The organism is Bacillus sp. DNRA2 (genome assembly GCF_012843265.1).
Lineage (GTDB): Bacteria > Bacillota > Bacilli > Bacillales > Cytobacillaceae > Bacillus_BU.
In genome coordinates this window covers 1-85,215 of record NZ_JABAIT010000019.1, presented here as the reverse complement: position 1 = coordinate 85,215, position 85,215 = coordinate 1, and the positions used below count along the sequence as shown (strand labels likewise).

Sequence of the window (85,215 nt, the reverse complement as noted above, 5' to 3'; positions counted from 1 at the left end):
TGAAATCTCATCGTTTACTACTTTTCTGCGATACTTAATGACGAAAACCAAGTGATAGTAGAGTAAGAACACTGAATGATTATTATTATCTAACTTTGTTATTATATCAATACACTTCCCATCTACGATTAATTATATCGCTAGCACAAATAACATGCGAACATTCGCTCTCGTAACAGTGGGATAATTATGCAAACCAAACATAAGATTTCAGCCTAGCGGCTGACGGCAATTCATCTCCACCTGAATTGTTGGGCTTCGCCTGTAACACAAATCAGATGGAGTCTTCTTGCCGAAAAAGATAAATATATCCTTGAACAATAAATACGATAGGGAATAACAAATATATTCCCAATATAATATATTTACTGTTAGGAACCCTTGAATCTACCCATATAAATGCAAAAATAATTAAACCCGGCAAAAATATAGACAGTAATTTCCTCATAACTTTCATTCCCCCAAAATAGCAACTGCCCGTACAGGTGCCCCGTCAGCGTTCTCGTATTTAAGCGGAAATGCACAGAAAGTAAATAGCTCCGTTCCAATCTCCCCTAATCTTGTTAGATTCTCAATGACTACGATATCTGTTTCTTCAAAAAGCTTGCAGTGAATGGTTAGACTTTCATCGTCTATGGAGTCTATTCCCATAACATCCAAACCGACACCTTTTTTATTACTGCGTATTAAATACTCAGCAACTTCCTCGGTTATGGTGGGATACTCCCCAAAATACGTATCTGACCCCCAGTGCTGATCCCAACCTGTATGGAACAAAATGAATTCAGCCTTATCTGCGATTTCTTTAACCGCATCAATATATCGCATCGTGATTTTTTCTCCCTCTACTAAATCACTACAATTAATCACCAATCCCTTGCCAATGAATTGTTCCACCGGAAAAGCGTCTAGACTGGATCTATCTGCAAAAATATGTGAAGGAGCATCCATATGTGTACCTGTATGGGAAAATAAAGTTAATAGCGTTCCCTTAAAACCATCTTCGTCATATGTACAAGTTGCTTCCAATTTTGGAGTGTCATCGCCCGGATAAACAGGCATTTTTTCTGATATCATATGCGTTAAATCGATTACTCTCATCAATAAAACCTCGCTTCAAACTAGGATTCTAGTACCAAAATTCCAATTATAAAACTTCTACCTAATTCTACCACTTATAGGTACCTGTCACCGCCCGAATTTTCTTGTTTCACTATGATGTTTCACAAACTTCTAATATCAGCTATTCAATTCCGTATCTATGATGTGTAGAATATTTTATTTATATGACGATTGATGGGGGAACTCTTAAACGTTGAGTTCCCCCTTAGTGTGTCCACCATATTTTACGGACATGGATGACCTTATTTTGATAAATTTGCTATTTTGCTTGACTCTATTGGACATAGAATACCTTATTTAATTAAAAACCACCGAATCCTGACAACTTTTCAGCAAATAGAGCATCTATTGTCCGATAGAAGCTTAAAACAACAATAATTGCGAAAATAGCGGAACAGATGTCCGCGACGTTCTGTGCTGTGCAACTCGATGCGATGCGCCCCGTTCCAATGCAACACCTCGCACCTCGCACCCCTATTTCCTCCACTCAACCCTCTCCCGCTCCAACAACTCTCGAAATATAAAGCTCTCACAATCTGAAAAGATCGCTTCAATACAATCGGTGCTATTTGCCAATATTCTCATCGTGAACCCGTTAATACTAAGCAAGCTTATTCCAATTCTAGCCTCATCCGACCATTGCAATAACTCATCTCTCAACGCATCAACGAATGCTGCATTAACCCTTTCGTTCACGAAAAACATCGTTCCAATATGGGTATATCCCTCTAAATACATCAAACCTTCCAACTCCAGAGATGGTTGCAACAGCAAATGATCAAATACAGCCAACCGACCTTCGACAAAGACCTTCAGCCTGGACGAAATTTTTTCGTATTGAAACAGCTTGCCATCTTCTGACCAGCCAGGCGTGATGATATCCATGTAGGAAAACGTCGCCGAAGAACTCATATAAACATTCGTATTTTGAAAAAATCGAGCATTTTTATATAAAATTAAGCTATCTTGACGGACATGCAGGGAACTCCCTTCTTTCAAGACAAAATTCATCGTTTGCGTTGCGCCGAAACGGGGAGATTTGTATACTTTCGTGGATGCTTGAGTTGTTAAAGCCAGTGAGGCGGATTCAAGAAGCCTTACTTCGGTCAAATAAGAGTCACCATCAACAAACCCTCCCCCCACATGGATGAGCGTCAGTAAAGGGAGATTTTCAGAAACATAGACGGGCCGTGTGATTTTCAAAACACCATCAAAGAAGCTGTTTGTTATGACGGATTTGTTTAACTTCCTTTCAACTTCTAATGACAAATATCCGGTGTAGCTCATGACTCAAGTCCCAATAAAAAGGCTTCCCTTCTAATCCACTCGACTACATCCGCAACACCTGAACCGCTTTTTAAATTGGTAAAATAGAAAGGTTTTTCACCGCGTGTAACGAGTGTATCTCGCTTCATTACCTCAAGGTCAGCTCCCACATAGGGTGCTAGATCAGTTTTGTTGATAATAAATAAATCTGACTTTATCATGCCTTGACCGCCCTTACGCGGGATTTTCTCGCCTTGCGCCACATCGATAATATAGATGGAAAAATCAACAAGCTCTGGTGAAAAGGTAGCAGCTAAGTTATCACCGCCGCTTTCGATAAAAATTAAGTCGAGCCCAGGGTGCAGCTCATTTAATTCATCAATAGCAGCGAAGTTCATCGATGCATCTTCACGGATTGCGGTATGAGGGCAACCACCCGTTTCAACCCCAATGATGCGGTCCGCAGGCAACGCTCCATTTTTGATTAAGAATAATGCATCCTCTTTCGTATAAATATCGTTCGTAATGACCGCTAACTCAAAGTCAGCCATCAGTTCTCGGGTTAATTTATCCAATAACAGGGTTTTTCCTGCCCCAACAGGCCCGCCAACCCCAATTTTGATCGGTTCAGCCAATTTCCCACACACCCCTTCTTTCTTTTATGATGAAAAAAGCCGAACTGACAGCTGTTCATGCCGCATTTGCGCAATTTCTAATCCAAGTACGCTGCCACCGAAGTCATCCTCAGATGCTCGCAAAGTATTCTCAACCTGCTGCAGAATAAAGCTTTGTAGCTCACGGAGAATCCTTTGTCCATCCGTTTGCCCGAGCGGAATGCCTCTTACTCCATTTTGGATCAGCGTTGAGACAGTCGAGTAAAGATAGCAAGAAAGGATTGTGCACACATCAATCCCTAGTGGTTCCATTCCAATCGCAAACACAAGTGAAGAATGTCCAGATAATTCTTTAGCTTTAATTTTTGCCTCATAGTTCCTTAGCAAATCGTTCGGATAAAGTTCATTCATCACTTTGATAAATTGCCGTCCAATCCGTTGATTCCCTTCGCGCGTTTCCCTGCTGCCACAAAGAGCAAATAATGATTGGTCAATCTCCCATAATCGTTGTTCATTTCCACTTTTAATAGCTTCATAACTTAAGCGACAGGCCAATCCATCGGTAAAAATAAACTGACTAGCCATATATTGCTGTAATGCATATTTGAAGCTTTGTTTATTCTTGATTTTTCCTTCTTGGATATAGGTTTCAAGTCCAAAAGAATGGGAAAAGGCACCTGTCGGAAAATTCGAATCGCAAATCTGCATGATTTGAAAAACAACATTATCCATGAGAATGTCCGATATGCTTAAAGGCTTGAGCTAGTTTTCGCTTCTCACAAACATAGGGAACGTCAAGCTCTTGCAGTAATTTTTCGACTAAATAATCGTATTGAACAACCATCTCCTCATCAGTAAACTGCGCAGGCAAGTGGCGATTACCTAACATGTGGCCGATTTCCCCCATTTGCTTTAGTGTTGTCGGTTTAATCGCAATCACTTCATCTTCTAATACACTAATCACAATCGCGTTTTTCTCATCCTGATATAAAATATCGCCGTCTCGGAGCTCCACACCATTTTTCAAACGGATTCCAAGCTCATTTCCATGATCGGTTCTGACTCGTTGAATTCTCTTCAAGAGCAGTTCACTTCTTAAATAAACACGTTCAATATGACGAGGCAAATTAACTGTTTCGCGTACGTTTCCTATCACTCTTTCAATCATCATCTTCTTCACCTCAAAATAAAAAGTATCGTTGCGCTAAAGCTACTTTTTTATCAGGTTCACACGTAATCAATTCTCCATTCACTTTCACTTCATAAGTTTCAGGGTCCACCTCAATATTTGGTGTCTCCCCATTCAGAACCATATCTTGCTTAGAAAGACTGCGAACATTACCAACCGTACAGATTTTCTTTTGCAAGCCAAGCTTTTCATGAACGCCAATCTCGAAAGCAGCCTTGGAGATAAACGTAATAGAAGTTGTGTATTTTGCTTTTCCGAAGCTTGCGAACATCGGGCGGTAAATACTCGGTTGTGGGGTTGGAATCGAAGCGTTCGGGTCGCCCATTACGCTCCAAGCAATCATGCCTCCTTTCATAACCATCTCAGGCTTTGCGCCAAAAAAGGCGGGATTCCATAAAACAAGGTCGGCAAACTTTCCCACTTCTATCGAACCAACGTATTCAGAAACCCCATGAGTAATCGCCGGGTTCATCGTATATTTCGCGATATACCTTTTCACCCGAGCATTATCATTTTCCTCACCCTTCACCAGTTCACCACGTTGGCGTTTCATTTTATCAGCGGTTTGCCAAGTTCGGATGATGACCTCGCCAACTCTTCCCATCGCTTGTGAATCAGAGCTAATCATGCTAAACACGCCTAAATCATGAAGAATATCCTCAGCAGCAATCGTTTCCTTACGAATCCTTGAATCAGCAAAAGCTAAGTCCTCTGGCACTGATGGGTCTAAATGGTGGCAAACCATCAGCATATCTAAATGCTCGGCGATGGTATTGACGGTATAAGGTCTAGTTGGATTAGTGGAGGATGGCAGAATATTCGGGTGCGAAGCGGCTTTAATAATATCGGGTGCATGTCCGCCGCCTGCCCCTTCCGTGTGATAGGTGTGAATGACACGTCCATTAATCGCCCGGAGCGTGTCCTCGACAAACCCGCCTTCATTCAGCGTATCTGTATGGATCGCCACTTGAACATCGTATTGATCTGCAACCCGCAACGCCTGATCAATATTGGATGATGTTGTTCCCCAATCTTCATGGAGCTTTAGGCCAATCGCTCCAGCTTCAATTTGCTCGATTAGCGCAGCTTCACTGGAAGCATTTCCTTTTCCTAAAAAACCAAGATTCATTGGAAATTCTTCGGCACTTTTTAGCATTTGCGCAAGATTCCATTCACCCGGCGTACAAGTGGTCGCATTTGTACCTGTGGCAGGCCCTGTACCACCACCGATCATCGTTGTAATTCCTGATTCAATCGCAGTTTGAATCTGTTGCGGGCTAATAAAATGAATATGAGCATCGATTCCTCCTGCCGTCACAATCATTCCTTCGCCGGCCACTACTTCTGTTGACGCTCCAATGATGATGTCAACATGGTCCATGATCAATGGATTGCCTGCTTTTCCGATCGCCGCAATCAATCCATCCTTAATCCCAATATCGGCTTTATAAATTCCGGTATAGTCCACAATTAACGCATTGGTAATAACCAGATCGACAACGTCCTTTCTAGTCGCTAAAGGATGCTGCCCCATCCCGTCACGAATGACTTTCCCTCCGCCAAATTTCACTTCATCACCATAAGTGGTGTGGTCCTTTTCAACTTCTACAAAGAGCTCTGTATCGCCGAGCCTCACTTGATCTCCAACTGTCGGACCAAACATGTCGGCATATTGTCGACGCGACATTTTAAAGCTCAATTCGATTTCCTCCTAATCTATCCAGTCCAGAATTAGTCAGATTATTTAAACCATAGACCTTCCGTTCGCCACTTAAAGGAATCAACTCCACAAGCTTTTCGTCTCCTGGTTCAAACCTCACAGCCGTCCCGGCAGGAATATTTAACCGTCGCCCAAACGCCTTTTCCCTGTCAAAAATCAACAGACGATTAGTCTCATAAAAATGAAAATGTGATCCTACTTGAACAGGCCGGTCTCCTTTATTCAAAACGGCTATTTTAATCGGTTTCTTTCCAGCATTACAGATAATCGGTTCTTGTTTTAGCCTGTACTCCCCCGGTATCATCGTTACCCTCCTCCTATTCCCCAAAAACTCTCGTAATTTTAATGAATCGGATTGTGGACCGTTACCAGTTTCGTCCCATCGGGGAAGGTAGCTTCGACTTGAATGTCATGGATCATTTCAGGAATGCCTTCCATGACATCCTCACGAGATAGAATTTGCTGACCATATTGCATTAACTCGGGAACGGTTTTTCCATCCCGGGCTCCTTCCATCACTTCGTATGTAATAATCGCGATCGCCTCAGGATAATTCAACTTCAATCCGCGCCGTTGCCGCCTCCTTGCCAAATCAGATGCGATGACAATCATCAGTTTTTCCTGTTCACGTGCTGTAAGCTTCATTTTTTTCCTCCTTCAAGATGCCTTAAACAAGGAGCTGAGTTCCTAAGCCACGAGACTTAGGAACTGCATCAGCTATAAATTTTAAGAAGATACTTTATCTGTTTTAATAGCTATGTTGTTTACGGTTGAATATGCAGGTTCTTCATGGAAACTTAAATCCAAGCCCATTAACTCTTCTTCTTTACTCACTCTTAGCTGCGTGAATAAACCGATCACCTTTAAGATGATGAAAGTTCCGACTGTTGCTAAAATTACAGCGGTACCTACCCCGATTAATTGGTGCAGAACTTGTTCAGGATTTCCGTAAAACAAACCATTATTCCCGGCAGGGTTCACCGATTTCGTCGCAAATAATCCAGTCGCAATCGCTCCCCAAATCCCTGCAATACCATGTACCCCAAACGCATCTAATGTGTCATCATATCTAAAGCGCGATTTGATAAAATGGATTCCGAAATAGCTGACTGGCGCCGATACCAAACCAATAATTAATGCGGAAGGAACCGTTACAAATCCTGCAGCAGGAGTAATCCCCACTAAACCAGCAATCGCACCTGTTGCAGCTCCTACTAACGTTGGTCTTTTACGAATGGACCACTCAATGATTAACCAACCCAATCCACCTGCTGCAGCAGCTACTTGTGTATTTGCAAAAACAAGCGCTGTTAACCCGCCTGAGGTAAGGGCACTGCCCGCATTAAAGCCAAACCAACCAAACCAGAGCGTTGCGGCACCGATTAAAAATAGAACAATATTGTGAGGAACATGTTCTTTTCTCAAATGCTCAAATCTTGGTCCAATCACAATCGCAGCCGTAAGTGCACTAACACCTGAGAGAATGTGAACCACGGTGCCTCCGGCGAAATCTAATTCTCCCAGCTTGAATAACCAACCGCCGCCCCAAACCCAATGGGCCATTGGTGCATAAATGAAAGTCACCCATAATACCGAGAATAAAATCCAGGCTGGAAAGGCTATTCTTCCGGCAATACCACCTGAAATAATTGCAACTGTGATCGCTGCAAATGCTCCTTGGAAAATCGCAAAAACATAATGAGGAATCGTCCCAAACGCTTCAGCACCAACATTATTGAAGCCTAAGTAATTAAGCCCACCAATTAAACTACCAATATCAGTTCCAAAGCTTAAACTATAGCCCCACAATACCCAGACAACAGTTACCACTAACAAACTGACAAAGCTATGCATCATCGTCGAAACTACGTTACGTTCACTAACTAATCCCCCGTAAAACAATGCGAGCCCTGGGACATGCATGAAAATAACTATGGCGGTAGCCACTAACATCCAAGATGTATCTCCAGTATCGATAACAGCTTCTTTTCCCGCCGCTAAGGCGTTTGAAGGAATAATCAAGAATAATAATACAATTGCACTGAATAGCAGTGTTCGCAGATTAAATAAACGGTTCATGAAATCATCTCTCCCTTTATACTTTCTCTACCTTAGAAAAACGCTGTAATCGCAAGAATGAGATATCATACTGCGTTTTACCTTCACTGGATAACTCGGTTAAAATCTTGCCAATTACACTGGCAAATTTATACCCGTGTCCGGAAAAACCGCCGGCAATACAAACATTTTTATAGTCTGGATGGATATCAACGATAAAATCCTCATCAGGTGTCATCGCAAACATACTAGCTGCCCCTTTGACAAGTTCACCCGCTGCTCCCGGTAGGAATTGTTCCAAAAAGTTGCGAATATCCCCTTCATCATCCGCATAGGCGCCAAATTCGCGGTTAACGGTATCAGGATCACAATCATATCCCAAATCCATACGACCTAACTTTACGCCACCACCATCAAAATCTGGAAAGCCATAGTAATGGCCAATCGTATCGGTATCAAAGATAAAGCACGGAAAATCTTCACCATACAATTTTTCAACAGTTGGCTTAAACCAACCAATCGTTTTACGGAGTGGTTTTATTGGAAGCTCAAGTGATTGAAGCAGTTTAGGAATCCAAGCCCCAGCTGTGACCACAAGTTTCGCAGCACTATAATCAGCACTCGCTGTAAATACCGTGACCCCCTCATCTTTCAAATTGATCTCTACGACTGCTTGATTTTCAATCACGTCTGCCCCAAGCTTCATTGCTTCTTCTTTATAGGTTTGGATACATTCCTCGCTAAAAAGAAATCCTGCTTCTGGGTCGAAGCAGCCGAAATAGTCATCGGGAATCTGAATCCCCGGCCAACGCTCCCTGATCATATTCGCATTCATTGCCTCGTAAGCGAGACCATTGTTCCTCGAGCTCTTTATCGCTTCTGTCACAAACTCGGAGTTTTCATGTCCAACCGTTAAAGCTCCGACTTGTTGAAACAGAACTTTCCCGCTTATTTCCTCAAGCTCTTTCCATAAACGAAGTGATTCTTTTCCAAGCGGTACATATTGTGCCCCATTGCCATTGCCGAGGCGAAACATCCGTGTATGTCCATGGTGACTACCGTAAGTATTTGGAATCGAATATTGATCAATCACGAGAACCTGTTTGCCTTCTTTTGCTAAGTAATAGGCAGCAGCACTCCCCATTGTACCGCCACCTAACACGATGACATCGTACTTTTTCCCCATTACATCCACCCTCTTTAGTTTGTCTCTTTTAGATATTTTTCGATTTCCCAAGCACTGATAAAATCATGATACTCAGCCCATTCCTCTTTTTTTCTTTTAATATAGGTTTCGATAAAATCAGAACCTAACGAATCAATCAGCACAGTATCTTGCTCTAATTCACTAATAGCTTCTTGTAGCGTTGTAGGAAGTGAGTTCACTTGAATCCCTAACATTTGTTTTATTTCCGAATATTCAGATATTATTATGTCTGGATCTACCTTGTTTTCGATTCCATCAAATCCGGCTGCTAGAATCGCCGCTGCCGCTAAATAAGGATTTGCATTATTATCCATCGCTCGGAATTCGATTCTTCCTGCCCCGGGTATTCGCACGAGCTGTGTTCGATTATTACCACCATAAGAAATCCGGTTCGGTGCCCATGTTTGACCTGAACTGGTCGACATTGCCGTCAATCTTTTATAGGAGTTGACGGTTGGACAAACGATTGCCGACAAAGCGCGGGCATGTTTTAATAATCCGCCGATAAAATAATAACCAGTTTCCGATAGCTCATTTCCCCTTAAATCCTTTTCATCTTTAAACAAGTTTTTACCGTCATTCCACAGGCTTAAATGCATGTGACAGCCATTACCTGTTAAATGGGAAAATGGTTTTGGCATAAAAGTTGCGACTAAATTTCGCTCCTCGGCCATACTGCGAACCATATATTTGAAAAAGGTTAACCGATCTGCGGAAGTAAGTACGTCGGCAAACTCAAAATTAATCTCAAACTGTCCATTTGCATCCTCGTGATCTGCTTGGGCCACATTCCAGTTTAATTCATCCATATGGTTGATTAAGGTAGATAAGAAATCGTAGTTTCTCATCAGAGCCTGCTGATTATAGCAAGGCTTCTTGGCGACATCAAAAGCGTCAGATGGTGAAATTCCACCCTGTCCGTCTTCACTTAATAAGAAGAATTCAGGCTCGACACCCGTTTTCATCTCATACCCTAACTTTTTTGCTTTCTCCATTACATTTAATAAAATCGTTCTTGTACAGTAGGACCACGGTGTCCCATCCTCTGTTAACGTGCCAGCAAACCAGGCCAAATCCTTTTGCCAAGGTAAAATCGTCATTGAACGTAAATCGGGAATACATAGAATGTCAGGATCACATGGTCCATGGCCAAGGTCCCCGACAGCAAAGCCGGCAAAACCGGCTCCACTTTCACAAACAGAGGATAAGCGCTTGGCGGGAACGAGCTTTGCTCTTGATGTTCCGTTCATATCCGAAAAAGATGCTAATAAAAATTGGACATTTTCCGCTTCCATCTTTTTTTGAATGTCTTCTAACAGCAGTGTGTTACTAGTGATTACTCCGTTCATTTATTAACACCTCATCTTTGTATTTATTTTTTCAAAAGCTCTTTGACCTCTGTTGAAGTATGATAATTGGCCCAATATGGTTTGCGCGTTCCCATTCCAACAATCGGAATCCCTGTAATCATCGATGTATTCATCGTGAGTGAACGCAAATCGGTTGGGTCTAAGTCACCTACTTTACTTTTTCCGCAAGAACGGGCAAAGATTTGCAGCTCCATCGTAATCGAGTTGATGTAGTTTTCGACTCGGTCGGCCGCTTCGAATGGATCAAGCCGACTCATGAGGTCTGGGTCCTGTGTGGCGATCCCCACTGGACATTTACCGGTATGACAATGGTGACAAGCGGAAGGAACTGTACCAAGTGCTTTATAGTCCTCTACATATAAGGACTTATTGCAATTTAAGGCAATCAGCATCGCTGTTCCAATGTAAACAACGTCAGCACCAAGCGCGATCGCTTTAGCTGCATCCGCACCATTGCTAATTCCTCCACCAATGATCAGCTTAATTTGATCCTTCATACCAATTTCTTGCAATGCTTCAGCGGCTTCGACGACAGCGGCGACAGTTGGAATGCCGGTATGATCTAACTGAATTTCCGGTGAGGCAGCCGTCCCACCTTCCATCCCATCAATGACAATGGCGTCAGCACCAGCTTTTGCTGCTAGTTTCGTATCATCATAGACTCGGCCTGCGCCAATCTTGATAAAAATCGGTACTTCATAATTCGTTGCCATTCGGATTTGGTCAATTTTCACCCCTAAATCATCTGGACCCATCCAATCTGGATGACGACATGGGCTTCGTTGGTCAACACCTACTGGTAAATCACGCATCTTCGCCACTTCTTCTGATACTTTTTGCCCAAGTAAAGTTCCCCCTGTACCAGGTTTTGCTCCTTGACTGACGACGATTTCAACTGCATCGGCACGTTTTAAATCATATGGATTCAACCCGTAGCGACTTGGTAGTAACTGATAAACCAATTTCTCTGAAGCTTCGCGTTCAACCGGATGCATACCGCCGTCACCCGTACAAGTACTGATTCCACAGCGCGTCGCCGCCATACCAAGTGCTTTTTTTGCATTGGAATTAATCGCCCCAAAGCTCATCCCCGCAACCATTATCGGCGTTTCAAGAACAAGCGGTCGTTTCACTCTTCCTTCGCCAATCACAACTTTTGTATCACATTTTTCACGATAACCTTCAAGCGCAACACGCGATAAGCCGGCAGGTGTAAACACTAAATCATCAAAAGATGGTAAATCTAATCGTTTCGTTGCTTGTCCCCTAATCCGATAGCGGCCAAGCTCAGCTTTTTCCTGAATTTCTTCAATTTTCTCAGGACTCCACACTTTGCTTTTTCTTATAATATTGTTTTCCATACGCCAAACTCCTTTTTATTAAAATTATGAAGCATTCCGTTACAAACAATTTTTTTGAAGGCTTTCGGAGCATCGATTCCATAACTTTCAAGTAAACTTTTAATCTCCTCATACTCCTCTTTTGGTAAGTCAACCATTTTGGTTCCGTTTCCTAGTTCTGCAATATCACCGGCGACATAAATGGTCCCATCATACATGGAATCACCTAGGGCTTTACCGGCATTACCACAAATAATCATTCTTCCTTTTTGCATCATAAAGCCTGTCATATATCCGACATTTCCGCCGACTATGAGCGTTCCACCCTTAAGGCCAATTCCGGTTCGGGCACCAGAGCTCCCTTTTATAACCACTGACCCGCCACGCATCGAAGCTGCTGTTGAGGATGCTGCGTTTCCTTCGACGATAATTTCCCCATTCATTAGATTCTCACCAATCGCCCATCCGGCATTTCCGTGAACTTCGGCTGAGATATGATCGCAAAGGCTGGCGGCGTAATAGCCGACATCTCCTTCGTAAATGAGATGAATCGGGTCCGTAATCCCAACTCCTAGATTATGACGGGCATACGGATTCTTCATCACGACTTCCTTTATTCCCCTTTTAGCAGCATCCCTAATTTGCGCATTAAGCGTTTCTGGGGATGTTTCATTGCAATCGATGACCAATTGTTCTTTTACAAATTCCATATTATAACCTCCTCTGAACCGGGTTCGTATACACTTAAATTTTTCCCAAATCCACTCGTAATCGCCTGGCTTTCCGAGGCGAAGGCGACAAAGTCTTCTGTCTCAGCGATGACCATCGGTTTCATGCCGAACGGCTCTTTGGCTAATCCAACTTGCTCGGGTGTGATGGCGATATAACTAAATGACCCATCTAACTCTTGTAACGATTTCTCCATTGCTGCTTTTAAATCTAAACCAGCCTTTATTTGATCGACTAAGTAAACCGCGATTACTTCTGAGTCATTACCTGTAATAAAGGTATAACCCAATTTTTCATACTTGCTTCGCAGTTTAATATAATTGGTGATATGCCCATTGTGGATGATGGTTAAATCCTTCCCGTTAACGGAGCACAAGGGCTGTGAATGAGAAATATCAACCTTACTTTCTGTTGCCATTCTTGTATGACCAATGGCCACCTGACCGTCATATTGCGAAATCTTGTATTGAGTTTCCAAGTTTTGAGCTCCCCCTAGAAACTTTAAGACCTCCAATTGTTCACCGATACTTGCAACGGAAATGTCCTTATCTAAATTGTTAATCGCGTTGATTAACAATTCTTCATCGTTAACATCCTTAATCAAGGCTCTAACATAATTACCGTGATCGGTTGAACTGACTACCGTGGAAAATTCTGATAAAAGGTGAATTACCTTTTTCCCATTTCCGCCCTTGTCATAATTGACGTCAATGTATAAGCGGTTTTGTGTCTTTGGATGCAAAAGTGCAACGCCAGTTGAATCTGGCCCCCTCCTACAAAGCCCCTCAAGCATTTTGATCACAATCTCACCTGTCTTTTTCTCATGAACGGAATTTTTATAAATAAGTCCTCCAATTCCACACATTGGTCCTTCACCTCTTTTTGATTTTTTAAAAATGGCTGTGTTAAACACGAATGTTGATTTCCGCTCCAGGCACTTCGCTTTCCGCAGGGCTAGTTGGGAGCCTCCTCGGCGCATTCGCGCCTGTGGGGTCTCCCATACCAGCTACTCCTGCAGGAGTCTTCGTGCCTTCCACTCCAATCAACTTGCGAAAAATCAACACTAAGCTTTAACACAACTTTTAATATAAATAAGAATATTCAGTAATTTAATGAGAGCAAAAAATCTTTACACATCTAGTCGCTTATCCAGTGCTAGCAGTGTGTTTAATAATACATTGGCAACAATTTCTATGTCCTCCTTCCGACTGTCTTCCTCAGGGCAATGGCTTTTTCCAGCTAGACTTGGAACAAACAACATCCCACTTTTAGTAATCGAGGCCATATGTGTTGCATCATGTCCTGCCATACTTCCCAACAACATGGATTCATAGTTTAATTGCTTTGTTTGCTCCAACATCACCTCAATGATTTCCTCATCCATGGGAGCTGGAGCCTGATTCAGCAATATTTTTCGATTCACAGTTACTGCTCTTCTGGCTTTTATCCTTTTAACGCGTTCACGCCACATGGATAGAACTTCATTAATTTGAATGTTCGTCTTACCGCGAATTTCTAGCGTAAAATCAACCTGAGCAGGAATGATATTCGGAGAATTCGGTTGAAGGTTGAGCTTACCAATTGTTCCGACGACTTCGTGCTCTGGATAATATCTGCATACTTCCTCTAAGGCGAGAATCATTTCTGATGAAGCCGTGAGGGCATCTGTTCGATCCTCCATTAAGGTGGTTCCGGCATGGTTGGCTTCACCCGTAACCGTAATCTCTTCACGATATATCCCCGTAATCGACGTCACAACTCCAACGGGAATCGAGCGATTTAATAATCTTTTCCCTTGTTCTATATGTACCTCAACATAGGCACTTATTTCATCAGCTTGTCGAACAGCCTCCGCGAATTTTTCTGGATTTCCACCTGCACTTTTTAAAGCATCTGTTAATAGATTTCCTTGTGGGTCTTTCACACCTACGAGGTTTTGTGCTTTTAGTTTTCCGGTAGTCGCTCTGCTGCCAAATGTCGATAGTCCAAATGGATTGGGCTCTTCGGCACTAAATGATACTAATTCAAACGGATGCCTCGTTGGAATTTGATTTTCCTCAAGTACCCTCATGACTTCGAGTGCCATCAATACTCCAAGCGCTCCATCATATTTCCCCCCGTTTGGAACGGTATCAATATGGGAACCGAATACAATGACTGGAAAGTCTGGTTCTGTTCCTTGTCTTGTTGCCCAAATGTTTGCTGCTTCATCCACTCTAAGCATTAGATTGATTTTTGTAAGCTCACCCTTTAACCAATCACGTGCTTCTAATTCTGATTTTGTAAAGGTCGTTCGATCTAATCCATTATGTTGATTGAGTCCAAATCGAGAAAGCCGCTCTATCGAGGAAGCTAACCGTTGAATATTGATTTTGTATTTCGTAATGGGTGACATTATTTGATTCCTCCTTTCAACTCCTTTTGTAGGATGTTGTAACAAAAATTGGGATATTAATCCTTTTCTATCCCAAGCTTAATTCATTTCGTTTCGAAATACTGAGAACATGTCAGAAAATATGACATGGTTTTTTTGTATTCCCACATTGGTAACCGGACACAACAAAAAAAACACCCAGGTGTTTGGGTGGCGGCGAATAAAGTGTACTCACTTTATGTAATTTATTGCAGGGATTCAATATTATTTGTGGAATATAATGATTGTTAACAAACAATCATCCCTCTTACTCCATTTTAGTTGCAATACCGTGCGGACAAATGATTCCTTATTTTCTCCAAAATCCACTATTTTCAATTTTTATGGACATATAAGACTCTATTTACTATAAAATCAGGAAAAACAACCATATTATTGCTAAATAAAGGATTCAATGTCCATTTACCACGATCAAGCTTTGTTTAAGTGTTGAATAGAGGAACATATGTCCGATAAAAAACACATTACTCCCTCCCAGATACAATCACAATTATTTTCCAGGTTATCAAATTTTTACAATTCATTATCAGAAAGGATTGAAGTAGTATGATAGGAAGATTTGAGCAAAAATACGATGAATGGCTACAATTGCAAATTTCAAAGGAAACTAATCATAGAAGACGTGAAATACTAGAAGGAGGTTTAGGACACGGAACGGTTGAATTTCTTAGGAGGATTTGGTTCCCGGTTGTCGGAAATTTTGAAGGTTTATATCCTGAATGGGAAGTCCGCGACTTCAACAATGGTCATCGTTACCTAGATCTTGCCTACAGGCCCGATGATTCAAAGGGGTGTATTGAAATTCAAGGATATGGACCACATGCGAGAGATCTTGATGTAAGACGTTTTAAGGATTTATGTTGGCGCCAGTCATTATTGGCTCTGGATGGCTGGACCATAATAACTGTTGCATATTTATCTATCAAAGACGAACCTAAACAATGTCAACAACTGATACTTGCTTTTATTGGAAAATTAACCTCAATCGATACTCCTTCGCAATTATCATGGGTCGAAGCAGAAGTATTACGATTTGGACGTAGGCTGCTTCGACCATTTACTCCTCGTGAAATTGCTACTCATCTAAAAATTAGTGACCGTCACGCTAGACGCATTTTACAAAATCTGGTTAATGAAGAAATCCTTAGCGTCGCAAGCGGTAATATTCGCTCCCGAACATACAAACTAAGAAATGACCCAACTTTTATAGGACATTGATTCCGTTATTTTCATTTTTTAGTGTATATATAATTTTTTGCGGACAACAGATTCGCTATTCGCGCGAAAAGATGCAAATTGGCATTCTTTTTAGCCAAATAAGAGCACTCATGTCCACAAAGTTATTAAAATAAGGTTTTTTAATAAAATAAGAGCTTATATGTCCGCAAAAATTATATCGCCCTCCTCAACAGCTCACTTTAATATTCATAGAATCGAATCCAAATAATCACCGTAGCCTTTGAGGATTATTAAACCTTCTTTTTCTAATTCTTTCCAAATTTTTACGTCTAGCGAAAATGGTGATTTTCTTTGTAGAGAATCGACCTCTTCCTCATCAAGTTGCATATGGTAATAACGTTCGCCATTTTTGACATTCAATTTATAGTTTTTAAGTTTTAGTATGTAGACTTGGTAATTTTCGTCCCATTCTTGTAATTGTTGTTCGATATCACTAGCCACTCTAATTAAAAAATCATCAGTACTATAGAACCTTGATACATAGGATCTTTTCCACCCACTGACATTCATGCTCCTGTCTCCCCTTTTTTCTTAGAAATCATTTAGCGCTTCCCTTTTTTCTAATGTCTAAGACTTGCTGTGTTAAGTGGAAATACGATTTTTATTTTTAAAATACCCCAGTAAATATTGATTAACTTATCTATTTAAATTTATTATATCAAAATTTTAAAAATTTTGAATAAAATTTGTCTAGTAGAATTAGCTAATCTAGTAAATAAGGTGTAAATTTTGTTTGAAAGTTTGTAATTTTCTGATAAAATACAAAAAGAAACTATTTTCATACATAGGTTCTAAGATTTGTAATTTTTTAAGTTTAAACCGTGGTTGGACCACATATAGGGTCTCGATTGGTAAGCAATGAGTATCACTTAACTAACGAATGATTGGATTTTTTTAATGATTTTATTAGACACTTATTGAGGAGGCAACATCATGGAAAACAATTTTGTACAACTTACGGTTGAAAATCATGTCGGAATCATTACACTAAACCGCCCAGAAGCTGGTAACTCACTCGATTATCAAATGGCCAAGCAATTAATGAAAGCTGCCGTTTTTTGTTCTGAAAATGAGAATGTTCGAGCGGTCGTTTTAACTGGATCTGGAAATAAGTTTTCAGTTGGCGGCGATCTGAAAAGTTTTGCAAGTCATGGTGATGAAGTTGGTGCTCATTTGAAAATTGTAACAAACTATTTCCACCAAGCTGTTTCCCTTTTTGCTAGAATGAATAAACCGATTATTGCAGCCGTTAATGGCGTTGCAGCCGGTGGCGGAATGAGCTTGGCTTGTGCTTGTGACCTTGTTTATGCGGCAGAAGAGGCTAAATTTGTTACCGCTTACAACAAAATCGCGTTAACCCCTGATGGCTCCGGAAGTTATTTCTTACCACGCCTTGTCGGAATGCGACGTGCACTTGAATTGTTGTATACAAATCGCCCATTAGCCGCGAAGGAAGCTAAAGAATGGGGACTCGTGAATGATGTATTGCCAAGTGAGAAACTTAAACCATTTGCGCTTGATTTAGCTACTAAACTCGCAAATGGTCCAAAGAATTCTTATGGTGCAACGAAAAAGCTTCTCCTCCACTCTCTTCAGGAAACGCTTGAATCGCAAATGGGAATGGAGTCATTAATGATAGCAGAAAGAGCGAGCAGTTCTGAGGGTAAAGAAGGCATAACTGCGTTCTTAGAAAAACGCGAAGCTGACTATGTAAAAAATAATACAGAAGTCCTGAAGTAATTTTTTCTCGAATTGAAACCTTTATCAAAAATATCACCTATCTCAAAAAAACAATTAATATTTTATTGATATACTAAAAAATAATCATGTGATACACCTTTCATGATATTATATTATGAAAGGTGTTTTGTATTTTGATAGATTATCAATCTGAATTACTTTTTACCACAACAAAGATTTGTTTTGTTGAGAGAGGGTGTCAAATTGCGTTTAGTTTCGATCGGGAATTGTTCCCCAGGGATGGTTGTTGGAAAACCCATTTATACAGATCGTGGAATTGTCCTTATTGCTGCAGGAGTATCGCTGACAGATGGGATGATCAATCGTTTAAAACGGAGAAATATATCGGTTTTATATGTACGTGATAAATTTACCGATGATTTAGAAATTGAAGATGGTATCCCAATAGAGCTTCGGGCAGAAGCAAATATACGAATAAAAGAAACCTTTGATGCGTTATTAAAAGGTAATACACGTGATGGGAAGAAAATCCGGCATTTCAACATTGAAAGATTACAAAATGTTCTCGATAGCTTAATAAAAGAAGTACAACGTTCAAAGAATGTTTCCAAATTATTGACTGATGTATACGTTCATGATGATTACACTTACACTCATTGTACGAATGTTACCATTTATTCTTTAGCGATGGCAATGGAACTAAAATTGTCTAGAGGAGAAATAAATATCATCGGTATGGGTGCCATGTTGCATGATATTGGAAAGATCCTCATTCCAAAAGATATTCTCAATAAACCAGGAAGGTTGACACCTGAAGAATTTGATGTGATCAAGACCCATACGGAATTTGGTTGGGAAATTCTCCGTAATGAGCCGTCCGTTTATACCTTATCTGCTAATTGTGCTTATCAACATCATGAGAAGTTAGATGGTACTGGATATCCAAGAGGATTAAAAGGAAATGAAATCTCAACTTACGCTCGTCATTTATCCATAGCTGATGTTTTCGATGCGTTAACTTCTAACAGAGTTTACCGAAAAGCAATGCTCCCACATGAAGCGATGGAAATACTTTATGCAGGAACTTATACTCAATTTGATCCTTTTTATCTCAAAGCCTTCCAAAAAGCTGTTGCTACATACCCTGTCGGTGTCACTGTCACCTTAAGTACGGGAGAAACGGCTGTTGTAACTGAATATCTCTATAGCGTCCCTGACCGTCCAACGGTGCGTGTGATTAAAGATTCAACCGGAAACGAATTGGAAAACCCATATGAATTGGCCCTTTCAAAAGAATTGTCCATTACCATCACCGACTGTGACGCTATCCTATAATCATATTTTAAGAGGTTTCCTTTTAAGGAACCTCTTTTTTACTGCCTCTAAGGTGCCTGTCACGCCCCGAATTTTCTTGTTTCACGGGTATGTTTCACACGCTCTGTGACTACGTATCTATTTTATCGATAGGTTATTGGATTTGTTATCGATTTAATCGTTTGGAATTATTCTAAAATAATATGTATGATGAAGTTCTACAATATTTTTAAGGGGAGTTCATCTTGAAGAAACTACTTACTATTATGTTTAGCATAATGATGATTTTTTTCATTACAGCGTGCTCTGATTCTAAACAAAATGATCAAACAACAAACAACAAAGACAAAGCCGAAGCGGAAATTACAAAGATAAAAATTGGTATGATTCCCGATCAAAATACAGCTGATTTAAACCGTAGTATGGATGATTTTGCGAAAGACCTTGGTGAAAAAACTGGTCTTGAGGTGGAATTCGTTCCATCTGTTGATTATGCAGCCCTTGTCACTGCTTTTGAACGTGGAGAAATTCAACTAGCTTGGTTTGGCGGACTTACCGGTGTTCAAGCAAGAAATCTTGTACCTGAAGCTGAAGCTATCGCCCAAAGACCAATCGACCAGCAATTTAAATCAGTTTTCATCGCAAATAGTGATGTACAAATAAAATCATTAAAAGAATTAAAAGGGAAAACATTCACCTTTGGCAGTGAAAGCTCTACTTCTGGGCATTTGATGCCACGTTATTTCATGACGGAAGCAGGAATTAATCCTGAGAAAGACCTTGATGGAGTTCCTAATTATTCTGGTTCCCACGATAAAACATACAAATTGGTTGAATCTGGTGCCTTCCAAACAGGCGCTCTCAATATTTCTGTTTGGGATGCAGCTGTTAAAGAAGGAAAAGTAGATACTAACAAGGTTAACGTTTTCTATACTACACCTGAGTACTTTGACTATAACTGGACTGTAAACAAAATGGATAAAGAAACCAAAACTAAGATTAAAGATGCGATTCTTTCCATGAAGGCTGGGGATAATGAAGTTATGACCCTTCTTCAAACAGACAAATTTATTGAAGCAAGTAACGATAACTATAAAGCAATTGAAAAGGTTGCAAAACAACTTAAGATAATCAAGTAGGTGACACCAAGTGTCTAGAGAGAAAATAATTGAACTCAATCAAATAATGAAACAATATGAGCGGAAGATAGCCTTATCTTCCCTTTCTTTTGTTGTCGAAAAAGGAGAATTGATTGCCTTAATTGGCCCAAGTGGCGCTGGGAAAACTACCCTGCTTAATATCCTTGGAGCAATTCTACAACCTGATGGTGGTAAAGTGTTGATTGATGGTAAACCGCTACAGCAATATTCCAATCAAAAAGTAAGAGCCAAAAAAATTGGGATTATTCGTCAGCAATTTGATCTCGTTGGTCAACTCGCTGTGATCCACAACGTGCTTGCTGGGCGGCTTGCCCATTGGAGTTTCTTAAAATCTCTATTTTCTCTGTTCGTTCCACAAGAAAAACAAGAAGCATTTAGAGCTCTTGAACGTGTTGGACTATGTGGCAAATTGTATGAGCGCACTTCTACCCTTTCAGGGGGCGAACAACAGCGTGTTGCTCTAGCAAGGCTCTTGATGCAAAAACCCGAAATCATATTAGCTGACGAACCTGTGGCTTCTCTTGATCCAGCCAGGGCTGAAGATATTCTAGATATGCTAACTAGACTTGCATCAGAAGAAAATCAAACAGTCATAGCAAGCCTTCATTCCGTGGAATACGCAAAAAAATATTTTACAAGGTTAATTGCACTAAAAAACGGCCAGATTCTCTTCGATCTTCCAGCAGACCAGGTGACGGACAAACAGCTTCAAGAGCTTTATCAGCTAAAGGAGCTGAATTAAGATGCTCTTTGTTGATTTGCATAAAAGAAAGATTTTAACAGTATTCCTTCTATTGATTTTTACTTGGAGCCTGTTTGCAGTGGAATGGGGGCCGAATTTGTTTCATGCAAAAGGCTTAAGTACAGCCTTAGAAATATTTGCAGCGATTTTCCAACCCGATTTTTCTAAAGAAATCCTTACATTAGCTCTAGAATCAGCTTGGTTAACGCTTGCCTATGCGGTTGCCGGGATGAGCTTAGCAATCGTGCTTGCTCTTGTATTCGGTATTTTAGCATCTGGGGTATTAGCGTCTGGGGAACGTTCTCGAGCGGTGATGAAAGGAACGTTTCGTAGGTTACTAGGTTTTATGCGTGCCGTCCATGAACTTGTCTGGGCCTGGCTTTTTGTAGCTTCATTTGGGTTATCACCTTATGCAGCTGTATTTGCCCTCGCCATTCCATATGGAGGAATCCTGGGTAGGATTTTTGCTGACATGATCAATGATGTTCCAAAAGAGCCAATTCTCGCCCTCGTTGCATCGGGTGCTTCAAGATGGGAATGCCTTGTTTATGGTTATTTTCCAAGTGTGAAGATGAGCATAATCAGCTATACCATGTACCGATTTGAGTGCGCAGTAAGGTCATCTGCAATTATGAGTTTCGTTGGTTTAGGTGGACTGGGTTATCAAATTCAGCTCTCTCTTAATGATTTAAATTACCATGAGGTTTGGACCTTTGTGTTCTTCTTGATTATTATGGTCATCATAATTGACGCTTGGAGCAGTACGCTTAGAAAGAGGATGGCGCAATGAGAAAAAGAAAATTGAGTTTTGTTAGCTTTTCATTCTACCTAACTATCCTTTTAATTGCTTCGTCATGGTATTTTATCATTGGTGTGGAAAAAGCAAACCTCTTGGACGTATTCTCTAAGGATAATTTTCACTATGCAAGTAAGTTTTTTAAGGGAATGCTCGGAATCGGTGAAGATGAAGTAGCATTTATGAATCGGGCTAGTTGGTCGGATGCTTTTAAACTCACCGTTGAGACGCTGCAAATGAGTATTATGGCGATTGGCTTTTCAACAATCGTGATGTTTCTGACAGTTATTCCCGCTGCTCGAAATGTTGCAGATGGGACGCTAACTTTATCCCGGAAATGGTATCGCTGGTTCGTTTTCGGTCTAATTAGAGGACTCTATATTTTCAGCAGAGCTGTGCCTGAACTCGTGTGGGCGATGATTGTCATTTTTATTTTTAAACCAGGGATTCTCCCCGGGGCGATTGCCCTTGCCTTACACAACTTTGGGATTCTTGGTAAATTGTGTGCGGAAGTCATCGAGGATACAGATTCACGTCCTATCCGTAATCTTGCATCAGCTGGTGCTGGACGGGCGCAAATTCTGATATATGGTGTCCTCCCCTCGATTCTGCCGCAATTTCTCACTTACATTCTATATCGATGGGAAGTCATCATGCGGACGACGATTGTCGTTGGATTTGTTGGTGCAGGTGGGCTAGGACAACAATTCAAGCTCAGTATGAGTTTCTTCCACTACACTGAAATAACCTTAATTCTAATTTGCTATATCATCCTAGTCATCATTGCTGACTTTATCTCCGAAAAATCAAGATACTTTGCAAAATAAAAGGGTACCTGGCACGCCCCGAATTTTCTTGTTTCATAAGGTTGTTTCACAGCAACGCGCGCGAAAATCTGATAGTTACTCAAAAAAACCAGATGTGGCCAACGAGCCACACCTGGTTTTTTTCATCTATTAAACGAAAGTATTTATTCCATATATTTAAAACGCTCACTTTAGGAAGCGCCAACTTCCTGAACTTTGGCCTCATCTTCTGCTTCTGCTTCAAGTTCTCCTAATCGATGGTACTCTGCTAAAACAGCATCTTGGATTTTGGCTCGCGCTTCAATATTGATTGGATGAGCAATATCGCGGAAATGTCCATCAGGTGTTCGCTTACTTGGCATTGCTACAAATAAACCATTATTACCGTCAATGACCCGGATATCATGAACAACAAATTCATGTTCAAGTGTAATTGAAGCAATTGCTTTCATTCATCCATCTTGGTTTACCCGATGTAATCTTACATCTGTCACTTCCATCATGTTCTCCACCTTTATGATTAATATGATAACTACCTAAATTGGGAAACAGCCAACTTTTTCAAAAACTACCCTTCTTTTACGCGAGAACCAATCTAGATGCTCTACTAGCGAGACTTTATACCTTTTACAGCAATTAAAGGATTGAATCGAGATAATTACCATGTCCTTTAATGATTTCAAGACCTTGTCGTTCTAATTCTTTCCATATTTTAACATCCAATGAAAATGGTGCTTGCTTTTGTAATTCATCCAGTTCAGCTTCTGTTAGTACAACCTCTAAATACGTTTCACCCTTTTTTACGTTGAACTCATAGTCTGTGAGCTTCATTATGTAGACCTCGTAGTTTTCATCCCATTCCTTAAGCTGCTTTTCAATAACATTGGCTACTTTGATTAAAAATTCTTCATTGTTCATACTTTTTGACATATAAGCTCTGATCCAGCCACTTACATTCATTTCTCCCGTCTCCCCTTTAAAAATGTTTCAATCTCCAATACCCCTTAGTTCTCTCAAACTTTCTCTGACAGCAGAAATGTGTTCTTACATCGGCATGCTATTTAGAAATAGCAAAATTCCCCATATGTTGGTCAAAAATTGTAGAATTTCCTTTTTAACACAACACACTCGATTGCCTGTCTGGTCAGCTTAACCCATTGATTTCCGGGTTTCTTTGACATCATTGAGCCAAGACTGTTTGGCTATTTCTAAATATTTGAATATTTATTCTCTTTTCGAATATATTATATCAAAATTTCAAAAATTATGAATAATAATTTGCTTATAATTTTTTCACAGTTTAGACACATGTATCCAAAATTGTTAATTATTAAAACAAAAAAACAACTCCAAACCAGAGTTGTTAAATGTTGAATATTATTCAAATTGATTTTCAAATTAAATGAATTGGATGGATCCAAATTCACCATGTGGATGATATTGAAGTTTAAATTTATTATACTCGGATTCTAGCTTTAAAAGTGATAGTTCGTAAAGCTGCTTGTCATCTTCTTTATATACATTAAAAAATACTAGTTTATTAATAAGTTTCTGGCGCTTTTTTTCTTTTTTGGCGTTCATATTAAACACTCCTTCTTTCCTCGAATGTGTTTTTCTATTGATTTTATTATAAAACACATAATTCCAATCAGTCAAGTGTGAATTAAAAAATTATCTGATAATTACACAAAAAAATGGACACGAAAAAATTCTCGTGACCAAACTTTTAGATCATTATTCATAATGACAGATACAATTACGCCCACTATGTTTTGCTTGATATACCGCCTTGTCAGCATTAGCAATTAAATCCTCATATGAGGTATACAAAGTCGGAATCATCGTCGCTGTTCCGATGCTGATTGTCACCCAAGGTTGATTTTTTGAACCAGCATGCGGGATTTTTAATCCCTCAATCGCAGTACGAATTTTCTCCCCGACTGTCTTAGCTCCATCCTTACTTGTATCAGGAAGGATAGCACAGAACTCCTCACCGCCATAACGACAAATAAAATCAGAAATACGTCCCAACGTTTCTTGAATGGTACTTGCAATCTGCTTTAAACAGCCATCACCACCTTGGTGACCATAAGTATCGTTATATGCCTTAAAATAATCTATATCAAACATGATGAGCGAAAGCGGAGTCGAGTTACGTAGTGAACGCTTCCATTCAATTTCCAAACGCTCATCAAAAGCTCGTCGATTAGACACTCCGGTCAATCCATCAACAGTAGATAGCTTTTGCAAAATTTCATTTGCCTTTTGGAGCTTTTGTTCAGTCAGTTTACGATTTGTAACATTTCGTGAGACAACAATTAGTTTTTCTTCGCCAGATTTGGGATCGCTTATCAACTTTGTCGCAGATTCCATCCAAACGTACTCGCCATCTTTCCGGCGCAATCTATACGTAGAAGTTGTATATCCTTGCATTCTTACATACGCGTTATCCATTGATATCATTTCACGGTCATTAGGATGTATGAAGAGAAAGGCATCACGCCCGATTAATTCTTCGGCTTCATATTGCAATATTTCCTTACAGGCAGGTGAAGTGTAAAGATACACCCCATTGACATCATGCAGGGAAATCATATCACTTGAATATTCAGCCAACATGCGAAAGCGCTCTTCACTGGCGATCAATTCCGCTTCCGATTCCTTCCGTTTTGTAATGTCATTCAGTGTCCCAATCGTATCGGTTACATCTCCGTGTTCATTCAATGAAACTTTAACAAACACATCGACACAACAATTGCCTCCATCCTTTGTTAGACAGTGAACTTCTTTACCCACGTATTCATTTTTTCCTTTTATCATGGCATTGAATTGATCTTGAAATTGGTTTCGGTCTGTCCCATTAATATATTCATAAAAATGATGACCGAGACTCTCCTCAACCTTATATCCGGTAATATTTTCCCAAGCTGGATTTAGGAATGTAAACCTCCCATTGATATCAGTTTGGAAGATTACCTCTTTTATTTTTTCAATAACAGTCTGATATTGTTCCTTGGATTTGTCGAGCTTACTCTGCATTTCTTTCTTTTTTGAAATATCATGAACGATTACTTGGAACGCAGGTTTATCCATATATTCTATTGGTGTCGCAACCACTTCCACATCAACAACTGTTCCATCAAAGCATAGGTATTTTTCCTCAATCGCCCCAACAGGAATATTACGGTCGAGCTCCTCAATCCGATGTTTCACTATGTCATGATAGTCTGGATGAACATAGTTTATGATTGGTTGTCCCACTAACTGATCCTCAGAGACCGCCTTTAGTAAACTCAGAATTTTTGGGTTTACATAAACGATTTTCCCATCTTGATGAAGCACAATTCCATTTGCCGACGATTCAACCAATGCGCGGTATCGTTGTTCACTTTCCTGCAATTCCTTTTCGATTCGTTTGCGCTGTGTAATATCTGTAAAAATAACTTGTATTTCAGTTCTTTCAAAATAATCAATCGGCATCGAGGAAATTCTGACATCGATTTCTTTACCGCTTACATCAATCAGTTTGATATCAATCGCTTCCAATTGTTCATACGATGAGAGCATTTTCTGAACGCGATCACTAACGATATTAATAAAATCATGATGAATAAACTCATTGATATTTCTTCCAATTAACTCCTTATAACTGGTTGCACCGATTAACTTAACACCTTCTTCATTGACATAGGTTAGCTTTCCTTCGAAATACAAGGCCATTGGCTCAGGTGAGTAACGTGTAATATTTCGATAACGAATTTCACTTTTCTCAAGCTTTTCAATTAGTACTTTTTTTTCGGTGATGTCTTGAATTTGACATATAAAGTATGAAGGATGCTGCTCTTGATTTTTCACAAGTGAAACACTTAATAAGCCCCAGATCATTTGACCGGTTTTATGTAAAAAACGTTTGCTTAACTCGAAGGAATCCATTTCACCATTGATTATTTTTTCAAGGTAAGTAAGGTCCATTTCCAAATCATCAGGATAGGTTACATCCTGAAAGTTCATTTTGATCAAATCTGCTTCAACATATCCCAAAATATCGCACAAAGCAGGGTTAACCTTTAACCAATTGCCTTCTAGTGAAACCAAAGCCATTCCGATTTTAGAAAAATTAAACGCGTCCATAAACAAGCTATCCACAGCTAAATGTTCCATTGTAATTCTTCTCCCGCACATTAAATTCATGTATTATATTATTTTACTATACTTCAATTAGAAGATATCTCTCAAATTTGTCATAAAATTTAAAATGCCTCTGGATTTCTCCAGAAGCATCGTGTTACTAAGGAAATCGGTATTTTGGAGTAAATATTATAAAATAATCGCATAGTGTGGTTTACTATAATGACTTACTCCACCGCTGCCGACGATTACCTCTCCACCCTTTTTAAAGACAAGTAATTTTCGCGTTCCATCGTCAAGCAAAACGACTAACTCTGCTTTATCGCATAATGCAACATAAATAACATAACCAGTCGATGAAAAGGTCGTTTTCCAGTTTTCATCAAACTCGGCTCTTGCAACACGGTTCGAAAATACTTGGTTCTCCACTCTACCGGAATCTGATTCTTTCACTCTCATTCTCCTCCTACTATCATGAAAATTGTTTTCTTGATAATAAGGTATTCGCTTTGTTTCAATTGGAATGGACAAACTAATCAAATATTATTAATTCACTTAGCACAACTGACATGGTTTTAATAGAACAAAAAAAACGGCTCAGGAGTAGCCTGAACCATTAAATCACAGAAAAACATTATTTTTTTGTTGCCTTAATATCGACAGGGTCATATTTTGCAGGTTTTGGTATTTGTGATGAAGATAGTGTGTCACCTGAAGTGATTTCATCCTCATGAAAACCTTGATAATTTAGTTCATAAAATTTAGGATTGTTTTCCCACACGGCTTTTGAAATCGTTAATGTAAATGAACCATCTCGCTTTGGTACGGTAATCGAATAATCCTCATCAGTTTGAACCCCAATTAAGACACCACGATGTAGCGAGCCGGGTTCTGTTGTTGCAATAAGATTCTCTAGGGTATCGTCAATGACGTTTCCTGTTTCAGGTAGGGTAATTTTGATATTTACTCCTACATCATCTGGGAATAAAAAGGCCCTGTTTTCCGGTAATGTATACGTTTTGTTTTTACTCGGAACATAGACGGAAAAATAATGATTTTCATCATCCTCTGGAATGTAATACATCGCAAATACTCCGTTGGCATCACTAGGGTCACTCATAGAAAATCCTTCAACCCCATCGCGGCGAAGATTTACGGTTGCCCCCTCGACTGGATGACCGCTATGGTCTTTAATTGTCCCTGTAACACGATATTTATAGGTTCCAAACTTCGGAAACTTTTCACCTTTATGGAGCTGGGCCTTCCCGTAGACATCAACTAATTCGGAATTTTCCTGATTTGCTTCTACTTTATCTACCTCTATCGGATAGTGGATTACAATCTCATCTTCAAGTGCCAACAGTGATTTTTTCGTTTGCTTATTCAGTTTTTTAGCCTCTACTGTCGCATCCCTCACATCAATCACTTTAATTACGTTTTTCTCAACGATGTTACTATCAACCGTTAACGAAAATTCGCCATTCTCATTCGTTTTCATGATACGTCGTTCAGAGTTTTGAATTTTAGCACCAACAACTGGTTCTCCCTCAACTGTTAATGTTCCTTTAATTTCAACATGGTGGGAACCGTCAGACTTCCATTCAGATACAGCGATATCATGATAATCGAGGGTCATTTTCACATTCCTTGACTGCGAAACTACTTCTTGCTTTGTACCACATGCTGCAAGGAGACCAAAAGTGAGCACTGTTAAGATTAATAATGCGAAGTTTTTCACGATATCCTCCTTAACTCTTTGAATTAGAAAAATAAGGGAGAATCATTAATTCCCCCTTACCTTCTTGTACGATTACTTATGGACACTGCCTGAATCGCCTTCTTTTGCTTTACCTTGCGTTTTGTCCCCGCCTAAAGCAAATACATGAATTTGCGGATTGCGGCCAGCTGATGTAATCATGATATATTGCTTTCCATCTACTTCAAAAACGCTTGGAGCAGCACTAATGCTTTCGCCTGTTGTCTGATGTGTCCATAAAATCTTCCCAGTAGCTGTATCTAAAGCATTGATTTTTCCACTTAATTCACCATAGAAAGTGAGTCCTGTTTTTGTGCTCGTTAAACCACCACGCTGCATTTCAGGTGTGTCAATTTGCCATTTGATTTTACCAGTATTTAAATCTAAAGCAGTGATTGTCCCTATTGCCGGCTCATCAGTTGGTGGTGCATAGGATGTTCCAAATGCATCAGCTCCCATTAAACCGGTTCTTGTTCCGCCTTCTTCTTCATTTTTTGCAGTCTTAATAATCGCACCTTGTTCGATACCAGGTATTAAATCAAGATTTAGTTTAGGGTCAAATGTATTTGGCGCATAGTTTTGTCCACCTAAAATACCTGGGTAAACCTTAACTCCTTCAGGTGTAGGCGTAGGATGGTCTATCTTTTTCGCAAAGGCTACATTCTCGTAAATTGGTGTGCCATCTTTGGCATCGTAGACGAACCACTCTCCACCTTTTGTACCTACTGCAACGACACGGCGCTCTTTACCATCGATTTTTGCAGTATAAACGGATGGTGAGTCTGCAGTATCATAATCCCAGAGGTCATGAGAGGTTTGTTGCTTGGACCATACAAGTTTACCAGTGTCAGCGTTTACAGCAAGGACCGAGTTCGTGTGTGGGTTTTCACCTGGACGTTTTTCACCATAGAAATCAGGAGCCGGATTTCCTGCTGAGAAATAAAGTAGACCTAATTCATCATCGACACTAGGTGGCATCCAGACTGCACCGCCTCCGCCGAACAAGCCTTCAGCAAGCCAAGATTCCCCTTTTGGTGGTACTGTCCAGAAAGGCTCATCCCATGCAGGTGTTAAATCATCTGCATTAAAGGCCATTTCAAAGCCACGTACACCGTTATCTCCACCTGATGAACCAACATAGACTTTTCCATCGTAATAAGTTGGAGCAGTCGTTTCATAATAACCATTTTCTGGTGTTACAGTTGGATAGAAATCTTTTAAATGAATCATTTTAATGGTTTTTCCTGTTTTTTGATCAATCGATACTAAACCAACATCACTTGTAATCATGAATACCTTGCCGTCTGCTACAGCTACGCCACGGTTTGAGCTTGGCATATTCATGCGCGTTGTTGTTTCTTTAATTTCTGCCGGCGGTACCCACTCCCAAATCATATCACCCGTCAATGCATCAAAAGCATAAACATAGTTTCCACTTGTTGAAACGTATGCCACTCCGTCGATGACAACTGGAAAGTTCTGATTTCCGGCAGGTATATCCGGATTAAGATCTTTAAATTTTTTGTTCCACACGAGGCCTAAATCTTTCACGTTGTCTTTGGTAATTTCATCACTAGAAACATGCCGAGTTAGTCCCAAATCAAAGCCAAAAGAAGACCAGTTGCTGTATGAAGGTTCTTTTGTTGTTTCTTTTTGTTCATTCGATGTTTCATCGCTCGAACAGGCACTGATTACTAGTGACGCAGCAAGAAATGCAGATCCAAAAGCCCATTTTCTCTTCATTATTTAGACCCCCCAAATATTTTTTGGAAACGTTTGCAGTTATCTTACCATAGAAGTCTATAAAAATATATGTCCATTTTAGAAAATTTAGAATTTTTAAAAAATATATTGAATGACTGTTCATTTAAAATTATAATAATAGGAAAATAAAGCTAACTTGAGGAGGCATTTACATGCAGAAAAAACTATTAGCGATTATCATGGCAGGTTTTGTTACTTTCGGACTAGCCGGGTGCGGTTCAGGAGATGAGAAAGACTCTACTAAAGAACCGGAGTCGCAAGAAACCACTGCACCATCATCAAATGAAGAATCCTCTTCCGAGAAAGTTGAGGCCACTGGTAATGTGGTAGAAACAACTGTTAATATGACAAATTTCCAATTTGATTTAAAAGAAATCAAGGTTAAAGCTGGCGACACGGTTAAGCTAACAGTTGTAAATGACGTTGGCTCACATGGGATTGCCATCGATGAATTCGATGTGGATGTTAAAGGCGGAGAAACAGTTGAATTTGTCGCAGATCAAAAAGGTGAATACGAGTATTATTGCTCATTAATGTGCGGTACAGGCCACGATACGATGGCTGGTAAATTAATCGTAGAGTAGGATTTAGATTGCTAGTATGAAAATCGCACTTTAAAATATCTAGATTAACGCAGGAGTTACATTTTTTCTGCGTTTGTTTAGTTGTGGTAGTGTTATTATCAAATACCATAATTTGTAAGTGTTGTACACGAATGATTATCTTAGTATAAAAAATACGAATTTTCGGGCACGATTCCATCGCTTTCGTTCCCAAGTTTCTACTTGTAAGCTATTGACGATACCACTCTGCTTTTATATAATTCTAATAAATCTAATAATAAACTGTAGCACAAAATGGGGAACACCACCGAAAGGGTGTTTACTTCGTTTTGTGCTTTTTTATTGGAAAAATTTAGAAAGGGGCTAAAAATAGAATGAAATTAAATGGCGAGATAATCGCATTAGAAAATCAACAAACTTTGTATGATTTTTTAATTAAGCAAAATTACAATCCAAAAACAATTGCTGTAGAACGTAATGGTGAAATCGTTCCAAAATCTACTTATAGCGCTGTTCTGCTAACAGATGAAGATACATTAGAAGTCGTGCAATTTGTTGGAGGTGGTTGATACATGAAAATAACAGTAAATGGAAAGGAACTACAACTTGATTGCCAAACTGCCTTTGAAGTGCGAAAACAAATCGGCATTCCAACTGACATTATCATTTTAAACGGCTTTCAAATCGATCAGGATTGCCGAATAGCAGAAAATGATGTGCTATCAATCATCCAAAAAGGCGTCATGCCAAAACAAGATGAATTAGAAAGTATGATGATGGCAAGACATACGCCTAATGTACATAAGAAAGTTAAACAAGGAAAAGTTGCCATTGCCGGACTTGGCGGGCTCGGTTCAAATATTGCAATCATGCTGGCTAGAATTGGTGTGGGACATCTGTTGCTTGTCGATTTTGACATTGTTGAACCTAGTAATCTCAACAGGCAAAGCTATTATATTAGTCATCTTGGATTGCCGAAAACGATTGCTTTGAAACAGCAAATCGAGCAAATTAATCCATTTATTAAGGTAGACACAAAAACAATCAAAATTACCGAAGAAAATGTGAAAGAGCTTTTCAGCGATTTTGATATTATTTGCGAAGCATTCGATAAGCCAGATCAGAAATCGATGTTGGTGAATACTGCCTTAGAACAGCTACCTCATGTGAAAATCGTCTCTGCATCGGGCATGGCCGGCTTTGACAGCTCGAATTTAATTAAAACAACACGACCAATGAAAAATTTTTACCTATGTGGGGATTTGGAAAATGGAGCAAGAGTTGGCAAAGGTTTGATGGCTCCGCGTGTTTCTATTTGTGCCGGTCATCAGGCCAATATGATTTTACGATTATTGTTAGAAATTGAAGATATTTAGAGAGGATTTTGCAAAATGAATGATCAGTTAGTAATTGGTGGACATGCGTTTCAATCAAGATTTATTTTAGGATCAGGAAAATTTTCATTAGAGATGATGCGGGCCGTTATTGAGCACGGAGAAGCGGAGATGGTGACCCTCGCCCTCCGCCGTGCCAATGCTGGTGGCGAGGAAAATATATTAGAGTACATTCCCGAGAATATTACCCTACTTCCGAATACTTCTGGAGCGAGAAATGCTGAAGAAGCAGTTCGAATCGCCCGCTTATCGCGGGAGCTTGGCTGTGGTGATTTTATCAAATTAGAAGTGATTAGTGAATCCAAATATTTGTTGCCTGATAACTACGAAACGGTCAAAGCGACGGAAATTCTGGCCAACGAAGGTTTTGTAGTCATGCCTTATATGTATCCGGATTTGTACGCTGCAAGAGCATTAGTGAATGCCGGTGCTGCTGCTGTGATGCCACTCGGTGCTCCAATCGGTAGCAATAAAGGACTAAGCACGAAGGATTTCATCCAAATCCTTGTCGATGAAATCAAGCTACCGATTATCGTTGATGCCGGGATTGGCCGACCTTCGCAAGCATGCGAAGCGATGGAAATGGGCGCAGCTGCAGTGATGTGTAACACTGCCATTGCGACAGCAAATGATGTAGCCATGATGGCAAAAGCGTTTAAGCATGCAATTGAAGCCGGTCGTTCCGCTTACCTCGCTGGTTTAGGCCGAGTGTTGGATTTTCAAGCAGAGGCATCTAGTCCTTTGACAGGATTTTTGGAGGATTAATGATGGGATTAAGAAGACGAACCAATCATATGGAATATTTGGATGGAATGGAGATCATCGATTCTGATTTTATGGAAAGAGTCATCACTGCTGCTAAAGAATATGATTATGAAAATTATAATAGTCGAGATGTTGAAACTGCCTTAAGCAAAGATCAGCTTACGCTGGATGATTTTGCAGCGATTCTCTCCCCTGCTGCTATGCCTTATTTGGAAGACATGGCCCGAAAAGCAAAGCTTGAAACGCGGAAGCATTTTGGTAATTCGATATCCCTATTTACACCTTTATATATCGCCAATTATTGTGAAAACGAATGTACTTATTGTGGTTTTGCTGCGACAAATAAAATCATTCGCGGCAATCTTTCCATGGATGAGGCTGAGGCTGAGCTTAAAGCGATTGCTGCTACAGGATTAAAAGAAATTCTGTTGCTTACTGGGGAATCGCGCCATAAGTCACCGGTTCACTATATTGGTGAAACAATCAAACTGGCTACGAAATATTTTTCGACGGTTGGGATTGAAATCTATCCACTAAATGTTGATGAATATGCCTTTTTACACAGTTGTGGTGCTGATTTTGTATCCGTCTATCAGGAAACCTATAATCCCGATAAATATGAACAGGTCCATTTATGGGGTTCAAAACGGATTTTCCCATATCGCTTTCATGCACAGGAGCGTGCAATCTTAGGAGGGATGCGTGGTGTTGCCTTTGGTGCCTTGCTTGGTTTAGATGATTTTCGTAAGGATGCTTTTGCAACGGGATTGCATGCGACGTTAATCCAACAGAAATATCCGCATGCCGAGATTTCATTTTCTACCCCACGCCTACGGCCATATATTAATAATGCAGCAAATAATCCAAAAGACGTGCACGAAAAGCAGCTATTACAAGTCATGCTAGCATATCGATTGTTAATGCCGTTTGCCGGGATTACGATTTCGACCCGGGAACGCGCAAACTTCCGTGACAATGTAATCGGCTTAGTCGCGACGAAAATGTCGGCCGGAGTGAATGTTGGCGTTGGTGGTCACGATGAGGAACAGAAAGGCGATCAACAATTTGAGATTTCTGATGAGCGCAGTGTTAAAGAGGTTCACGATGTGATTGTAGCAAGAGGCTTGCAGCCGGTTTATACAGATTATCTCAGAGTTTAGGAGACTATTATGAAGCTCATTGCGATAACGAATCGAAAGCTTTGTCAGGGAGATTTTTTGTCCAGGATTGAGTGGCTAGCTAAAGCTCGTCCGACTGCTATCATGCTCAGGGAAAAAGATTTGAGTTTGGAAGATTACGAGGCTTTGGCTTTGAAGGTAAGCGACATTTGCAGGGAGAACTCAGTCCCGCTCATTATCAATCAAAACCTGGCTGTTGCAAAAAAACTAAAGCTTGCTAACATTCATTTGTCGATGGTGGATTTTCGCAAAAATAAGGACGAGTTAGTGGCCTTCACAAACATTGGTGCCTCTGTTCATTCAGTGAGTGAAGCTATTGAGGCTGAAGCGCTTGGGGCTACTTACTTAGTCGCTGGACATATCTTTTCAACGGATAGTAAAAAGGGCGTTCCACCTAGAGGTCTTGGCTTTCTTAAAGAAGTTTGTGGTGCTGTATCCATCCCCGTGTTTGCGATTGGTGGAATCAAGGAAACGAACATCAACGAAGTCCTTGCTGTTGGCGCTAGTGGTGCGTGCATCATGTCAAGTGCAATGACATCGGATTCACTTCCAGCATTCTAAGTTTGGCACCGTTAGGGTTGAATGTTGTTTTCACCTTGTTTGTAAAATAGACGGACAAATTCCGCTTAAATAGGGAAATAGCCATATTTCCTTGAATTTAAGCGGAGTTTTTCCGGTTAAATCGTTCAAATCTAAGAATTTTGTCCATTTTAGAGCAGATAGACGGAAAAACTCCGCTTATTTGGGCGTTTTAAGATTCCCTAACATACAATAGACGGAAATTCTCCGCCTATGAAGTCTCACCCTCCCTACACGAAAATCAATAAAGGAATTAGGGTCCGCTCATTTTAGCTAACCCTAATTCCTCTTTATTTTTCAATGACTGCAAATACCTCATTTGCCAGCACCTGAGCACCTGTTGTTGAGGGGTGCACACCATCTGGTGCAAAGTAACTCGGTTGGTTGGCACTGAGTGTGTACCAGTCGACCAGATTCGTTTGCGGCGTACTAAACACAAATTTTGCGAGTGTTTGATTGACCTCAGACTCCCATGGTCTTGGCACTCGTGTGTTGATAAAGATTACCTGTTTTGGAGTACCAAGTGCTTGATAAAGGGACTGCAACTGCTCCATCGTAAACGGACCATTGGTACCCAATTGAATGATAATTACATTTCCAAGGTTCCCATTTGACTTCATCACAGAAACTTCCGGAATCGCTTGTATCAGTTGCCTGCCGACTTTTCCGTCAACGATAATGCCAGGGATTAGCTGTTTTAAATAAGGTTCCAAATTGATCATCACGGAATCTCCGATTGCGGTTACTTTAATTTCGGCTGGAGTTTGTTCAGGTGCTGGATTTGATGTTGGATCTGTATTGGGGGTAGTTTGTTCGGTTTGAGGTTCGGGTGTTGGTTCGGCTGTTGGTTCAGTATTTGCTGTAGCATTGGGAGCGGGTGTTGTCGGAATTGGTTTTATGATTTCCTCCTTAGTCGGACTAAAGGCAGCAATTGAATCATGTTCTGTTTTTTGAATTGGTAACATCAAGAAGATAATACCTATTAAAATGGCAACTGAGCTTTTTACCATCACCGGCCGAGACAATTTACCATGGCGAATCGGGTTTTCAATCCAGCGATACGAAATTGCTGCTAATCCAATCGTCACTAATACTTGTAAAATCAAGCGCGTCCAGTGAATTCCATCTACATAATTTACCGGATTGCTTAGGACAATAACGGGAAAATGCCACAGATAAATGCCGTATGAACGTTCTCCTAACCACTTCAAAGGCTTCCATGCGAAGATTTTCCCGAGTACGCTCGTTGGTTGAACCATCACCCCGATTAATATCGCCGTGATGAGCGAAATGAGGACGAGTCCACCTCGAAACAAAAACGAGTTATACTCATTCATTCCAAAAATAAAACCTAACAAACTAATTAAACAGACTGTTCCTAGACAATCCAACAGTATTTGGTTTCTTTTAGACATTGACTCTTTAAGCTTATGACTTGGATATAAAAATGCCAAGCCACAACCGATTAATAAAGCAAACGCTCTCGTATCAGTCCCAAAATAAACGCGACTGGGGTCTACGCCTGGTTTATAAAGCCAAGCCATCAGACAGGCTGACACAATGGCTAAGATTAATGAAAATCCTAACAGCCATTTGGAATTCGATTTCCAGCGCAATCCGAGCCACAGCAGCAATGGAAATAATAAATAAAATTGCTCTTCTACGGCTAAGGACCATAAATGCTCAAACGGTGAGGGCGGGCCAAAGCTTTGAAAATATGAAACATCGTGAAAAATATACCACCAATTGCTAACATATAAGACTGCAGCCAGACTGTCCGCACGGATGACGGGAAGTTGCTGTTGATTTTTTAAATAAGACCAAACAATCACCGCAATCAGCATCGTAAATAAAGCCGGCAAGAGTCGCTTTGCTCGGCGAATCCAAAAATCCTTAAAATCCAAGCGTTGATGCTGTTCCCATTGTCGCAGCAAAATCCCGGTTATTAAATATCCAGATAGTACAAAGAAGATTCCCACACCCAATAATCCACCGGGTGCCCAAGCGTAATTAAGATGATAAAGTATCACCACTGCTACAGCAAGAGTTCGAAGGCCATCTAGCCCGTCTATGTATTGATTACGCTGCAACTCATCTCCCCCTTTGGTTCATTTTATGATGGGGCATGATGGACAAAGTACAAAAAAATTAGTTAAACTTTTGCTTTTCAGTCGTGTTTGATTTTTAAAAAAATATCAAAACACTAAAAAGTCCCATCCTTTTTGAGATGAGACAGTTGTTGACTGTAATTTAAAACACACTAATGTTTTGGACCTTTACGCTTTCGTGAAGACTGCACTTCGATGAAAATATCTTGGTTTCCAGTTCTAAAATCAGTCCAAACAGCTACTAGTCCCTCTGAAGGGTTAATTGCGGCAAAAATGTAGTCACCCATAAATTGTGTGTTTCCTGGATTAGAGGATTGGGTTGTAATTCGTTTGTTGTTACGGAATGATTTGCCACCGTTTGATGACTCTGATACGAAAACATCCAATAGATTGGTTCCAGCGACCCTATTTGAATAGTAAATGACTTTCACTGTTCCTTTCGAAAGGGTAACAACTGGAAACGGCCAAAAGTTTTGTGTGTTTTCTGGATTTCTACTATCTACTCTTACAGGGGTTGTCCAATTTACCCCGTTATCGGAATGGGAGGCGAGAATATGAGAGTTACCTGTTGAATAATCCTGCCACACAGCATATACCCGACCTTTGAAACGACCTTTAGAGGTATCTACAGCAAGGTAAGCATTGCTAGAGGCTCTGAATTGCCAAGTGGGGACATTAGCGTTTAAGGTAAAAGGAGTTGCAGCAAATTGACTGACGGTAACAATTGGACCAAATGTCACTCCACCGTCATTAGAACGTCGAATTCTAAAGAATGCTACATTGCCGTTATTGAATTGTTGACGTTCAAGCCAAGCGACATAGACTTCACCTCTTGGACCCACTTGGAGATTAGAGCCCTGAACGAAGGTATTACCAGCTGTTACAGCACTGATTGGGATTGGTGCCGACCAAGTTACTCCACCATTTGTCGAGTTTTGAAACAAAATTTGCGAACCATTTGCCGTAAATTGAGTGTAACTAATATAGGCTCGACCTCTAAAGCGACTCTTTCTGGAAATATCAATAGCTGACCAGTTTTTATCGTTAATTTCAGCAGCGCCTGCTCCTCGATTTACGATAATTGGTGCAGAGAAGGTTTGTCCATTATTTGTAGATCGGTAGACCACAGTCGTTGTGTCAATGCCATTACCAGCAGCGTCTCTATTAAAAACAACACCTGATACTAGAAAGAAATTGTCACCTCCATAGTTCACAACACCATCTGCACCTTCAGTGAATCCTGCTGGTAGTGGTAGAATAGTGTTTGTCCATGTTTTCCCCTTGTCTGTAGAACGGTACAATCCTGTCCGGCTAGGACCTAGTCGAAAGTCATTTGCAGTTGCGATAATGGTATTTGGATTTTGCAAATTAACGGCCACACTAGGTTCATCTTGCGCGGCATTATTAGGAGTTACTCTAATATTCAATAACTATCATACTTCCTTTCCTATTATTTTTGTTCACTAATATAAGTATGATAGTTAAGAGATTCCGGCTGTGCTTTAGTATAAAAAGCATAAAAAAGGCGACCTTCATTTTTGAAGTATCACCTTTAGATTTTCTTGCATCTTTTTCCTCATGTTAAGCTGTATGAAAAAACTCAGTAAATTCCTGCTTCAAATCGATTCCTTCATCTTTCAATATTTCTTTTGCAAGATAATAGCCACTGGCCATCACTCCAGCAACACCAAAACCAGGAAATACCCATTGCCCCACCAAAAATAAGTTTTTTATATCTGTTCTTTGTTTTAAGTACTTTCCGTACTCCTTTTCTTCGACGGACCATCCCATGAAGGAACCATGATAATTATTCGTATATCTCTCGTATGTCAGTGGAGTAGATAATTCATTAAAGACAACTGCTTTCGCAAATTCATTTCCTAAATGATTGATGATTCTATTTAGCACTGTCATCTCCACTCTTTTCTTCAATGCCAAATAATCATCACTACGCTTCGGACCTACGTCTGTTTTCCAGTCATCGCCATAGTTGTATGTAAGTGGGATTAATGCCACAAGTGGTCGATACCGATCTCCGTCCCGCTTTGGATAAATGTTGATGACAATCGGAGCTGTTTCTTCCGAATATTCTTCCGGCTGCTTCTGATAATCCTTACTTCCAGCAATGCTAATACATTCGACATTGCCAAAATCATAACGAGCGTCATCCACTGCGATAAATAGCGCACATACAGAAGGAAAAATCTTTTTTGCCTCGAGGGCGTGCTGCATTTTTTTTACACTTTCTTCTTCTGACTCGATCCAGTTATAGGTATACTGTGGCGATGCATTACTAATGACTTTTCCATAATATTCTTTGCCTGCTTTTGTTCTGACTCCATAGGCGCTGCCATCCTTAACAAGAATTTCGGCAACTTCCGCATTCAGATGAAGTTCGCCACCCATTTGTTTCAGGCTTGTAACTGCAGCAGTAGGGATTGCCTGCATCCCTGCTTTTGGATATTCATTGTTACTGAATACCCCCCACTGATAGGCAAACGCCATAAACACCATCGGGTACGGACAATAGGAATATATCACTGATTTTAATTCGTCGGAGTCGGTAAGTTTGTCGAGGATTTTTTTGGCATCTTTATTTCCATATTTCATGAATGTCGGCATTCGCCTTCTTGATTTTAGACCAAAACGAATCAGCTCGAGCAAATTCATATCATACGGTGGCTCGGGTGCTTCCGTTCCCGAAAACATTTCTGCATTAATTTTTTCGATAATCTGAAAAAGCCTCTCTATATCAGCTTCATTTTCTGGAAATTCTCGGATAAAATCTTCCTTGATTCTGCCATGTCTGAATACATGCTTTTGTCCATCAATAAAGCAAGTCATATCGCCTCGGCATGAAATTGTCTCAATCGGTGGCGCACCCCAAAACTCCATAAACTGGGGAATCGTTTGTTTTTCTTTTAATTCATAAAGACCATGGATCCCCAAATCAAAATGAACCCCTTTTCTCGCAAACGATGTCACTAGTCCCCCTGGAATATTATGCTTTTCTAAAACTAATACTTTCTTATGATATTTAGCTAGAAAGTTTGCAACACTTAGACCACCCATTCCTGCGCCAATGATAATAAAATCATACTTTTCCATCGGATCCTCCACCTTTTTATACCGATTAGAATGTATATTTATGACGATAGCTCATTAATCTTGATACAGATAATAGTCCTGCGAATGGTAGGATTTAAAGCCACAAGATTCATAAAGTTTAAGGGCATGGATATTTTTTGCTTCCACCTCAAGGAAAATTGGCAACCCCTTTTGACTTTCTGTGATTACCACATTGGTTAACGCTTTGCGGCCAATCCCCTTGCCCTGTAGTTCTGGGAAAACAGCAAAACCAAAAATCCACGTTTCTCCATTCATTTCAGACACACGCATTTTCCCGACAATTTTCCCGTCTTCTTCAATGATGTATCTTTGGTCACTACTTTCTTTACTAATCATTTCCTGAAACACCCTGGCATCCGCCTCACTCTCGCCAAAAGCAGTGATACCAAGCTGAACTTCTGCCTCCCAATCGTCCTGTGAAACTGAAGGTCTGATCAAAACGGTGGTATCGGGTGTCAATTCGGTTGGCTGCCATTGCATTTGATACTCTGCAACCGAAAATGTACAAGGAATCGATTGTAAAAATGCTTTTGCCGTTTGTGAATCGGTTGGTGCGTTGAGCAAAATGGTAGAAACATGGTGCTTCTTCGCTTCATTTATTGCCGAATTAAGCAAATTAGTAAAGATTCCTTGGCGACGGTACTCAGGATGCACCATCCCACAAAGTTCAATCTTACTGCCAAATCCATAGCTACCTAAAAAGCCGACTAGTTTGCCAGAATCTAGATCATAATGAAAAAAATCCTCCTTGCGATCACCCACTCGGTTTTCCAGCATATCAAAATTCAACTTAAGCTGAAATCCCCCAGCATTCTCGCAAATCTCTTGGAGTTCCTTAATATCATTTAATTCGTGAATTGTTAGCAAATCGTTATTCCCCCAATCAATCATCATTTCAACATTATTCAAAAATAACTCTTATAAATTACTATTGCAGAATTATCATGAAATGTAAAATCTGACATTGATTTCGCGGAATTATTAAAATTTATGATATTCCTAGCGAGTCTTTTAGGAAGTTTGTTAAATACTCAACATTGGTGATTTTTTTGTTACATTCACTACTGTCAGCACAAATAAGATTACCGATGGCTCTGAAATAATCGGGATTCTTCAGCTTTTTCGCTTTTGTTACAGTGGAAAAATAGACAACATCACCAAAACTATTACAGATAGAACAAAGGTTCTTTTTGCTGGTTGATGAAAATTCACATTCAATACAAACCATTTTTCCCTCTAGTTCGTATGCGATATATTTTTTATTAGATCTCAGATCATTCCAACTTAAGTACGTCAACTGGTGATGGTCAATTTTTGTTAAATCAGGCAGCTTTAATTTTTTATTTTTCGGAACCATTTTCTTCAGTTGCTGCTCTGTTATCGTTGGAAAAGGTAGCAGGTAATCCGAAAGTTGTTGGATATATTGCTCATAGTCTTTATCTGTTTTCAGTCCGGAAACGTCCAATAATTGTTGTTGTGTTGCTGTAAGTGTTGGAAATAAGTCGAAAACTTTGGTGGTAGCTAAGTCGATTACAGCAGTCAAAACGTTTGTGGGTACATTCTTTTTTTTGCTGTCCTTAATTAAATCTATCTGCTTTTTTATAAAATTAAACTGTTCATTTTTAATAAAGCTCTCGTTCATCATGTAAATCTCCATTCATTTTGTTCTTCGATTCCTATTTATATATCTTAACTACTGCAGCTAACTTCTAAAATGGAGAAAATAACTTAGAAATGTTTTTTACATAGGCTGTGTTAAACATGAATGTTGATTTCCGCTGCAGGCACTTCGCTTTCCGCGGGGCTAGTTGGGAGCCTCCTCGGCGCATTCGCGCCTGCGGGGTCTCCCATACAAGCTACTCCCGCAGGAGTCTTCGTGCCTTCCGCTCCAATCAACTTGAGAAAAATCAACACTAAGCTTTAACACAGCCTTTACATAAAATCAGCACTGATGAAGAGCTTTCACCAGTGCTGTCTGCTTACTTTTTATTTGAATAAACGATTTTCTTTATCGTTTCAGTTGAAAGATAATATTCCTCAGCCAACTGTTGGATACTGCTGCCACTAATAAAGGATTGTCTGATGGCGGCATTACGTTGGTCAAGCAAGTGTCTTCCTCCACTTGATGTTCCCCATTTCCGATACTTCTTTTCCTGTTTAGGGATATAGAGAGTCTCCCCTTGAATATACTTTTGGATTTCGATAATGAGCTTTTCAGGTAAAACTTTACTTGCGTTCATATATTTCAAATTTGCCCGCCCCTTATTTTGATTTTGAAAAAAATAAGGTGCAAAGCCTAATTATTAGAAAAGCCTGTTCAGCGATATCGTTAAATGTTTCGCCCCATGCAAAGTATCGCCTTTCCAATAATAGGCTTTGCATGAGTGGAAGAAGTACCAGACAATCTAAAATGATTCTCCATCTGTTAAGCACCCCCTTTGATTCAACATTATAACGAAATTTCCGCTTCAATTAAATCGTCTATCGCGGTTTTTTTGTGGCAATTTTCGCTAACTCGATTGAATATCTTACTGAGCAGGAATTGCTGAATCTCCCTGTCCATATTGGCCGAATACATTTTTCACTTTTTCGACTGGAATTTTCGAGCCGCCTCGTTCTTGAACATTTTCAATCATCATCGCAATCAATAGTTGCGGTGCATCGGTTCTGTATGCTACATACCAGCCGAGTTCAGCACCTTTTTCATCTTGTTTTAATTTTAACTCAGCAGTTCCCGTCTTTCCGGCAATCGTCATCCCGTTAATTTTTCCTGAATGGGCTGTGCCTTGCGGATTTTCAACGACATTTAGCAGATTAGCTGATAAGGTATTTGCATTTGAACTACTTACAACCTCTTTTTTCCAAACCTCGCGTTTGTTTTCTTCTGACGTTAAAATCGGCTTGATGATATTTCCGTTATTCAGAAACGGAGTATAGCTTGTTGCCATATGCAGAACATTGACCTCAATCTTACCCTGTCCATAGCCCGAATCAGCCAGTTCTATATCGCTATCCATTTTTCCCATTTTAGAGGATTCAAGCGGATATAAGTATGGTAGCTCCTCTTCAAATCCGAATTGTTTTAATCCTTGCGAAAATTTGTCTTTACCCAATGAAAGTGCAGCTTGGGCGAAATAAATGTTGTCTGAATATAATAGAGCCTTTTCCAAATTTACAGGAGCGTTGGGGTCTTTTACTCGTGTAACAACATAATTGCCCCATGATTGGTCTTTTTTCCAAGTTAGCCCACTGACATTGATTGTCGTGTCCGGAGTGAGCGTTCCTGCCGACAAGCCAATCGCAGCTGTAATCGGTTTGAGCACTGAGCCTGGTGCATAAGTGCTTTTGAATCGGTTAAGTAGCGGCTTTTGTGGATTGTTCTGGAGCGAATCCAGCTCCGCCTCGGACATTCCGATTGCCATTTGATTCGGGTCAAAGCTCGGGCTGCTTACTAACGCTAAGGTTTCACCTGTTGTCGGGTCAAGCGCAGCCGATGCTCCCGCTTCGCCTGCCAACTGTGTGAAAATTTGTTGCTGCAGGGTTGCGTCGATCGTCAACGTAATATTTTCACCATTTTGAACAGGCTTATTTGCTAGCAATACTTCTTTGCCATCTGCTTTTTTGATAAAAATCTTTTCGCCATTTTTTCCTTTTAATTTTTTATCAAGAACTTGCTCCAGTCCTCTTTTACCGATCACATCAGATGATGAGTAGCCTTCTGAAGCTAACTTATCAAGCTCTTCTTGAGTGATTGGACCAGTATACCCGATCAAATGGGCGCTAGCTTCTTTAAAAGGATAGATTCTTGCTTCGGTATTTTGTTTATCCACACCCGATAATTGATACAGTTTTTCGAGGAGGTCCGTTTCTTCAGCAGAAATCGTTGCGACCGGAACGAAGAAACTCGGTTTTACCCACTTTGCATCAAGCGCTTTTTGGATACGTTCAGGTTTAATTTGGAGCAGTTCAGCCAATTGGCTGACGACTTGTTCTGGTTGTGCTCCCATTTTTTCAGGAACAACCCCAATTTGAAATGCCGTGCCGTTTATCGCCATGGGATCCCCGTTCCGATCCAGGATCTCGCCGCGTACTGCAGGTGTTGTCTTGAAGCTGATTTTATCGTCAGCTTTTAGTTCAGGAAATATGTAGCCTGTGTTCCAATCGATATACCAATTTTCTTTATCATTTCGTTTCTCTTTAATCAGCTTGGCAGTCTGATTAAACTTTATTGGGCCGGCAACGGTCTCCATTTTTACCGTGAACGGTTGCTTGAAGGTTGCTTCTTTTGTCTTTTTGTCTTGGTCCGTTTTAGCTGACTTCACATCGAGCTTAGTAATTTCCAAATCGCTGAATATTTTTTCATAACGGTTGACGAATTCTTCTTTGGTAATCGATTTTTTTGCATCAGTAGACAAGTAATCATACATCTGAGAAAACTTTTGCCCATTCCATAGCTTTATGTATTTTGAAAATTGGTCTTCAGGGCTTGGTTCTTTGTTACAGCTTGTGAGTAATAGTAGAAAAATTAAGCCTACGATTCCGATGATACTTATTTTTTTCACAAAAGCATCTCCTTTCCAACTACTCATTATTTTAACATAAGTTGGAATTTCATGGGTTCTTATAAACGTTTTGTCACAAGCGCTCCCAACCCAATCACGATGTATAAAACCATTAAGCATACGATTAACATACCAGTTTCAATTACGTAGACTCCCATTGAATGTCAACTCCCCCCACTGAGGTGAATCTTTTCAGTGGGGGCTTGAGTTCGAACTCTAGGTCTTCTCGTCTATTGCTAGACAGTTTGACGCTCTAGAATTCATGCCACGTTACAGCGACACCCCAAGTTATTTTTTGGTCGGTACTGGCGACGAGCTATCGTTTTCCCACTTGCACCCTCCCTACCATGAGTTAAGGTTCTCCGAATGGATACAGAGAAGTCATAGCCTTACGAGCTATGTACTACAAGCTCCGGCACAAATGTGACGAATACACATGGATGGTTGACGCACCCACTAAGCCATGCGCTAAGCAACAGCCTTACGTTTCTGGACGTATAGTAGGTTTGGAGTTTTTATTTGAAAGTTTTCCTCCAACTTTACTATTCCTGATTTAAGTAGCGTATTCAATGCTCCGTTGATGTCAGCGTGAATACATTTTCCTGATTTACTTTGGTACAGACCACGAGTGATTCGCTTGCCACTGAAGTGGTAGCTGGTTTTATCGTCTTTTGACCAAACAGGCATACTGTCTCTATCTAGAAAACTAGCTTTTGAGGTATAGCTTTCTTCTTGTCTGAGAAAACGGATGCCTTCTTTTATACATTTATTTTCTATGGCAGATATGAGTTTCTGAAATGGAATTTGGACAAACTGTTGATTGTTCTTTTTTCCTATATCGCATTCTTGCTTCCAGCCCACGTTGTAACCAACTATTAGGGTATCAATATTATATTCCTTAACTTTTTTAAACAACAAGCCGACGACTTGTGAGAAATATCCATTGATTTGGTGCTCTCGTTTGTTCCAGAGTTCAGCTAGTTTATTGGTCACAACCCGTTTGGAAATGCCGTTTTCGATATTTTTCTGCTGTAAATTGCTTATCGCTTTATTGAAGTGTTGGTTGATGGATTTTAACTTTTTTCCATTAATTAAGAAGGCGTCTCCTTTGTTTGTTGCACAACTCAATAATCGGTCTACACCTAAATCACCACTCAAAGCGTATATCGTGGTCGTTGATTGTTTCTTCATTTGAGCCACATGCACCTCATAGGTGTAGTGCACCTCAAAGAACCGACCTTTTTGCTTTGGTTTGATTTCAATGTAGGAGATTTTCTGGTTTAACAAATTTTTAGGCATACGGATTTTGATAGAGCTGAAGCGTTTTCTGAATTCCACGTTCATGGGAATCGTCCAAAATCCATCTTTGTCTACTTTCGGAACTTGATAGATTTCAATAATCCGTTTTTCAGTGGAGCCAGAATACTTCGGAAACTTAGGACGACCAGTGAATTTTTCAGGAGTTTTCTTCCATTGTTCCAATGCTTTAAAAAAGCTCTTTGTTTCCGAAAACAGTGTTCTACGAATAGCTTGAACGGAGTTTGATTGAATGCCCCAATAATTCACATCCGCTTGCATTGCAGCGTCCACTTCGTTTACCGTAGCCATTCTTCCGTTGTTCAAGTAGCATTGCTTTATCGCGTATAACCCGACGTTTCGCAACGCTTTTGAACTATGAGTCATGCGTTGAAGCAACCGGAATTCTTTTGCGGCAAGGCTAGTTCGTCCGAGATTCTGTTTTTGAGTGAACCTTTGAATGTTTTCAAGTTTCTTTTGTTTCCGCAATACTTTAACTGCCTTTTTCCTGGTCATTTTGTTCACCACCTTTCTCAGAGCGTTAATTGGGATTATTTTCCTCGAGACTCAATGTATTTTCGAATTTTCTCGATAGGCGCACCGCCCGTTGTCAAAAGGCAATAACTTCGAGACCAAAACATCTCTTTCCAAAGGTAATGTTTAATTTGAGGGAAATCACGTTTTACGAAACGAGAACTAACACTTTTGTAGCTGTTAATAGCTTTTGACAAATCGATATTTGGAACTGAACGAAACTATATATGAACGTGGTCACAATCATGGTTCCATTCTTCTACTTTAATTCCTTTTGGCTCAAGTAATCGTATGAAATGTTCTTTCAGATAATCTGAAATCTCATCTTTTACTACTTTTCTGCGATGCTTAATGACGAAAACCAAGTGATAGTAGAGTAAGAACACTGAATGATTATTATTATCTAACTTTGTCAATACACTTCCCATCTACGATTAATTATATCGCTAGCACAAATAATATGCGAACGTTCGTTCTTGAAACAATGGGGTAATTATGCAAACCAAACATAAGATTTCAGTCTATCGGCTGACGGCAATTCATCTCCACCTGAATTGTTGGGCTTCTCCCGTAACACAAATCAGATGGAGTCTTCTTGCCGAAAGAGATAAAATGTTTAAAGCAGCCCCACTACCAAAAAGCACAACATAAAGTACAATCAAAAAATATCGTTTCATCAAAAGTGCACTTCGTTCATCAAATTCCGGGAGGTTTCCATTTCTTTTTTTATTCCATTTCGAAAAAAATAATGTGACAGCGGTGCCGAAAATTGTTCCCGCTGCCATTGGAATCGTTAATGCATAGTTGTATTCACCAGTTTCTTTCCCAATAACATAAATTCCTAATAATCCACCGATCCATATACACACCATAATAAATGAAAAAACTAGTATAAATTGTTTTTTATTTTTCACCTTTATCACCCTTTGTTTTCTCTAGATAAAACAATTCTTCAATTGGCACATCAAAATATTCGATTAATTTTAGGGCCAATTCGAGACTGGGATTATATTTATTTTTCTCAATTGCATTTACGGTTTGCCGTGTTATTTGTAAATCCTCAGCCAGCTTTACTTGTGTAATCCCCCTTTTTTGACGTATTTCTTTAATATGATTGATCACTCTCATGGTTAACCCTCCGTATTGGGAGTAAAGATATCTTTACATTGATTGTAAAAAATATACAACTGAATGTAAAGATATATTTACACACAGTTGTAATCTGATGATGGTTTTCGCCGTTAAGGAATAGTTCGGTCCGAAATATTATAGTGTATTCATGAGTGTTCCACCGATGGCCCCTGTTACTACAATCACCCACGGTGGTAGCTTCAAAAACCCAAGCAGACTATACAATACCGCTGCAAATGCAAAATCAATGGGCTTAAGGATGGTACTGGTCCAGATCGGCTGGTAAAATGCAGCAATTAAAATCCCAACAACAGCGGCATTTACTCCCATTAAAGCACCCTTTACTTTTGGATTGCGACGCAGTGAATTCCAAAAAGGCAGTGAGCCAAATATTAACAGGAATGCCGGCATGAAAATGGCGATTGTGGCTAATAATCCACCTTGCCAACCATCCATCACGGCGCCAAGGTATGCAGCAAATGTGAATAATGGACCTGGTACAGCTTGAGCAGCCCCATATCCAGCCAAAAAAGTTTCTTCATTTATCCATCCAGTGGGTACAAATTCCCTTTCTAGCAAAGGTAAAACTACATGGCCACCACCAAACACCAACGAACCTGAACGATAAAAACTATCAAAAATGGCAACCCACTTTAGTGCCGTCACTTCGCGGATTATCGGTAAAAGAATTAGTAATCCAAAAAATATTGCCAAACATATAACTGCAAAACGTTTTGATATTGGAAAGTGAATCTCAGCATCATCGTTTTCTTTCGGTTGCTTGTATATGAGAAAGCCGATGATTACCGATATACCAATTACAGTAACCTGTGCATAAGCAGTTTGCCATAAAAGCGTGGTTACCAGTGCAAACAAGGCTAGCATCTTCCGCTTTATATCCGGAGTTAAATTTTTCGCCATCCCCAATATTGCCTGAGCAACAACTGCCACAGCAACTATTTTTAAACCGTGAATCCAACCAGCATTGCCAACATCTAATCCTCTGAGGACTAATGCAAAAATAATCAATGAGATCACCGAAGGAAGAGTAAAACCAATAAAGGATACGATTCCTCCTAAAACACCTGCCCGCAGCACACCAATTCCAATTCCGACTTGGCTGCTCGCTGGTCCAGGCAAAAACTGACACAACGCAACTAGGTCGGCATAACTTTTTTCATCGATCCATTTTTTTCTTCGAATATACTCATTATGAAAATATCCCAGGTGGGCAATCGGTCCGCCAAACGACGTTAAACCAAGTCTTGTCGAAACAGCCAAAATCTCCATTAGAACCCTAAAACCGCTAACATCCCTATTCTCCTGCATAAGGACCTCCTCTTTACCCCAATCGGTGCCGCAAACGGTGACAGGCACCACCCGAATTTTCTTGTTTCACATAATTGTTTCACGTTCTTGTTTCACAGTTGTCCTCGCTTCGTCTACCGTTCACTTTTCTTCACAATGATTGATTGATAGCTATTAAACAATTTCAACGATAAATCTTTGGTGAATTCTTGACCTACCGCAATGAAAGCCGAACTAACTGGGCTTATATCCTTACTTGAACGGAGCTCAAGACCAAGATTGTGATATACCTGCGGGCTTAAATAAGAGGCATTCACCTTCGATAATGTCGCCGGAATGGACATTTCCGGAAGAATGGTATTACCTACTCCCTCTTGGACCATCGCGATGATCGTAGCTACGTCACTCACCTCAAATTGAACAGAAGGTGTAACTCCTTGTTGTTTAAATATATTTTGCAGCAAATGACTGCATTCTTTTGGCATGATAAATGGTTCATTGGCTATATCTTGGAGTCTGATTGTTGATTGTTGATTTAGCGGATGCCGCTCAGGCACAAAGACGACCATTTTATCCTGAAGTAATGGAATGAAGTCAAATTCATGCTTGGTCTCTGTGACCACCCCAACGTCAATAATTCCGATTTTTATCCAATTTACTACCTCAGCGTAACTGCCTTCATATAGAATTACTTCCACCCCTGGAAATCTCTTTTGAAATGTGCTAATCATGCCTGGTAAAAGTTTCGCTGTCATACTTGAAATGCTGCCGATTTTAAGGGTGCCTAATTCTATTTCAGAAATACCAGCTGCTTCATTGACAATCTTAGTCTTGATGGTGATTAAATCGCGAATGAGGATGCTGATCCGTTCACCGATTTTGGTTAGACTTACTCCGTTTTTATGTCGGTTTAGTAATTTTACATTGAGTGAGGATTCTAATGCTGCAATGGCTTGACTAACCGCAGATTGCGAGAGTCCGATTTGTTCACCGGCTTTGGTAAAGCTTCCTGCTTCGACTACTTTCAAAAAGACTTCTAATTGAAATAATGTCATCCTGCACCTCTTTAATTTAACACATTAGGTTTTTCTTATTTTTAACATTAATAGTATTAATTTTACTTATACCACACCCCGTCATATACTACAAATATCCCCTCGTAGAAGAAAGGTGTGCGATGAAAATGAGTATAATACATGCTGATGGTTCCGATATCGAAAAAGAAATCCAATCTGTTCAAACAATAATGATCGATTGCTGGGCGCCATGGTGTCCACCATGCCGAATGCTGTCTCCCATTTTAGAAGATATCCATCAAGAGTTCGGGCTGAAAATTATCAAAGTTAATGCGGATGAAAATGAAGATTTTAACGGGAAATTTCAGGTAATGGGGCTGCCAACGTTACTGCTGTTTCGTGATTGCCAATTGGTTGAGAGGATCACCGGGTTCCAACCGAAGAATACCCTAGTTCAGACATTAACTGAACAACAATTTATTAAATAATAGGACGTGTTAAAGCTTAGTGTTGATTTTTTGCAAGTTGCTCTGAGACGAAGGCCCTTTGGTTACCAGTCTTGCGATTTGGAGCGGCACCCAGGCACCAATCACTCCCTTTAGTTACCAGTCTTGCGATTTAGAGCGGCACTCGGGCATCAAACACTCCCTTTGGTTACCGGTCTTATGCTTTGATTAGCATTTGGGCACGAGGTGTACCCAATAGTCGCTAAGCTAAGGTGCGCAGAGTTCCTGTAGCTAAAATCAATATTCATATTTAACACGACCAAACAATAAAAAGAGCTAACACGTCCGTAAAATGATAAGTTAGCTCTTCTCTTGAGTGCACCACCACAGGTGCCTGTCACCACCCGAATTTTCTTGTTTCACAGGATGATGTTTCACTGCGTTTTTTTGGTTAGTGTTTGTATGATTTCAGTGGGTGTGTTTACAATATAGTCTGGTTTTTCTTTTTCGATTAGCTCGTAGCTGTCGACGCCCCAACTGACCCACATGACTGGCACTCGGACTTTCTTGCAGGCTAAAATGTCACGAACTTCATCCCCAACGTATAAACATTGTTCAGGCACTACATTCTCTTGTTTCATAAACTTTTTCAGAATGGCGTCTTTGCCGAAGATTTTACTTGATGTTAATACTTGAGAAACAGCATTAACTTGTTCTTGTTTTAACAGTAATTTAATATTTTCACTGTCATTAGATGAAAGAATGATAATGTGATAACCCATTTGTCCGAGCGAATTCAGTACCTCTTTTATCCCATCAAATAGCTTAATCTCATCAATATGCTCTTTCATATAGCGATAAATCTTTGGCAACACTACCGGCAATTTATACATCGGAAAGCGAAATTTCCTCGCCCGCTCCTGGATCGATAAATTTTTTAAAGCAGGAATGTCTTCTTTATGAAGCTTTTCAAACTGATGTTGTTCCGCCACGAGATTCCAGGCGTGCATCAACACCTCTGTTGAATCAGCCAACGTGCCGTCAAAGTCAAAAATAATATATTTCAACGGTATTCCCCCTTTTTATTTTTGCATATAAAATATATATTGATTTTTACATAAACAATCATAAATGAAAACATAATCTAAACTTCACAAACCGTCAAATATGAACATAGAGGTGATTGAGATATTCCATTCTTACTTGGGCGAAACTTTAAGCTTTGAATTACAATATAAAAATAGAAAAACTGTCGGAATCTATATCGATTTTTATGGAAATGTTGAAGTACAAGCTCCGAAAGGCACAGCAGAAGAAACCGTACTGCAAATTATTGAGGAAAAATGGGAACAAATCCAACACCGGATAACAGAAATGAAAGATCGCCTTGCAGGGCCAAAGGAAATGGTCTATGAGCAAGGCGAACGCTTTCTGTATTTAGGAAAGGAATTTCCCATACTAATTTCCGAGGATCACGAAATTAAGAAGGACAAAGTCGTATTTGAGGGTGATACGTTATACATTTATGTTAAGAAATTTAATCAGGATCATATTCAAAAAGCATTAAAACGGTTCTATCATCAACAGTGCAAAAGAATCGTCGAAAAACGAATTCTGCATTATCAATCCCATTTCAAGGTTAAGCCTCGCTCTTTTCGGATTTCCGACAGCAAAACCACATGGGGGACATGCGATGGTTTGCGCCAGTTAACCTTTAATTGGAAACTATCGATGGCGCCACTTGAAGTCATCGATTATGTCGTGGTCCATGAAATGTGTCACATGGTCCACCTCAATCATGATCGTTCCTTTTGGCGACTTGTTGGAAAAATCATGCCTGAATACGAGCGATGTGAACATTGGTTAGCATTATCACATTGGCGGATGGACGTATGATAGATTTCCGATATATTTATTATCAATAAAGCTTTGTTTGGTTAGAATTGATATATTTTAATGAAGGAAACAATAAAAACACAACTAATTCGATTGACTCAAACTAGTTGTGTTTTCGTTTTAATAACTAATGATTGTAAAATTAAAAATCATGGTCAAAATTAATTCTATTCTAGTACCTGAAAAGCCTCTCGAACATCCGCTGCAAAGCGCTCTACCGTCAGAAGCTAATGATTCAAATGCAAACATTTGCGGAAGGAGAAGAAACGATCTTGCCCGTTCACCAAGGAGGCGTGGTCGAATATTATTTCTAGCTCTCATTACGATACAAGCACCATTTTCAAATGTATGACTTCCTCCAAGGATTTGCTCGAATTGATCGCAAAGCTTTTCTGGCTTTTTTGAAATACCATTTGTTTCTGTCCAGTGCCAATAAGGTGCCTGTCACCGCCCCAATTTTCTTGTTTCACACGCTATGTTTCACATGCTTCCGTTTGTTTTTCGTTTTCTTATTAGCAGAAAAATAGCAACAACAACAATCAACGATAATATCAAACTAGTATATAAAATATATGTTGGGTTTTGATTGACATCTTCAGGCAAGAATCTGTTTGCGATTGGTCCTATTGAAGTAAGAATCGGGATGATGATAGTAATCCACGTTTTTGTATAAATCGCTGAAGTAATAAAAATGATCACACATATCAACAGGATGATATTATTTTGAAATGGTGTTGCAACAAAAGTTGGCTCAAATCCCTGTTTATTGAACCAATATAACAGGACTACTCCAATACCTGAAACAAGGAGCATGGCTCCAAATATTAAAAAATAGGCCCATCTTGATTGGAAAACTTTCGGTACGAATTTAAAAAGTAAAATCCCATAAACAAAGACTCCTGCAATGCCAGTTACAGCTGCCAGCATCAGTATTTCTTTTGATAATGAAAAGTGACCTTCGATCGCCGGTCCTATGCTTATGTAAGAAGCTAATAGCAAAATCATCATAGGTGCCAAGACAATCAGTTGCCGAAAATCTGTTTTCATTGATTGGCCAATACTTTCCATATATTGCTTTGGACTTTCCCCAATAATATGTTTAATATCCTTACCTGATGCTTCTGCCTCAAGAAGATGGACCTCGAGTTCTTCAGTTATCTCGTTTATTTCTTGGTCGTTTTTACCTTTTGAGATTAAAAATAAGCGCAGTTCAACTAAAAATTGCTCTGATTCCTTAGATAGCATTCTTATCACCTCTCCTTTTTGGATAAAACGTTTTCCACAGCTCCACTCAACTGTTCCCAACGTTCGATGAAATCATTTAACTCAAGTTCTCCTTTCTCTGTTAGTGAGTAGTATTTTCGCTTTGGGCCTGCTGTTGATTTCCTTAAAGTTGTGCTGACTAATCCTTCTTTTTGCATCCGAAGTAGCAATGGGTAGATTGTGCCTTCACTAAACGATAGAAATCCATACGACTCTAACTTTGTGGCTAATTCATAGCCGTAGATTTCTCCTTCTTTAATAATCGCTAACAGACAGCCATCTAATATCCCTTTTAGCATTTGCGTCGTATCGGCCATAAACCCTACTCCCTTCACTACCTTGCAATACAAGACATACACACATTATAAACTGCGCTATCTTGCATTGCAAGGTAAATATAGTGCCTTTCACCGCCTGAATTTTCTTGTTTCACGGGGTTTGTTTCACAGTTTTTTAAATAGTTTATTATAGTACCATGATAAAATTTTCAGTCAGCTTTAAGGGAACTCTGAAATTATAGAGTTCCCTTACTTTTTATATCTTTATTTTTTTAACCTCGTTGTTGGTTATTTCTCTTCACTTTGCCGAACGGCTTTAAATAGGTTATGAATGTCATAAATCCTAAACAAAATAGATTAAAGCTTGACGTCATCAAAATCGAAGTCCAGGTCGATTTAAATTGTTCGTCTTTTAAAGCGAGAAATCCCATGTCGCTAATGATTTCCCCTAATCCTGCAGTCCACTTACTTAGGAATAAAATCCCTATCATAATCGTTAATACGGTTAACACAAGTTTAATTATCACCCAGTAATGCTTTACTAACCCCCACTGAGTCCAAACTGACAACATGATGCCTGTAAATAAGCTCAGCAGCGCAGGATATTTCAACAAATTTTCATCAATAATTTTCATACTTTCCATTGTATAGAGAAGTTGCTCGCCGTTTGCCCCTTTTGATAGAAAAGCAGTAAGCAACAGCATTGCCAAGGTTCCACCAATCCATGAAGCCACAGACAGTACGTGAATTGCAACTAAGACGCTTTTTTTCTTTTGACTAAGTCGAATTGCCACAGATAATTCCTCCCATTTGTTGTGTATCGTTTAGTCTCTCCCTCTTGAGAACGTTTTAAGATTAACAAACAAATGTTGTGAACTTGTTGCGATACGTTATGGTTTCAATGAAATTTGATGTTGGAAATAATAGTTAGTGTATAATGTGAAAAAATAAGACAAATAAGGAGAAATAATGATGGCTGAGACAATTCTATTAGTCGACAACGAAATAAAAGTTCTTGAGTTTATGAGTTCTTTTTTGATAAAAGAAGGGTTCGATATTGTTACAGCCCTATCAGGCCAGGAAGCTCTTACTAAAATAAAAGAAACGAATCCGGCTTTGGTTGTCCTAGATTGGATGATGCCAAATATGAGCGGGCTTGACGTTTGCCGAGAAATTCGGAAAATGAGTAAAATCGGGATTATTATGGTGACCGCCAAAGCAGATGAAATGGACAAGATTGTCGGACTTGAGGTTGGCGCTGATGACTATATTACAAAGCCCTTTTCATTACGTGAGTTATTGGCACGGATTCGTTCGTTCCTGCGCAGGGTCGGTGACAATCCCACGTGCGAGGAAGAGACATTAGATCGTGGTGAAATCATCATATCTATTTCCCAATACCGTGTTTGGAAAAATGGGACGGAAATTTCGATGACTCCTACAGAATTTAAACTTTTATTAACCTTGGCCGAAAAACCTGGGATTGTTTACAGCCGCTTGCAACTATTGAAGGCGGCCTTAGAGGATGAATTATTGAATGTGGAACGAACTGTCGATGCACATATTAGCCGCTTAAGAAAAAAGTTGGAGCATGATCCAGCCAATCCCAAATACATTCAAACTGTTTATGGATTTGGCTATCGTTTTGGTGATCAAACATGAGCTTTCATCGCAAAGTTTTCTTAGCAATGGCCTTAGCCATTTTTGGTGTTAGCCTTGTTTTTATTTTTCTAACACATATGACAGTAAAAGGGACGATTGATGCGGGCATTGAAGAAACAAGAGGTCGTGAAATCAAGTTTTTAAAGAAGGAATTGATTAATTTTTATAAAAATAGTCATTCTTGGGAGCATGCAGAGCGCTTACCGTTGCTAAATAATATTCATCAGGAGCATCCCGAGATTCTCGTCTTTGACCCCCAGGGCCGAAAAGTTTATCACGAAGGTACTTCACCAAAAAAAATCGTCCGTCGTTTGGGTATTCATCATCAATTAAAGCTGAATAACAAGGTGATTGGCGATTTTTACTATTATGACCCTGAGGTAGCTAATTTTTCAAAAATCATGATTGGAACGCCGATTTCTGTGGTTTTCATGCTCCTAGTTAGTGGTTCTGTGCTGGTTGTAATTGCCCTCATCCTCGCATATCGCATAGCAAAATGGCTCGCAGCCCCATTGCAAAAGCTATTACCCGTTCTCGAGCGGTTAGGAAAAGGCGAACTTGGAATTCAAGTTCAAGTGGACACGAAGGACGAGTATGGAAAAATTGCTAAAGCTTTTAATCATATGTCAAAAGAATTGGAGCGTGCTGAAACTGTACGTAGGAATTTAACAGCGGATGTGGCTCACGAACTGAGGACGCCACTGACGATTATTAGCGGCAAGTTGGACCATTTGCAGCAACAGGGTGAAATGATTAAACCAGAATCCCTATTGCCATTGCAGGATGAAATGATCCGCTTGAATCGTTTAATTGAAGATTTAAGGATTCTATCATTGGCAGAGGCTGGAAAACTAACTTTGAACAAAACCCAAACAGATATTTATGAGTTAGCTACGCAGTTGAAATTAGCTCTGGAGCCTTTGGTTGAGGAAAAATCGATTCAATTAGAAATCGATAAACAGACAGATGAAACGGACATTCTGATTGATGTGAACAGAATGAAACAGGTTTTTCTCAATTTATTGATGAATGCCTTGCGATATACCCCGGAACTTGGTAGAGTTTATTTTCGGATTAAAAAAATGAAAGACGATGATAGGTTAACAATCGTCGTCGAAGATACTGGTATCGGGATTGCACCTGAGCATCTCCCACATTTGTTCGATCGCTTCTATCGTACTGACGATGCTCGGGCACGTGAGACTGGTGGGACGGGGCTCGGCCTTGCCATTGCCAAACAATACGTCCTCTCCCATGGAGGCACAATCAGCGTCGAAAGCAAAGTAAATGTCGGAACCAAATTCATCATAAAGATATAATGTGACGATATGAAGTGACAGGCACCGCCCGGTTTTTCTTGTTTCACACGTTTTTCGTGAAACAAGATTTTTCGGGCGGTGCCTGGCACCTTTAGGTTATTGCGACATATTCCGCGTTTTCAGCGAGTAAGCTTAAATTATATTCTGGAGCAAGTACAATATTGGTGTACGTACCGATTCCGGATACATATTTATATGTATGGTTGAGACCTGCTGGAATAAAAATCGAACAAGGGCTTTCAACTAATTGGCGTTCACCTTCTATTTCTACTTCACATATCAATCCAGTACCGTCCACTTCATTTCCCCAAAAAATAAAGGCGCTATCACAATGATGTGCATGAACATCGACATGTCCGTCCGTTTTTTGTTCCTCTGGTGTGCCGTTAAATACTCGTTGAATCACATAAAAGGAAGCGCGGTTGTCTGTACGATAATCCATTTGGACCCAACGATAACCTGGGCCATCACGATGAAATAATAACTCAGATGCTCCCTTGATAAATGGGGAACCCAATCGTAATTGGGGTTTGAGCTTGCTACTTTCCATACGATCTGTTCGTTTTTGTTCAACGTTGCGTGAACGCCCTATCGAATCCGGATTAATCCCCTCATAAGCAGCAAAGTTTTTTTGGACAGCCTTTACATGGTAAAGTGCCTTATGCGTGAACACATTCTTTCCAATCACCGGACGCCAGTGATCAATTTTACAACCAGAAGACAATTGTAACGCCTGCACAAGACTAGGTATTTTTTTCAAATCAAACATAGAAAGATTACGCTTCTCGGTCAACAGTACCGCTAAATTTAGCAAATCTACTATGCCTGCTCTTTCGCCAATGCCACATAAAGTTGCATCAATCACAGAAGCACCCGCATCAATGGCAGCAAGCGCATTTGCCATGGCTAGACCCAAATCATTGTGGAGATGAACTTCGATTTCACAAGGAAAAGAGGCAACTGCTGCTCTGACCATCTCCGCGCATTGACTAGGCTCCCACACTCCCACTGTATCAGCTAAACTAATTCGGTCTGCTCCAGCTAAAATGGCGATATTGCCAATAAATTCAATGTCCTTCCAGCTAGTTCTCGATGCATCCTCAATTGTAAAACGAACCTTCAAACCCTGCTTTTTTGCTTCTAAAATGGCCTGCTCAACCAAGTTCATAACAAATTCTTCGGAACGATTAGTGAATTTTGTCTGAAGGGAAACGGAATTAACCGATGCCCATATTCCCACCCAATCAGCACCAGCCCGAGAGGCAGCTTGGACTTCTTCTATACTTGCCCGAGCATGCATCAGGATTTGGGCATGCCTTGCTGTTTGGGCAACCTTTTGACAAACCACCTCCTCTTCAGGAGAAATTCCAGGGTGTCCCACCTCAATCACGTTCACTCCAAAATCCTCCAGCATATGGAGCAAAGCGATTTTATCTTCTACCGCAAAACAAACACCACTATGCTGTTCACCCTCTCGAAGCGTTGCATCTAATATCATTACTTCCTTACCTTTCATACTTCGCCCTACTTTCAATCTTTTATTATATAAATCAGTAATCTATTATCCTTACACGATTCATTGCTTAGCGAACAGATGGAATTATTTTGATAAAAATAAAGCCATCACTCCAGCAGCAATGATTAATCCTGCCGGCAATCCTTTCATAAATAACACCGCAACCAAGGTTCCCAATAAAACTCCTAATAAGATAGTTGGATTAGCAGGGAGAACACCAACGCCTTTTCCACCGATGTATGAAATAACGAAACCAGCAATAATGGAACCAATACCAATTGGAGATGTTATTAACTTCATTAAGCTTTCAGTTGTGAATCTTCCTGAAGTAATGGGCATGAAAAGAAAAAGCATCAGAAAAAAGATTCCCACAGAAAAAGAATATTTTTGAATGATAGGCAAACTAGCTTTAGGTCCAAGTGTCATTAATATGGTCAGGGTACAAGCTGCTAAAGCAACCACATAATCTTTAATCACAAGGGCCAACAAAATAATTGTGATAAACACAAAATATGAAACAAACATTGCTTTTCTCCCCTATTAAAGCGTGGCGTAGTCCCATCTCCCAGTTTCCGGTGACACTACCGTTACCATACTTTGATCAGCCATATTAATTTTGATTAAATCTGGACTTGTGACTGGTTGTAAATCTTCTCGCTTTATTAAAAATTTAAAAGCTTCAAAACTAGCAATAACTCCAACTATATTAGCAACTGGAGCCAATACGGCCCATGGTCTTTGCTTTTGCACATAGCTTTTTGCCCACTTCTGGTCTGCACCGTGCTGAACAGAATAAAGCGCACGCCCATCTTTCATAGCATGTATTTTCGCTTGCATTTCCTCGGTTAATTCCTGTTGGAAGGATGGATAGCCTAATGCGAGTTCATAAGGCAATGATTCTGGAGTTAAGCTCATGACTCCTCCGCGAAATGGTGGAGTGACAGCAATCCAAACCGAAGGAATTCCTAAGGCATACGCCGTACGATGAATAATTGCACGTGCAACTAGGTTATCCGTAGCATCAATGATGACATCGGTGTTTTCTAATAATTCAAAGGCATTTTCCTCTGTTACAAATTGTTCTGTCACACGAATATTGATCGAAGGATTGATATCCAACAAAACTTCTCGTGCAACGGCGGCTTTTTCCATACCGATACAACTAACTGAACTGAGCATTTGGCGATTTATGTTACTAGCTTCAAAAATATCCTTGTCGATAACATGAATCGATCCTACGCCCATTCGTGCTAGTTGGATTAGTGTTATTCCCCCCACACCACCAGCACCTACAACGGTCACATGACTGTTTTTTAGCATGTTTTGTTCCACTTCAGAAATGACACCGATATTACGCGTAAAACTCGCATTATATAAATCTTCTATATTATTAATATTTTGGATTGTCATTTGTCTCAAACTCCTTCTTTATAAAGTTGTGTAATCCCATCCGCCCTCTGGAGCAGTTTCTACTTTGACTGGTGTTGGTGAATCTACGTCAATTAAAATTCCTTTTGGTGCTCTTGCCAGCGGTTCACGTCCAGTTAAGATTTGAACTGCCTCGTTAAAACTAAATAATGATAAGAGGTGAGCCCTCATCGGTGTGATAATCCACCCGACCTTGCCGGCACAGAAATCCTCTGCCCACTCTTTTGGTGCTCCTTTTTCAACTGAGTACCATGCACGACCCTTTTTAATTTCAGCAACCTGTTCTCGCATTTCTGGGTCCGTTAATTTTTGGCCAACTTTACATACATTCAGTACTTCTTCATAAGGAACTTCATTCGGAAAGAAGGATGATACAAATCCACGTGTTGGGGGACTTCCGGACATTCCAACACTCGGGATACATAAATTTCTGGCAGTACGGTGAATAATCACTCGCGACGGCATATCATCAACGGCTTCAATAACAATGTCGTGACCTTTTATTAATTCTTCCACGTTGTCTTCATCCACTTTTGCTTGAATAAAATTGGTAGATATGAATGGGTTGATGTCCTTTACAACATTTTCGGCAACCATTGCTTTTGGCTGGTCAACCACGCTTGATAGCGCCAACATTTGTCTGTTTATATTGGAAATTTCGAACTCATCTGGATCAACACCTGAAATATGTCCAATCCCCATTCGTGCACAGAGAATGGCCTCGTATCCACCGACTCCACCTAATCCAAAAATAATTACTTTTGCATTTCGAAGACTTTCTTGTTCCTTCTCAGAGTACACGCCGATGTTTTTCTTCACCATTTCCCAATAATACAAATCACTACTCATGTTAAATCCTCCTTTTTAAAGTAAAACCACTGTGTTAACGTTTGAAATTACACAAATAACAATAATAGTCAATTGTGAGAAATAAATGTAAAAAAGGAGAAATTAGTAAGAAATTTTAATGAAGTATTTATGAAAAAATGTCATCAAACGATTTGGCAATTTCGTGTGTTGTTGTTCCAAAATTAGGTTTAAAATACCAGTCCTGTCATATTTTAGACATAATTCCACAACCAAATAGCCCCTTCGAGTGATTTTAATCACATTTTTAAAAAGGTAAATTTAGATAGAAATTATTTAGTTTACTAGAGGAGATGATTCGAAGGTGTACGGAAAGAAAATTATTGTGATTGTAGTAAGTATCATATTATGTATTACCCTAGCAGCTTGCAGCAGTCAGAAAACGACAAACGAGAAAACACAAAACAAAGAGCAAGTGAAGGTAGCTGAGCATAAGCATGGAGAATCAGAGAATAAAATCGCTTTGAAAGAAGTAAAAATTCCAGGGCCTGTGGATGGTACGGAGTTATATCTTCGCAACAAATATGAGGAAAGCGAGAAGAAATTTTCGAGCAATGAGATTGTTTTATTTTTAGAGCCATATAGCGTACCTACCGCAGAAGCTTTTGATGTACCTGGTGTTTCTTGGATGGAAGAATATGCGAAAGATGGATATGATACTTGGGCGATGGATTTCCGTGGTTTTGGCAAATCAACATGGCCAGCGGAAATGTCTAAACCAGCTACTGAAAATCCACCAGTCATTAAAGCTGAAGATGCTGTCAAGGATTTGGAAACCGCTGTAAATTATATTAAAAAGACACGTAAAGTTGATAAAATATCGATTGTCGGCTGGTCCTGGGGCGCAGTTGTAGCGATGCAATATGCCAACGAGAATTCCGACAACATCGAAAAACTCGTCCTATATGGAGCAATGCACGGTTTCTCTTTGCCAAGCATGGCAAAGCTTTATGAAGCACCTGATAAACCGGGAGTAATCAATGCAAACATGCCTGCTTACCAAATGATTAATTTCGATAAAGGTATGCATCATTGGCACATGATGTTGGATGGCCGCGATTTAGTTAGTGATAAAACAATGGAATCTGTTCGTAAGGTATTTGTCGCTTCCGATGAAGCTGCAGAAAAAAATCCAGAAATGGCAATACGCCGTGTGAATGGTCCGCTTGTTGATTTGTATAACATCTGGAGTAATAAACCATTTTTTGATGTATCAAAAATCACTGCCCCAGTGTTAGTAATCAGTGGCGAAGATGATTTCTTTGCCGACCGTGACTTAATTAAAAAATTAACGGGTACAAAAACGAAAAAAGAAGTCATCGTCCCAGAAGCAACCCACTGGATGCTATACGAAAAAACTCATAATACCCTACTCGAAGAAACTGATAAATTCCTAAAAAACTAGGTGACAGGCACCACCCGATTTTTCTTGTTTCACAAGGATCTTTGTGAAACAAGATTTTTCGGGCGGTGCCTGGCACTAGTTGGTTTGGTAGATTCTTTTGGTTGGTGGGACGAGAATTGTTTGTGATTTGACGTCGTATAGTCCGCTTGGTGTTAATCGGATAAATGGTAAGTGTGTTGCCGAGAAGAATAACAATGTGAAGGCCGGGTCATCGTATTTATAGCCTCTTTCCTTCAATAATTCTATCATTCGCTTCTCTTGTTTTATTAATCTACCCACTTCCAAATCGGACATGATTCCCTTTAACGGTAATGGAATTTCATGTAAGATTCGGTTGTTCTCTACTAGAACGATTCCCCCACCTATTGCTTGCATCCGTTCAAATGCTGCGAGCATATCCGTTTTTCTTTTACCAATGACTAAAAAATCTCCCGTACCGGAATAGGAACTTGCAAATCCACCTATCCCCTTAGCAAAATCCTTCACAATGGTATTAACTCTCCACGTTCCATCTCGGGCTACCAACATTAAAAACGATTCATCACTGTCCAACGGTAACTCATCACCATTCAAGTCAACGCTAGTTTCATAAGGTTTTGTAATCACGTTATTTAACAAGTGAATTCCTGTTGTCGTTGAAAACTGTAAATCGACCGCATGCAAAGTCCAATTGAATTTAAGCGGAGAAAGCTGATACTTGTCCCAATTTACCGAAGATGACCAATTTTGGTCTTTTCCGTCACGCATTATCCAGTGCCCCTTCGCAATGACGCTGACTGGCGTTGGGTTATCCTTACTCTCCAAAATATTGATGTTCGCAATTCGTCCAGTTGCGATCGAGCCATGCAAATGCTCCATATTGTAATAGCGCGCAATATTGTAGCTCGCCATCAGATATGCATCAACGACAGGTATTCCAATCTCGATTGCCATGTTAATCAATTCATCAGTAAAGCCATTTTCATGGAAAAATGGATGTGAACCATCGGTAGTAAAGAAGAACCGATCAAATTTTTCAATTCCGAGTTCAATTAATTCTTTTAAAAGAATATCTAAATCAGGGCGAATCGATGAATGCCGTAATGAAACAGTAAAGCCCTGTAATAATCGCGTCAGCGCTTCTTGACCGGTCATGGCTTCATGATCACAATCGGCACCGATTAATTTTAATTTTGCCAACGTGCCTTCAGAAGCTCCAGGGAAATGTCCTTCGATTTTTTTGTACAAGCTCTTTGCCGTTTGAACCCAAGTGAGCATTTCGTCATCGCCATTCAAAAGTTTAGGCCATGCGGTTAATTCCCCTCCTTGCAGTACAGCTTCATGTTGGAGCCAATCAATCACAGCTTCTGTGTTAAAAATCTCATCATTATTCGGGAGCTCGGTTTGTGCGTCAAAACGACACCACCAATATATACTTGCCGGAATACTCTTAAACTCATTTATCAAGCCAAAAGCATCTTCTTTCGGAAGCGCAACAAAGAAATTTAAATTATCAGCAATAAGTGTAGTCGTTCCATGCTGACTGGCGAATTTCGCCAACGTAAGCGGGTTGTATAATTGGTAGGGATGCGCATGGGGCTCAATATAACCTGGAACTAAGTACTTCCCTTCACAATCGATGATTTCCAAGTCAGTTTCTATTTCAGGAAGCTTTTCGCCAACATAAACAATTCGATCATCGTAAATCCATATGTTTGCTACCAACCATTTTTGCAAGTATGTATTTAAATACGTTGCATTTTTCAGAACAAAATGGGGCCTAATCTTTTCATCTATGACTGCAACATGTTCTCGTATTTGTTTGTTACTCCATCGAAAATTTCTACTAGCCAACTTGTAACCCTCCTGTTGATGTGTTTATTGATAAAATTTATAGTAAAGTTCATAATTTTAGCTAATAATCTGAATATTACATTATTTTGAACAATTATTCAAATATTCCGTCTTTTATCTTTGTGTAAAAGTAATAAAAACCCATTTTTGCAGTTGGATCATTAGTAAGTTACAGCCTGACACTTTAATTCATACTATACTTATATGTTTTCTTTTATATTAAAAATAAGGCGGCGATTGGAATGGGGCTTGAGTTTGTTAGATTATTCGATGAATGGGCAGATTCGTACGATCATAGTGTGACAGGTCATGATCTGGAATATAGGGCTGTATTCGCAGGCTATCATAAAATTTTGCAAGCTGTAGCGGATCGCGTTTCAGGTAACATCGTTGAGTTTGGGGTTGGCACGGGGAATTTAACGGAGAAATTGTTGAAACAGCAAAACCAGGTAATAGGGTTTGAACCATCTTCTGCGATGCGCGAAAAGGCTTTTGAAAAAATACCAAATGCCCGCATTAGGAATGGGGATTTTCTAAATTTCAAACTGGATGGTTCATGCGACGCCATTGTTAGCACATATGCCTTTCACCATTTGACCGACCAGGAAAAGGCTGAGGCATTTTCTAAGTATTCACTGCTATTAAATAAAGGTGGAAAAATTGTTTTTGCAGATACTGTTTTCTTGAATGAGCAGCATAAGTTGGCAGTGATTGACAAGGCTATCAAGCATGATTTTTTCAATTTGGCAGAGGATCTTCGGACTGAGTACTATTCAACCATCCCTGCTTTAACGGCAATGTTGCATGCAAATGATTTTTCGGTTGAGTTTATTCAGCTGAATTCTTTTGTTTGGTTGATGGATGCGACGAAACTTTCCTGATAAGGAATGTTGAATTGGCAATTTAGTTCACAAGTGTAATTATGAATTTCTCATAAGGACTAAAAAGGTACCTGGCACCACCCGAATTTTCTTGTTTCACGGAAGATGTTTCACAAAAAGAAGCAGAAACCAATTTTTGTAGAAATAAAATCGGTTTCTGCTTCTTGCAGTCTAATCCCTATAGCTTAATATACGTACTTTTCACGACCAGCGAAGACGCTGAAGATAACCAGCAACAATGATATCACGACCATGGTGATAAGCGGAACAGTCCAGTGATGCGTTAAATCATATAAGTAACCAATAAATAACGGACCGATCGCCGCCAAAATGTAACCGACTGATTGTGCCATACCTGAAAGCTCAGATGCCTGGCGCCCGTCCCGCGCACGTAATCCGATAAAGGTTAACCCCAATGGGAAACAGCCGCCCAAGCCAATACCTAAACTCATACTACTTAACAGCATCATCGTATAAGATCCATTCCAAAGTAAACCAGCAAAACCGATGACGGAGCAAATGCTAAGTCCCACCCCGAGCCATTGCTGGGAGCGGAATCGGCCTGCAATCATCGGCACGATAAAGCTAAATGGTAACCCGATTAATTGGGTTACAGACAACAGCCATCCTGACATTTCTAAGCTAACCCCTCGATTGATCATGATTTCTGGTAACCATGCAATCGTGACATAAAACATAAATGACTGGAAGCCAAAGAAAAAGGCAATTTGCCAAGCTAAAGCGGAACGCCAAATTTCGTTGCCTTTTGAACGAGTTGGTTTTATTCTTTCCTCATGTCCCAGATTTCTTTTATCTAGAAAAATCCAAATTAAGATCGCTATCACAACTGGAACTCCCCAGATCATTAACGAATTTTTCCACCCAAGGGAAAGCCCGCTTGCCAAAGGTACACTCACGCCAGAAGCGACAGATGCCATTAAAGTTAACGAGGTAGAATAGACACTAGTCAACAAACCAAATTTTCTCGGAAACTTTTCTTTAACAATGACCGGTAACAACACATTACATATCGCAATTCCAATTCCGACAAATAACGTTCCGGTAAAAAGAAAAACCGTATGGGGGACAAACCTTATGATAATTCCAATCAACAATGTTAAAAGTCCGATAATCAGTGAACGTTCATTTGATAGTAATTTTGCCAACTTCGGGACCATTGGCGAAACGAAGGCAAACGCAATAAGCGGTAAACTTGTTAAAAATCCAACACTCCAATGAACCAGTCCTAAATCCTTCTGAATCATCCCTACTAGAGGTCCAATCGAAGTAATCGCTGGTCGTAAATTCATCGCGACTAGGACGATGCCTGCGACAAGAATATATTTATATATTGATTTTGATTGAATCGTAGATTTTACCATTTCCATTAGAAGTATCTCCTTTTCTGAAGCACTCCTATTACAATAGCACAATAATAATAAATTTCGCATGAGAAAAGTTTTGGCAAAATAATATAACCAACTACACCGTCTCGCGTTCAATTAGTTTGACACTAATTTCTTCATGTGAAATATCGGTATCACCGATAGCTTGCAGAAACAACTTACCGCCGATTTCTTTTAAAGGAATTTCTAAAGTTGTAATATGCATGATTTGAGCAATCGGCAGGTTGTCAAATCCCATAATTGCAAGGTCATCAGGAATCAATATTTCTTTTTCACGACAAAAAGTAATCAATCCAGCCGCTACAATATCACTCGTTACCAATAATGCCGTTGGAGGATTATCCATTTCCTTCAAACGCTGCACGACCCGGACACCATCTTCAAAATTTAAACATTGCTCAAAGACATAGTCTGATTCTATCGGAACATTCATTTTCTTAAAAAAATCGTGATAGGCATTTCCACGCTGTTTGCTGCTCGTACCGGATTTTCTGGCGATGCAATATCCAATTTTACGATGGCCTTTACGATATAAGTAGTCCAATGCCTGATAAAATGTTTGATAGTGATTAATATAAGTGGATAAAAACTTCTTACCACGCGTATCCTCACAGAATACTATCGGCCCATATTCCGCATATTTATCGAATACATCCCAGCTGCAAATCCGCGAGCAAATGATTAAAGCATCAATTTGCTTATGCTGCAGCATTTCTAAAGCTTCAATTTCTCTTTGTTCCTCGTAATTTGTTTGGAAAAGAACGAGTTTATAATTATTTTTAACGGCTTCATTCGCAATTCCTTCGATTAATAATCCAAAATAAGGGTGGTTCGAAAAAGGTACAACAACCCCAATCAATAGCGTCTTTCCGATACTGAGGTGTACAGCATTCAAATTACGTTGATAATTACTTTGCTCCATCGCGCGTAACACAGCTTCTCGCTTATCTTCGCTTACATAGGGGTGATGATTAATAACGCGGGATACAGTGGTGACCGATACTCCGGCCATTTTTGCAATATCTTTTATGTTTGTCATCGTCTCACCTTTTTTTAAAACTTTTTCTTGCTCTGAAATGCGTTTCACACTTTAAGCTTAACTCATCAAATTAAAGGGGGGCATCCAAAATGGACATTCTCATCGGAATCATATACTTAATTATGTTACCATCTGGAATCCTACTATTAGCATCATTGGCAATATCACCATATGAAAAGAAACATATCATTCAAAAAACGAAAGGCAATGACTACTACAGTACATTGTTTAACGTCTATTCCAAATAGTACGCTAAAAGAGTAGGAAACCAATAGGTGTCCTACTCTTTTGCATCGATTTAAGATTTACAAAAAATCACAATTCTTCTGTTTCCAATTTGAATCCTTCTAATACAATATCTTCGTCAACTTCAAGCAGTAAGCAGCGTTTTCCTTGATACATAATGTATTTTACTTTGTTGAGTTCCTTCGGATTAATCGCTACATCAGCTACATGCGTACTGATTTTTATTTTTTTAGGAATTAACGTACTTGCTTTGAATTCATGTCTTTCATCATCAACAACCGCTTTGAAAGCATGCTCCACCTTTGCGGTATCAACGTTTTCGACGCCGCTCACGGTTAAGATTCGTTCAACATCCTTATAATCTACCATCGGAGGTTCGCTTTCTTCCTCTTGCTCTTCATCGACCTGCATCATTTTATCGATTTCCTCATAGACGTTGGAAATCACCCGCGTATCTACTTCGTCACCGATTACGTTTATTAAAATTTGTTCAAATATATCCTTGTTCTCAACAGCCGTAATGATTCCTTCACAGTCAAGCACGTCAAAAACAAAGGTTTCATCTGGTTGGTTCACCTTTCCGGCACAGTAAAGAACATGATTGACGTCAGCTGCGTTGTCAGTAAATGCTGGGAACAAAAAGCCCGATAACGGCGATGCTAAGTTTATGATCGGGTCAAAGGCGTTATTTGGTTTAAATTCTTTCTCGATATAATCAAATAATAATGCTTTTTTCGGTTGATCGGTCTTGTTCTGACTGCAAAGGATAAACTCATTAGCGTAGACGGCATCATCACCGCCTTCTTCAGACTCCGCGTTTCGTTTGCTCGTATTTTTGCGATATTCACCGCGGATAAACGTTACCATCGTATCGAACTCATATACCATGTGAGCATACATTTTCTCTACCATTTGTAACATGTTGCCGACCCAATCCTCGGTTGATTCTAGTCGTAATCCTTCGTAAAGGATGGTTTGTGCACCTAAGTCCACATCCCGTCTGAATTTGAGTTCGAACAATTTAGTATCAAGGTCTCCTGTTAAGACCTTTTTAAAGTTTGTTAAAAATAATTCTTGCGCTTCTTGCTCCAACATTTGAAATGGTTGGCAAATATGATGATAGATTTCACCAGATTCTTTTTTAACATAAACATTCAAGATTTCACGAATTTTCATTCGATGATTATCCAACTTAAATTCCTTACGAATATTTGCGATGTCCTTTTTATTCATACGTCTCAACTCCCATCCCTGATTATACTGTTCAAAAAGAAAAATAGTAATACTTGATATTTTGTTTGTTATATATCAACTTCACCTAACCAAAAAAATGGCTCCGGTAGCGTGAATCAACCATGAGCCATTTTTATAAACTTTCTTAATACAAAGCCCAAATCCTTCTTATTTTATTAAAATTAAGATATAATTTCTGTGAATAAAAATAATAATTATTCATATGTTCACAAAAGAGGTGTTTATCCAACATGCCAAAGGGTTTTAACGAAAACGAAAAACAGAAAATTAATGAAATGATATTGACCGAAGGACGCAAACTTTTCAGTAGTTATGGACTTAAAAAAACCAGTATCAAGGATATTACAAGTGCTGTTGGTATTGCACAAGGTTCATTTTATATTTTTTACAGTTCAAAAGAAGCATTATATTTTGCGATTTTAGAGCAAGAAGAACAGAAAATTAAAGAGCATTTTATTGATTCGAATCTTACAAAAGCCCAATCTCCAAAGAAAGCTTTAAAAGATCTTCTCCATCAAGCCATTCAGCTCGTTGAAGAGAATGTCTTTATTCGCCAAATCTATTTGGATAATAATATGGAGGCAATTTTACGAAAGCTTCCGAAAGAAGCATTGGAGGAGCACTTTCAAAAGGATTCTGATTCGCTTTTACCACTTATTCATAAATGGCAAAACGAAGGAATTATTTTACAAAAAAACCCAGATGTTATTGCAGGGATATTCCGCTCCCTGTTCCTCTTAACCTTGCACAAGGAACAAATCGGTGTTGCGGTCTATCATCAAACTTTAGAGTTTCTAATTAATCTTATCGTAGATGGTATGGTGATTAAGGAGGACTTAACATGACGGATGTAATTGTCACAACTAGGCTTACGAAACGATTCAAGAGTTTTCTCGCAGTGAATGATGTGACGGTAAATGTAAAAAAGGGAGAAATATATGGTTTCCTAGGATTGAACGGTGCTGGAAAAACGACAACCATTCGGATGCTTCTTGGAATGATTCGTCCGACATCAGGAGCATGTTATTTGAATGGTAAAAAGGTGAGCTATAAAGAAAATAAACTTTGGGAAAGCGTTGGCTATATGGTGGAAACCCCGGCCTCTTATCCCGAGCTTACCGTAAAGGAAAACCTAGAATTGGTATGCCGTCTCCGGCAACTCAAGGATAATCAAGCTGTGCTTCGGGTCATGGACCAACTTAAATTGACTCCTTACCAATATAAGAAAGCAAAACACCTATCACTAGGTAATGGGCAGCGCCTTGGAATTGCAAAAGCTCTCATCCATCAACCAGACATTCTTATTCTTGATGAGCCAGCAAACGGATTAGACCCAGCTGGGATTGTTGAAATTCGTGAGCTGCTCCAGAATCTTGCTTATAATCACGGGACAACCATCTTTATTTCCAGTCATATTTTAAGCGAAATTGCCAAATTGGCGTCAAAAATTGGGATCATCCACAACGGAAGTCTAATTCAAGAGGTTACAACCCATGAATTAGAGCAGCTATTAACGAAGCGTCTATTGATTAATGCTAGCGATAATCATTTAGCAAGAAGCATTTTAGCCAATGCTAATTATCGTGCAAGTTTTACTGTTTCGGGAGCCTTACAAGTTACTGATGATAGAGCTATTGTTCACCCGGAAAAAATTGCTAAAATCATGGTCGAAGCAGGACTGCCTCCGTCTATGCTTTTAATGGAAGAAGAAGATTTAGAATCTTATTTTCTAAGAATCATTGGCCTGAAAGGAGCAAATGTGTAATGAAACCGCTATTTGCTTCTTTATATGGTGAAATACTAAAAATCCGAAAGTCTAAAATTCTCTCCATTACTTTTGCAGCATTAATGCTTATTCCATTAATGGGTGGATTTTTTATGTTTGTGTTAAAGAATCCGGAATTTGCCAAATCAACAGGTCTATTAGGTGCAAAAGCTCAATTAGTTGGGGAAGCCAGTTGGCCATCCTACTTTGGTTTGTTATCTCAGGCAATCGCAGTCGGTGGAATATTGGTATTTGGATTTATCTTTAGCTGGGTCTTTGGCCGAGAATATTCTGACCGAACCTATAAGGACCTCCTCGCCATGTCCATTTCCAGGCCCTCGATTGTTTTAAGCAAATTTATCGCTGCATCCCTTTGGTGTGTGCTACTCTCGCTTTTTGTTTTTGGACTCGGGTTTGTTATTGGTTCCATTATAGAATTACCAAATGGTTCTGCTGAAATCACCCGAACTGGATTTTCTAAGTTCGTGGTCTCTGCTTTGTTAACAATTGTCCTAAGCTATCCTGTTGCTTTCTTTGCAAGCTATGGTCGTGGCTATCTGGCACCACTTGGTTTTGTTGTTATTACTCTAGTATTTGCTCAAGTCATTGCGGCAGCGGGTCATGGTTATTATTTTCCATGGTCGATTCCTGCGCTTTACAGTCAAATTGCTGACCCCGAGAGTGAACCAATTGGCTCCGTCAGTTATCTGATTGTCTTTTTCACAGGCTTGCTCGGATTTACAGGAACAATATTATGGTGGAAATTCGCCGACCAATAAAGATGACACATTAAAGGTGACAAATAAAGGTGACAGGCACCACCCGAATTTTCTTGTTTCACAGGGGGTGTTTCACGATATAGGATATGGCCTATTATCATGTAATGAGGTAAAAACATGAAATAGGCCATTTCCCACTTTTGCAGAGTCACTTTTCACATTCCAATATGATTGGGAGTGTTTCGAGAGCTCTAAAGCCGACCAATTTTCGCCATTGAACTCCCTCCGAATCAACCTCGAAACATTCAACGCTTTCTAGGAATGTTTGAAGTGCTACTTGGGCTTCTAACCGAGCTAATGAGGCACCTAAGCAAAAATGTGAACCAGACCCAAACGCAAGATGAGGGTTGGGACTGCGCGTAATATCAAATTGAGCAGGATTTTTAAATTGTTTAGGGTCTCTGTTTGCTGCTCCTAGCATAATGTACACTTGCTCACCTTGTTCAATCGTAACTCCGGCCACTTCCACCCGCTCTGCTGCAACCCTTGCTGTTAATTGGGTTGGACTCTCATACCGCAAAACCTCATCGATTGCCGGTTCAATCAAATCAGGATTTTCCCTTAGCAGGACAAGCTGTTCAGGATTATTTTTCAAAGTCAGAATCGTATTACTGATAAGATTAACAGTGGTCTCGTGTCCTGCAATGACAAGCAAAATACAGGCTGCTAGCAATTCATCTTCCGATAGCCTATCCCCTTCTTGCTCATCCTTTATAAGCTGACTGATAAAATCTTGCTGAGGTTGTTGCCTGCGATTGTTGATTAAGCCCTTAAAATACATCATAAAATCCTTAATTACATCGTTTCCATTCGCTAGAACCATTCTTGACCTAGTGAAATCAATCGTTGGAATAAGCTCGATCGTCCATTCCCGAAAAAGATTCCGATCTTCTTTTGGCACGCCCAAAAGTTTTGCAATAACATGACTTGCTAAAGAGAAGGCAAAATCCGAAACAACATCCATTTGTTTCGCAACTTTTGCTTGAGTGAGCAGTTCAAGAGCAATTTTTTCCATATACGGACGAATCCCATCGATTACATTCGGGGTAAATCCTTTACTCATTAACATTCTCAATCTTTTATGATCCTGTTGGTTTTTAAACACCAGCATATTGTCTTGAATGGTTTTTAACTCTTCATATTTTCTTGTAGTCGGTGGCAGTGGTGTTCTATTTTGAAATTTATTATTTTTTAAAATAGTAACCGCCTCATCATACCCCGTTACATACCAACCTGAGTATTTATAAGCACTCATTTTCAAGATTGGGTTGGCTGAGCGCATTTCTTCGTAAAATGGATATGGATTCTTTAAGAATTCAGGAGCTGACAGTAATAGGTCCTGGTTTTTTTTCGAAATTTGTTTAGTTTTCATTTGTTTAACCTCTAATTTGTTATTATAAATTCCACTTTCGTCTTGCGGTTTTTCGGACGTCTAACCTTCACCAAACCATTTATATTCCTAAAAAACTATATTATCTTCAGTTCCTTTCCAATTTTATAAAAAGTCGCCAAAAGATACTCAATATCTGATGCATGATGCTCACTAGTCACGGTCAAGCGAATCCTGCTTTCTGCCCATTCGACTGTTGGTGGGCGAATTGCTGGCGCAAAAACCCCTTCATTCTGTAGCTTATTTGCAAAACTCGCAGCAGAGTATGGATCGCCAATGATTACTGGAATAATTGGTGTACCCTCACCTTTTATAGTAAAACCCATTTCCTGCAAACCCGATCTAATATTTTCTGCCTTCGCTAGTAATTGCTGACGTCGGTCTTGATCATGCTCCATAATCTCAAACGCCACATACGAAGCAGCACAAATAGCAGCTGGAATCGCAGTCTGGAAAATAAATGTTCTGGCGTGATTCTTAAGAAAATCAATCAACACTTGGGATCCGCAAACAAAACCGCCTTCCGTCCCAACTGCTTTACTTAAAGTTCCAATGACTATATCAGGTTGAACGTTGAAATGTTCACTTGTTCCTCGTCCATGCTCCCCAAGAACACCCGTTGCATGAGCATCATCAACAATCACAAAAGCATTATATCTTTTGGCAAGCTTCATGATTTGGTCAAGCGGTGCAATATTTCCGTCCATACTAAACACACCATCTGTGACAATGAAACGATGTTGATACGTTTGAGCCGCGTGTAGTTTTTCTTCCAGGTCGCTCATGTCAACATGCTCATAAACAACAGTTTCCGCCCCAGATAAACGACATCCATCGATAAGACTGGCATGATTTAAGCGGTCGCTTAAGATTACATCGCCTTTTTCGGGAATCGCAGATAAAACTCCGACGTTTGCTAAATATCCAGATGAAAACAGTAGTGCAGCCTCTGTTTGCTTAAATTGGGCAATTTGTTGCTCGAGCTTTTGATGCCATCTAGTATGACCTGTCGTTAATCGAGAGCCACTACTACCTACACCAAATTCATAAAGGATTTCCTCCGCTGCATAGATCAATCTTTGGTCATTAGCTAATCCTAAATAATTATTTGACGAAAATACTAATTGCCTCAGGTCCTCTACAACCATTTGCGGTCCAGGAGCACTAGTCATCGTTCGTAAGGTTCGGTACAGGCCTGAATCAATTGTTTGATGTAATCTTTCCTTTAACCAACTATCTAATTCAATTTCCATGCAAACTCTATCCCCTCGTTAAAAAAATCAAAACTAGCGACGAAAGATTACTCATTCTTCCAATGAACAAAAACAGGCTGCTTTTCCAAGTAATGAAAATATGAATCTTCTTCTCTTTGACGATCGACAAAAAAGATACGGCAGCCTTGTTCGTCCCCCAATTCCTTTAATTTTGTAATACGTTGGTAGCCAAAATTTTTGCTTGCCACATAGCCAGTAACATACTCTGGATCATCGGACCAGCATAACTCGGCAACCGTCGCAGGATGTGCGGTGACTTTCGATGCAAGTGCAAGTGCCTCTTTTAATCTGGCGTTCATTGAGATATGATTTACCGCAGCCCAAATCGCGAAATTATCCTCTACCCAATCCATTCTGGAAACCCTTATCCCTCGGTCACGTCTTTCATCCAATCTTTCTCCAGTTTGATAATCGATGACAAGCGCACCTCTAATCCCTGAATATTCGGTCATTTCACGATAGGCACTCTCAATGGAATGATGAGAAACACCCGCTGACAATAACAATTCCTGGGCAAGCTTCTGACCCTGTTCAACAGTTCTGACTTCATTAGTGGTGATTGTAAGTGGATTTATGTATGTTATTGACTCATGAATGGCTTCAAGTTGTATTTGCATGAAATCCGGTTTTCCTCTGGTGTGGATTAACGCTTTTTCAGACAATATTTTGATAGCTTGCTGAAGATCGCAATATGCAGAAATCATTTCACCACCAGAGATGTGCTTCCCTCCTTGTTCGTGTGAACCATTCTTTGAAGCTCTCATTCTCACACTAAACAGATGCTTATCTAGCATGCTTCCTCCCTCCAAATCTTTTTTTTATGAAAATAATAATGTTATGTAAACAAATATCGAAATACCATCGCCATTTTAATATAAATTTGTTAACCGTTTATGTCAATTGGTTAACAAAAATAAAATAATGTACAAGACAGCCTTTGTTTGCAGGAAAAAGGGCGATTTCCTAGAATTGAACCTTATTAAGTTTTTAAAAAATAACATTACGGGAGAAGGTTCATGAATGAAATATAGAGAAATTAGACGTACTTCAAATACTTTAAATGATGAACAAAAAATAAATGATTTGCTCATGAGGGCAAAGATTGGTTATTTAGGATTGAGTGATGAAGAAGGGACCTATGTTGTGCCATTAAATTATGTCTGGAAGGACCAAATGATTTTTTTTCATTCAAGTGATGAAGGACGAAAAACAGATGCACTGAAAACTAGCAGCCGAGTTTGCTTTACAGTGTCTGAAGATTTAGGGACGGTCGCCCATCCGCTCCCTTCCGATATTGGAACAAGTTATACGAGTGTAATGGTATTTGGACAAATCAAGATGATTGAGGATATTGGTGAAGCAACGAGAGCTTTGCAAGGTATGCTAGATAAATTTGTTCCTGGCTATTTTGAGAAAAGCCTTGCACCAAGATTTGTTGAACAATATCGTTCATCTTTGAATAGCAAAACGGTTGTTTACTGCCTTGTTCCCGACCAAATTACAGGAAAACAAGCTCTCGCTGAACCAAATGAAATCTTCTTCGTAGGGCGAAAACAAGCCGATGATTTAAAGAAAAACCGCTAAAGATTAAGAAATCCCCCTATTATTTCAAAAGGGGGATTTCTTTCGACAAAATTCGGGTGGTGCCAGGCACCTTTTTAGGCACTTATTTAGATTTCGACTTTTTCTGGGTTCATGATTGCTTTTAGGACTGCGACGGAGTGGTCGAATTGAGCCTTTTCTGCTTCATTTAGGTTGATTTCTATAACCTCTCGAACGCCGTCGCGATTCACTACTGCCGGAACACCGATGAATACATCGTGATGACCATATTCCCCTTCTAACAGGGTTGAAACTGGAAGAATACAATTTTCATTGTGTAAGATTGCTTTTGTAATTCGAACAAGCGCCATACCGATTGCGTAATAAGTTGCACCTTTTCGTTGAATGATGTGATAAGCTGCATCACGGACATTAGCATGAATTTGCTCAAACACTTCTGTCTTCAATTCGCTATTTTCCTCAAAGTAGTCATCAATCCGTTTAACACCAATCGTTGCATGACTCCAAACAGGAAACTCAGTATCACCATGCTCTCCCAGAATATACGCGTTAACATTTCTTGGATCTACATTAAAGTAACTTCCAATTTCATACTGAAGTCTAGCTGTATCCAGCACCGTTCCGGAACCGATCACCCGCTCTTTTGGGAGACCTGATACCTTCCAGGTAACGTGAGTAATAATATCAACAGGGTTTGTGGCAACAAGAAAGATTCCATCAAATCCACTCGCCATAATACTTCCAACAATTTGCTTAAAAATATTTTTGTTTTTTTCTACCAATTGTAATCTAGTTTCACCTGGCTTTTGCGCTAACCCTGCAGTAAGAACGACAAGATCGGCACTGCCACAATCCTCATAGGACCCTTTCCAAACTTTAATGGGTGATGGTGCCAACGGAATCCCATGGTTAAGATCCATTGCCTCACCTTCTGCTTTTAATTCATTCACATCAATCAGGACTAATTCTTCGGCAACTCCTTGATTTATCAATGAATAGGCGTAACTGCAGCCTACTGCACCTGTTCCAACTAAAACAACTCGATTTACTTTTCTCATGATTGTAATCTCCTTTAATTAAATAGTTGTGATATCTATATTGATAAATTCATGATGCGCGGATTACTGATTACTTCCCAAAATGTAATTTAATTGCAAGCGAGCTCTTTCTGAAGCCAGTTTTTAAAGCCTCTTCTTTCGCTCTTGTTTCCGGGAAGGTTGCAACTAGGAAAATATATACACTTGCCATTGAAATAAAGAAAATCATCGCCGGTACATATCCTGATTTTCCTAAAATAAAGCTCCAGATAATTGTTGCAATCGTTTGGCCTGCATAAGCAATCGCCCAGAACAATCCAAACATAATCGTTAATTTTTGCGGTGTCATTCCCTTGAGTTCATGTGGCAAATTCAAGAAAATCGGATATTGAATAAACATCGCAAAGCCTGATAGTGAAATAAATGTATACGCTAAGAGCGGATTCTTATTTGCGAAAAATAAAGCCAGTGCGAACGCTCCAACCATCATTACCCCAGACATCACCAAAACTGGCTTGCTTTCCATACCACCATTTCCGATGCGAATTCCAACAAAAGTACCTAAAATACCAAAACCTGAAATAAGCAAATTCGTAACGGAACCATTCAGCAATGTATATTGATCAAAAATTGCTTTAAAGCTGACAAGTGATAACACATATAGAGTCAAAAAGGATGCAAAAGCCAAACCGTAACGCCATAAAAAGGGATCCTTTAACGCGTCTTTATAGCCATATTCTGGCTCTGTCGCATCTGAATGTGATTGCGTTTCAAAGTTTTCAGCCTTTAACAACCAAGCAATGAATACCAATATGGTTAAGGATGCAAAAATCGTTAACGTTAGCTGCCAATTTGCCACCATTTGTTTCGCAAACACCGTGAACAAAATCGCTACAATAAACGCTCCAACGTTGTAAGAAACAGTATTTGCCGCATTGATTCGCAGCTTTACTTTTGAATTTGTGACATAATGCGCAACTACTGGATTCATATAAACGATGACCATCGACCCACCAACTGCCATCACCATTCGTGCAACGGTATAAGCCCAATAATTTGGAAGATATATCGCAACAAGTCCCATCAATAATAAGGCAATCGCAGTACCAGCAGCTTTCTTCGGTCCTAGTTTCATCAGGATGATCGCCGCCAGTATATTAGCAAAAACGCGAGCGGTGGTGATTGAATAGTTAACTAATTGGGCGATAACAGGATCAACTGGCCCCCCAAAAAAAGTTTGTGTTATTTGGGGAGTTAAGGATGAACCTGCTACCCAATTCATCGCAAATGTCACATATGCGAGCCAAAGTACCGCCATCATAAAATAGCCATTGTGTTTGTTTGTTGCTTCCATAACTGATGCCACCTCATTTGTTTGAAATTTATGTTTACTAAATCGCTAGGAGATTTAGTAGCTTTTAAGCAAAATGTTTGTGAAACATTTCACATTTCCCTTCGATGTCATTTAGTATACTGCTCATTTGTGAATATTTTCACATAAATTGTTAACAAAATATGTACATTTTGTAAGCCCTTTCGCAAATAGCCATCGTGCGACCGCGAAAATTATTGACAAAAAATTTATTTGTGCTATAATTTACAATTAAATTAATCCTGTATATAATAAGATTCTCCTGGCCGGGGAATCTTATTTTTGTTTTTTAGGAGGATTATGAATGAAGCAAAATGATTCTAGTATAACCTCATTAATGACGGCTTTTGGCCGTGCTTACCACAGCCTGTGTGACGATCCGAAAATTTTCAATGATGATATGGCCGAACAATTAATATCAAAACAGGAATTTGATAACATCAGCGAAAATTTAATTCAAGGTTCCCAGTATTTTATCGATCATCTTCCGAACCAAATTCACAATCAACCAAATAAAATATTAAAATGGATTACATAGGTACAACTCGCTCCAATATCGTTATCTCGTTCTGCTTTTAGCGAAAAGGTACTTCAAAATGAAATCATATTGGGTGCCGAGCAATATGTCATACTTGGTGCTGGTTTAGATACTTTCGGCTTCCGTCATCCTGAATTAAATCATAGACTTAATATTTTTGAGATTGATCATCCATCAACTCAAAGCTTTAAACTTAATAGATTAAAACTCGCCGCTCTTGACATTCCTAGTAATCTGCATTTTGTAGAAATGGATTTCAGCCATGAATTTTCCCCACAAAAATTGTCTATAGCTGGCTTCGAAAACACGAAGACTTTCTTTAGCCTCTTAGGCGTTTCATATTATTTAACAAAAACCGAAACAGTCAATTTGCTTAAGAGCCTATTTACGATGGTTCCAAAAGGAAGTTCCATCGTTTTTGATTTTGCTGATGAAAATCTTTTTGTGGAAAAAGGAAAATCAAACCGTGTGGAGAGAATGCTTACAATGGCTGCGACAGTTGGAGAACCGATGAAGTCTTGCTTTTCATATCATGAATTAGAGCAAATGTTAGAGGAATGTGGGTTACTCATTTATGAGCATTTATCACCAGCACAAATCAATCAACAATTTTTTAAAAATCGAACAGATTATCTATCCGCTTTTGAAACCATCCATTACATCCATGCTGTCAAACAGTAATGTCCGCAAAAAGGCCGCTCTAACTTTTAACGTAGAGCGGCTTTTTTCTGCAGAGTACCTATTCTTTTTTATGAATGTTTATCTCAGAAAAAGTTTCTTTCAGCTCGATAAATTCTGAGGACGCATTTGTAGCCATAATTCCGTGATAACTGATATCCAATCCAATCTCCTCTTCTTCCTCAGTGGCACGGATTGGTATCCACACATTGATTATTTTTAAAACGAACCACGTTGATCCAAAGCCCCAGGCACACAAAGCGATAAGACCAAGCAATTGAACGCCCAATAAGTGCCAGTTACCTTCTGTGAGCAGACCTCCTTCGGGTGCAAATAGCCCCAATGCGACAGTCCCCCAAATTCCTGAAGCTGCATGAACCGGAAATGCACCGACTGGGTCATCAATTCTCATCGATTCTAACCAATTCGTTACAGCCATCATTAAAAAGCCTGCAACAACTCCAATGATTAATGCGGAAAGGTCAGTTACAAAAGCACACCCAGCTGTAATCGCCACAAGCCCAGCCAAAGATCCGTTGATGACCGATGGCGCATCGGAACGTCCATAACGAAACAGCGTATAGAACATCGTTGCCGCACCGCCGGATGCTGCTGAAAGCATCGTAACAATAGCAATATGACCAATTCTTACATCGGTCGCTTGCAACGTACTTCCGGCATTAAAGCCAAACCAACCAAACCACAATAAAAACGCTCCAACTGAAGCAAGCGGCAGATTACTTGGCAATGCAACCGAGCTTGTACCCATTGGTGTATATTTCCCTTTTCTTGGACCAATTAAAATCGCTGCAGCTAATGCTGAAAAACCACCTAAAGCATGAATGACCGCAGAGCCAGCAAAATCAGTCATTCCCAATCGGCTTAACCAGCCTCCACCCCATACCCAATGCCCAGCAATTGGATAAATGAATGCGGTTACGATAATGGCTAATACCAAATAAGCTCGAAAATTTATCCGTTCTGCTACTGCCCCAGATATGATTGAAATAACCGCAATAACAAATGCTCCCTGGAACAGCCAATACGTATCGAGAGATATCACAAGGTTGATATGGGATAAATCCCCTTTTAACAGAAAACCACTTGTCCCAATTAGCCCAAATAAATCAGGACCATACATAAGACCAAAGCCGATGATAAAATAACAAAGCGTACCGATGATGATGTCAGCAAACACCTTCATAATAATATTTACACTGTTCTTTCTACGAACAAAACCAGCCTCAAGTAACGCAAAGCCACCCTCCATTAAAATAATCATCGCTGCCGTTAACACAACCCAAATCGTATCCATTCCTGACTGCAAAGACTCAATCGTCATGATAGGGAACCTCCGCTTCCTTCCAAGGACTTTATTTCATCCAACAAATGGCCAGATACAAGAATCTCCGCTTGGGCAGGCTCTGTCTCGATTTGAACAATTAACTGATTCAACCCAGAAATTACCCGTTTGATTTTTTCAATACTTTTAAATCTTTCCTTCACATATACCATATACTCCACGGCTTGATGATGACTTGGAGCGCGGCTTGTAAATAGCTTTTTTATCGGCGATAATGAACGGTACATCGCATCCTCTGTTCTTCGCTTTTCTTCATATTTAATAATTTTTTCTTTTATACTAACAATCTCAGCTTCTTTATTGCTCTTAATTCTATTTAATACTTCTATTAATTGCTCCGTACCCATTTCAAAATTAATAGCTAGATTCACTTCATCCCTCAGCAACATGTTAACTCCCCTAACATATTCATGTTAACTTTTCTTACATTATATTTCTGCATATCAAAAGAGTCAATATCTTATGCCATACTGACCGAAAATTATTTTTCTTTTTTAAAGTAAAAGAGCTCATTCCTTTTGATAAAAGGTGCAATTTTTATAATCGCAAATGGGAAAAACAAACAAATCTACACAAGAAAAAGCATGAACATTCGAATGAATGATACATGCTTTTTCTTTTACTATTTGATTAATATAAATAAAGTAACCTCAAAGATATTAGCAATGAAGTGAGAGATTGTACTGACCCATGCATTTTTTGTTTTGTGAAAAATGACGCCATATAAAACACTGTTAATAAATGTAAAAAACAATCCATATGATACTACAAATGGATCTCCAACCTTAAAATGCCCTAGCGTAAATAATAACGAAGAAAATAGGAGAGCAGGAATGATCGGAAGGACTTTACTTAATTGATTTTGGAAGAATGCTCTCCAGGCAATCTCCTCTCCTAAAGCAAAAATAAAAAACATTAAAACTGAAGATATACTTAGTTCAATCGGGACAAATGAACCTGCTCTTGTGATTTCGAACTCGATGTATTGTGGTAAAAATAAATTTGAAATCAAAACGCAAACAGCGTCCATAATAATGGGCATCACGATCCAGAGCCAAATGGTTCTGTCCTTTAAACTCGCCCCAGTTGCCTTTAGGTCAAGACCACTTCCACTCGTTGGCTGTTTTTCAATAACCTTATTAATAAAGAAGAATCCAATCCCAATGAAAATACACGCTGAGGAGATATTCAACCCGAATAAATTAGTAAATGATAGAATCACCATAATAATCATTACGATAATGGCAATTTTGTTAATATTCACGATACTTTACCTCCATTTTTTAAGTAATCTCTGCCACTCATGAAGTTAAAGATATGAATAATCTTATTATATAATTATATCATTTTTTGAAGTTATTTTTTTCCATTCGTTTAGTCGTCTTTAAATATCTCACGCAAAAATCGATCTCTATTTTCCAAAAAGTATTTAGTAATCTGATAATGATCGGTCATCTCATAGTCAATTTCTTCTATTTGATCGTTGTCAAAGCTATAAATGGCTGCCTCAGGATAACCTAACAGGATTGGAGAATGAGTGGCGATAATAAATTGGCAATTTTCCTCTTCCGCTAAATCATGGATGATTTTTAAAAACGTCAGCTGTCTTTGTGGTGATAACGCTGCCTCTGGCTCGTCTAATAAATAGATGGCATTCCCGTTAAATCTATTTAAAAATAAAGACAGGAACGACTCGCCATGAGATTGCTTATGTAGCGAGAGCCCACCGTACGCATCCGTCGCTTTTACTTCGTCAATATGCGAAGCGAAATGGTAAAACGATTCAGCTCGTAGAAAAAATCCATTTGAAACCTTGGGCATCCATGATAGTTTAATATAATCTCCAAGCGCAGATTCTGCCGATTGTACTTCGTAATAATTATTACGGCCACCGCCTGCGGTATTAAAGCCACATTTGTCAGCAATCGCCTCAAGCAAGGTCGATTTTCCTGTCCCATTTTCTCCAACAAAAAACGTTACTTTTTTCGTTAATTCTAATTGATCAAGATTTTTAAGAGAAGGAATCGTAAAAGGATAATGCTTTAAAGTGGTAATATTCTCACGCTGTAGAGTAATTCTTCGTAAAAACACGTTATCACCTGCTTTAATATGATACTTGGTGTCGGTTTAGGTATTCGACTTTACAAGTTGAATTTAATCGTAACCTCTTGAACCAAATTTATCTACCTAGGGGTAACAATTAATTCTTATTCGTTACCCCTAAGATCATTTTCTCCACCATAGAGGTAACGATTCACTATTATTCATTACCCCTAAACCCATTTTCTTCATCATAGAGGTAACGATTCACCTTTATTCATTACCCCTAAACCCATTTCCCCTGCATCAGCGATAGAAAATTGCGATTATTCTTAACCCCTAGCCAATCCTCTAGTTTTCTATGGCGTCAACTTGGCCATCGGTTTAAAACTACTTCTTCAAATTTAGGTATTTTAGTAAAATTATCCTCCATTTCATTGATATTGGGATAAAAATCTCATATTTATTACTAAATGACACCTTTTTGCTACATTTGTAATATTGTCATCAAATCATAATCAAATGTAATCGACCTGTTCTGTTATACCTGTACTATTCCATGTTACTGTAATAGCATAACTTTTTAGGAGGTAGCCACACATGAAAAACAATTTACTAAATAAAGTCATTGTAGCTTGTGTCGCTACAATTGGATTATTTGGATATCAAAATCTTACCGTCAAAGCAAATGATCAAATTCATGATTATGATAAAAATCGTCTACTTATAATTGGTGAGCAAAAAACTGTACCGGAAAATATTGTGGCTCAAAGCGAACCCGCTCTGCCTATCACAGATGAAGAGAAGGATTTATTTGCACGTTTAGTTGAGGCTGAAGCAAAAGGTGAACCGTATGAAGGTAAAGTAGCTGTTGCGGAAGTAGTTTTAAACCGGGTTCAGTCACCTGAGTTTCCTGATACTGTAACGGGCGTTGTGACTGAGGTTGTCGGTAAAAGCTATGCTTTTTCTCCAGTTCAAAATGGAGAAATCAACAAGCCCGCCTCAGATGAAGCAAAGCAGGCAGTGTGTGAGGCATTAACAAGTGATGACCATTTAAACGAGGCAGTCTATTTTTACAATCCTGAAATTGCTACAGATGATTGGATTCGCTCTCGTGAAGTTGTTACAACTATCGGTGATCATACCTTTGCAAAATAAGATAAACGGCTAATTCAATTTGAATTAGCCGTTTTTGTTTATTATATCAATGTCATTTAAATAATACCCATATCCTTCCCAATCACTTCAAACTTATTTAATAAGTATTCAATATCACTATAACCATGTTCTGAAGTGATTGTTAACCGAATTAAACTTTCAATTCCTTTGTAAGCAAGTTGAGGAGCAGGCAGCGCGAAAATACCCTCTTCCTCAAGTCTTGCTGAAAATGCTTCGGTTTGATGAGGATCTCCGATGATAACTGAAATAATCGGAGAATGCTGTCCCTTCACAAAATACCCCATATTTGCCAAACAGTTCCTTACATAATTTGCACTCGCCTTAAGAAGCAATCGTTTTTCTCGACTATTTTCTAAAATTTCAATAGCTGCATAAGAGGCTCCACAAAGGGCTGGAGGTATTGAAGGATGATAAACAAAGGTTTTGGCATAATTTCTTAAAAAATCAATTAACGTTCGAGAACCACATACAAATCCTCCCACAGCACCAAATGCATTGTTTAATGAGCCAATAATGACATCTGGATTTACATTAAACAGCTCACTTGTACCTCGGCCATGTTCTCCTATTACTCCGATTGCATGGGAATCGTCCACAATAACATATGCACTGTAATTTTTTGCAAGAGACATAATTTTATCGAGCGGTGCTATCGATCCATTGATACTAAATACACCTTTTGTAACTATAAAGCGCCTATCTTTATTTTGAGAGTGCCTTAGTTTTTCTTCCAAATCCGCCATATCAACATGAAGATAAGTAATAGTTTCAGCCTCTGATAATCTTCCCGCATCATTTACACAAACATGATTGAGTTGATCACACAAAATGACATCCCCTTTTTCTAAAACAGATAACATAACTCCAAAGATTGCTAAAGATCCGTCTAAAAATAACATAGCTGCCTCAGTATTTGTAAACTTAGCAATTTTATTTTCTAACATATGATGCCACTTTGTGTAACCCGTCGTTGCCCCAGTACCGCTACTACCAACACCAAACTGATGAAGTATCGTTTCTGCAGCATAAATACAACTTTCATTGTTGGCTAACCCTAAATAATTATTTGAAGAAAATACCAATTGTTTGCGTCCATTAATTTCCACCTTTGGGCTCGGCGCCGTATTCATGGTTTTTACCGTACGATACAATCCCGCTTCCTTCGTTTCTCTTATCCGCTCGCTCAACCATTCCTCTAACCCCATTCATCCACTGTCCCCTCTTCATTATTAACAATAAATGCAAATTTGGTTATAATAATTAATTAATCTCACCTTTTATTTTCTTATTTTTCTGAAAATTTTTCTATAGTTATTTATTCACATTAACCTGTTGTATAACAAATCTGTTCTTAAACTATTTTAATTGGCTCTTTTTCCCCACAAAATAGAGTAGGCGCATGAATTACTCATGCGCCTCTCACAGTTCCGTACGTGCGGGTCATCGCATACGGCTCCTCCATAATTATCCCCGTTGGGGA

The 85,215-nt window shown here is 39.5% G+C and carries 83 protein-coding genes and 3 pseudogenes; 26 read left to right on the top strand and 60 right to left on the bottom strand.

Going from position 1 to position 85,215, the window contains the following annotated elements; genetic code table 11:
• The 16 genes from HHO41_RS15970 to HHO41_RS15890 all read right to left on the bottom strand — a co-directional run.
• A partial coding sequence (locus HHO41_RS15970) for a transposase (RefSeq protein ID WP_348981298.1) occupies positions 1 to 105 on the bottom strand: 105 nt, incomplete at its 3' end.
• A gap of 348 nt (positions 106 to 453) precedes the next feature.
• Complete coding sequence (locus HHO41_RS15965) at positions 454 to 1,101, bottom strand: cyclase family protein (RefSeq protein WP_169100432.1); 648 nt, start codon at positions 1,099 to 1,101, stop codon at positions 454 to 456.
• A gap of 495 nt (positions 1,102 to 1,596) precedes the next feature.
• Complete coding sequence (locus tag HHO41_RS15960; protein WP_169100430.1) at positions 1,597 to 2,409, bottom strand: urease accessory protein UreD; 813 nt, start codon at positions 2,407 to 2,409, stop codon at positions 1,597 to 1,599.
• The gene (gene ureG / locus HHO41_RS15955; RefSeq protein ID WP_169100428.1) at positions 2,406 to 3,023 is read right to left on the bottom strand and encodes an urease accessory protein UreG; all 618 of its coding nucleotides are present in this window, start codon (positions 3,021 to 3,023) and stop codon (positions 2,406 to 2,408) included. Before ureG ends, HHO41_RS15960 begins: the two co-directional genes overlap by 4 nt.
• A gap of 24 nt (positions 3,024 to 3,047) precedes the next feature.
• The gene (locus HHO41_RS15950; RefSeq protein ID WP_169100426.1) at positions 3,048 to 3,734 is read right to left on the bottom strand and encodes an urease accessory protein UreF; all 687 of its coding nucleotides are present in this window, start codon (positions 3,732 to 3,734) and stop codon (positions 3,048 to 3,050) included.
• Entirely contained in the window at positions 3,727 to 4,173 is a 447-nt protein-coding gene (locus HHO41_RS15945) for an urease accessory protein UreE (protein WP_169100424.1), read from the bottom strand. Before HHO41_RS15945 ends, HHO41_RS15950 begins: the two co-directional genes overlap by 8 nt.
• A gap of 10 nt (positions 4,174 to 4,183) precedes the next feature.
• A complete protein-coding gene (gene ureC / locus HHO41_RS15940) occupies positions 4,184 to 5,890 on the bottom strand; it encodes an urease subunit alpha (protein ID WP_169100421.1) in 1,707 nt (568 codons plus the stop codon).
• Entirely contained in the window at positions 5,880 to 6,215 is a 336-nt protein-coding gene (locus HHO41_RS15935) for an urease subunit beta (protein WP_169100419.1), read from the bottom strand. Before HHO41_RS15935 ends, ureC begins: the two co-directional genes overlap by 11 nt.
• 38 nt (positions 6,216 to 6,253) lie before the next feature.
• Positions 6,254 to 6,556 carry an urease subunit gamma gene (locus HHO41_RS15930; protein ID WP_169100417.1) on the bottom strand — a complete coding sequence of 101 codons (303 nt, stop codon included), beginning with the start codon at positions 6,554 to 6,556 and terminating at the stop codon, positions 6,254 to 6,256.
• Positions 6,557 to 6,637: 81 nt separating this feature from the next.
• The gene (locus HHO41_RS15925; RefSeq protein ID WP_348981297.1) at positions 6,638 to 7,888 is read right to left on the bottom strand and encodes an ammonium transporter; all 1,251 of its coding nucleotides are present in this window, start codon (positions 7,886 to 7,888) and stop codon (positions 6,638 to 6,640) included.
• Between the two features lie 118 nt (positions 7,889 to 8,006).
• Positions 8,007 to 9,155 carry an N-methyl-L-tryptophan oxidase gene (gene solA / locus HHO41_RS15920; RefSeq protein ID WP_169100413.1) on the bottom strand — a complete coding sequence of 383 codons (1,149 nt, stop codon included), beginning with the start codon at positions 9,153 to 9,155 and terminating at the stop codon, positions 8,007 to 8,009.
• 14 nt (positions 9,156 to 9,169) lie between these two features.
• Complete coding sequence (gene glnT, locus HHO41_RS15915) at positions 9,170 to 10,525, bottom strand: type III glutamate--ammonia ligase (protein WP_169100411.1); 1,356 nt, start codon at positions 10,523 to 10,525, stop codon at positions 9,170 to 9,172.
• A gap of 23 nt (positions 10,526 to 10,548) precedes the next feature.
• Positions 10,549 to 11,907 (bottom strand): FMN-binding glutamate synthase family protein, encoded by a 1,359-nt coding sequence (locus HHO41_RS15910; protein ID WP_169100409.1) that lies wholly within the window; start codon positions 11,905 to 11,907, stop codon positions 10,549 to 10,551.
• Positions 11,889 to 12,596: a GltB/FmdC/FwdC-like GXGXG domain-containing protein gene (locus tag HHO41_RS15905; RefSeq protein WP_169100407.1), complete on the bottom strand. Its 708-nt coding sequence runs from the start codon at positions 12,594 to 12,596 to the stop codon at positions 11,889 to 11,891. Before HHO41_RS15905 ends, HHO41_RS15910 begins: the two co-directional genes overlap by 19 nt.
• Entirely contained in the window at positions 12,584 to 13,480 is an 897-nt protein-coding gene (locus tag HHO41_RS15900) for a class II glutamine amidotransferase domain-containing protein (RefSeq protein ID WP_169100405.1), read from the bottom strand. The genes HHO41_RS15905 and HHO41_RS15900 overlap by 13 nt, the downstream gene beginning before the upstream one ends.
• 264 nt (positions 13,481 to 13,744) lie before the next feature.
• Complete coding sequence (locus HHO41_RS15890; RefSeq protein ID WP_169100403.1) at positions 13,745 to 15,010, bottom strand: Zn-dependent hydrolase; 1,266 nt, start codon at positions 15,008 to 15,010, stop codon at positions 13,745 to 13,747.
• Positions 15,011 to 15,598: 588 nt separating this feature from the next.
• On the opposite strand from HHO41_RS15890, the gene HHO41_RS15885 reads away from it, so the two are divergent.
• On the top strand, positions 15,599 to 16,267 hold the full coding sequence (locus HHO41_RS15885; RefSeq protein ID WP_169100448.1) for a transcriptional regulator: 669 nt from the start codon (positions 15,599 to 15,601) through the stop codon (positions 16,265 to 16,267).
• Between the two features lie 207 nt (positions 16,268 to 16,474).
• On the opposite strand, the gene HHO41_RS15880 is transcribed toward HHO41_RS15885, so the two are convergent.
• Entirely contained in the window at positions 16,475 to 16,798 is a 324-nt protein-coding gene (locus tag HHO41_RS15880) for a hypothetical protein (RefSeq protein WP_169100401.1), read from the bottom strand.
• A gap of 423 nt (positions 16,799 to 17,221) precedes the next feature.
• Here HHO41_RS15880 and HHO41_RS15875 point away from each other — a divergent pair, with 423 nt between their 5' ends.
• From HHO41_RS15875 to HHO41_RS15850, 6 genes are all read left to right on the top strand, one after another.
• Positions 17,222 to 18,028 (top strand): enoyl-CoA hydratase/isomerase family protein, encoded by an 807-nt coding sequence (locus HHO41_RS15875; protein WP_169100399.1) that lies wholly within the window; start codon positions 17,222 to 17,224, stop codon positions 18,026 to 18,028.
• 204 nt (positions 18,029 to 18,232) lie between these two features.
• Positions 18,233 to 19,324, top strand: coding sequence for an HD-GYP domain-containing protein (locus tag HHO41_RS15870; protein WP_169100397.1), 1,092 nt, complete (start codon positions 18,233 to 18,235; stop codon positions 19,322 to 19,324).
• A gap of 224 nt (positions 19,325 to 19,548) precedes the next feature.
• Positions 19,549 to 20,442 (top strand): putative selenate ABC transporter substrate-binding protein, encoded by an 894-nt coding sequence (locus HHO41_RS15865; protein ID WP_169100395.1) that lies wholly within the window; start codon positions 19,549 to 19,551, stop codon positions 20,440 to 20,442.
• 10 nt (positions 20,443 to 20,452) lie between these two features.
• Positions 20,453 to 21,205 carry a phosphonate ABC transporter ATP-binding protein gene (phnC, locus tag HHO41_RS15860; protein WP_169100393.1) on the top strand — a complete coding sequence of 251 codons (753 nt, stop codon included), beginning with the start codon at positions 20,453 to 20,455 and terminating at the stop codon, positions 21,203 to 21,205.
• 1 nt (position 21,206) lies between these two features.
• The gene (locus tag HHO41_RS15855) at positions 21,207 to 21,995 is read left to right on the top strand and encodes a PhnE/PtxC family ABC transporter permease (protein ID WP_169100391.1); all 789 of its coding nucleotides are present in this window, start codon (positions 21,207 to 21,209) and stop codon (positions 21,993 to 21,995) included.
• Complete coding sequence (locus HHO41_RS15850; RefSeq protein WP_169100389.1) at positions 21,992 to 22,828, top strand: PhnE/PtxC family ABC transporter permease; 837 nt, start codon at positions 21,992 to 21,994, stop codon at positions 22,826 to 22,828. The genes HHO41_RS15855 and HHO41_RS15850 overlap by 4 nt, the downstream gene beginning before the upstream one ends.
• Before the next feature lie 170 nt (positions 22,829 to 22,998).
• Here the strand turns inward: HHO41_RS15850 and spoVG are convergent, their stop codons facing one another.
• The 7 genes from spoVG to HHO41_RS15815 form a co-directional block, all read right to left on the bottom strand.
• Positions 22,999 to 23,259, bottom strand: coding sequence for a septation regulator SpoVG (gene spoVG, locus HHO41_RS15845; protein WP_248278496.1), 261 nt, complete (start codon positions 23,257 to 23,259; stop codon positions 22,999 to 23,001).
• 184 nt (positions 23,260 to 23,443) lie between these two features.
• The gene (locus tag HHO41_RS15840) at positions 23,444 to 23,767 is read right to left on the bottom strand and encodes a hypothetical protein (protein WP_169100387.1); all 324 of its coding nucleotides are present in this window, start codon (positions 23,765 to 23,767) and stop codon (positions 23,444 to 23,446) included.
• Between the two features lie 438 nt (positions 23,768 to 24,205).
• Positions 24,206 to 24,388 carry a Fur-regulated basic protein FbpA gene (locus HHO41_RS15835; RefSeq protein WP_169100385.1) on the bottom strand — a complete coding sequence of 61 codons (183 nt, stop codon included), beginning with the start codon at positions 24,386 to 24,388 and terminating at the stop codon, positions 24,206 to 24,208.
• Positions 24,389 to 24,541: 153 nt separating this feature from the next.
• Positions 24,542 to 26,968: a PAS domain S-box protein gene (locus HHO41_RS15830; RefSeq protein WP_169100383.1), complete on the bottom strand. Its 2,427-nt coding sequence runs from the start codon at positions 26,966 to 26,968 to the stop codon at positions 24,542 to 24,544.
• Between the two features lie 156 nt (positions 26,969 to 27,124).
• On the bottom strand, positions 27,125 to 27,388 hold the full coding sequence (locus tag HHO41_RS15825) for a hypothetical protein (protein ID WP_169100381.1): 264 nt from the start codon (positions 27,386 to 27,388) through the stop codon (positions 27,125 to 27,127).
• Between the two features lie 181 nt (positions 27,389 to 27,569).
• Positions 27,570 to 28,673 (bottom strand): carboxypeptidase-like regulatory domain-containing protein, encoded by a 1,104-nt coding sequence (locus HHO41_RS15820; protein ID WP_169100379.1) that lies wholly within the window; start codon positions 28,671 to 28,673, stop codon positions 27,570 to 27,572.
• Positions 28,674 to 28,745: 72 nt separating this feature from the next.
• Positions 28,746 to 30,434 (bottom strand): pyrroloquinoline quinone-dependent dehydrogenase, encoded by a 1,689-nt coding sequence (locus tag HHO41_RS15815; RefSeq protein WP_169100377.1) that lies wholly within the window; start codon positions 30,432 to 30,434, stop codon positions 28,746 to 28,748.
• 173 nt (positions 30,435 to 30,607) lie between these two features.
• Here HHO41_RS15815 and HHO41_RS15810 point away from each other — a divergent pair, with 173 nt between their 5' ends.
• The 6 genes from HHO41_RS15810 to HHO41_RS15785 all read left to right on the top strand — a co-directional run bounded on the left by HHO41_RS15810 (position 30,608) and on the right by HHO41_RS15785 (position 34,916).
• Positions 30,608 to 31,039 (top strand): cupredoxin domain-containing protein, encoded by a 432-nt coding sequence (locus tag HHO41_RS15810; protein WP_169100375.1) that lies wholly within the window; start codon positions 30,608 to 30,610, stop codon positions 31,037 to 31,039.
• A 353-nt stretch (positions 31,040 to 31,392) separates the two neighbouring features.
• Positions 31,393 to 31,587: a sulfur carrier protein ThiS gene (gene thiS / locus HHO41_RS15805; RefSeq protein WP_169100373.1), complete on the top strand. Its 195-nt coding sequence runs from the start codon at positions 31,393 to 31,395 to the stop codon at positions 31,585 to 31,587.
• Between the two features lie 3 nt (positions 31,588 to 31,590).
• Positions 31,591 to 32,394 carry a sulfur carrier protein ThiS adenylyltransferase ThiF gene (gene thiF, locus HHO41_RS15800; RefSeq protein WP_169100371.1) on the top strand — a complete coding sequence of 268 codons (804 nt, stop codon included), beginning with the start codon at positions 31,591 to 31,593 and terminating at the stop codon, positions 32,392 to 32,394.
• Positions 32,395 to 32,409: 15 nt separating this feature from the next.
• Positions 32,410 to 33,177 carry a thiazole synthase gene (locus HHO41_RS15795; RefSeq protein WP_169100368.1) on the top strand — a complete coding sequence of 256 codons (768 nt, stop codon included), beginning with the start codon at positions 32,410 to 32,412 and terminating at the stop codon, positions 33,175 to 33,177.
• A 2-nt stretch (positions 33,178 to 33,179) separates the two neighbouring features.
• Complete coding sequence (thiH, locus tag HHO41_RS15790) at positions 33,180 to 34,337, top strand: 2-iminoacetate synthase ThiH (RefSeq protein WP_169100366.1); 1,158 nt, start codon at positions 33,180 to 33,182, stop codon at positions 34,335 to 34,337.
• A 9-nt stretch (positions 34,338 to 34,346) separates the two neighbouring features.
• Positions 34,347 to 34,916: a thiamine phosphate synthase gene (locus HHO41_RS15785; protein ID WP_211171187.1), complete on the top strand. Its 570-nt coding sequence runs from the start codon at positions 34,347 to 34,349 to the stop codon at positions 34,914 to 34,916.
• A 308-nt stretch (positions 34,917 to 35,224) separates the two neighbouring features.
• Here HHO41_RS15785 and HHO41_RS15780 read toward each other — a convergent pair whose 3' ends face one another.
• From HHO41_RS15780 to HHO41_RS15720, 13 genes and pseudogenes are all read right to left on the bottom strand, one after another.
• Positions 35,225 to 37,024, bottom strand: a complete 1,800-nt coding sequence (locus tag HHO41_RS15780; protein WP_169100364.1) for an acyltransferase family protein — start codon at positions 37,022 to 37,024, stop codon at positions 35,225 to 35,227.
• A gap of 170 nt (positions 37,025 to 37,194) precedes the next feature.
• Entirely contained in the window at positions 37,195 to 38,469 is a 1,275-nt protein-coding gene (locus HHO41_RS15775; RefSeq protein ID WP_169100362.1) for a sialidase family protein, read from the bottom strand.
• A gap of 154 nt (positions 38,470 to 38,623) precedes the next feature.
• Positions 38,624 to 40,150, bottom strand: coding sequence for a phytoene desaturase family protein (locus HHO41_RS15770; protein WP_169100360.1), 1,527 nt, complete (start codon positions 40,148 to 40,150; stop codon positions 38,624 to 38,626).
• Positions 40,151 to 40,204: 54 nt separating this feature from the next.
• Positions 40,205 to 41,080: a GNAT family N-acetyltransferase gene (locus HHO41_RS15765; protein ID WP_248278495.1), complete on the bottom strand. Its 876-nt coding sequence runs from the start codon at positions 41,078 to 41,080 to the stop codon at positions 40,205 to 40,207.
• Between the two features lie 79 nt (positions 41,081 to 41,159).
• Positions 41,160 to 41,816 (bottom strand): FusB/FusC family EF-G-binding protein, encoded by a 657-nt coding sequence (locus HHO41_RS15760; RefSeq protein ID WP_248278494.1) that lies wholly within the window; start codon positions 41,814 to 41,816, stop codon positions 41,160 to 41,162.
• 334 nt (positions 41,817 to 42,150) lie between these two features.
• Complete coding sequence (locus HHO41_RS15755) at positions 42,151 to 42,420, bottom strand: CD3324 family protein (RefSeq protein ID WP_169100358.1); 270 nt, start codon at positions 42,418 to 42,420, stop codon at positions 42,151 to 42,153.
• 279 nt (positions 42,421 to 42,699) lie between these two features.
• Positions 42,700 to 44,733, bottom strand: a complete 2,034-nt coding sequence (locus HHO41_RS15750) for a penicillin-binding transpeptidase domain-containing protein (protein WP_169100356.1) — start codon at positions 44,731 to 44,733, stop codon at positions 42,700 to 42,702.
• A gap of 468 nt (positions 44,734 to 45,201) precedes the next feature.
• Complete coding sequence (locus tag HHO41_RS15745; RefSeq protein ID WP_169100354.1) at positions 45,202 to 46,545, bottom strand: RNA-guided endonuclease TnpB family protein; 1,344 nt, start codon at positions 46,543 to 46,545, stop codon at positions 45,202 to 45,204.
• A gap of 35 nt (positions 46,546 to 46,580) precedes the next feature.
• Positions 46,581 to 46,991: pseudogene (gene tnpA / locus HHO41_RS15740) on the bottom strand (IS200/IS605 family transposase).
• Between the two features lie 111 nt (positions 46,992 to 47,102).
• Positions 47,103 to 47,477: a hypothetical protein gene (locus HHO41_RS15735; protein ID WP_169100352.1), complete on the bottom strand. Its 375-nt coding sequence runs from the start codon at positions 47,475 to 47,477 to the stop codon at positions 47,103 to 47,105.
• A complete protein-coding gene (locus HHO41_RS15730; protein WP_169100350.1) occupies positions 47,467 to 47,691 on the bottom strand; it encodes a helix-turn-helix transcriptional regulator in 225 nt (74 codons plus the stop codon). Before HHO41_RS15730 ends, HHO41_RS15735 begins: the two co-directional genes overlap by 11 nt.
• 138 nt (positions 47,692 to 47,829) lie before the next feature.
• Positions 47,830 to 49,023: a chromate transporter gene (locus tag HHO41_RS15725; RefSeq protein WP_169100349.1), complete on the bottom strand. Its 1,194-nt coding sequence runs from the start codon at positions 49,021 to 49,023 to the stop codon at positions 47,830 to 47,832.
• A gap of 113 nt (positions 49,024 to 49,136) precedes the next feature.
• Positions 49,137 to 50,057, bottom strand: coding sequence for a LysR family transcriptional regulator (locus HHO41_RS15720; protein ID WP_169100347.1), 921 nt, complete (start codon positions 50,055 to 50,057; stop codon positions 49,137 to 49,139).
• 128 nt (positions 50,058 to 50,185) lie between these two features.
• On the opposite strand from HHO41_RS15720, the gene HHO41_RS15715 reads away from it, so the two are divergent.
• Positions 50,186 to 50,506 (top strand): thioredoxin family protein, encoded by a 321-nt coding sequence (locus tag HHO41_RS15715; RefSeq protein ID WP_169100345.1) that lies wholly within the window; start codon positions 50,186 to 50,188, stop codon positions 50,504 to 50,506.
• Positions 50,507 to 50,898: 392 nt separating this feature from the next.
• On the opposite strand, the gene HHO41_RS15710 is transcribed toward HHO41_RS15715, so the two are convergent.
• Positions 50,899 to 51,531 carry an HAD-IA family hydrolase gene (locus HHO41_RS15710; RefSeq protein ID WP_169100343.1) on the bottom strand — a complete coding sequence of 211 codons (633 nt, stop codon included), beginning with the start codon at positions 51,529 to 51,531 and terminating at the stop codon, positions 50,899 to 50,901.
• Positions 51,532 to 51,652: 121 nt separating this feature from the next.
• On the opposite strand from HHO41_RS15710, the gene HHO41_RS15705 reads away from it, so the two are divergent.
• Positions 51,653 to 52,360 carry a YgjP-like metallopeptidase domain-containing protein gene (locus tag HHO41_RS15705; protein ID WP_169100440.1) on the top strand — a complete coding sequence of 236 codons (708 nt, stop codon included), beginning with the start codon at positions 51,653 to 51,655 and terminating at the stop codon, positions 52,358 to 52,360.
• A 198-nt stretch (positions 52,361 to 52,558) separates the two neighbouring features.
• On the opposite strand, the pseudogene HHO41_RS15700 reads toward HHO41_RS15705, so the two are convergent.
• The 4 genes and pseudogenes from HHO41_RS15700 to HHO41_RS15685 form a co-directional block, all read right to left on the bottom strand.
• A pseudogene (locus tag HHO41_RS15700) lies at positions 52,559 to 52,750 on the bottom strand (DUF1259 domain-containing protein); the annotation flags it as partial.
• 90 nt (positions 52,751 to 52,840) lie between these two features.
• On the bottom strand, positions 52,841 to 53,605 hold the full coding sequence (locus HHO41_RS15695) for a DUF1129 family protein (RefSeq protein ID WP_169100341.1): 765 nt from the start codon (positions 53,603 to 53,605) through the stop codon (positions 52,841 to 52,843).
• A 5-nt stretch (positions 53,606 to 53,610) separates the two neighbouring features.
• Complete coding sequence (locus HHO41_RS15690; protein WP_169100339.1) at positions 53,611 to 53,940, bottom strand: PadR family transcriptional regulator; 330 nt, start codon at positions 53,938 to 53,940, stop codon at positions 53,611 to 53,613.
• Positions 53,941 to 54,173: 233 nt separating this feature from the next.
• The gene (locus tag HHO41_RS15685) at positions 54,174 to 54,695 is read right to left on the bottom strand and encodes a hypothetical protein (RefSeq protein ID WP_169100337.1); all 522 of its coding nucleotides are present in this window, start codon (positions 54,693 to 54,695) and stop codon (positions 54,174 to 54,176) included.
• A 178-nt stretch (positions 54,696 to 54,873) separates the two neighbouring features.
• Here HHO41_RS15685 and HHO41_RS15680 point away from each other — a divergent pair, with 178 nt between their 5' ends.
• Both HHO41_RS15680 and HHO41_RS15675 read left to right on the top strand, forming a co-directional pair.
• On the top strand, positions 54,874 to 55,563 hold the full coding sequence (locus HHO41_RS15680) for a response regulator (RefSeq protein ID WP_169100336.1): 690 nt from the start codon (positions 54,874 to 54,876) through the stop codon (positions 55,561 to 55,563).
• Positions 55,560 to 56,882 (top strand): sensor histidine kinase, encoded by a 1,323-nt coding sequence (locus HHO41_RS15675; RefSeq protein ID WP_169100334.1) that lies wholly within the window; start codon positions 55,560 to 55,562, stop codon positions 56,880 to 56,882. Before HHO41_RS15680 ends, HHO41_RS15675 begins: the two co-directional genes overlap by 4 nt.
• A 91-nt stretch (positions 56,883 to 56,973) precedes the next feature.
• On the opposite strand, the gene HHO41_RS15670 is transcribed toward HHO41_RS15675, so the two are convergent.
• The 4 genes from HHO41_RS15670 to HHO41_RS15655 form a co-directional block, all read right to left on the bottom strand.
• Positions 56,974 to 58,398 carry a LeuA family protein gene (locus HHO41_RS15670; protein WP_169100332.1) on the bottom strand — a complete coding sequence of 475 codons (1,425 nt, stop codon included), beginning with the start codon at positions 58,396 to 58,398 and terminating at the stop codon, positions 56,974 to 56,976.
• Positions 58,399 to 58,482: 84 nt separating this feature from the next.
• Complete coding sequence (locus HHO41_RS15665; RefSeq protein WP_169100330.1) at positions 58,483 to 58,923, bottom strand: DUF441 family protein; 441 nt, start codon at positions 58,921 to 58,923, stop codon at positions 58,483 to 58,485.
• Positions 58,924 to 58,938: 15 nt separating this feature from the next.
• Complete coding sequence (locus HHO41_RS15660) at positions 58,939 to 59,808, bottom strand: HesA/MoeB/ThiF family protein (protein ID WP_169100328.1); 870 nt, start codon at positions 59,806 to 59,808, stop codon at positions 58,939 to 58,941.
• An 18-nt stretch (positions 59,809 to 59,826) separates the two neighbouring features.
• Entirely contained in the window at positions 59,827 to 60,675 is an 849-nt protein-coding gene (locus HHO41_RS15655) for a HesA/MoeB/ThiF family protein (protein WP_169100326.1), read from the bottom strand.
• 322 nt (positions 60,676 to 60,997) lie between these two features.
• On the opposite strand from HHO41_RS15655, the gene HHO41_RS15650 reads away from it, so the two are divergent.
• Positions 60,998 to 62,098, top strand: coding sequence for an alpha/beta hydrolase (locus HHO41_RS15650; RefSeq protein ID WP_348981296.1), 1,101 nt, complete (start codon positions 60,998 to 61,000; stop codon positions 62,096 to 62,098).
• A gap of 75 nt (positions 62,099 to 62,173) precedes the next feature.
• On the opposite strand, the gene HHO41_RS15645 is transcribed toward HHO41_RS15650, so the two are convergent.
• Entirely contained in the window at positions 62,174 to 63,931 is a 1,758-nt protein-coding gene (locus HHO41_RS15645; protein ID WP_169100324.1) for an adenine deaminase C-terminal domain-containing protein, read from the bottom strand.
• 242 nt (positions 63,932 to 64,173) lie between these two features.
• Here HHO41_RS15645 and HHO41_RS15640 point away from each other — a divergent pair, with 242 nt between their 5' ends.
• Entirely contained in the window at positions 64,174 to 64,812 is a 639-nt protein-coding gene (locus HHO41_RS15640; RefSeq protein WP_169100322.1) for a class I SAM-dependent DNA methyltransferase, read from the top strand.
• 185 nt (positions 64,813 to 64,997) lie between these two features.
• Here HHO41_RS15640 and HHO41_RS15635 read toward each other — a convergent pair whose 3' ends face one another.
• Both HHO41_RS15635 and HHO41_RS15630 read right to left on the bottom strand, forming a co-directional pair.
• A complete protein-coding gene (locus HHO41_RS15635; RefSeq protein ID WP_169100320.1) occupies positions 64,998 to 66,200 on the bottom strand; it encodes a CynX/NimT family MFS transporter in 1,203 nt (400 codons plus the stop codon).
• A 94-nt stretch (positions 66,201 to 66,294) separates the two neighbouring features.
• Positions 66,295 to 67,257: a LacI family DNA-binding transcriptional regulator gene (locus HHO41_RS15630; RefSeq protein WP_169100318.1), complete on the bottom strand. Its 963-nt coding sequence runs from the start codon at positions 67,255 to 67,257 to the stop codon at positions 66,295 to 66,297.
• Between the two features lie 89 nt (positions 67,258 to 67,346).
• On the opposite strand from HHO41_RS15630, the gene HHO41_RS15625 reads away from it, so the two are divergent.
• Complete coding sequence (locus HHO41_RS15625) at positions 67,347 to 67,505, top strand: hypothetical protein (protein ID WP_169100316.1); 159 nt, start codon at positions 67,347 to 67,349, stop codon at positions 67,503 to 67,505.
• 67 nt (positions 67,506 to 67,572) lie between these two features.
• On the opposite strand, the gene HHO41_RS15620 is transcribed toward HHO41_RS15625, so the two are convergent.
• Positions 67,573 to 68,736, bottom strand: coding sequence for a DUF4317 domain-containing protein (locus HHO41_RS15620; RefSeq protein WP_169100314.1), 1,164 nt, complete (start codon positions 68,734 to 68,736; stop codon positions 67,573 to 67,575).
• Positions 68,737 to 68,987: 251 nt separating this feature from the next.
• Here HHO41_RS15620 and HHO41_RS15615 point away from each other — a divergent pair, with 251 nt between their 5' ends.
• From HHO41_RS15615 to HHO41_RS15605, 3 genes are read left to right on the top strand one after another with little or no spacing between them, the layout of a single operon-like run.
• On the top strand, positions 68,988 to 69,602 hold the full coding sequence (locus tag HHO41_RS15615) for a TetR/AcrR family transcriptional regulator (RefSeq protein WP_169100312.1): 615 nt from the start codon (positions 68,988 to 68,990) through the stop codon (positions 69,600 to 69,602).
• Positions 69,599 to 70,522: an ABC transporter ATP-binding protein gene (locus HHO41_RS15610; protein ID WP_169100310.1), complete on the top strand. Its 924-nt coding sequence runs from the start codon at positions 69,599 to 69,601 to the stop codon at positions 70,520 to 70,522. The genes HHO41_RS15615 and HHO41_RS15610 overlap by 4 nt, the downstream gene beginning before the upstream one ends.
• Positions 70,522 to 71,301 (top strand): ABC transporter permease, encoded by a 780-nt coding sequence (locus HHO41_RS15605; protein ID WP_169100308.1) that lies wholly within the window; start codon positions 70,522 to 70,524, stop codon positions 71,299 to 71,301. The genes HHO41_RS15610 and HHO41_RS15605 overlap by 1 nt, the downstream gene beginning before the upstream one ends.
• 148 nt (positions 71,302 to 71,449) lie before the next feature.
• Here the strand turns inward: HHO41_RS15605 and HHO41_RS15600 are convergent, their stop codons facing one another.
• The 3 genes from HHO41_RS15600 to bioW form a co-directional block, all read right to left on the bottom strand.
• Entirely contained in the window at positions 71,450 to 72,673 is a 1,224-nt protein-coding gene (locus HHO41_RS15600; RefSeq protein WP_169100306.1) for a cytochrome P450, read from the bottom strand.
• Positions 72,674 to 72,768: 95 nt separating this feature from the next.
• Positions 72,769 to 73,938 carry an 8-amino-7-oxononanoate synthase gene (gene bioF / locus HHO41_RS15595; protein ID WP_169100434.1) on the bottom strand — a complete coding sequence of 390 codons (1,170 nt, stop codon included), beginning with the start codon at positions 73,936 to 73,938 and terminating at the stop codon, positions 72,769 to 72,771.
• A gap of 53 nt (positions 73,939 to 73,991) precedes the next feature.
• Positions 73,992 to 74,759 (bottom strand): 6-carboxyhexanoate--CoA ligase, encoded by a 768-nt coding sequence (gene bioW, locus HHO41_RS15590; RefSeq protein WP_169100304.1) that lies wholly within the window; start codon positions 74,757 to 74,759, stop codon positions 73,992 to 73,994.
• 226 nt (positions 74,760 to 74,985) lie between these two features.
• Between bioW and HHO41_RS15585 the strand changes: the two genes are divergently transcribed.
• The gene (locus HHO41_RS15585) at positions 74,986 to 75,549 is read left to right on the top strand and encodes a pyridoxamine 5'-phosphate oxidase family protein (RefSeq protein WP_169100302.1); all 564 of its coding nucleotides are present in this window, start codon (positions 74,986 to 74,988) and stop codon (positions 75,547 to 75,549) included.
• Between the two features lie 86 nt (positions 75,550 to 75,635).
• Here the strand turns inward: HHO41_RS15585 and HHO41_RS15580 are convergent, their stop codons facing one another.
• Together HHO41_RS15580 and HHO41_RS15575 are read right to left on the bottom strand one after the other, a co-directional pair.
• Positions 75,636 to 76,586 (bottom strand): L-lactate dehydrogenase, encoded by a 951-nt coding sequence (locus tag HHO41_RS15580; RefSeq protein ID WP_169100282.1) that lies wholly within the window; start codon positions 76,584 to 76,586, stop codon positions 75,636 to 75,638.
• A 70-nt stretch (positions 76,587 to 76,656) separates the two neighbouring features.
• Positions 76,657 to 77,919, bottom strand: coding sequence for an MFS transporter (locus HHO41_RS15575; protein ID WP_169100280.1), 1,263 nt, complete (start codon positions 77,917 to 77,919; stop codon positions 76,657 to 76,659).
• Between the two features lie 322 nt (positions 77,920 to 78,241).
• Here HHO41_RS15575 and HHO41_RS15570 point away from each other — a divergent pair.
• A pseudogene (locus HHO41_RS15570) lies at positions 78,242 to 79,156 on the top strand (class I SAM-dependent methyltransferase).
• Between the two features lie 58 nt (positions 79,157 to 79,214).
• On the opposite strand, the gene HHO41_RS15565 reads toward HHO41_RS15570, so the two are convergent.
• From HHO41_RS15565 to HHO41_RS15550, 4 genes are all read right to left on the bottom strand, one after another.
• Positions 79,215 to 80,495: an ammonium transporter gene (locus HHO41_RS15565; RefSeq protein WP_169100278.1), complete on the bottom strand. Its 1,281-nt coding sequence runs from the start codon at positions 80,493 to 80,495 to the stop codon at positions 79,215 to 79,217.
• Positions 80,492 to 80,905, bottom strand: coding sequence for a hypothetical protein (locus HHO41_RS15560; protein WP_169100276.1), 414 nt, complete (start codon positions 80,903 to 80,905; stop codon positions 80,492 to 80,494). The genes HHO41_RS15565 and HHO41_RS15560 overlap by 4 nt, the downstream gene beginning before the upstream one ends.
• Before the next feature lie 233 nt (positions 80,906 to 81,138).
• Positions 81,139 to 81,780: a CPBP family glutamic-type intramembrane protease gene (locus tag HHO41_RS22750; RefSeq protein ID WP_169100274.1), complete on the bottom strand. Its 642-nt coding sequence runs from the start codon at positions 81,778 to 81,780 to the stop codon at positions 81,139 to 81,141.
• 110 nt (positions 81,781 to 81,890) lie between these two features.
• A complete protein-coding gene (locus tag HHO41_RS15550) occupies positions 81,891 to 82,607 on the bottom strand; it encodes an AAA family ATPase (protein WP_169100272.1) in 717 nt (238 codons plus the stop codon).
• Positions 82,608 to 83,156: 549 nt separating this feature from the next.
• On the opposite strand from HHO41_RS15550, the gene HHO41_RS15545 reads away from it, so the two are divergent.
• Entirely contained in the window at positions 83,157 to 83,714 is a 558-nt protein-coding gene (locus tag HHO41_RS15545) for a cell wall hydrolase (protein ID WP_169100270.1), read from the top strand.
• 56 nt (positions 83,715 to 83,770) lie between these two features.
• Here the strand turns inward: HHO41_RS15545 and HHO41_RS15540 are convergent, their stop codons facing one another.
• Positions 83,771 to 84,841 carry an aminotransferase class I/II-fold pyridoxal phosphate-dependent enzyme gene (locus HHO41_RS15540; RefSeq protein ID WP_348981294.1) on the bottom strand — a complete coding sequence of 357 codons (1,071 nt, stop codon included), beginning with the start codon at positions 84,839 to 84,841 and terminating at the stop codon, positions 83,771 to 83,773.
• Positions 84,842 to 85,215 lie beyond the last annotated feature (374 nt).

What these genes read in the sequence shown, in the direction of transcription:
- HHO41_RS15965 (WP_169100432.1), bottom strand. Translation starts at nt 1,101, where the DNA reads ATGAGAGTAATCGATTTAACGCATATGATATCAGAAAAAATGCCTGTT.
- HHO41_RS15960 (WP_169100430.1), bottom strand. Translation starts at nt 2,409, where the DNA reads ATGAGCTACACCGGATATTTGTCATTAGAAGTTGAAAGGAAGTTAAAC.
- HHO41_RS15950 (WP_169100426.1), bottom strand. Translation starts at nt 3,734, where the DNA reads ATGGATAATGTTGTTTTTCAAATCATGCAGATTTGCGATTCGAATTTT.
- HHO41_RS15945 (WP_169100424.1), bottom strand. Translation starts at nt 4,173, where the DNA reads ATGATGATTGAAAGAGTGATAGGAAACGTACGCGAAACAGTTAATTTG.
- HHO41_RS15935 (WP_169100419.1), bottom strand. Translation starts at nt 6,215, where the DNA reads ATGATACCGGGGGAGTACAGGCTAAAACAAGAACCGATTATCTGTAAT.
- HHO41_RS15930 (WP_169100417.1), bottom strand. Translation starts at nt 6,556, where the DNA reads ATGAAGCTTACAGCACGTGAACAGGAAAAACTGATGATTGTCATCGCA.
- solA (WP_169100413.1), bottom strand. Translation starts at nt 9,155, where the DNA reads ATGGGGAAAAAGTACGATGTCATCGTGTTAGGTGGCGGTACAATGGGG.
- glnT (WP_169100411.1), bottom strand. Translation starts at nt 10,525, where the DNA reads ATGAACGGAGTAATCACTAGTAACACACTGCTGTTAGAAGACATTCAA.
- HHO41_RS15910 (WP_169100409.1), bottom strand. Translation starts at nt 11,907, where the DNA reads ATGGAAAACAATATTATAAGAAAAAGCAAAGTGTGGAGTCCTGAGAAA.
- HHO41_RS15905 (WP_169100407.1), bottom strand. Translation starts at nt 12,596, where the DNA reads ATGGAATTTGTAAAAGAACAATTGGTCATCGATTGCAATGAAACATCC.
- HHO41_RS15900 (WP_169100405.1), bottom strand. Translation starts at nt 13,480, where the DNA reads ATGTGTGGAATTGGAGGACTTATTTATAAAAATTCCGTTCATGAGAAA.
- HHO41_RS15890 (WP_169100403.1), bottom strand. Translation starts at nt 15,010, where the DNA reads ATGTCACCCATTACGAAATACAAAATCAATATTCAACGGTTAGCTTCC.
- HHO41_RS15880 (WP_169100401.1), bottom strand. Translation starts at nt 16,798, where the DNA reads ATGAATGTCAGTGGGTGGAAAAGATCCTATGTATCAAGGTTCTATAGT.
- HHO41_RS15875 (WP_169100399.1), top strand. Translation starts at nt 17,222, where the DNA reads ATGGAAAACAATTTTGTACAACTTACGGTTGAAAATCATGTCGGAATC.
- HHO41_RS15855 (WP_169100391.1), top strand. Translation starts at nt 21,207, where the DNA reads ATGCTCTTTGTTGATTTGCATAAAAGAAAGATTTTAACAGTATTCCTT.
- HHO41_RS15850 (WP_169100389.1), top strand. Translation starts at nt 21,992, where the DNA reads ATGAGAAAAAGAAAATTGAGTTTTGTTAGCTTTTCATTCTACCTAACT.
- spoVG (WP_248278496.1), bottom strand. Translation starts at nt 23,259, where the DNA reads ATGAAAGCAATTGCTTCAATTACACTTGAACATGAATTTGTTGTTCAT.
- HHO41_RS15840 (WP_169100387.1), bottom strand. Translation starts at nt 23,767, where the DNA reads ATGAATGTAAGTGGCTGGATCAGAGCTTATATGTCAAAAAGTATGAAC.
- HHO41_RS15835 (WP_169100385.1), bottom strand. Translation starts at nt 24,388, where the DNA reads ATGAACGCCAAAAAAGAAAAAAAGCGCCAGAAACTTATTAATAAACTA.
- HHO41_RS15830 (WP_169100383.1), bottom strand. Translation starts at nt 26,968, where the DNA reads ATGGAACATTTAGCTGTGGATAGCTTGTTTATGGACGCGTTTAATTTT.
- HHO41_RS15815 (WP_169100377.1), bottom strand. Translation starts at nt 30,434, where the DNA reads ATGAAGAGAAAATGGGCTTTTGGATCTGCATTTCTTGCTGCGTCACTA.
- HHO41_RS15810 (WP_169100375.1), top strand. Translation starts at nt 30,608, where the DNA reads ATGCAGAAAAAACTATTAGCGATTATCATGGCAGGTTTTGTTACTTTC.
- thiS (WP_169100373.1), top strand. Translation starts at nt 31,393, where the DNA reads ATGAAATTAAATGGCGAGATAATCGCATTAGAAAATCAACAAACTTTG.
- thiF (WP_169100371.1), top strand. Translation starts at nt 31,591, where the DNA reads ATGAAAATAACAGTAAATGGAAAGGAACTACAACTTGATTGCCAAACT.
- HHO41_RS15795 (WP_169100368.1), top strand. Translation starts at nt 32,410, where the DNA reads ATGAATGATCAGTTAGTAATTGGTGGACATGCGTTTCAATCAAGATTT.
- thiH (WP_169100366.1), top strand. Translation starts at nt 33,180, where the DNA reads ATGGGATTAAGAAGACGAACCAATCATATGGAATATTTGGATGGAATG.
- HHO41_RS15785 (WP_211171187.1), top strand. Translation starts at nt 34,347, where the DNA reads ATGAAGCTCATTGCGATAACGAATCGAAAGCTTTGTCAGGGAGATTTT.
- HHO41_RS15770 (WP_169100360.1), bottom strand. Translation starts at nt 40,150, where the DNA reads ATGGAAAAGTATGATTTTATTATCATTGGCGCAGGAATGGGTGGTCTA.
- HHO41_RS15760 (WP_248278494.1), bottom strand. Translation starts at nt 41,816, where the DNA reads ATGATGAACGAGAGCTTTATTAAAAATGAACAGTTTAATTTTATAAAA.
- HHO41_RS15745 (WP_169100354.1), bottom strand. Translation starts at nt 46,545, where the DNA reads ATGACCAGGAAAAAGGCAGTTAAAGTATTGCGGAAACAAAAGAAACTT.
- HHO41_RS15730 (WP_169100350.1), bottom strand. Translation starts at nt 47,691, where the DNA reads ATGAGAGTGATCAATCATATTAAAGAAATACGTCAAAAAAGGGGGATT.
- HHO41_RS15725 (WP_169100349.1), bottom strand. Translation starts at nt 49,023, where the DNA reads ATGCAGGAGAATAGGGATGTTAGCGGTTTTAGGGTTCTAATGGAGATT.
- HHO41_RS15720 (WP_169100347.1), bottom strand. Translation starts at nt 50,057, where the DNA reads ATGACATTATTTCAATTAGAAGTCTTTTTGAAAGTAGTCGAAGCAGGA.
- HHO41_RS15715 (WP_169100345.1), top strand. Translation starts at nt 50,186, where the DNA reads ATGAGTATAATACATGCTGATGGTTCCGATATCGAAAAAGAAATCCAA.
- HHO41_RS15695 (WP_169100341.1), bottom strand. Translation starts at nt 53,605, where the DNA reads ATGCTATCTAAGGAATCAGAGCAATTTTTAGTTGAACTGCGCTTATTT.
- HHO41_RS15690 (WP_169100339.1), bottom strand. Translation starts at nt 53,940, where the DNA reads ATGGCCGATACGACGCAAATGCTAAAAGGGATATTAGATGGCTGTCTG.
- HHO41_RS15680 (WP_169100336.1), top strand. Translation starts at nt 54,874, where the DNA reads ATGGCTGAGACAATTCTATTAGTCGACAACGAAATAAAAGTTCTTGAG.
- HHO41_RS15675 (WP_169100334.1), top strand. Translation starts at nt 55,560, where the DNA reads ATGAGCTTTCATCGCAAAGTTTTCTTAGCAATGGCCTTAGCCATTTTT.
- HHO41_RS15670 (WP_169100332.1), bottom strand. Translation starts at nt 58,398, where the DNA reads ATGAAAGGTAAGGAAGTAATGATATTAGATGCAACGCTTCGAGAGGGT.
- HHO41_RS15665 (WP_169100330.1), bottom strand. Translation starts at nt 58,923, where the DNA reads ATGTTTGTTTCATATTTTGTGTTTATCACAATTATTTTGTTGGCCCTT.
- HHO41_RS15660 (WP_169100328.1), bottom strand. Translation starts at nt 59,808, where the DNA reads ATGACAATCCAAAATATTAATAATATAGAAGATTTATATAATGCGAGT.
- HHO41_RS15655 (WP_169100326.1), bottom strand. Translation starts at nt 60,675, where the DNA reads ATGAGTAGTGATTTGTATTATTGGGAAATGGTGAAGAAAAACATCGGC.
- HHO41_RS15640 (WP_169100322.1), top strand. Translation starts at nt 64,174, where the DNA reads ATGGGGCTTGAGTTTGTTAGATTATTCGATGAATGGGCAGATTCGTAC.
- HHO41_RS15635 (WP_169100320.1), bottom strand. Translation starts at nt 66,200, where the DNA reads ATGGAAATGGTAAAATCTACGATTCAATCAAAATCAATATATAAATAT.
- HHO41_RS15630 (WP_169100318.1), bottom strand. Translation starts at nt 67,257, where the DNA reads ATGACAAACATAAAAGATATTGCAAAAATGGCCGGAGTATCGGTCACC.
- HHO41_RS15625 (WP_169100316.1), top strand. Translation starts at nt 67,347, where the DNA reads ATGGACATTCTCATCGGAATCATATACTTAATTATGTTACCATCTGGA.
- HHO41_RS15620 (WP_169100314.1), bottom strand. Translation starts at nt 68,736, where the DNA reads ATGAATAAAAAGGACATCGCAAATATTCGTAAGGAATTTAAGTTGGAT.
- HHO41_RS15615 (WP_169100312.1), top strand. Translation starts at nt 68,988, where the DNA reads ATGCCAAAGGGTTTTAACGAAAACGAAAAACAGAAAATTAATGAAATG.
- HHO41_RS15610 (WP_169100310.1), top strand. Translation starts at nt 69,599, where the DNA reads ATGACGGATGTAATTGTCACAACTAGGCTTACGAAACGATTCAAGAGT.
- HHO41_RS15605 (WP_169100308.1), top strand. Translation starts at nt 70,522, where the DNA reads ATGAAACCGCTATTTGCTTCTTTATATGGTGAAATACTAAAAATCCGA.
- HHO41_RS15600 (WP_169100306.1), bottom strand. Translation starts at nt 72,673, where the DNA reads ATGAAAACTAAACAAATTTCGAAAAAAAACCAGGACCTATTACTGTCA.
- bioW (WP_169100304.1), bottom strand. Translation starts at nt 74,759, where the DNA reads ATGCTAGATAAGCATCTGTTTAGTGTGAGAATGAGAGCTTCAAAGAAT.
- HHO41_RS15585 (WP_169100302.1), top strand. Translation starts at nt 74,986, where the DNA reads ATGAAATATAGAGAAATTAGACGTACTTCAAATACTTTAAATGATGAA.
- HHO41_RS15580 (WP_169100282.1), bottom strand. Translation starts at nt 76,586, where the DNA reads ATGAGAAAAGTAAATCGAGTTGTTTTAGTTGGAACAGGTGCAGTAGGC.
- HHO41_RS15575 (WP_169100280.1), bottom strand. Translation starts at nt 77,919, where the DNA reads ATGGAAGCAACAAACAAACACAATGGCTATTTTATGATGGCGGTACTT.
- HHO41_RS15565 (WP_169100278.1), bottom strand. Translation starts at nt 80,495, where the DNA reads ATGACGATTGAGTCTTTGCAGTCAGGAATGGATACGATTTGGGTTGTG.
- HHO41_RS15560 (WP_169100276.1), bottom strand. Translation starts at nt 80,905, where the DNA reads ATGTTGCTGAGGGATGAAGTGAATCTAGCTATTAATTTTGAAATGGGT.
- HHO41_RS15545 (WP_169100270.1), top strand. Translation starts at nt 83,157, where the DNA reads ATGAAAAACAATTTACTAAATAAAGTCATTGTAGCTTGTGTCGCTACA.